Source organism: Candidatus Odyssella thessalonicensis L13, assembly GCF_000190415.1.
GTDB lineage: Bacteria > Pseudomonadota > Alphaproteobacteria > Paracaedibacterales > Paracaedibacteraceae > Paracaedibacter > Paracaedibacter thessalonicensis.
This window is the reverse complement of record NZ_AEWF01000002.1, coordinates 115,343-230,685: the sequence shown is the minus strand read 5'-3', so window position 1 is coordinate 230,685 and position 115,343 is coordinate 115,343. Positions and strand designations below refer to the sequence as shown.

General features: G+C 44.0%; 101 protein-coding genes, 2 tRNA genes, 2 pseudogenes and 1 riboswitch (1 of these 106 cut by a window edge). Of the genes and pseudogenes, 47 read left to right on the top strand and 58 right to left on the bottom strand.

Annotated features, from left to right (window positions below; translation table 11 throughout):
• Positions 1-564: 564 nt before the first annotated feature.
• Both HMO_RS0104515 and HMO_RS16985 read left to right on the top strand, forming a co-directional pair.
• Positions 565-1,968, top strand: coding sequence for a DASS family sodium-coupled anion symporter (locus HMO_RS0104515; protein ID WP_010299206.1), 1,404 nt, complete (start codon positions 565-567; stop codon positions 1,966-1,968).
• A gap of 81 nt (positions 1,969-2,049) precedes the next feature.
• The gene (locus tag HMO_RS16985) at positions 2,050-2,196 is read left to right on the top strand and encodes a hypothetical protein (protein WP_175282088.1); all 147 of its coding nucleotides are present in this window, start codon (positions 2,050-2,052) and stop codon (positions 2,194-2,196) included.
• A 148-nt stretch (positions 2,197-2,344) separates the two neighbouring features.
• Here the strand turns inward: HMO_RS16985 and HMO_RS13760 are convergent, their stop codons facing one another.
• From HMO_RS13760 to HMO_RS0104490, 5 genes are all read right to left on the bottom strand, one after another.
• Positions 2,345-3,298 (bottom strand): patatin-like phospholipase family protein, encoded by a 954-nt coding sequence (locus HMO_RS13760; RefSeq protein WP_010299203.1) that lies wholly within the window; start codon positions 3,296-3,298, stop codon positions 2,345-2,347.
• A gap of 86 nt (positions 3,299-3,384) precedes the next feature.
• Positions 3,385-3,460: transfer RNA gene (locus HMO_RS0104505), tRNA-Lys, on the bottom strand.
• 195 nt (positions 3,461-3,655) lie between these two features.
• On the bottom strand, positions 3,656-4,831 hold the full coding sequence (locus HMO_RS0104500) for a BaiN/RdsA family NAD(P)/FAD-dependent oxidoreductase (protein WP_010299200.1): 1,176 nt from the start codon (positions 4,829-4,831) through the stop codon (positions 3,656-3,658).
• Positions 4,832-5,100: 269 nt separating this feature from the next.
• On the bottom strand, positions 5,101-6,426 hold the full coding sequence (locus tag HMO_RS0104495; RefSeq protein ID WP_010299199.1) for an AAA family ATPase: 1,326 nt from the start codon (positions 6,424-6,426) through the stop codon (positions 5,101-5,103).
• A 291-nt stretch (positions 6,427-6,717) separates the two neighbouring features.
• Positions 6,718-8,112: an AAA family ATPase gene (locus HMO_RS0104490; protein WP_010299195.1), complete on the bottom strand. Its 1,395-nt coding sequence runs from the start codon at positions 8,110-8,112 to the stop codon at positions 6,718-6,720.
• A 224-nt stretch (positions 8,113-8,336) separates the two neighbouring features.
• Positions 8,337-8,558: riboswitch (cobalamin riboswitch) on the top strand.
• A 73-nt stretch (positions 8,559-8,631) separates the two neighbouring features.
• On the opposite strand from HMO_RS0104490, the gene HMO_RS0104480 reads away from it, so the two are divergent.
• Together HMO_RS0104480 and HMO_RS0104475 are read left to right on the top strand one after the other, a co-directional pair.
• Positions 8,632-10,458 (top strand): TonB-dependent receptor plug domain-containing protein, encoded by a 1,827-nt coding sequence (locus HMO_RS0104480; protein ID WP_139016828.1) that lies wholly within the window; start codon positions 8,632-8,634, stop codon positions 10,456-10,458.
• The gene (locus HMO_RS0104475) at positions 10,451-11,035 is read left to right on the top strand and encodes an energy transducer TonB (RefSeq protein WP_010299181.1); all 585 of its coding nucleotides are present in this window, start codon (positions 10,451-10,453) and stop codon (positions 11,033-11,035) included. Before HMO_RS0104480 ends, HMO_RS0104475 begins: the two co-directional genes overlap by 8 nt.
• A 72-nt stretch (positions 11,036-11,107) precedes the next feature.
• On the opposite strand, the gene HMO_RS0104465 is transcribed toward HMO_RS0104475, so the two are convergent.
• The 3 genes from HMO_RS0104465 to HMO_RS0104455 form a co-directional block, all read right to left on the bottom strand.
• Positions 11,108-12,388 (bottom strand): F-box protein, encoded by a 1,281-nt coding sequence (locus tag HMO_RS0104465; RefSeq protein WP_010299178.1) that lies wholly within the window; start codon positions 12,386-12,388, stop codon positions 11,108-11,110.
• 258 nt (positions 12,389-12,646) lie between these two features.
• The gene (locus tag HMO_RS13755; protein WP_010299174.1) at positions 12,647-13,786 is read right to left on the bottom strand and encodes a glycoside hydrolase family 3 N-terminal domain-containing protein; all 1,140 of its coding nucleotides are present in this window, start codon (positions 13,784-13,786) and stop codon (positions 12,647-12,649) included.
• Positions 13,787-14,378: 592 nt separating this feature from the next.
• Entirely contained in the window at positions 14,379-15,383 is a 1,005-nt protein-coding gene (locus HMO_RS0104455) for a zinc ABC transporter substrate-binding protein (protein WP_010299173.1), read from the bottom strand.
• Positions 15,384-15,451: 68 nt separating this feature from the next.
• Here HMO_RS0104455 and HMO_RS0104450 point away from each other — a divergent pair, with 68 nt between their 5' ends.
• Together HMO_RS0104450 and HMO_RS15460 are read left to right on the top strand one after the other, a co-directional pair.
• Positions 15,452-16,072, top strand: a complete 621-nt coding sequence (locus HMO_RS0104450; protein WP_010299170.1) for an alpha/beta fold hydrolase — start codon at positions 15,452-15,454, stop codon at positions 16,070-16,072.
• Positions 16,069-16,758, top strand: coding sequence for a methyltransferase domain-containing protein (locus HMO_RS15460; RefSeq protein WP_010299168.1), 690 nt, complete (start codon positions 16,069-16,071; stop codon positions 16,756-16,758). The genes HMO_RS0104450 and HMO_RS15460 overlap by 4 nt, the downstream gene beginning before the upstream one ends.
• Here the strand turns inward: HMO_RS15460 and ppa are convergent.
• The gene (gene ppa / locus HMO_RS0104440; protein ID WP_010299165.1) at positions 16,745-17,278 is read right to left on the bottom strand and encodes an inorganic diphosphatase; all 534 of its coding nucleotides are present in this window, start codon (positions 17,276-17,278) and stop codon (positions 16,745-16,747) included. The two genes, HMO_RS15460 and ppa, sit on opposite strands and share 14 nt — an antisense overlap.
• A gap of 413 nt (positions 17,279-17,691) precedes the next feature.
• On the opposite strand from ppa, the gene HMO_RS0104435 reads away from it, so the two are divergent.
• Positions 17,692-19,899 (top strand): alpha/beta hydrolase family protein, encoded by a 2,208-nt coding sequence (locus HMO_RS0104435; protein ID WP_010299159.1) that lies wholly within the window; start codon positions 17,692-17,694, stop codon positions 19,897-19,899.
• Between the two features lie 109 nt (positions 19,900-20,008).
• On the opposite strand, the gene clpB is transcribed toward HMO_RS0104435, so the two are convergent.
• The 5 genes from clpB to HMO_RS0104410 form a co-directional block, all read right to left on the bottom strand.
• Positions 20,009-22,582 carry an ATP-dependent chaperone ClpB gene (gene clpB, locus HMO_RS0104430; RefSeq protein ID WP_010299155.1) on the bottom strand — a complete coding sequence of 858 codons (2,574 nt, stop codon included), beginning with the start codon at positions 22,580-22,582 and terminating at the stop codon, positions 20,009-20,011.
• Positions 22,583-22,666: 84 nt separating this feature from the next.
• Positions 22,667-25,660 carry a hypothetical protein gene (locus HMO_RS0104425; RefSeq protein ID WP_010299152.1) on the bottom strand — a complete coding sequence of 998 codons (2,994 nt, stop codon included), beginning with the start codon at positions 25,658-25,660 and terminating at the stop codon, positions 22,667-22,669.
• Between the two features lie 328 nt (positions 25,661-25,988).
• Positions 25,989-26,489, bottom strand: coding sequence for a DUF4167 domain-containing protein (locus HMO_RS0104420; protein WP_010299149.1), 501 nt, complete (start codon positions 26,487-26,489; stop codon positions 25,989-25,991).
• A 304-nt stretch (positions 26,490-26,793) separates the two neighbouring features.
• Positions 26,794-27,624, bottom strand: coding sequence for a peptide chain release factor N(5)-glutamine methyltransferase (gene prmC, locus HMO_RS0104415; protein WP_010299146.1), 831 nt, complete (start codon positions 27,622-27,624; stop codon positions 26,794-26,796).
• Positions 27,621-28,388 (bottom strand): NAD kinase, encoded by a 768-nt coding sequence (locus tag HMO_RS0104410; protein ID WP_010299144.1) that lies wholly within the window; start codon positions 28,386-28,388, stop codon positions 27,621-27,623. Before HMO_RS0104410 ends, prmC begins: the two co-directional genes overlap by 4 nt.
• Positions 28,389-28,624: 236 nt before the next feature.
• Between HMO_RS0104410 and tssB the strand changes: the two genes are divergently transcribed.
• The 5 genes and pseudogenes from tssB (at position 28,625) to tssE (ending at position 32,519) form a co-directional block, all read left to right on the top strand.
• Positions 28,625-29,155: a type VI secretion system contractile sheath small subunit gene (gene tssB / locus HMO_RS0104400; protein ID WP_010299136.1), complete on the top strand. Its 531-nt coding sequence runs from the start codon at positions 28,625-28,627 to the stop codon at positions 29,153-29,155.
• A 20-nt stretch (positions 29,156-29,175) separates the two neighbouring features.
• Positions 29,176-30,643, top strand: a pseudogene (tssC, locus tag HMO_RS15190) (type VI secretion system contractile sheath large subunit).
• Positions 30,644-30,717: 74 nt separating this feature from the next.
• Complete coding sequence (locus tag HMO_RS0104390) at positions 30,718-31,287, top strand: hypothetical protein (RefSeq protein WP_010299133.1); 570 nt, start codon at positions 30,718-30,720, stop codon at positions 31,285-31,287.
• 111 nt (positions 31,288-31,398) lie between these two features.
• Positions 31,399-32,019 (top strand): hypothetical protein, encoded by a 621-nt coding sequence (locus HMO_RS0104385; RefSeq protein WP_010299130.1) that lies wholly within the window; start codon positions 31,399-31,401, stop codon positions 32,017-32,019.
• Between the two features lie 2 nt (positions 32,020-32,021).
• The gene (gene tssE / locus HMO_RS0104380; RefSeq protein ID WP_010299128.1) at positions 32,022-32,519 is read left to right on the top strand and encodes a type VI secretion system baseplate subunit TssE; all 498 of its coding nucleotides are present in this window, start codon (positions 32,022-32,024) and stop codon (positions 32,517-32,519) included.
• Positions 32,520-32,746: 227 nt separating this feature from the next.
• Here tssE and tssH read toward each other — a convergent pair whose 3' ends face one another.
• On the bottom strand, positions 32,747-35,335 hold the full coding sequence (tssH, locus tag HMO_RS0104375) for a type VI secretion system ATPase TssH (RefSeq protein ID WP_052571989.1): 2,589 nt from the start codon (positions 35,333-35,335) through the stop codon (positions 32,747-32,749).
• A 227-nt stretch (positions 35,336-35,562) separates the two neighbouring features.
• On the opposite strand from tssH, the gene HMO_RS0104370 reads away from it, so the two are divergent.
• The 6 genes from HMO_RS0104370 to fliW are packed head-to-tail and all read left to right on the top strand — an operon-like array spanning position 35,563 to position 40,643.
• Positions 35,563-36,690 carry a flagellar basal body P-ring protein FlgI gene (locus HMO_RS0104370; RefSeq protein ID WP_010299123.1) on the top strand — a complete coding sequence of 376 codons (1,128 nt, stop codon included), beginning with the start codon at positions 35,563-35,565 and terminating at the stop codon, positions 36,688-36,690.
• Positions 36,690-36,998 (top strand): rod-binding protein, encoded by a 309-nt coding sequence (locus HMO_RS13740; protein WP_010299121.1) that lies wholly within the window; start codon positions 36,690-36,692, stop codon positions 36,996-36,998. The genes HMO_RS0104370 and HMO_RS13740 overlap by 1 nt, the downstream gene beginning before the upstream one ends.
• Entirely contained in the window at positions 36,988-37,413 is a 426-nt protein-coding gene (locus tag HMO_RS0104355; protein WP_010299119.1) for a hypothetical protein, read from the top strand. The genes HMO_RS13740 and HMO_RS0104355 overlap by 11 nt, the downstream gene beginning before the upstream one ends.
• A gap of 9 nt (positions 37,414-37,422) precedes the next feature.
• Positions 37,423-39,258, top strand: a complete 1,836-nt coding sequence (locus tag HMO_RS0104350; protein ID WP_010299115.1) for a FlgK family flagellar hook-associated protein — start codon at positions 37,423-37,425, stop codon at positions 39,256-39,258.
• Positions 39,259-39,270: 12 nt separating this feature from the next.
• On the top strand, positions 39,271-40,188 hold the full coding sequence (locus tag HMO_RS0104345; RefSeq protein WP_010299110.1) for a flagellar hook-associated protein FlgL: 918 nt from the start codon (positions 39,271-39,273) through the stop codon (positions 40,186-40,188).
• An 11-nt stretch (positions 40,189-40,199) separates the two neighbouring features.
• Positions 40,200-40,643, top strand: a complete 444-nt coding sequence (fliW, locus tag HMO_RS0104340; protein WP_029448407.1) for a flagellar assembly protein FliW — start codon at positions 40,200-40,202, stop codon at positions 40,641-40,643.
• A gap of 93 nt (positions 40,644-40,736) precedes the next feature.
• On the opposite strand, the gene trmB is transcribed toward fliW, so the two are convergent.
• A complete protein-coding gene (gene trmB, locus HMO_RS0104335; RefSeq protein ID WP_010299106.1) occupies positions 40,737-41,417 on the bottom strand; it encodes a tRNA (guanosine(46)-N7)-methyltransferase TrmB in 681 nt (226 codons plus the stop codon).
• Between the two features lie 658 nt (positions 41,418-42,075).
• Between trmB and atpH the strand changes: the two genes are divergently transcribed.
• The 8 genes from atpH to HMO_RS0104295 all read left to right on the top strand — a co-directional run bounded on the left by atpH (position 42,076) and on the right by HMO_RS0104295 (position 48,983).
• On the top strand, positions 42,076-42,642 hold the full coding sequence (atpH, locus tag HMO_RS0104330) for an ATP synthase F1 subunit delta (protein ID WP_010299104.1): 567 nt from the start codon (positions 42,076-42,078) through the stop codon (positions 42,640-42,642).
• A complete protein-coding gene (gene atpA, locus HMO_RS0104325; RefSeq protein ID WP_010299100.1) occupies positions 42,642-44,174 on the top strand; it encodes a F0F1 ATP synthase subunit alpha in 1,533 nt (510 codons plus the stop codon). The genes atpH and atpA overlap by 1 nt, the downstream gene beginning before the upstream one ends.
• Positions 44,175-44,189: 15 nt before the next feature.
• The gene (locus HMO_RS0104320) at positions 44,190-45,056 is read left to right on the top strand and encodes a F0F1 ATP synthase subunit gamma (protein WP_010299096.1); all 867 of its coding nucleotides are present in this window, start codon (positions 44,190-44,192) and stop codon (positions 45,054-45,056) included.
• A 19-nt stretch (positions 45,057-45,075) separates the two neighbouring features.
• A complete protein-coding gene (gene atpD, locus HMO_RS0104315) occupies positions 45,076-46,530 on the top strand; it encodes a F0F1 ATP synthase subunit beta (RefSeq protein ID WP_010299094.1) in 1,455 nt (484 codons plus the stop codon).
• A gap of 89 nt (positions 46,531-46,619) precedes the next feature.
• Positions 46,620-47,246, top strand: a complete 627-nt coding sequence (locus tag HMO_RS0104310) for a prepilin-type N-terminal cleavage/methylation domain-containing protein (RefSeq protein WP_010299091.1) — start codon at positions 46,620-46,622, stop codon at positions 47,244-47,246.
• A gap of 200 nt (positions 47,247-47,446) precedes the next feature.
• Positions 47,447-47,722: an F-box-like domain-containing protein gene (locus tag HMO_RS0104305; RefSeq protein WP_010299088.1), complete on the top strand. Its 276-nt coding sequence runs from the start codon at positions 47,447-47,449 to the stop codon at positions 47,720-47,722.
• 33 nt (positions 47,723-47,755) lie between these two features.
• Positions 47,756-48,151: a hypothetical protein gene (locus HMO_RS0104300; protein ID WP_010299086.1), complete on the top strand. Its 396-nt coding sequence runs from the start codon at positions 47,756-47,758 to the stop codon at positions 48,149-48,151.
• A 118-nt stretch (positions 48,152-48,269) separates the two neighbouring features.
• Complete coding sequence (locus tag HMO_RS0104295; protein WP_010299081.1) at positions 48,270-48,983, top strand: F-box protein; 714 nt, start codon at positions 48,270-48,272, stop codon at positions 48,981-48,983.
• Between the two features lie 197 nt (positions 48,984-49,180).
• Here HMO_RS0104295 and HMO_RS0104290 read toward each other — a convergent pair whose 3' ends face one another.
• The 3 genes from HMO_RS0104290 to atpC all read right to left on the bottom strand — a co-directional run bounded on the left by HMO_RS0104290 (position 49,181) and on the right by atpC (position 52,245).
• Positions 49,181-50,095 (bottom strand): hypothetical protein, encoded by a 915-nt coding sequence (locus HMO_RS0104290; RefSeq protein WP_010299077.1) that lies wholly within the window; start codon positions 50,093-50,095, stop codon positions 49,181-49,183.
• A gap of 204 nt (positions 50,096-50,299) precedes the next feature.
• Complete coding sequence (gene ftsZ / locus HMO_RS0104285) at positions 50,300-51,874, bottom strand: cell division protein FtsZ (RefSeq protein WP_010299073.1); 1,575 nt, start codon at positions 51,872-51,874, stop codon at positions 50,300-50,302.
• 95 nt (positions 51,875-51,969) lie between these two features.
• Positions 51,970-52,245 carry an ATP synthase F1 subunit epsilon gene (gene atpC / locus HMO_RS0104280; protein WP_010299072.1) on the bottom strand — a complete coding sequence of 92 codons (276 nt, stop codon included), beginning with the start codon at positions 52,243-52,245 and terminating at the stop codon, positions 51,970-51,972.
• Positions 52,246-52,388: 143 nt separating this feature from the next.
• Here atpC and HMO_RS0104270 point away from each other — a divergent pair, with 143 nt between their 5' ends.
• The 4 genes from HMO_RS0104270 to clpP all read left to right on the top strand — a co-directional run bounded on the left by HMO_RS0104270 (position 52,389) and on the right by clpP (position 55,990).
• A complete protein-coding gene (locus HMO_RS0104270; protein WP_139016827.1) occupies positions 52,389-53,576 on the top strand; it encodes a hypothetical protein in 1,188 nt (395 codons plus the stop codon).
• 219 nt (positions 53,577-53,795) lie between these two features.
• Positions 53,796-53,880: transfer RNA gene (locus tag HMO_RS0104260), tRNA-Leu, on the top strand.
• Positions 53,881-53,915: 35 nt separating this feature from the next.
• Positions 53,916-55,343, top strand: a complete 1,428-nt coding sequence (gene tig / locus HMO_RS13735; protein WP_010299060.1) for a trigger factor — start codon at positions 53,916-53,918, stop codon at positions 55,341-55,343.
• 2 nt (positions 55,344-55,345) lie between these two features.
• Entirely contained in the window at positions 55,346-55,990 is a 645-nt protein-coding gene (gene clpP, locus HMO_RS0104250) for an ATP-dependent Clp endopeptidase proteolytic subunit ClpP (protein ID WP_010299057.1), read from the top strand.
• 284 nt (positions 55,991-56,274) lie between these two features.
• On the opposite strand, the pseudogene HMO_RS17310 reads toward clpP, so the two are convergent.
• Positions 56,275-56,426, bottom strand: a pseudogene (locus HMO_RS17310) (IS1595 family transposase); the annotation flags it as partial.
• Between the two features lie 208 nt (positions 56,427-56,634).
• Between HMO_RS17310 and HMO_RS0104245 the strand changes: the two are divergent.
• Positions 56,635-57,462 (top strand): glycine zipper 2TM domain-containing protein, encoded by an 828-nt coding sequence (locus tag HMO_RS0104245; protein ID WP_139016826.1) that lies wholly within the window; start codon positions 56,635-56,637, stop codon positions 57,460-57,462.
• 485 nt (positions 57,463-57,947) lie between these two features.
• Here HMO_RS0104245 and HMO_RS0104240 read toward each other — a convergent pair whose 3' ends face one another.
• From HMO_RS0104240 to HMO_RS16980, 5 genes are all read right to left on the bottom strand, one after another.
• Positions 57,948-59,249 carry a hypothetical protein gene (locus HMO_RS0104240; protein ID WP_010299050.1) on the bottom strand — a complete coding sequence of 434 codons (1,302 nt, stop codon included), beginning with the start codon at positions 59,247-59,249 and terminating at the stop codon, positions 57,948-57,950.
• A 75-nt stretch (positions 59,250-59,324) separates the two neighbouring features.
• Complete coding sequence (locus HMO_RS0104235) at positions 59,325-60,392, bottom strand: F-box-like domain-containing protein (RefSeq protein ID WP_139016825.1); 1,068 nt, start codon at positions 60,390-60,392, stop codon at positions 59,325-59,327.
• Positions 60,393-60,431: 39 nt separating this feature from the next.
• Entirely contained in the window at positions 60,432-61,046 is a 615-nt protein-coding gene (locus HMO_RS0104230; RefSeq protein ID WP_010299045.1) for a uracil-DNA glycosylase family protein, read from the bottom strand.
• A 259-nt stretch (positions 61,047-61,305) separates the two neighbouring features.
• Positions 61,306-61,977: an acyl-homoserine-lactone synthase gene (locus HMO_RS0104225; protein WP_010299041.1), complete on the bottom strand. Its 672-nt coding sequence runs from the start codon at positions 61,975-61,977 to the stop codon at positions 61,306-61,308.
• A gap of 20 nt (positions 61,978-61,997) precedes the next feature.
• On the bottom strand, positions 61,998-62,171 hold the full coding sequence (locus tag HMO_RS16980) for a hypothetical protein (RefSeq protein WP_175282087.1): 174 nt from the start codon (positions 62,169-62,171) through the stop codon (positions 61,998-62,000).
• A gap of 290 nt (positions 62,172-62,461) precedes the next feature.
• On the opposite strand from HMO_RS16980, the gene HMO_RS0104215 reads away from it, so the two are divergent.
• The 3 genes from HMO_RS0104215 (at position 62,462) to HMO_RS0104205 (ending at position 66,125) form a co-directional block, all read left to right on the top strand.
• Positions 62,462-63,658: an aromatic amino acid transport family protein gene (locus HMO_RS0104215; RefSeq protein ID WP_010299037.1), complete on the top strand. Its 1,197-nt coding sequence runs from the start codon at positions 62,462-62,464 to the stop codon at positions 63,656-63,658.
• A gap of 21 nt (positions 63,659-63,679) precedes the next feature.
• Positions 63,680-64,891 carry an amino acid permease gene (locus tag HMO_RS0104210; protein WP_010299032.1) on the top strand — a complete coding sequence of 404 codons (1,212 nt, stop codon included), beginning with the start codon at positions 63,680-63,682 and terminating at the stop codon, positions 64,889-64,891.
• A 289-nt stretch (positions 64,892-65,180) separates the two neighbouring features.
• Positions 65,181-66,125, top strand: a complete 945-nt coding sequence (locus HMO_RS0104205) for a hypothetical protein (RefSeq protein WP_010299030.1) — start codon at positions 65,181-65,183, stop codon at positions 66,123-66,125.
• A gap of 285 nt (positions 66,126-66,410) precedes the next feature.
• Here the strand turns inward: HMO_RS0104205 and HMO_RS0104200 are convergent, their stop codons facing one another.
• Genes HMO_RS0104200 through HMO_RS0104190 form a run of 3 tightly spaced genes read right to left on the bottom strand, consistent with a single transcriptional unit; the run spans position 66,411 to position 67,997 of the window.
• On the bottom strand, positions 66,411-66,923 hold the full coding sequence (locus tag HMO_RS0104200; RefSeq protein ID WP_010299027.1) for a L,D-transpeptidase family protein: 513 nt from the start codon (positions 66,921-66,923) through the stop codon (positions 66,411-66,413).
• Between the two features lie 45 nt (positions 66,924-66,968).
• Entirely contained in the window at positions 66,969-67,502 is a 534-nt protein-coding gene (locus tag HMO_RS13730) for an outer membrane lipoprotein (protein WP_010299025.1), read from the bottom strand.
• Positions 67,503-67,535: 33 nt separating this feature from the next.
• Positions 67,536-67,997 carry a nucleoside deaminase gene (locus HMO_RS0104190; protein WP_217490983.1) on the bottom strand — a complete coding sequence of 154 codons (462 nt, stop codon included), beginning with the start codon at positions 67,995-67,997 and terminating at the stop codon, positions 67,536-67,538.
• A gap of 522 nt (positions 67,998-68,519) precedes the next feature.
• Between HMO_RS0104190 and HMO_RS0104185 the strand changes: the two genes are divergently transcribed.
• A complete protein-coding gene (locus HMO_RS0104185; RefSeq protein WP_139016824.1) occupies positions 68,520-69,068 on the top strand; it encodes a hypothetical protein in 549 nt (182 codons plus the stop codon).
• Positions 69,069-69,359: 291 nt separating this feature from the next.
• On the opposite strand, the gene HMO_RS0104180 is transcribed toward HMO_RS0104185, so the two are convergent.
• Together HMO_RS0104180 and HMO_RS0104175 are read right to left on the bottom strand one after the other, a co-directional pair.
• Positions 69,360-70,538, bottom strand: coding sequence for a hypothetical protein (locus tag HMO_RS0104180; protein ID WP_010299016.1), 1,179 nt, complete (start codon positions 70,536-70,538; stop codon positions 69,360-69,362).
• A 375-nt stretch (positions 70,539-70,913) separates the two neighbouring features.
• Entirely contained in the window at positions 70,914-71,504 is a 591-nt protein-coding gene (locus HMO_RS0104175) for a hypothetical protein (protein WP_139016823.1), read from the bottom strand.
• Positions 71,505-71,797: 293 nt separating this feature from the next.
• Between HMO_RS0104175 and fumC the strand changes: the two genes are divergently transcribed.
• The gene (gene fumC, locus HMO_RS0104170) at positions 71,798-73,195 is read left to right on the top strand and encodes a class II fumarate hydratase (RefSeq protein ID WP_010299010.1); all 1,398 of its coding nucleotides are present in this window, start codon (positions 71,798-71,800) and stop codon (positions 73,193-73,195) included.
• A gap of 257 nt (positions 73,196-73,452) precedes the next feature.
• Here the strand turns inward: fumC and pnp are convergent, their stop codons facing one another.
• The 4 genes from pnp to rodA all read right to left on the bottom strand — a co-directional run bounded on the left by pnp (position 73,453) and on the right by rodA (position 78,081).
• Positions 73,453-75,582, bottom strand: coding sequence for a polyribonucleotide nucleotidyltransferase (gene pnp, locus HMO_RS0104165; protein WP_010299008.1), 2,130 nt, complete (start codon positions 75,580-75,582; stop codon positions 73,453-73,455).
• Positions 75,583-75,816: 234 nt separating this feature from the next.
• Positions 75,817-76,086: a 30S ribosomal protein S15 gene (rpsO, locus tag HMO_RS0104160; protein WP_010299006.1), complete on the bottom strand. Its 270-nt coding sequence runs from the start codon at positions 76,084-76,086 to the stop codon at positions 75,817-75,819.
• Between the two features lie 16 nt (positions 76,087-76,102).
• The gene (truB, locus tag HMO_RS0104155) at positions 76,103-76,969 is read right to left on the bottom strand and encodes a tRNA pseudouridine(55) synthase TruB (protein ID WP_010299004.1); all 867 of its coding nucleotides are present in this window, start codon (positions 76,967-76,969) and stop codon (positions 76,103-76,105) included.
• Positions 76,969-78,081, bottom strand: coding sequence for a rod shape-determining protein RodA (gene rodA / locus HMO_RS0104150; RefSeq protein WP_010299002.1), 1,113 nt, complete (start codon positions 78,079-78,081; stop codon positions 76,969-76,971). Before rodA ends, truB begins: the two co-directional genes overlap by 1 nt.
• A 528-nt stretch (positions 78,082-78,609) precedes the next feature.
• On the opposite strand from rodA, the gene HMO_RS0104140 reads away from it, so the two are divergent.
• A complete protein-coding gene (locus HMO_RS0104140; protein ID WP_139016822.1) occupies positions 78,610-80,583 on the top strand; it encodes a hypothetical protein in 1,974 nt (657 codons plus the stop codon).
• 238 nt (positions 80,584-80,821) lie between these two features.
• On the opposite strand, the gene HMO_RS0104135 is transcribed toward HMO_RS0104140, so the two are convergent.
• The 9 genes from HMO_RS0104135 to HMO_RS16450 all read right to left on the bottom strand — a co-directional run bounded on the left by HMO_RS0104135 (position 80,822) and on the right by HMO_RS16450 (position 86,604).
• On the bottom strand, positions 80,822-81,061 hold the full coding sequence (locus HMO_RS0104135) for an exodeoxyribonuclease VII small subunit (RefSeq protein WP_010298992.1): 240 nt from the start codon (positions 81,059-81,061) through the stop codon (positions 80,822-80,824).
• On the bottom strand, positions 81,061-81,912 hold the full coding sequence (locus HMO_RS0104130; protein ID WP_010298991.1) for a 3-hydroxybutyryl-CoA dehydrogenase: 852 nt from the start codon (positions 81,910-81,912) through the stop codon (positions 81,061-81,063). The genes HMO_RS0104135 and HMO_RS0104130 overlap by 1 nt, the downstream gene beginning before the upstream one ends.
• A gap of 4 nt (positions 81,913-81,916) precedes the next feature.
• Complete coding sequence (locus HMO_RS0104125) at positions 81,917-82,849, bottom strand: electron transfer flavoprotein subunit alpha/FixB family protein (RefSeq protein WP_010298988.1); 933 nt, start codon at positions 82,847-82,849, stop codon at positions 81,917-81,919.
• A complete protein-coding gene (locus HMO_RS0104120) occupies positions 82,850-83,590 on the bottom strand; it encodes an electron transfer flavoprotein subunit beta/FixA family protein (RefSeq protein WP_010298987.1) in 741 nt (246 codons plus the stop codon).
• A gap of 24 nt (positions 83,591-83,614) precedes the next feature.
• Positions 83,615-84,169: a cob(I)yrinic acid a,c-diamide adenosyltransferase gene (locus HMO_RS0104115; RefSeq protein WP_010298985.1), complete on the bottom strand. Its 555-nt coding sequence runs from the start codon at positions 84,167-84,169 to the stop codon at positions 83,615-83,617.
• 98 nt (positions 84,170-84,267) lie between these two features.
• Positions 84,268-85,326, bottom strand: a complete 1,059-nt coding sequence (locus tag HMO_RS0104110) for an alpha/beta hydrolase (protein ID WP_010298982.1) — start codon at positions 85,324-85,326, stop codon at positions 84,268-84,270.
• A gap of 204 nt (positions 85,327-85,530) precedes the next feature.
• Positions 85,531-85,725: a twin transmembrane helix small protein gene (locus HMO_RS0104105; RefSeq protein WP_010298980.1), complete on the bottom strand. Its 195-nt coding sequence runs from the start codon at positions 85,723-85,725 to the stop codon at positions 85,531-85,533.
• A 121-nt stretch (positions 85,726-85,846) separates the two neighbouring features.
• On the bottom strand, positions 85,847-86,119 hold the full coding sequence (locus HMO_RS16455; protein WP_083821241.1) for a hypothetical protein: 273 nt from the start codon (positions 86,117-86,119) through the stop codon (positions 85,847-85,849).
• A gap of 26 nt (positions 86,120-86,145) precedes the next feature.
• Positions 86,146-86,604, bottom strand: coding sequence for a methyltransferase (locus HMO_RS16450; protein ID WP_083821240.1), 459 nt, complete (start codon positions 86,602-86,604; stop codon positions 86,146-86,148).
• 77 nt (positions 86,605-86,681) lie between these two features.
• Between HMO_RS16450 and HMO_RS0104095 the strand changes: the two genes are divergently transcribed.
• On the top strand, positions 86,682-87,683 hold the full coding sequence (locus HMO_RS0104095) for a polyprenyl synthetase family protein (RefSeq protein WP_010298977.1): 1,002 nt from the start codon (positions 86,682-86,684) through the stop codon (positions 87,681-87,683).
• Between the two features lie 60 nt (positions 87,684-87,743).
• Here HMO_RS0104095 and HMO_RS13720 read toward each other — a convergent pair whose 3' ends face one another.
• Positions 87,744-88,976 (bottom strand): MFS transporter, encoded by a 1,233-nt coding sequence (locus HMO_RS13720; RefSeq protein ID WP_010298974.1) that lies wholly within the window; start codon positions 88,974-88,976, stop codon positions 87,744-87,746.
• A gap of 367 nt (positions 88,977-89,343) precedes the next feature.
• Here HMO_RS13720 and lpxC point away from each other — a divergent pair, with 367 nt between their 5' ends.
• Positions 89,344-90,303 (top strand): UDP-3-O-acyl-N-acetylglucosamine deacetylase, encoded by a 960-nt coding sequence (gene lpxC, locus HMO_RS13715; protein WP_010298972.1) that lies wholly within the window; start codon positions 89,344-89,346, stop codon positions 90,301-90,303.
• 325 nt (positions 90,304-90,628) lie between these two features.
• On the opposite strand, the gene HMO_RS15455 is transcribed toward lpxC, so the two are convergent.
• The 5 genes from HMO_RS15455 to fsa all read right to left on the bottom strand — a co-directional run bounded on the left by HMO_RS15455 (position 90,629) and on the right by fsa (position 96,512).
• Positions 90,629-91,993: an HAF repeat-containing protein gene (locus HMO_RS15455; RefSeq protein WP_010298970.1), complete on the bottom strand. Its 1,365-nt coding sequence runs from the start codon at positions 91,991-91,993 to the stop codon at positions 90,629-90,631.
• Between the two features lie 245 nt (positions 91,994-92,238).
• On the bottom strand, positions 92,239-93,336 hold the full coding sequence (locus HMO_RS0104075; protein ID WP_029448389.1) for a hypothetical protein: 1,098 nt from the start codon (positions 93,334-93,336) through the stop codon (positions 92,239-92,241).
• A 4-nt stretch (positions 93,337-93,340) separates the two neighbouring features.
• Positions 93,341-93,922 (bottom strand): hypothetical protein, encoded by a 582-nt coding sequence (locus HMO_RS0104070; protein WP_010298966.1) that lies wholly within the window; start codon positions 93,920-93,922, stop codon positions 93,341-93,343.
• A 41-nt stretch (positions 93,923-93,963) separates the two neighbouring features.
• Positions 93,964-95,436 (bottom strand): hypothetical protein, encoded by a 1,473-nt coding sequence (locus HMO_RS0104065; protein ID WP_010298964.1) that lies wholly within the window; start codon positions 95,434-95,436, stop codon positions 93,964-93,966.
• 425 nt (positions 95,437-95,861) lie between these two features.
• On the bottom strand, positions 95,862-96,512 hold the full coding sequence (gene fsa, locus HMO_RS0104060) for a fructose-6-phosphate aldolase (RefSeq protein WP_010298961.1): 651 nt from the start codon (positions 96,510-96,512) through the stop codon (positions 95,862-95,864).
• Between the two features lie 83 nt (positions 96,513-96,595).
• Between fsa and priA the strand changes: the two genes are divergently transcribed.
• From priA to HMO_RS0104040, 3 genes are all read left to right on the top strand, one after another.
• On the top strand, positions 96,596-98,557 hold the full coding sequence (gene priA / locus HMO_RS0104055) for a replication restart helicase PriA (RefSeq protein ID WP_010298959.1): 1,962 nt from the start codon (positions 96,596-96,598) through the stop codon (positions 98,555-98,557).
• Positions 98,558-98,707: 150 nt separating this feature from the next.
• Complete coding sequence (locus tag HMO_RS0104045; RefSeq protein WP_010298957.1) at positions 98,708-99,292, top strand: class I SAM-dependent methyltransferase; 585 nt, start codon at positions 98,708-98,710, stop codon at positions 99,290-99,292.
• Positions 99,293-99,569: 277 nt separating this feature from the next.
• Positions 99,570-101,456 carry a hypothetical protein gene (locus HMO_RS0104040; protein WP_010298955.1) on the top strand — a complete coding sequence of 629 codons (1,887 nt, stop codon included), beginning with the start codon at positions 99,570-99,572 and terminating at the stop codon, positions 101,454-101,456.
• 184 nt (positions 101,457-101,640) lie between these two features.
• Here HMO_RS0104040 and HMO_RS15450 read toward each other — a convergent pair whose 3' ends face one another.
• Positions 101,641-102,306: a thioredoxin domain-containing protein gene (locus tag HMO_RS15450; RefSeq protein WP_010298953.1), complete on the bottom strand. Its 666-nt coding sequence runs from the start codon at positions 102,304-102,306 to the stop codon at positions 101,641-101,643.
• Positions 102,307-102,438: 132 nt separating this feature from the next.
• Between HMO_RS15450 and HMO_RS0104030 the strand changes: the two genes are divergently transcribed.
• The 5 genes from HMO_RS0104030 (at position 102,439) to coaD (ending at position 109,256) form a co-directional block, all read left to right on the top strand.
• A complete protein-coding gene (locus HMO_RS0104030) occupies positions 102,439-105,102 on the top strand; it encodes a valine--tRNA ligase (RefSeq protein ID WP_010298951.1) in 2,664 nt (887 codons plus the stop codon).
• 15 nt (positions 105,103-105,117) lie between these two features.
• On the top strand, positions 105,118-107,031 hold the full coding sequence (dxs, locus tag HMO_RS0104025; protein WP_010298949.1) for a 1-deoxy-D-xylulose-5-phosphate synthase: 1,914 nt from the start codon (positions 105,118-105,120) through the stop codon (positions 107,029-107,031).
• A 193-nt stretch (positions 107,032-107,224) separates the two neighbouring features.
• The gene (locus HMO_RS0104020; protein WP_010298947.1) at positions 107,225-107,524 is read left to right on the top strand and encodes a YggT family protein; all 300 of its coding nucleotides are present in this window, start codon (positions 107,225-107,227) and stop codon (positions 107,522-107,524) included.
• 120 nt (positions 107,525-107,644) lie between these two features.
• The gene (locus HMO_RS0104015; RefSeq protein ID WP_010298945.1) at positions 107,645-108,769 is read left to right on the top strand and encodes a DsbA family protein; all 1,125 of its coding nucleotides are present in this window, start codon (positions 107,645-107,647) and stop codon (positions 108,767-108,769) included.
• A 4-nt stretch (positions 108,770-108,773) separates the two neighbouring features.
• Positions 108,774-109,256, top strand: coding sequence for a pantetheine-phosphate adenylyltransferase (gene coaD / locus HMO_RS0104010; RefSeq protein ID WP_010298943.1), 483 nt, complete (start codon positions 108,774-108,776; stop codon positions 109,254-109,256).
• 168 nt (positions 109,257-109,424) lie between these two features.
• Here coaD and HMO_RS0104005 read toward each other — a convergent pair whose 3' ends face one another.
• From HMO_RS0104005 to HMO_RS13700, 8 genes are all read right to left on the bottom strand, one after another.
• Positions 109,425-110,375: a response regulator gene (locus HMO_RS0104005; RefSeq protein ID WP_010298940.1), complete on the bottom strand. Its 951-nt coding sequence runs from the start codon at positions 110,373-110,375 to the stop codon at positions 109,425-109,427.
• Between the two features lie 79 nt (positions 110,376-110,454).
• Positions 110,455-111,825, bottom strand: coding sequence for a sensor histidine kinase (locus HMO_RS0104000; RefSeq protein ID WP_175282086.1), 1,371 nt, complete (start codon positions 111,823-111,825; stop codon positions 110,455-110,457).
• Position 111,826: 1 nt separating this feature from the next.
• Positions 111,827-112,702, bottom strand: a complete 876-nt coding sequence (rpoH, locus tag HMO_RS0103995) for an RNA polymerase sigma factor RpoH (RefSeq protein ID WP_010298936.1) — start codon at positions 112,700-112,702, stop codon at positions 111,827-111,829.
• 464 nt (positions 112,703-113,166) lie between these two features.
• Positions 113,167-113,700 (bottom strand): transglycosylase SLT domain-containing protein, encoded by a 534-nt coding sequence (locus tag HMO_RS0103990; RefSeq protein ID WP_010298934.1) that lies wholly within the window; start codon positions 113,698-113,700, stop codon positions 113,167-113,169.
• A gap of 55 nt (positions 113,701-113,755) precedes the next feature.
• Entirely contained in the window at positions 113,756-114,307 is a 552-nt protein-coding gene (locus HMO_RS17600) for a NifU N-terminal domain-containing protein (protein ID WP_010298932.1), read from the bottom strand.
• 101 nt (positions 114,308-114,408) lie between these two features.
• A complete protein-coding gene (locus tag HMO_RS0103980; RefSeq protein WP_010298929.1) occupies positions 114,409-114,828 on the bottom strand; it encodes a hypothetical protein in 420 nt (139 codons plus the stop codon).
• A 39-nt stretch (positions 114,829-114,867) separates the two neighbouring features.
• Positions 114,868-115,323, bottom strand: a complete 456-nt coding sequence (gene nusB / locus HMO_RS0103975; protein WP_010298928.1) for a transcription antitermination factor NusB — start codon at positions 115,321-115,323, stop codon at positions 114,868-114,870.
• A 9-nt stretch (positions 115,324-115,332) separates the two neighbouring features.
• A protein-coding gene (locus tag HMO_RS13700) for a lysophospholipid acyltransferase family protein (protein ID WP_010298927.1) crosses the window boundary here: on the bottom strand, positions 115,333-115,343 show its end. 667 nt of this gene lie beyond the right edge of the window; the window shows 11 of its 678 coding nt (coding positions 668-678); its start codon lies beyond the right edge, outside the window; the stop codon is at positions 115,333-115,335.

The window sequence follows — 115,343 nt, the reverse complement described above, 5'->3', positions numbered from 1 at the left end:
TGATCCTAAATAATCCTTTATCTAGCCTAGCAATATTTTCAAGACTCTTAAATATTCAACTTAAATCTAAATTTATGCTTAATAAATTTCCCTTTTCTCAAACTTCCCTCTTTTTATTCTAATTACTCAGAACGATAAAGATAATCGATGCTTTTCTTTTTTTGGAAGATTGGCTTTCGAATGGCGCTCCTCTTACCCTCACCACGGCGGCCAGGAGGAGACTTCTCACAGATATTCTTGCTAAGTGTCGTCGTAGTTTTTCTTTATTCAGATAAGTTTTTCCTCATAATTATGGATGGGCATTCGACAGAACAAACAAATAGGTATATATATTAATGGATTGCTCTATGGTGCACCCGAGGCCTATAAATATTACAGAGATAACAAAACCAAACAGTTTATCGGCCAAGTCGCTAGTAGGCCTTGCCATTAATAGAGGCAAGATCTTTGTTAAAAGAGGTGAAAATACCGTTCCTCCTAAGTACACGTTTTATATTTTCCCCCTAGCCGAAAGACTTAAATTCTGATAACGGTAATGCATAATTTGATTAAAGGAAACTTTATATGAATTCAATTTTTAGCTTTCTTGTTCCTATTATAGTAGGAATAAGCTTGTACTTTTATCCTGCTCCCGGTGGCATGGATACGCAAGGATGGCATTTATTTGCAATCTTTGTGGCCACTATTACGGGATTGATCTTTAAGCCTTTACCCATGGGAGCTGTAGCTCTGATAGGGATGGCAGCCACAGTATTAACAGGCACCCTAAAGCTACAACCCGAAGCCTTGAGTGGCTATGGGGATAGCATTATCTGGCTGGTATTATATGTCTTCTTCATTGCCCGTGGCTTTATTAAAACAAAGCTAGGTATCCGGATTGCCTATAAATTTGTTCAATGGTTCGGCCGTAGCGCTTTAGGCATGGGATACAGCATTGTTGCCACCGAGCTGTTTATTGCCCCCTTTATTCCAAGCAGTGCCGCCCGCGCCGGGGGAATTATGTTTCCTGTGGTTACGGCAATTTCAGAATCCTTGGATAGCCATCCTCATGATTCTACGCGCCGGAAAATTGGTGCCTACTTGCATAAGATTGCCTATAATGGCAACCTGATTACGAGTGCTATGTTCTTGACAGCCATGGCCGCTAATCCAATGTGTCAATCCTTTGCCGCAACGCAAGGCGTACAAATTACTTGGAGCAATTGGGCTGTAGCCGCTGCAGTCCCGGGCTTACTATCTTTATTGCTCATCCCACTATTCTTATATTTTGTCTTCCCGCCCAGCCAGAAACGTTTTGATCACGCTCCTGCTATGGCGCAAAAGAAATTGAGTGATATGGGCCAGATGAGCGGCCAAGAATGGCTAATGGCTGGTGTTTTCCTTTTAATGCTGGGCTTATGGATTTTTGGTGAACCCTATGGCATCTCAGCCGCCACCACGGCTCTGTTGGGATTATGTCTCCTTCTGGTCACCAAGATCTTAAGCTGGGATGATATTTTGAATGAAAAAGAAGCGTGGCATACGCTAATTTGGTTCGCAATATTAGTAACAATGGCCAAATATTTACAAATTTATGGTGTAGTTGCTTGGTTCTCGACGATGGTAAGTACCCTCGTTGAAGGGCGCGATTGGATGTCAGCGTTCGGGATTTTAGTCCTCATCTATTTCTATAGTCATTATTTCTTTGCCAGCAACACCTCCCATGTTAGCGCTATGTATGCGGCCTTCTTAGCAGTTGCTATCGCCGCAGGAACGCCTCCTTTAGTAGCCGCCTTGGGTTTGGGATTCTGCTCTAGCCTATTTTCAAGTATGACCCACTATGGGGCCAGCTCTTCAGCCATGTTCTTTGGAGCCGGCTACATTGATATCGGAACTTGGTGGCGTCTCGGCTTCCTTATCAGTGTCGTCAATCTACTGGTTTGGTTTGGAGCCGGTGGTGTTTGGTGGAAGATCCTTGGCCTCTGGTAACCAGGTAAGGTATTGGGCGCTGACGGTAGCTCCTGTAGTCAGCGCCAAGCCATTTACTCGCTAAAATGATAGGAGATTATAATGAGAGCAGGATCTACCTTTGCATTGTGTTTCTTAGTTTTCGCTTTGACAGCCTTGGCAAACTGTAATAGTTCGCCTCCCGGAGCAGACCGGCCCCCAAGAGATGCGTTTTCCCATCGATATGATTCGGATACCTATAATGTGTAGGGACGGCCCCCTCTCCCTTGTTAAGTCTTTGACAAATCATATTCCTTTCTCACCTTATTGAATAGAAGAAGCAAGGTTGAGTTGAAACTCAGGGTGCTTTTATCCGATAGGTTTGGACGGGCTCTGACTTATCCTCATGAAGCGTATTTTAAGGATGCGGAACTGGGGCAGAATATAAAGCCACTTGGGGCTTCTTAGGCTTATTATGTACCAGCTTTTCTTGCAGAAGCGCCCAGATCTTTGCCGCTTCATGGCGGCCAACCTCGCGGCCACGTTGGTAAACAACCTCATTAAAGCCATTATCAAAGGTTCCTACTTCAGGCAGAGCAATCTTAATGACATAATCGGCCCCTACTAAAGCCAAGCGTGATTGATGGCGCAGGCTTATTTGCAGGCAGCGCCTTAAGATCCCTAAGGCATTGCTTGGTGCCGTTTCTGGTAAGCCCGCATCTAATTCGATGACAACAATAAACTTAGCACCCATCCGTCGCGCCACCTCTGCCGGAACATTATTGGCCACTCCCCCATCCACAAAGAATTGACCTTCAATAGCAACGGGCGTAAAAATTCCCGGAAAAGCAGCTGAAGCCCGAATCGCTGGAATTAGTTCGCCTTTGCCCAAGGCTGTCATATCCCCAAACTGTAAGTTTGTTGCCACAGCGACAAAGGGAATTTTAAGTTGCTCAAAGTAACGTGATTTTAAATTGCTCTTAAGAAAGCTTTGCAAGCCATAACCATCACTAATTCCAAAGGGTAAGAAATTTAAAGATATATTCACTAAGTCTTCACGCATCTGAGGCAAAAGCAGCTGCTTTACTTTCTCAATATCTTGGGAGTCGGCATATAACGCCCCGACAATAGCACCCGCACTGCAGCCGATAATTAAATCTGGCTTGATGCCTTGCTTTATTAATTCCTCCATCACGCCGACATGGGCAATCCCTTTAGCACCCCCACCGCCCAAGACAAAGGCAATATTGATATTCTGATGGTCAGGAAGCTGAGGCGCGTAAGGATGAGGGGAATCAGCGAACCGCATCTCCGTACAGGCGGTAAGTATAAAGGTACAAAACAGCACAATGAGATTTTTATTGTTTACCATGAAGACAGGCAGCTTTTGAAGACTTTACTAAAATTTAGCTAAAGTTTCTCAATTACACAAGGTTTAAGATTTTTTAAGCGGGAGAATGGTGGGTCCAGAAGGATTCGAACCTTCGACACCCTGATTAAAAGTCAGGTGCTCTACCAACTGAGCTATGGACCCAAAACAGATATCTTTATTAATTACAGATTTTTTTAGGGGATTGCAAGAACTTTCTAATATTTTTTGCTTGGAGTAAGAATTTTAGCAGGCAATCAAACTGCAGTTGAATCGCCCCCCATTACTCACCCCTTTATTCATACAGGACAATGCCCATACGCTTGTAGCTTGGCTCCTTTAGTCTTTTCACCTTTAAAGCTAACAAGCCTGGCCTGCAGCATAGCCCGATGACCAGGCCCATTGAAAGTTATAACCACCCAGCCAACCGGTAACGTCGACAACCTCTCCGACAAAAAACAAACCCGGAACACTCTTAACCATTAGGGTTTTAGAAGATAAAGCATTGGTATCCACTCCTCCTATGGTTACTTCAGCCTTTTGATATCCTTCACTTCCCTGGATCATAACCGGGAAATGATGCAGCCGCTGTGCCACGGCCAACAAGCTTACTTTTTTAACCTCAGTCAAGGGTTGATGCCACAGGGGGTCATCAACCATAAAATCGACCAATCGATCGCTTAGATATTGTTTTAAGAAATTACACAGGGTCTTTTTAGAATTCTTGTTCTCCATTAAGAGCTCTGCCATATTCAAGGATGGCAATAAATTGATATGGATTTGTTGGCCCGCAAATGATGGCAGATAGGAGGAGATTTGCAAAATCGCCGGTCCACTTAAGCCGCGGTGGGTAAATAAAATGTTTTCTGCGAATTTAGCTTTGCCATAACTTACCAGCGAGTAATTAGAAATGCCACTCAGACTGCGAAAGGACTGTAAATCTTCAGCACTTACTGTTAATGGCACTAAAGCTGGCTGAGGCGCAACAATTGCTACGCCAAACTTTTGAGCCAAATGATAACCAAAATCACTGGCCCCGATCTGTGGTATGGATAAGCCGCCGCTGGCAATAATGACGGACGTGGCCTTAAATGTTCCCATATCAGAGATTACGGAAAAATGATCACTCTTGCTGATATCATTAACCCGACAAGAAAGTAAAATCTCCACGGCTGCTTGCTGACACTCTGCCAATAACATGTGGATGATCTGTTTTGAAGAGCCATCGCAAAAAAGCTGACCTAAGGTTTTTTCATGATACTGAATGCCATGGTTTTCAACCATGCAAATAAAATCATGCTGCGTAAAGCCAGATAAAGCCGATTTAACAAAGTGAGGATTAGTGCACAGGTAATTCGCTGGACTTGCCCCCAGATTGGTAAAGTTGCAGCGCCCGCCGCCGGAAATTCGAATTTTTTCACCAATTTTAGCGGTATGCTCAATTAGGAGGACTTTGCGGCCGCGGCGCCCCGCTTGAAGAGCCGCCATTAACCCCGCAGCACCGCCCCCAATAACAATGACATCATATGATCGCATGATTTCTTCTTTGATTAAGTTTTGCTTAAGTGTACAAGAAATGGCGAAAATAGGCACGTGTTAGAAAGGGATAAAATAAATAACAGAGATCTTAAGGAAGGATCGACACTCTTTTGATCAAATTGCTTAGCTATGGAAATGTCTTCAAGTAAAATACTGTAGGACACTTCCCAAATCTATGGCTAAGGTCTCTCTCGCGTTAGACCTTAGCGGGGTTGTCTAGATTGCGGTGAAATATCTTCACCCCATGCTAGGCTTTCTCAGAGGCCCTATGTATACATGAACAAGTGGCTTATGTCTTCTGGCTCCTTTTTATGTTCCTGATCTTTTAAAGCAGTAACAGCTATCTCTTTCTCAATAATCAGAGAGTGCCCCATATAATCCTTTATATTGAACGTAAAACCTTCTAAAACCTTAGAGAGCATCGTATTTAGCGCCCGGGCACCACTACCATGTAGGGCAGCTATCGTGGCAATATAGTCAAGAGCGTCATCGGCTATCGTAAGTTCAATATCATAAAGAAAACGATGCTTATCTATCTCTTCCATAAGCGCTGAAGTTTTGGATTCTATCAGGATGCGTTTCAAGTCATCTTTTGACAGATCGGAAAACTGCACTATATTTCCAAGGCGCCCGGCCAATTCCGGAATCATCCCATAATCTTCTAATGTCATTGTGGTGAGAGGTTGAAGGCTTATCTTTTCTCCATTTTTTTTGGATAGTAGCCCGGGAAAAGCACCTCCGGCAATAAATAAAATATTTGTCGTATCAAGGTTCTTCTTATTCTCAAGACGAACAGTTGTCCCTTGAACTACCGGAAGTAATTCTTGTTGCACGCGTTCAATAACACTTAAATTTTGACCTTTAGTGCTTAGAGATTTAGTGCATAATTTATCAATTTCATCAATAAAAACAATCCCCTGTTCAGCAGCTAACAATATATCCGAATCGGAAGGCGCACTGCCATTTTGTGACAAAAAGATACTAGCCTGAGCATATAGCTTATCAAAAATTCCTTGCCATTTATCCCCGACATAGCCCTGAGCCGTCCATTCAGTAGCATTTCCAACCACAAAAGGGATTTTTAAATAATCTGCAAGAACCTTTAAGGTAGAGGTCTTGCCACATCCTGTCGATCCTATCATAAGAACATTCGCTTTAGTATGGGATTTATAAGTTTCAGGCTTGGCCTTGCGCCATCTATTATTGACTAAATGGCGATGAATAAAGCTTGCCAGCGAGCGCATCGCTCCTTCTTGGCCAATGGTATATTGGATTAAGTGTTCATAGATTTCAGGGGGAAAAGGAACGCCAGATAAATCCAGACCCTTAATTTTCTTAAGGGGCGGCACCTCCTCAGTAGACTTGCTTATCCTTTTCCTTTTAGATTGACCCTGGCGAGGTGAGGTTAGCCTTTGATCGATATCGGTGCGCCGTTTATCCTCATCAACACTTGTGTTATGAACATGCTGCCGCGGTGGTGTGGAATACCCATCATTATACTTATCGTTTATGTCGGTGGCTTCTGCAGCTCCCAATATTAGAAACGATGATGCAATTGAAAGAACATATTTTACCGTGTTGCATTTAATCATAATCCCTCCTCATAAAATTCGCTAATTTCTGAATGAGCTCCTCGAGCAACCATGGATCAGAAAGAAGTCATACTTTTATCATTCCTGAAATTGAGAGGGTTATATAGTTAAAATTTTAGTAAAAAGGTTCTAAATTTTTATTTATTAAAATTTAAAGGCCACTTATACGGCAACTGATGAAATAAAAGGTATGTTTTACCTCTTAAGCGCGGATCCTTTTAACTCTTCAGAATTGTATGAGCAAGGGAGAAAAGTTTACCAATGATAGATAAACCTTCTCTGCTCATTAGGCTAACTATACATCGAGAGATGGTGACTCTTGTTATCACTCGGATCAGCTACAAACTCTTGTAAAGCCGCCATTGCTTCCGCTTGCGTGATGCACATCCGTCGCGGCTTAGAGATTCCAGCAGCTAAATCATCAGAATTAGCTTCGTTGGCTTCAAATTCCTCCAGAAATTGCTGCAGGTTGAAGGTTTTCTCTTCCATTAAGGTAAAAAGCATTGCATGAATGGCGCGAGCCCCTGTTTTCAGTTGAGCAGCGGCCTCTGCTATGTAGTCGATAGCCCCCTCTTCAAAAACTAGGTCAATATTATAGGCTAATTTGTATTTGCGAATATACTGCGACAGCATAGAGGCTTTTGAATGCAGAATAATCTTCTTAAGATCCTCTTTATCTAAAGGAGAAAATTGGATGATATTGCAGAGCCTGCCCGCCAACTCTGGAAGCAGTCCATACTTTTCAAGCATGTGAGGCGTTATCCGCTTCGAATGAGTTTTATCGTTGGTGGCGGGAATCAAACCTGGGAAGGCGCCGCCTCCAACAAACAAAATATTGGTGGTATCGATCGTCCCCTCTTCTAATTCTAAAACTGTCCCTTGAATCACCGGGAGTAATTCTTGCTGAACGCGATCAATTACGTCCAGTTCCCCGCCGGTGCACAATTTATCAATTTCATCAATAAACACAATACTGCGCTCAACTAACTCTTGTAGCGCTGGCATTGTTGGTTTAATACCCTTTGCTTGCAAAATGGCTCTGGCTTTAAAAAATAGCTTACTAAAGATATCTTGCCATTTCCCTCCCACATAACCTTGAGAAGTCCATTCAGTAGCGTTACCGACGACAACAGGAATATCGAGTATCTTTGACAACCTCATTAAGCTGGAGGTTTTACCACAGCCGGTAGGTCCCATCATTAACATATTAGGTTTTTCCAGAATTAGATCAGCAAAGCCTGGCTCGTGCGGATCGGCATCACTCAAATCGCATAACTTCAGATTTATCAAATGATCATGAATAAATGAGGCCAAAGATCGCATAGCCTTATCTTGGCCAATTGTATATTGGATTAATTGATTATAGATCTGACTCGCAAACATGACTGATTTATAAGGGGCCGCTGGGGCTTCCTCTACCACTGGCGAGGGGGTATCTTGAGGAGGAACCGCCAGCCCACGTAAAGAGTCATCAGGGGCAAGATCCTCTGAAGAAAAAAACAGTAGTGCCAGACCATATCCTTTATCCTTATTCTCATCAATAATGACTAAATCTGCAGCAGCTAAAGTGGCCTCCGGCAATTCTTGGTCAAAATTGATAGGAGTGTTATCTCCCGCTTGCGCCCCGATAAGCGATACATTAAGCAAGAGTGTTAAAAGACTTGTTTTTAAGATTTTTTCCACCATGACGCCCTCTCTTATCTTGATTGCTGCACTTACTGCAACAGCGCTTAAAGCCTGTAACAGCACCTCATAATTAAGCGTAACATAAAAATTTATCTAAAAATTTAAATAATTTTTTTGTTTAATTTACTTCTTTGTGCAGCTTTCCAGCTGAATAAAGCATCCTTACTACCTTGGCATTTCAGTGCTATGAAAAATAGCTGATTGACAGAAATTATAGCCTTAGGCATAGTGTGTCTACGCTTAGTTTACCGGTAAGGTAATAAGGGAACGCAGTGCAAATCTGCGACTGTCCTCGCAACTGTAAATGCAGAGCCAATTTCGAAGGTTTACTTGCTTAAAGCCTAATTTTAAGTGAGCCAAGCTAATAAGCCACTGGATATTCTGGGAAGGCAGAAAAAGGTGTAGACGCATGAAGTCAGGAGACCGACTAAGCTATTACCACGTTTTCATGGGCGAGTGTATCCAGGAGAGCCGATTCCGGTTGTGGTAAGGATAAACTTACCGCGAACGGAGAGCTTTTTGGTCCATAAAATACTATTACTTTTAGTGTTAACTTCATTCGTTGAAGCAGCAGCATCAACGCCGATTATTGTTACGGCCAAACGTCAAGCCTTTGTTAACGTTCCCCCCTCCATGAAAACCATAAGGTTTTCAGGCGAACAATTAAAAAGAAACCAATATAGCCAAGTCGTCGACGTGTTGAATGTGACCCCAGGCTACGCCGTTGTTCAAGCGGGCGGTCCGGGACAACAAAGTTCCATTTTTGTTCGCGGAACCAATTCCAATCACTTGCACCTAAGGCAAGACGGCATGCGGATTAACTCGCCTGAAGCCGTGAATGGCACAGCTGATATTGGCCTTCTCACGACGCAAAACTTAAGTCTTATTGAAGTTTGTCGCGGCGGCTACAGCAGCCTTTACGGTTCCGATGCCGTGGGAGGTGTGGTTTTACTTCAAACACCCAAGGGGACTGGAACCTTTATAGAAGGGCTGCGCCTCGAAGTTGGCAGCCATAAAACGGCCAGCGGTTCAGGCCACCTTGCCGGCGCCTTTAATAACACTGGACTTTATCTGGGCGTCTCCGGCCTTACCTCTCAAGGCATTCACCAAACTCCTCCTGAATATAGACAAGCCGGAGGGTACTATCCGCGCCTGCCTTTCCATCAAGCAAGTTATGCCCTACGCCTAGATCACATTTGCAATGACCAGATCGAGTTCAGCCTTATAAGCCGTCTAACTGCGGGCCGCATGAGGTATCAATATATGGAGCGCCCCCTGTCGCAGCACCGCCAGCAAGGACTACAACGAGCGCTTGTTACCATAAAAGCAACAGACACTTGGCAACATCAAGTAGGAATAGGCTACTTCACTACCCAGCAACATAATGATCGCCATGAACCAACGGCTACCAGATTCTACGGCCAGCGCCAACAAGCAGATTGGCGCCAAACCTTTGACTTTAACAAGCACGATTCAGTCATGCTTACGACCGAATTAAGCAAAGATTCAGCTAAACACATTGATTTCAAAGGGGCTGCCTCTTTTCGCCAACTCTCCCAAGCCATCGGCGCTCTTTGGCAAAGAAAGGGAGAGAGAATTGCTTTAGATTTAAGTGTCCGCCATGATAAAACCTCTGGCTTTCAACACAGCACCACCCATCGCCAAGGATTAACCCTGACGCCTTTCAAGAAAACAAAGGTCCTAGCAAGCCACGCCACTAGCTTTAAGACGCCAACCTTATACCAACTGTATGCCCAAACTCCTTACTTTAATGGCAATCCTCACCTTAAACCCGAAACTGCCCACCAATGGGAAGCCGGCTTTGAACACACTTTAAGTGATCAATTGTTATGGGAAGAGACCTATTTTATTAATCACCTCAAAGGTCTTATTGAGAGCACGCCTGACTGGACATCCGTTGCGAATGTCGGGCGGGCGCGCACCAGCGGTCTTGAATCCTGTTTAAGATGGCTGGGAAAAAAGGGATGGTCAGGGGATATTAACCACACCTATACCAAAGCCTATAACCTCGTCACCGGGCAACGTTTGCTAAGACGACCGATCGCCAAAGTCTCAGGCCGGCTGCATTATGCGCACGAACAATGGTTATGGACTGTTGAGGTTAGCTATATTGGACGGCGCCTTGATATTGATCCAATAACGGGGCAGCGCCTAACAGCTAAGCCTTATCCACTTGTCAATTTTAAGGTTCAGAAAGCCTCTTCAAATTCTTGCTCTGTTTTTGGACGGATTGAGAACCTATGCAACCGTCGCATCCAAGAACCGGTGGGTTACCGTAAAGCAGGCCTAAGCGTATTTATGGGTATGGAGAAGAAGATTGGCTAAACAGCATTTGCTTTGGGGCTCAGTTATCGCCTCAGGAATGGTCCATGCCCTGCCTACGGCCATTTTTATTCTCTATGACTTTGAGGGCGCTCGTCATTCAGGCGGGGGCCAAGCCCCCCTCGCAGCTGTCGAGGTTTTATGGGCTGAAGCACCCACAATTCCTGCAGAAATTACCGTACAGCAAGAGAAAATTGCTTCCCCCGCTATATCTCTAGCAAAAAGCAAAAAACCGAGCATTTCACCCGCTCTAGACCACCCCTCCACGCCTGCCTCTCGTTCAGTTCCTGTGCTTTCAGGAAGATCCAGCAATCCCGAACGGAATAATCGGGCTTTAACAAGCTTGTGCAACCGAAAACCCGACTACCCTGAAGAGGCTCGTTTATTAGGAATTGAGGGCACAGTTACTTTAGAGATTACCCTATCGCCCCAAGGTAAAGTCATTAGCTTAAAATCTTTAGAACCCAAAGCCCATCCTATTTTGGAGAAAGCAGCCCAAGATCAGGTGCAGACCTGGCAATTCTCTGCCTCTGATCAATCCTCTGTCCACGTCTTACTGATTAAGTTTGAGTTAGAATAATCTTTGGTTTATAAGGCTTTGCATGACTGACCAATGGCGGCCAGAGCCACCATTTCTCGCTCTGCCTTATAATTAATTGTCTTCTTCATCCTCTTCCTTAAAAAAATGTGACCAGTCCCAAATCTCCTCCTCAAGAGTGAGCGATTCGAGGAAGTCCAAGCATGTAAAAGAGGGAAGCTGAAAATTTGATGTAGAAAGGGAACTCAGTAAGCGAGTGATATTCGAAGCTTGCGTTGAGTGGGGCAAGGGGTGCTCAATGCTAGGTAAAGCATGATAGGATATTGTTTGTTGCTCTCTGGGAGTCCTGAGAGACAAGAAGGAATCATAAGATATCTCCTTGACTATGGAGCGCATCTTTGTCTCTAAAAGATTCTCTCTTGGGGATAAGCTTTCTAACATAGAAAAGGGTATCTTATTATTGTGAGAGTTGATTAGGCCTAATTTTATTTTAACTGGCTTATAGATATGCTTAATCTTTGGAGGAGAAGGAGGTCTTCCACCTGAAGCCATTTTTTGAGCGTAGATCTTTTCTTCAACAGTTCGCTGTAGATTGACGACAGACTGAGAGAGATCTCTTATCTTACGCTTTAGCTCATCCCCTGATAAACGCGGCAGCTGTGATTGTACGCTGTGCATAAGCTCAGTTGTATAGGGCCAAATTTTGACATCAGATAAAACCTCCTTATCCTTTCCACTCATCACCATAAGACCATGCATTAATTCTATGGTTCTTGGCGCGAATAGCTCTTCGATCTCTGTCTCGATAGAGGCAAGATCCTTAAAGCATTGTGAGTCAGTAGAGTGAGCATCTACAGTAAGAAGGGAGAGAATTTTGCTCTTATATATTGAAGGAGCATCTATATGCATAAGAAAGCGTGTATGCAGCAATATTTCTCCGTATAAAATGCTTACATATTCCTGGTGCGAGGCTAATGGTGCATCATCCCCCCACCTAGCAAAGTGCCACCTTAGATCCTCACCTGTGAGACGCTGCTCCTGGAAATATGTTTCTGTATCAATAGTTAATCTTTGAGCCTTAACGCCCTTAGGATCAGCTTGTTCTAACGTTTTCTGCAGATGGCAAACAATCATGTATTCCGCATGGGAGATGTCATGGAAAAGCTTGCAAACTTGGCCAACCTTTATAAGATCTTTCAATGGCACAAAAAAGAAAATATTAGCTATGACTTCAGAGGGTAAGGCAAGCAAGCTATTGAGAGATAAGTCAGCATGATCTTGGCACAGATGATGCGATGGATCCCCCTGTCGCTTATCCCCGTCAACCTCCATCGCGAAGCCATTCATTGCCAAAGATGCGCACAAAAACACAAAGTAAATTTTTATATTTCTCATTTATCCCTTTTATTCTTTTTTGAGGGGCATAATATTAGCTTCCTCTAAAATATGCCAGCTTATTTTTTATAAGTTAGCATAGAAAATTAGACTCCCAATAAATAAATGCCCCCACACCGGGACCTACCTGCCACTATGATATTTTTATAAAGCACTTTAAAAACGTAACTCAATTAACAAAACCATAAGATCCCTGTATAGATTACATTAAGTCTAGTTTTCCTCACGTGATCTCTTACAGACTTTCTTCTCAAGGAGTCAGAGCAGACGTTGTTTTAGCTGAGCTATGCGGCGCGGACTTTCTTTAAGGCGTGCTTGCAGAGCTTCATCCCTTTCACCTTTTAAGGCGAAAAGCTCTGTAATAACTTTCCCAATATTGGCATTGGGTGAATAGGTTCCGTCTTTGGTCGCATTAGGATTATTTGACAGAATCAACATGTCACAGGTGGCTTTCACGAAAGCGAGCGCCGCTGCATCTTCTAACGATTTATAATTTTTAGTAATGGCACCCATATCTAAAGCATCAGAGATAATCACTCCATCGAAGCCCTTGTCGCGGAACAAAGGTGGGATTATTTTAGAGCTCAGAGTAGCCGGATACCCCTCAGTATCATAATGCTTATTAACCACATGCGCTGTCATCACCATATCCAGCAGCCCTTTTTCCATGAGATTATAATAAGGCCTAAGTTCCATTTCGGGTTTAGCATAATCGGTAATATCCGTCATACCGAGGTGACTGTCAAATCGGGCAAATCCATGCCCAGGGGCATGCTTTGTTGCGGTTAACAGATTGTGTTCATGATGAGCCTCAATAAAGGCAGCAGCATAAGCGGTGACAATATCCGGGTCTGAGCTAAAGCTTCGCTCTAATTTGCCGATGGCCGGGGAGTCACTATCATGCAAGTCAACCACAGGTCCCAGATTAGTATTGATGCCATGCCGCTTTAACATCTTAGCTAATTCAGCGTAGGATGCTTTTGCCGTAGGGATATCTTCGGTGGTTGCAACCTTAAGAGCTGACGGAATGGGTGCAGGAAACCCTTTTTGAGCAGCCAGCCTGCTTACCCGTCCCCCTTCCTCGTCAATCGCAATGATTGCCTGTGGATCTGCTTGTTTAAGCTTCTCCGTTAGGCCGACAAGCTGTTCTGGGTTTTCTATATTGTAAGCATACAGAATCACCCCGCCGACATATCCTTGTTTCAGTAAGTTACAAACCGATTCCACTCCGTCATCCTCAGGGCTTTTTCCTGAGAAGCCGGTAATAATCGATTGCCCAACAGCACGTTCTAGTTGGCCACGGTCAAGACCTTCCAACTCCGCTGCTTGAGCCACTACGAGGCTGCAGCATGCCACCCAGAGCCTTTTAAAATTGCTCAGTAATTTTTTATGCATCATTCGTCCTCTCCTAATAAAGTTCTGTGTTACCGCCTAGCTTTAAATCTTCTAACTACTTTTTATAGCTATTGAGAAGAGTCAATTCTGGCTCTGCCCCACCATTCCCCGCCATTCTGTTTTAGCTTATTTAAAAATAGCTCTTCTCTCTAAGTTCTGTTTAAAGCTACTGGATAGAATTCATACCAAACCCGATACCCCTTCTGATTGAAGCTGATTCAGGCGACGCAGCATTTGAGCCGAGAATAAGCCGGGCAACGAGGCTAGGAAAAATCCATCATAAAATGGAAGGTATTCCAACTCTCCACTCTTATTAGTATATTTAATTTTTAAGAAATTTGGCCGGTTTCAAAGAGGCGAAATAATATAATTTTTTCCTTATTATGTCAGTCTTCATTAAAACAACCGCAGAAGGGTAATTAAGAAATTACACAGCTAGGACGAAAATTGAAGACTCTGTATTGGGGAGTGATTTTCAAAGGAGCCCTATCCTAAAAATAGAGCTCTTCTCTCGTCCTTAAAGACATATCGGCGATCTTGGCCGCTCACCTTTATCTGAAGAGACTCTGAATCACGCAAGCTTTTGTGCCGAGTTCTAACGCTTACAAACTAAGGGAAGAATACATTCTTCCTCAGTAAAGGCTTTACGCATTTCGTAGGCTAAACGCCGCATCATTTCAAAATACAAATTGGGCCCCTTATCCAGACCAAATCCAAGCGCATCAAGCTGGGCATAGTTAAGACCTGTATCCTCCGCGATGGTTCGCACAGATTTGGTGTCAAACTGCGGCTCAGAGAAAATAGCACGGGCGCCCTCTTTTGCTTGATGCCGGACCACCTGCAAATCAGCTGCGCTCGGCTCTACTTCTGGATTGATGCGCACCGCACCGATACACTGGGTTCCATAAGCAATATCAAAGTACTGGGTGAAATCGTGGAAGGTTAAGTACTTTGCCCCTTTAGCACTTTTCATTTCTGAAACTAAATCAGCATGGAGCTCATTTAGCTTTTTTATAATCTTTTGAGAATTTGCCAAATAACGCGGCGCGTTGCGCTGGTCAAGTTGCGCCAATTCCTGGGCAATAGCCTTGACAATAATCTTTGCATTAGGAGCAGCAAGCCATAAATGGCCGTCTTTTCCTGGTATTTCATGATGATCCTCCTGATCTGCATGGCTGTTATGACATGAATGTAAGTCAACAACACAGCCGCCGTCAACAGCGCGATGGAATGCCCGTGACGGTAATAAATGTACCCCCTTTAAACCGGTGACTGTAATAAGTTGGACTGAATTCTTAACAGCATCCAGGGACTTTTTCAGAGCTGCTTCATAAATAGGTCCGACCCAAATGATGACTTGGGCTTTGTGCAACTTACTGGCTTCACTGGGCTTGAGATGATGTGTATGTGCTGAGGAATCCGCTTCCATCAACAACTCGGGTTCGCCTACCCCTTCCATAATGCCAGCCACCAAGGAATGGATCGGCTTAATAGTGACGAGTACTTTGGGGGGACTAGACACTGTGCCCTTGGCGACGGCGTGAGGCGCTTTGATCAGAACGCTGACCAAACACATAAAACATAAAACTAATAGGCGCATCTTGCTCTCATTTTGTGTTATTGTGGTACCAACTTTAACGTTACAAATAATGCCTTAACAAAACACTAATGCAACTGATTTATTGGCATGGTTGGGGATATGATAGCACAGTTTTCACCCCTCTTCTCAAAATTCTGGCAGAATTTGATGCCATTTGTATAAACGAAGGATATTTTGGTGAGACTAACCTTCCCCAGACCATATCTACGGAAGCCGTAGGCATCGGCCATTCGCAAGGCTTTGCGCGTCTAGTTCAAACTTCTCCCCATCTTAAAGGCTATGTGAGCCTTAATGGATATACGCAATTTTTACAAAGCCACAGCTTTGTCAATGGCATCCCTAAAGCTGTGCTCGGGGCCATGATTCAACAATTTCAACGCCATCCAGACAAAGTGTTAGAGAGTTTTTATAATAAATGCGGATACCTGCCCGATTATTCCGCCTTAGAACGCAATGATGAGCTGCTTCGTCAAAATCTCACGGCTTTACGCTCCTTAAGCCTGCCGCAGCCACGCGCCCCGGTTCTCGCCATCGCTGCAGCTGAAGATCAGATTGTTCCTCTTAAACTTCAGCAAGACTGTTTTAACCAGGTCCAGATCATTGATCAGGCCAACCATAGTCTAATCCCTCAGCATGCGCTCACGTGCGCTTCTTTAATTCGCCGTTTTATTGAAAGCTTGCCTAAATGAAGAGCCTTATCCGTGAGCATTTTTCCCGGGCTGCTGCGACCTATAATCGCTGGGGTCTCACGCAGCAACAGATCGCCGCTGCTTTTGCCCGCCAGTTACAGGCTCTACCCGCTCCAACTTCTATTCTCGAGATTGGCTGCGGTACCGGGTTTTTAAGTCACCACTTGGGAACTTTTAATTGTCGATTGATTATAAGCGATTTATCCCCGACCATGGTCAACACTGTTTCTCTTCCCCAGGGGCTTAAGGTGGCCCTCGATGGCGAGTATCTGCCTTTTTGCCAGCCTTTTGATTGGATTGTCGGCTCTCTTGCCTTTCAATGGTTTGAATCGCCCGAGCGCACCCTCCCCCTTCTCAAGCAGCAGTGTAAAACCCTTGCTTTTACCACCTTAGGCCCCAATAACTTTCATGAATGGAAAGATTTGTGCCGCACTCACAATCTTCCTGATCACACCCGGCCAATGCTATCTGCCGAGAAACTGAGAACGATCTTAGGCGCTGATATTTCTATTGGAGAAGCATATTACTCTGAACAGCATCCTAATTGGTTAAGCTTTTGGCAAAGCATCCATAAAATCGGTGCCCACACCAGTGCAATCCATAAAAAAACCCCTGTCGCAAAATCTCTCCTGCGCCAGGGGCCCATAACCTGTAGCTATCACGTGTTAACTGTTATTTGTCGTTAGTAGCCGTAGCAATGGCTTCTTCAATAATCTTGTGGGCAGTTTCTAAGCCTTCCCAGCCCAAAACTTTAACCCATTTATTTTTCTCTAAGTCTTTATAATGGGTGAAAAAGTGAGCAATACGCTGCAGCTTAATGTCGGCAATATCTTGGCATGTCGTAATATCAGCATAATAGGGGCTAACGCGCGCCGTTGGAACAGCTAAGATCTTTTCATCTTTTCCAGCTTCATCCTCCATCAATAGTACCCCAATTGGGCGCACCGGAATAACACAGCCAGGCACTAAGCGCTCTTCGCAATAGACTAATACATCAAGGGGATCGCCATCGGCTGACAAGGTATGAGGAACAAAGCCATAATGGCAGGGATAATGCATGGGAGTGAGCACCATACGATCCACGAAAATGGCTCCTGAATCTTTATCGATCTCATATTTAACCGGATCGGCTCCAGCAGGAATTTCGATAATCACATTTAATTCATGGGGAGGATTGGCCCCTAAAGGCACTCGCTTAATATCCATTATTTGTTCCTTACTTACAGTCAAATTACCTCTTCGTTGTATATCATGAAGTCGCTTGGCTGTGCAAATTGTTACTTAAAAAGTGGAAGTATTGCCCAAGATCCTCTTCAAAAATAGCTGCTTTTCTCTAGCTATCTTTCGATTGATCTTCAGTTAATTTGCTCCTATTCTAATTCAGAAGAGAATGGTCTCGCCTCGCTAAGTCCTAATCTTTTATATAAGGCTAACGTTTCTCGCATTGATATTGTCGGCTTATAAGGGGGACGTTCATTAAACAGATCGAGTAAGACATTGGGATAACGTAGAAATTTTATTGCCATATCGAGCCGATCGCTCTCCCTCCTTTTGTAGGAAGAGGAGAGCTACTCTAACCCTCAGCAAGACAATTAAGAAAAATTAGAAAAAGGACCCTAATGAAAAAGTGTTCAATTACCCTTAAAAAGTTTATTTTAAATTTATTAGGATCCATATCTTTTGCAGCTGCGATGGAAGCTCCTGAAATCTTCGAAGAGAGGACTGTTTCTTCTGTATGTTCACAGGAGAAGAGCTCAGAGCTTCCTCTTTTACCTCGTTCCCTGTTTGCTTTTACAATGAAAGGACAGCTAAATGAGGAAAAAAGGAAGCTTTTAGAGCAGATAACAGAGAATACTGGCCTATCACCTTATAAAATTTTGAGCCACGACGAAGATAACAATTTTGTGGTTTTCAAGACAAGAGAAGCAGAAGGGGATCGTCACTTTGTCTATAATACGGATCTAAAAACTTGCCACTTTATCGGTGCCAATATATTAGAAGGGCCCCATCCATATATTCATATAGAAGCAGTAGCGCCTGATACTATTTACTGGAGCGTTTATCCTGTCAATAATCCTCGAGAAAAGGAATTGTATGCTTTTTCTTTAAAAGACCAAACAAACACCCGTTTAGAGGTACCCGCTCGTCTTTTTAAAATTCTTGCAGAACGTAATGGCACTCTTTATAGCCTAGTCTCGGCAGAAAGTTTTGAAGAAAACGAGGAGGCAGAATTCGCCATCTATACAAAACAACCCAATTGTCCCTGGGAAAAAATTATAGGTGGCAATCAAGAAAGATTCGCGATTTTTACAAAAATACCAATTATAGAAAACCCTATTTTAGGAACACTAGGTCGCCTAGAGAAAAAATATGCTATCTATGCAAGCTATAGAAATTTGCAGGGCCAGGTGATTACAGGCCCTATTACTATGGCTGACAATAAATTTGTCCCCCTCTTTACTTTGCCTGAGGGCAATATTCATGACCTAAGATTAATATCTTACAACATTCCCACAAATAAAACAAAATCTTATCTATCCCACCATATGTTATTAGTAAGCCTTATTGATCAGGGCAGATTAAAATGGCATACGCTTAACTTAGGGAACGGAGAAATCGACATCCCTAGTCCCCTAACCGAGCTTTCAAATCTACTTGAGAGTCATAAAATAGTTGAGGCTGGGGATAACTATTATATAGACGCCACGCTTGAAGGATTTAATATTATTCAATCTGATCATCCTGCTCTACGCATAACTTTTAATCTTAGCACGGATGAGGATTCAGGCGCACCAATAACTCAATGGGGGATTCCTGCTCCCAATGATTTATCTGGGCAAATACAAGATCTTGTGGATGCCAAGAAATGCGGACATTTAACTAAAGCTTATTATGAAACGATTTCAATGCAAGATGGTCAGCCCTTAGATTGTATTGTCACGCCTCCCTCCTTTGGTACAGCGCCCTATCCAGGTGTAATTATCTCTCACGGGGGGCCTCATGTCGCTCTAAATCTTAACTATAATCCCCTAGCACAATTTTTGGCAAATCGGGGCTATGTGGTGATAGAGCCCGTATTCAGTGGTTCTGATAACTCCCAAGCAATTTATGAAAGAGGACGTGGTCAATACGGGAATCTAATTCAACGGGAAATGAAAGAAGCAGCCAACTGGTATGCGCATAAGCAACTTATTGATGCACAACGCGTCGGTATAATCGGAAGTAGCTTTGGCGGATATGTGGTCAATTTTCAAGCAACCCATCCGGATTGCTTCGAAGAAATTTTCCCAGAAGGCTTTAAATGCTTTATATCTATAGTGGGCATGTCTGATTTAATATTTGATATAAATAACGCTATCTCCCACCTTCCGAGAAAAAATTTGATCAGCATTGAAAGGCGCGCTCGCTACATAGAACCTCTAATAGAGAGCCTCGACGATCTGTTGTCACCTGAAGCTGAGACCTCGCTTAAAAGCAAAAGCCCCCTCTATGCGGCTGCTAAGGTAAAAGCCCCCCTCCTTTTACTCCATAATGACGGTGATGAGAGAGTCCCTATTTACCATTCTAACGCCCTATCCCAAGCTTTAAGTGACCATAATATTGCCCATATTTATGGCGTTTTTAAAGGTGAAGGACACACCCTTTCTAATAACAGTAATCTGAATGTAGAATACGGACTAATCGAGAACTTCCTCTCTAAGCATTTGGGCGGTACGCGTTATCAACCCTTAACCAAGGAAGAATGTTCTCAATCCACCTTTGAAATCATACAAGGTCAAGAGCTAATCGATGAACTTTTGGAGGGCCAGGTAACGGAGGAGAAATAAAACTTCTCCTCATTACCCAAAACAATAAGCTTTGCAGCTAAGTAATAAGAAAATGAAGCTGCAGCAAAAAAGGGATACCCACGGTATCCCTTTAACAGCTTGAAAGCTTTCAAGACTTACCGTCCACGACTAATTGGCCGTCCCGCTCGGTAATGTTAATAGTCGCTCCTTCAACGATTTCACCACTTAGGATCTTCATGGCCAGCGGATCTTGTAGATTACGCTGAATTATGCGCTTAAGAGGGCGTGCCCCGTACATCGGATCATAGCCTGCTTCAGCTAACCACTCTAAAGCCTTATCGTCAATATTAAGAGTAATCTTACGCTCAGCCAATCGCTTGGCCAGCTGCGCAATCTGAATTTTAACAATATGAGTCATATTAGCTCGGCTAAGGCGATGGAAGATGAGAATCTCATCCAAGCGATTCAGGAATTCTGGTCGGAAGGAATTGCGCACCACAGTCATCACTTGGTCGCGAACTTGCGGTGTTATCTCCTCACCGGCATGAGCCGCTAAGTATTCTGCTCCTAAATTGGAGGTTAAGATGATGACCGTATTGCGGAAATCCACGGTTCGACCGTGACTATCGGTCAGACGTCCTTCATCTAAAACCTGTAACAAAATATTGAAGACGTCAGGATGGGCCTTTTCCACCTCATCAAACAGCACGACTTGATAAGGACGCCGTCTTACCGCTTCTGTCAAAGCGCCGCCTTGCTCATAGCCGACATAACCGGGAGGCGCACCAATTAACCGCGCTACCGCATGTTTCTCCATATATTCGGACATATCAATGCGAACCATATTGGTTTCATCATCGAATAGAAACTCAGCCAAGGCTTTAGTGAGCTCCGTCTTACCGACGCCGGTTGGACCTAAGAACAGGAAGGATCCCAACGGCCGATTCGGATCTTGCAAGCCAGCCCGGGACCGGCGCACCGACTGTGCCACGGCTTTAACCGCTTCATCTTGACCAATGACGCGCTGACCAAGGTTCTCCTCCATATGGATCAGCTTATCCTTTTCGCCGGTCAACATTTTATCCACTGGAATTCCAGTCCAGCGTTCAACGACAGTGGCAATGTCCTGATCGGTCACTTCTTCGCGCAGCGAGCGTTGCGGATTACCATCGGCCATGGAGCGTAATTTAGCTTCCAATTCCGGCATAAGGCCATACATAATTTCACCGGCCCGAGCCAGGTCGCCGCGACGCTGCGCCACTTCTAACTCTGAGCGCAATGCGTCCAGTTGCTCCTTAATCTTGTGAGTACCGGCAATACTTTCTTTTTCAGCGCGCCAGCTGGCGGTAAGTTGGGCTGATTTTTCTTCAAGCTCAGCGAGCTCCTTTTCCAGCTTGCCTAAACGATCTTTAGAGGCCGGATCTTCTTCCCGCTTCAGGGCTTCGCGTTCAATCTTCAACTGAATAATGCGTCGATCAAGCTCATCAATTTCTTCGGGCTTGGAGTCAACAGCCATCCGCACCCGGCTAGCCGCCTCGTCCATTAAGTCGATCGCCTTGTCCGGCAGAAATCGATCGCTAATATAACGATTGGATAAAGTACAGGCTGCAACAATGGCATTATCACTGATCCGCACACCGTGATGGATCTCATATTTCTCTTTCAGGCCCCGTAATATGGAGATAGTATCCTCGACCGTGGGCTCACCCACAAAGACGGGCTGGAACCGCCGGGCTAAGGCCGCATCTTTTTCAATATATTGGCGGTATTCATCCAATGTTGTGGCGCCCACACAATGGAGCTCGCCGCGGGCTAAGGCAGGCTTGAGCATGTTAGAGGCGTCCATGGCCCCTTCCGATTTACCGGCACCCACTAACGTATGCAGCTCATCAATAAACAGAACAATGTCACCGGCCGCATTGGCAATTTCATTGAGAACAGCTTTTAGGCGCTCTTCAAACTCGCCTCGGTATTTAGCGCCAGCAATTAAGGCTCCTAAATCCAACGACATCAGGCGAGTATGCTTTAGCGCTTCTGGCACATCACCATTAACAATTCTCAAGGCTAAGCCTTCAACGATGGCCGTTTTACCCACCCCAGGCTCGCCGATCAGCACGGGGTTATTTTTGGTGCGGCGTGACAGCACTTGAATAGTGCGACGAATTTCTTCATCGCGGCCGATCACCGGATCGAGTTTACCTTCCCGCGCCACCGCCGTCAAATCCCGGGCATAGCGGTTCAAGGCATCAAACGTGTCTTCCGCATTTTGTGTATCCGCTGTACGGCCCTTACGGAAACTAGCAATCGCTTCACTAATTTTAGCAGCGCTCACCCCGGCGGCCTCAGCCAACCTTTTACCCGGATCCACCGAACACAGACCTAAGAACAACACTTCTGCGGTAACAAACTGATCTCGCATTTTGTCAGCCGCTTTTTCAGCAACATCCAGCGCCTTTGCCGTTTCTTGAGCCAGGTAAACCCCGGCGGCACCAGCGCCAGAAACCTTAGCGATTTTAGCGAGCTCTGCTTCCACTGACTGATGAAACAGTTTGGCATTGCCCCCAGCTATTGTGACCATCTTGGCCGCCAATCCTTCTGGATCATCCAGCAGAATTTTTAATAAGTGAAAGGGTGTTAATTGTTGGTGCCCCTCACGAACAGCCAGCATCTGCGCTGATTGGAGCATTCCTTGAGCACGTTGTGTATAACGATCTTGATTCATGGTAACCTCCCGAGTTTCTTAGCTTTATTATAGCTATTTTTACTATCGGGAGGTATGAAAAATTAACCACAGATGTCTCGGTTATTATTGTGAACGCTGAGCCAAGCCCCGTTCAAAAGCTTCACGATAAAGGTCCTGCATATTTTCCTTTAAAGGTAGAAAAGCATCAGCATCAGCATTAGCAACCATAAAATCATATATTTGTTGCCCAATCGCTGAGTCAATAGTATAGATAGGCGGTAAAGGATTACCCGCAGAATAAGTAGTCATGCGGCTTATCTTTGTTCTTTGAAAAGCCCATATAGTTGCTGAATTGAGAAAAATCTCAGGATATGTATCCTTTAAAGCTAAGAAGAGCAGATTAAATGCCGTATCTGGGGGAGAACCCCACATAACCGATTTTTCTAAGAGGCTTGTTACTTTTCCAGATTTCTGAAAATCCTTCTGTAAAACATGAGGACTCTCAATAAAGCGCTCAACAATGAACTTTCGCGCCTCAATATAAGGAACCCTATTAAAGATTGTGTAATATATATTACTTAAACCGCATAAATAGGCATCATCCTTGCTGGCGTCCTGCTGTTTTAAATCATTAAAGACTAAATCCAAAATGAAAGCTATATCATTCTCGCTAACATCTCCGTATTGCAACCCATAATCAAGTGGTTTGAAATAAGAGGACAACCGATTATTTAAGAGAGAAGGGAAAATCTTAATAGTTTTTAGGGCTGCCTCATAATGCCCCTCCCCCATCAATTCTTGAACTGTCTCCTCTAAAAATTCAGCAAGAATTTCTGCGTGGCTTAGCTCACCATTTTCTAATCGCTTAGCTAAGCCATAGAGTAACTTCTCAAGGATTGGATCCTCGTTAGTTTCTGCAATTTCAGAATTAAGCCCGTATATAAGATCTTCCCCCTCTTCCCAATCCTGGAGATCACTTCCATCTGCTTCACTTCCGGCGGCTAAGATTAGAGTGTCGCTAAAGATAAATTTGTCATTCTGCTTCGCCAGATCTAAACAATCTAAAGCATAATTATAATCAAATTGATCATAAAGACTTTGGTCTCCCCACAGGAAATAGCCCCACAGCCCCACTAGTGGTCTGCGTTCTATTTCATGCTGCAGGCGTTGATAAAGAAGGTGAAAAAAGGGGTATTTTGCAATTGATTCAGCCCCCACCTGCTTGAAAAGTACAGCAGCTGTCCCTAGACTTTCTAAGTCGTCGAAGCGGAAACGCATGCCTAGACCGGTGAAAGAGGGTGACAATAAAGAATGGCGCCCTGTTTTCACTAAAGCCTCAATTATCCTTGACCTTGCCAGGGTCGTGTCGATGGGGCTTGCCAACGCGAATATTCTTGCATATTGGTCAAGTTGAGATTGCGATTCCTCTTCGACGTCAGCAGATATAATTTGGTTAAACAGCTCTTGATTACTAAATAAAGACAGCAACAAAAGGTTTTCCAGTCTCTGTCCCTCATTAATCATCCTGGCAAACATTTTCTCGGCCGCCCTATGAAGCCAAGGTATCGTTGGTGAAGGATACTTAAGTGTTGTATGACTGCCAGTGGTTTGCAAAGTAGCTAAATGGTTCCCATTCACATAGATGACCATATCTCCATCATTTTCAGAGTAATTTTCGTCAGCCAGAGTAAATTGATGCTCATCCGAGTTAAATGCCGACAATAGTTGGTGCCAACGCTGAGCGACACTACTCTCGACAGAAACATTATTTAGACCAAAAATACATTCGAGCACCTGCAGAAGGTTTGTATTGATTGATCTGAGTTCGTAATGGGAACCATCAGGCAAATAATGACCATAAATAATTCTGGCATCGGGCAAATTGCATAATAATTGTGCCCATATCTGTCGGAAATGTTCTAAATTGTATTGCTTCCCTATCGTGCTCTCAAAGAATGTTTTAAATTCTGGGCGTGTGGTAATGGGTAATTTTTCTAAAGCAAGACAATTTCGTTCAGCATCATATAATAAAATATTACAAAGCGTAAATAGCGCGGATTCCGCACAATCAGAAAATGAATGGATACCATTTTTACTGTAAAAGGAGGAAGTGCCATAAGGAACATCGAGCCTGATGTTTTCATATCTCTCGGCTGCAGCCCCTAGCAGCAGCATAAGCTCGGGTGAATTATTTAGCTCTTGAATTTGCCTAGAAGTAGGGGCATATTTTTCATACTTCTGCGGGGAAGCCATCATTGTATCCACAGTGGGGTAACGGGTAATCTTTTGATCGTTAACCCATATACTCAACGTTCCCCTGTCTAAACGATCTTGCTGATAACTGCAATAAGGTTCCACAAAGCGGGATTGACGCTGAAGTTCTGCTGCAGGAATAGCGCTTTTTTCCATGGCCGCTTTAAACTGCAAATACTCATCGCGATTAAATCGGCTGTGCATAAACTCTTCTTTGAGATAGGGATTACCTACAGCTTCAGGGCTTAATAGCTTGGCACCAGCGAGGAAATCCCATAACTCAGTTTTGGTGTTAAACTGTTGCAAAGCATAAGCCAAATAAAAATGCCTTGCCATGGAACCATAAAAATTTTCTCCGTTCCTGTCCTCAATAAAAGCTTGGTAGAGGACACGTGCAAATTTACCTGCTTCTTTGCGTTGAGGCTTAGTAACAAGACCGCGAAGAAAACCATCGACCGATTTATGGGTCTCGGCTTGATCCGCTTCCCAAAATAGGTGCCCCAATTGAGCAGCTGACAATCTCTTTAAGCTAAAAAACTCTCTTTGATTAGAAACCAGCGTGGCACCGTCTGGGGATGGAAATAAATATTGCAATAGAAGTGCCGTATGGGACAAAGGATTATCGGTTTCAGTCCCTTTTAGCTGAGCATAAGGCTCAAGGTCCGCCTTTAATCCGTAGGGGCCACAAAAGCGAAACCTTTTAAGCCAACCTGATTCTAAAAGAGCCATCGGATAGACAGGTGACAAATGTTGCTGGGCCGGATCAATGATCGATGTTATGCCTTTTAAATCGGCAAAATCCATAGCAACAAGGGAGCGACATAAAAACAAACTGAGAACAAGGGCAGATCTAAATTTCTTCATTATTATTATATCCCATTATTAAAAGATCTAAGACTCATATTCTTCTGAAGAATATTGATACTTTATCAAATAGTCAATCCCTAATACTTTAAAAGAAGAATTCTAAGTTTTATTTGGAAGAAAAAAGTAAACTTAGGACAGGGATAAGTAATCCGGAATAAAGACGGTCGCGCTTAAAGGAAATCCATTAGAAAGAAAAATCCCTCTGGAGGTCCTGCTTTATAGCTTGGTTATGAATATGAGCTATTCATCAGAGTTTATCGCTAGCGATGATGGAGCTGCCTTATCCAAGGCTCGACATCCCAGAGGGGAACGGGCCCAAGGCCCTTTATTCTGCTGTGGTGACTTCCGGGGCAGCAGCTTCCTGCACCTTAGGACGTTGACGGCGAGCTGGTCGACGTGGTTCCGCTTTCGGAGCCTCTGCTTGAGGTTCAGAATTAACACTCGGGCTCGCAATTGCTGCCTCTGACTGCGGGCTGGACTCTGCAGGTGTGACAAGAGTCAATTCATTAACTGCCTCTGGCTGAGGGTGGTCCTGGATGACAGGCTGCACGGTCGGTTGCTGAGCTTCTCTCTGTTCACGATATTCATTGAGGATCCGCAGAAAATGATCAGCATGCTGATAATAGTATTCGGCTTGCACGCGATCCCCTGAAGATAGAGCCTCTTTTGCTTGGTTTAAATAGCGTTCATAATTTTGAGAGGCGACGCCATAACGGGGCCGAGATTCTGGGCGTTCATAGACGCCTCTATCTGAGGTGGGACGTCCCCCATTATTATTATTTGACCGACGAACAGCGGAACCCCGCGAACGATTTCTTCTTAGCATTAATGATTACCTAATTCTCTGAAAATTTTATAATGGCCATAACGGCCACATATGCTGTTACCTCTCTTGGTTTGCTGAAATTACTTTCACCAACCGAGAGTTTTATTTTGCGGGCATAAAAAGAGATCTTATCAATTGTTCCATGACTGCTAAAGCCTCATAGCCATTTTATCAAAATCATCTTGTCGCATACACAAAGCAAATGTTAACGGTTATGAAAGAGACTTCTTTCATGCCGCTGCACAGCTATTTTCAGTCTAACAACTCTTTTCTCTGTTTGCCAAGATTTTTATTGCACAACACCTCAGGAAAAAACTAAGCAGCGATCTAGCCCATTGAAATCTCTGATTTTTTCTACCAAATTAAATTTATGGTCTTGGCCAATTTGGGTGACCGCTTCCGCTTGAGCATAACCGATTTCAAAGATGATCACTCCCCCTGGCCGCAAATACTCCCGTGCCGATTTTAGAATGGTTTTATAGTGGACAAGCCCCTGCTCATCCGCGAATAATGCCGATTCTGGGTCATACAACGTTTGGCGTGATAAAACCTCTGAGCGATCAATATAAGGAGGATTGGCGATAATAAGATCAAAGGTCTGAGACAAGCCCTCCATCCAGTTCGCTACCACAAACTGGCATCGCTCTTGCATCCCTAAAGCAGCGGCATTCATCCTCGCAACCGCTAACGCTGCAGATGAGATATCTACTCCGGTGCCCTGGGCCTTGGGGAGCTCAGTTAATAAGCTTAGCAGCAAGCAACCGGAGCCCGTTCCTAAATCAAGAATTTGTACGGAATCTTGAGTTTTAGGGATATATCTTAAGGAAGTTTCAATGAGCGTTTCACTATCCGGACGCGGGTCCAAGGTATCGGCCGTTACTTTAAACCTTAGCCCCCAAAACTCCTTATAGCCCAAAATCTTGGCCAAGGGCTCGTGTTGACAGCGCCGCTGAATAAGCTGCTCAATTTCTTTGACTTGAGTAGCATTAAGAGCCGGCGGGGGCTCAAACAGCAATTGCTCATAAGAGATCCCAAGAGCATGTCCGATTAATAACCGCAACTCTCGCAAGGGGTTTTCGGCAGGGCTGTGCTGTATCAGCCTCAGAAAATCTTTTAGGGCAGTGTGGAAGTTCATAAAGCAAATTGTTCCCGCAAGATACGGTCCTCAAGATTATGCCCCTGCGTAAAAAGCAGACGACAAGAAGAGTTTATGTCTTGTTCTATCGTAACATATTCGACATTTTCAATCATTTGATAATCGGCCGAGACACTGACCTTTCGTTCAGCGGCTCGCAAAACAGTCAATTTAATCTTTGCCAAGCAAGGCAGCAAAGCACCGCGCCAGCGTCGTGGTCGAAAGGGGCTAATGGGTGTCAATGCCAATAGATTAGCTCCCAGAGGAATAATAGGACCATGGGCAGATAAATTATAAGCCGTACTACCTGCGGGCGTTGCCACCAACACGCCATCGCTAACTAATTCTTCCAAGCGCACAACCCCATCGATCTCAATTTGGATCTTACTTGCCTGCGAGGTTTGCCGCATGAGGGACACTTCGTTAATTGCATGATAAATATGCTCAACACCGTCAGTATCGATCGCTGTCATGCGTAGTGGATGCAGAGCCGTTTGCTGAGAGGTTTGGACACAATGAAGCAGATCCTGGGGCGGCACAGAGTTCATCAAAAAGCCAACAGTGCCAGCATTAACACCAAAAAACGGCACATCTAAATGCCGCAAACTATGAAGAGCGTGCAACATAAAGCCATCCCCCCCGATGACAACAATACAGTCAGCTTGATCCAAAGGCACAGGCTGAAGATATTTTAATGCTTCGGCTTGAAATTCTTGTGATTTCTGGCCCCGCGATGTGAACAAAGCAACTTTTTGAATCTTCATAATTTTATTCTCATCAACCTTTTATCTCACTATAAAAGGATTCTCTTAAAATAGCTAACTTCTCTTATTTTGCTGAACAATTTTTCTCAGCCTCCTTATCACCATAATTTTCGCTTCGAAAATAAATAGGTAAAATTCTGGAAAATTTTTCATCTTGTTAAGCCTTTATTAAATCTTCCTCACCAATATTAGAGATAAAGGCACAACTACACCCAGGACATTGGAGAACAAATCACATGGAAAGCATTCAACATAAATTAGACCGGGTCCGTCCTCCCCGTGTGCAAATTACTTATGATGTGGAAATTGGTAACGCCATTGTTATGAAAGAATTGCCTTTCGTTATGGGAGTAATGGCAGACTTAGCAGGGCATCCTGCTTCTCCACCACCACCGTTAAAGCAGCGCAAGTTTATAGAAATTGATCGTGATAATTTCAACGATATTATGGAAAAGATTCGCCCGCGCTTAACCTTGCGTGTGGATAACAAGCTGACCAACGATGGCAGCCAAATGAGTGCAGAACTTTTTTTCCACAGTATGGATGACTTTCAACCGCTGAATGTGGTGAAGCAGATTGAGCCCTTGCGTAAGCTTTACGAAGCGCGAACCAAATTAAAGGATATGCTCACTAAGCTTGATGGCAATGATGCTTTAGATGAATTACTGCATGCTGTCATTAACAATACAGAGCAGCGTAATAGCCTGAAATCAGAACTGGGTATAGCAGATGATTCAGCTAAGTCAGCTGATAAACCTGCGAGCTAAAAGGATAAGGGAGATAGATTATGGCAAACGAGACCCAAGCACCCGCCCAAGAGCAAGTTACCCTTGACGTTCTAATGACGAAAGGTAAACTCGCCAAAGACGACACCCAGAAACCTTTTGCTCGTGATCTGGTGGAAGAGTTCGTCAAGCAAGTTGTCGAACAGGGCAACGTTCTAAGTAATGATACAGTCACATTTCTGACACAACGGATTCAGCAAATTGATGACTTGATTGCTGTCCAACTGAATGAGTTTATGCACACCGACGAATTCCGCAGCTTAGAAGGTTCCTGGCGCGGCCTCGATTATTTAGTGATGAATTCAGAGACGGGCTCTCATCTTAAATTACGTTTATTGCCCGCCACTAAGAAAGAAATCATGGACGATTTAGAAAAGGCAGTAGAATTTGACCAAAGCGCCCTGTTCAAAAAGATTTATGAGGAAGAATACGGCACTTATGGCGGTCATCCTTACTCATGCCTGATCGGCGACTATGAATTTACACGTCATCCGAATGGACATTGAACTGCTGTCCAAGTTATCCCAAGTGGCAGCGGCAGCCCATGCTCCGTTCATTGCTGGCGCCCATCCCCGTCTGTTTGACTTTGATAGTTTTGAAGAAATGGGTAAACCACGTGATCTATCCAAGATTTTTGAAAGTCTTGAACTTATTAAATGGAATTCCTTCCGTGACTCCGAAGATTCACGCTATGTTGCCCTGGTGCTACCCCATGTGATGATGCGGTTACCGTATGGTGCTAACAGCCTGCCTGCCGAGGGACTAAATTTTGAAGAAGATGTTGCGGGTGCTGACTCCAAGAAATTCTGTTGGACAAATGCGGCCTATGTTCTTGGAACTAAGTTAACGGATGCCTTTAGTAAATATAAATGGTTAGCCGCTATTCGGGGCGTTGAAGGAGGTGGACTTGTAGAAGACTTGCCTGCCTATACCTATAAGACAGCTGATGGTGATACCGCGCTGAAATGCCCAACAGAGGTGGTTATCACCGACCGCCGAGAAAAAGAGCTCAGCGATCTTGGCTTTATCTCGCTTGTCCATTGTAAGGGCACAGATTATGCGGCGTTTTTTGGCGCTCAAACCACGCAGCGGCCTAAAGTTTACAATTTAGACGAAGCCACCGCTAACGCTTCTCTATCGGCACGTTTGCCTTATTTGCTCAATGCCTCTCGCTTTGCCCACTATATTAAAGTGATCATGCGCGATAAAATTGGCAGCTTCCTAACCGCAGACAACGTTGCCCAATATTTAAACACCTGGATTGCCAATTATGTGCTTTTAAATGACGATGCCCCTCAAAGCGTTAAAGCACGTTATCCTTTGCGTGAAGCGCGAATCGAGGTCTATGACATTCCTGGCAAACCCGGATCCTATCGTTCCGTGGTTTATATCCGGCCGCATTTACAGATGGAAGAATTAACGGCTTCTATCCGTCTCGTTGCAACGTTACCAGCTCCCGCCGGGGGCTAAGAGAGCACCTCTGTTCCGTCTTAAGGGCGGAACAGCAACCCAACCAAGCCTAAAGTTTTTAGGAGGAAGACAAGATGTCACACAATTATACCCAGTACGGGACCATACCCCTCGCCGGCGAGACCGGCATAACCATTCCAGTGGTTGATCCCCATATCAAGCATACCAATAGCGTTACCACTCCCGAATGGATGATTTCCATTGATAAGTTTTTGTCGTCAAGCATTGATGGTTATGAAGATTATACAGAGCTTTATGGATGGGTAGCGGAGCAAGCCCGATTAACGAAAGGTAGTACAGCAACCCAATTATTCTCAACAGCTGCTGTTCAACATTCGAATATCTTGATTGTTATTCCCAACGGACTATACCTTCCTTTACTCGAAACGGCAATGAATGCAGGGTCTAACCTGGCGCGCGTTAAAATCGTCCGCCTCGCTAATATTACTGATTTAAAAGTTCCTATCCAAGAAGTTGAATATATGAATTGTAAAATTGATTCCATTCAACAAAAACTGGATGAGATTATCCTTTCTATTCGCCCGGAGACACGGATGAATACAGTTGTCCAATATGCCCAAGATGGCAGCAAGCTAGGCCAGAATGTTAGCTTTTTTGATTACGTAACGGGTAAAGCAAAATAAGTGATTGCTAGCCTGGGGATTTTTATTAAGCTTTAATTTAAATTTTTACTAAAAATTAAAGCTTATCTTTTTACACTGACAATAAGATAGCCAGACTAACGGAGCAAACAGATGACAAATAATTCTTCAGGACCCAATTTTGGACCTGCCCATCATCAATATGGCAACAGCAATATCATTGGTACGGGAATCAATATTCCGATCCATGCCCCTTCCATTCAACACTTATCGCATGTATCCACGCCGGAATGGATGGTTATGATTGATAGCTTATTATCGTCTTCTATCGAAGGGACGCCTCTGGGAACCGGGGCCAACCTTAAAAAATGCACTGAACTTTTGGGATGGTATTCTGAGCAAGCCCGTCTTACTCAAGGCAACACCGCTAACCAGCTGTTTTCAACCGCTGCTGTGCAGCATTCCAGCGTCATTATTGTAATTCCGACAGGCGATTATATCGCCTCCCTTGAAACAAAGATGTACACCGGCGCTAACATTGCGGCTATTAAGTTAATCCGTCTGGCCAATATCACGGATCTTAAAGTGCCGCTTCAATACATAACCTATACCAACTGCCGTATTGAAAGCACCCAACAACAGTTAGATAAATTCATTCTTTCTTTCCGTCCAGAAAAGCGCCAAAATACAATTGTACAATATCACCAAGATGGGACGAAGAAAGGTAACAACGTGAGTTACTTTGATTACACCACCGGCAAGATTCAGGCTTAAACGTGTTTAATAGGAATATCATCGAAGAATCCTTTGCGGAGCCCAAACGGAAACGAGGGGCTCCGGTTCCTTTATTTGAGAAATTGATCGATGAGGATAGGAACAATAGCGATGAAATTCCACCCCTGCGCTTTTACAATCAATTTGAACTGATGCAATCTATCCAAAGAGAGTTAGGGCGCATCTTAAATACACGTGCCAATGCCACTAAAGCAGAGTACGATCAGCTCAGCATAGATAAGTGGAATTTTGCTTTACCACAGATGTATGGCTTAGCAGATTTTTCTCAGTATGATGCTACCAATGAAGGTCATCATCCTCATATTGCTTTGTTATGTGAAAATGCCATACGCTTATTCGAGCCACGCTTAAAGAATCCCAGCGTGACAATTATAGAGTTCGATAATAAGAAATTTTGCTTACTCATCAATATCACCGCCACGCTTAACATTAAAGATTTCCAGGACGAAGTCACCTTCCCGTTAGAGATCCAAGCTTAAATTAAAAAGGGCTCTTCTCTAGAGCAAGCTAGATACTCTTCTCTGAAGTATTTATTGAGATCCTAGAGCAAATAGATTAAATAAGATAAATCTTGCAACAAAGCTGCCTGCAAACATCTTTTGCTATTTGCTTCTAAGGCATAGAACCGCTTCAAGTCTTAGAAACCCTTTATAAAAATGGAGAAAATGTACACTGAGCGCAGCGAAGGACTTTTCTCAAGAGCAGATTAGATATCTGTTAACGTCATCTCTTTAAAGGAGTCTCCTGCTAGCAGTTTCTCAGATAACTGCGGCAGAATTTGAGAGGAAAGAATTTTATCAATGGCTCGGGCGCCGTGTTGAAGACCTTGGGAAAGTTCAATAATACGATGGATATCCTCATCAACCACAATGAGCTCAGCTTGGTGTTGCGCTTGCAACCGCGCATCAATTTGCTTCAGCTTAAGGCGGGTAATTTGAGCCAAGTCTTCTATTCCCAGTGGCACGTAAGGGATCACCGTCGTGCGAGAAAGAAAAGCATTAGCAAATTTCTTATTCAATGCTAGCCATAATTTAGGCTCTATAGTTGAAAAAAACTCAGAGGTAATCTGGCGCTCATTTCTCAGCCAGAAATCGGAAATAATCTCAGCACCGACATTCGAGGTTAAGATGAAAAGACAATTGCGGAAGTTGACTTCTGTCCCTTCCCCATCTTCCATAATTCCTTTGTCGAAAACTTGATAAAAAAGGTTGATAACATCCGGGTGAGCTTTTTCAATTTCATCCAGCAAAATCACCCCATAAGGATTACGCCGAACAGCTTCCGTTAAAATTCCCCCTTTACCATAACCAACATAACCGGGAGGAGCCCCCTTTAATGTTGCCACCGCATGGGCTTCTTGAAACTCTGACAAATTGATACGGATCAAACTTTCCCCTAAACCTGTCATAACTTCTGCCAGGGCTTGAGCCGTTTCAGTTTTTCCTACCCCACTGGGGCCAGCAAGCAAAAAGACGCCCATCGGTTTATGGGGGTCAGCTAAACCTGCTGAATAAGATATAATATTCTGGGCAATCCGATATAAGCCATGGTCTTGACCAACGACGCGCTCTTGAAGTTGAGAAAAGATATCCTCCTTTTTCAAGCCATCTTGGTAGCTCAGCATGGTTGAAGCAGGAATCCCTGTCCATGTGGATAAAATCTGCGCAATAGCTCGACGGTCGACCTGATAAGAGACACCCAGTTTTTCAAAGATCTGCTTGATCTCAGCCTGCAATCCATCATGTTCTTTGTCATATTCCGGATCCTTAACTAAGGCCGGAAGCGACGGCTGACTTTGGGATTGTTCAATTTTATCGAGAATACGCTGGGCGTGCTGCCATTGGTCAGCTAAAGCCTTTATTAAGGCTCTAAGCTCCTGCAATTCCTGTTCTATTTGTTGACATCTATGATGGTTTACCTTAAACACTCTCGCTTCGCGGCGCAGCATTTCCAGCTCCACCTTTAATAAAGCTTGGCGATTTTCAAGCGCATCCATATTACCAGGCTTACCTTGACGCGTCAGCGCCACTCGCGCACAGGCGGTATCCAAAAGGTTAATGGCTTTATCGGGCAATCGACGCTGCGGAAGAAAGCGCTGGCTTAATTGCACAGCCGCATTGATTGCTTCATTTAGGATCTCAATTTGATGATGCTGTTCTAAGTTAGCCACCAGCCGCCGTAAAATCATCGCCGTTACTTCTTCAGAAGGCTCCCCCACCTTGACCACTTCGAACCGCCGTGTAAGAGCAGCATCGCTTTCAATATAACGTTTATATTCAGACCAAGTGGTCGCCGCAATAACTCTTAACTCTCCGCGTGCTAATGACGGTTTTAAAAGGTTTGCCGCATCCCCCGTCCCTGCTGAGCCGCCCGCACCAATTAAGGTATGAGCCTCATCAATGAAAAGAATAACCGGTTCGGCAGCATGCTTAACTTCCTCGATAATTTGTTTTAGACGATCCTCAAACTCACCTTTAACCCCGGCGCCGGCCTGCAGAAGGGCTAAATCTAAACTATAAATTTGGGCGGTTCTGAGACTATCTGGCACATTGCCAGAGAGGATACGCTGAGCAAGCCCTTCCACTAGCGCTGTTTTGCCCACCCCCGCTTCCCCGACCAGAATCGGATTATTTTGTCGCCGTCGCGACAAAATATCAATAATCTGGGAAATTTCTCTTTCTCTACCGCATAGGGGATCAGATTTGCCGGCCGCTGCCTGCTCATTAAGATTGATTGAAAATTTAATAAGAGCTTTTTCCTTCTCTTCTGGGGAATTAGTCTCCGAAGAGGACGGAGAGAGTGTCCGGTTATCAGTCGTTGAAAGGAAACGATTTTCTGGGCTCAACTCAATTAAGTTTTCCAACTCTTGACATAACGTATGACGCGGGACCCTTAAAATCAGTGGACAAGACTCCAAAATGACGCCGCGAATTTGCTCTATATCGACCAGAGCCAGCATTAAAGCAGCAGAACGGATTGACGTCTGATTAATTTTTAAGGAAGAAATTGCCCAGGCCTGCTCTAAAAGCATCAAAATATTCGGAGAGAGAATTGGGATCCCCGTACAGCCAGTTTTAAATTTATCGATTGTACCCAGTAAATGCTTTCTTACTGAGTTTAAATCGACATCGTAATGTCGCAAGATTTGGTGCATATCTGTTTGAGGCTGTTCAAGCAATTTATAAATAAAATGCTCAACTTCAATATTATAATTTGTCTTTGCCATACATAAAGCTGCAGCCTCTTCCAAAGCACGCTTACAGGGATGGTTCAGCTTTGAGACAAGATTTTTCATCTCCGTTGGCATAATAGCACCATGTTACAAAAGATCTTAATTTTATGTTAACCAACCCTGGTTCTGGTGTACAGCTCATCGAAAGAAGTTAAGGTAAAATTTTACATAAATTGATCACTTCTTAATCTTTGATTGTCAAACTGGTACTAGAAGCGACTGAAAAAGCTATCCTTATCGAACTTGGCATGAAAATTGCTGGATTAGGGTGAGATATAAGTGAGGCATAAATGATTAGACAACTTTTAATCCTTAGTTTTACGTGGTGTCAAATAATTCACCCTTCATATGCAGCAGCTAATACTGTTCGCATTAAAGACATTGTCAGTTTTGAAGGCGTGCGAGAGAATCAGTTGGTAGGATATGGTCTGGTCGTTGGCTTGAATGGAACAGGAGACTCAATTGCCGCCATCCCTTATACCAAAGAAAGCCTTGCTGGTATGCTAGAGCGTTTAGGAGTTAACATCCGCGATGCAAATACCGGCAATATTAACTTAAGTGGTAAAAACATCGCAGCCGTAATGGTCACCGCTACCATGCCTGCATTTTCACGGCAAGGAACGCGAATTGATGTGTCAGTATCCGCCTTAGGGGATGCTAAAGATTTACGAGGTGGAACCTTACTGGTTACTCCTCTTCTTGGAGCCGATGGCGATGTTTACGCCGTCGCGCAAGGGGCAGTTGCTACCAACGGCTTTAACGCTGATGGCAATTCAGGTTCGAAAGTGGTTAAAGGTGTTCCCACATCCGCACAGATTATCAATGGGGCTATTATTGAGAAAGAGGTAGGCTTCGAGCTGGCCTCTATGCAGCGCATGCACCTGAGCTTAAAAAACCCTGACTTTACTACGGCTCAACGGATTAGCAATTCTATTAATGAACAGTTTGGTGAACTTGCCCAAGCAAAGGATCCGACGACTGTAAGCCTTATGATTCCTGATAAGCATCGCTCTAATTTAGTGGGTTTCTTAACCACCCTTGAGCAGCTGACTGTTCAGCCGGATCAAGCAGCGAAGATCATTATTGATGACCAAGACGGTGTGATTGTTATGGGCGAGAATGTTAAAATATCAACCGTCGCTGTAACTCAAGGCAGTATAACCATCAAAGTTGTTGAAACACCGCAGGTCTCGCAGCCGCAGCCTTTTACCCAGGTCCAGACAGCAGAGATTGTTAATCGCAGTGATATTACAGTTAAAGAGGAAAAAGGCAAATTCGCCATCCTACAGTCTGGCATCTCATTACAAGAATTAGTGAATGGTCTGAATGCCTTAGGGGCAACGCCACGCGATCTTATTTCAATCTTACGCAGCATAAAAGCAGCGGGCGCAATTCAAGCAGATATTGAGGTGATCTAATGACAATCCACGCGACTCAATTTTCTAGCCTCATCAATTCGCATACAGCCATAAGGTCAAAAAGCGAAGTAGAGCCAGCCAAGGCTTGGGAAGCAGCTCAAAAATTTGAGGCGGCGTTCACCAGCCACATCATTCAGCAAATGTTTTCTGGTAATGACACGGGTCTATTTGGCGGCGGACAAACTGAAGTTATGTTTCGCTCTTTTTGGGCAGAAAAAATTGCCGAGTCTATGCCCGGTGTTTTCGGGATTGCTGAAAGTGTTTACCCAATCTTGCTAAAGGGACAGGAGAGAACAGATGTCAAATAATGTTTATCAGAATTTAATGGAAATCACAGCTGAGCTGGTGGAGATAATCCATAAGGAAACTGAGCTTTTATATGCGCATCAGGTCTCTGAAGCCCAAGCTTTATTATTAGACAAGCAGAAATTAGCCGAGCAGCATCAATTTATCTGCAAACAATTTAATGAGCAAGATATTACCTCTGAGTGCACTGTCGAAGAATTACAAGCGCTTAAAGAACTAATAGACCGATTACATGCTTGCCTTCTTGAAAACAAGCAAGCCCTTGAGGTAGCGCAAACAGTTCGCAATAAAATCATTGACAAGATTAGTCAAGCTGTCAAAGAAGATCAGGCACCTACCTGCCATTATAATAAAACAGCTCGTTTTGACCCTAACTTAGCACCTGTTACCATGCTGGCGCTTAACTTACAGATCTAGGAGAAGATTATGGCCAATTCCGTTTCCACCCTTCTATCAAAGATTAAATATGACCGTAAACAAACTGAGCTTACTTCTGCTAATGTGGCACGGGCAGATGTTGACGGTTATACCCGCAAGGTTGCTTATGCTGAAAAATTAATCCTACGCGATAGCGTCTCGGGCATTAAGCAGAGCCAGATTAGCCGTGTGATTGATAAAGTTATTCAGACTCAAACCCGTCTACAGAACTCTAAGGTGGGTAAAAGTGAGATCGAAGATAGCTACTATACTCGACTCTCACAACTGTTGGGCACCAAAGGTGATGAAGCCTCCTTCATTCATCGCATCAATCAATTTAGCGTCAAGATGACAGAGGTGGTTTCCATCACAGACGGCAACAAAAAGCGGGAAACAATTCATGCCGCTGTAACCCTTGCTAATCAGATGACAAATCTTTCGGATCAAATTAATGATTTGCGCGCTCAAGCCGATGCTGATATTGCCACTGCAATCACAACTCTAAACGCCAATTTAGAATCAATTAAAGACTATAATCAACAGATTGTTTCCTTTACAGTTAATAATCTCGATACCTCAAATCTTGAAGATGAACGCGACCTGCTTATCCACAACTCAACTGAACTTTGTGGCATTAAAGTTTTTGACGCAGCTAACAATAATAAAACGATTGCCCTTGAAAGTGGCGATGTGCTGGCGACCTCCATTAGCACCTTTCCTCTTAGCTATACCCCAGCAAGCTATATTCTCCCCGGGGACGTACTTTCGCCTATTTCCACCGCAGCGGGCATCAATATTACCTCAACCTTTACCTCTGGTGAGATTGCTGGCCTGCTAGAGCTGCGTGATCAGATTCTACCCGATATCCAGGCCGAATTAGATGAACTGACCCGCGTTGTGCGTGATACGACTAATGCGCTCCATAATGAAGGAGCCGCCTTTGCAGGGGACGCTACTTTAACGGGTCTCAATTATGTGCCGGGTGTAGCCGTGCCAATAGACCCTAGTACAACAATTTCAGGCCAAGGCACCCTGCGCATCGCCGTTACCGATATGAATGGAACTTTACTTGACTATAAAGACGTGCCTCTTACAGATGGTATGTCGGTTGGCGGTTTAGTGAGTGACATTAATTCAGCCACTTATGGCTTTAGCAATATCGCCGGTGACTTTACGGTCACCCAGTTACCCACAGGTGAGTTGCAAATCTCATCGACCGCTAATAAATGTGTGGCAATTGGCGCCGCTGGCACTACTAAACCTACTATCTCGGCATCATCAACTTACGACCCGACCATAGCTTATGGCTTTTCGCATTTCTTCGGGCTTAACAATTTGTTTGATACTGATAACCAAGTGGTAAGTAGCTCAGCCCAGGTCGGCATTGCCAACCATCTTAAAGTGCGCGATCGGTTTTCAACCAACGCAGCTAATTTATCCGTCGGTGTTTTAAACAACCAAGTTCCGCCACCCTCAGGCGATTGTCTCGGCCTTACTGAAAGCGATACCACGATTGCCTTTCAGATCGGCGATACCTTAAGGCGGGGCAACTTGGACTTTCTTGCTGCCGGCGCTCTTTCTGTCGCCAAAATCTCTGCGACCGAGTATGCCACCCGCATCATGTCACTTATTCAATCAGATATCAATCGCAGCCGCTCAACCCAGGAAGTTGATGAGCGTATCTATGAGGAGTTAACCAAGCTGGCTCAATACAAAAGTGGGGTTGATCCCTCGGAAGAGATTATTAAAATTTTTGAGTTATCCACTAGCCAAAGCATTACCTCTAAAGCTTTGAATATTGTGAACTCTATGGATAGAGATTTAATGACGACACTTACAAGATAAGGATCCTAATATATGACAAATTTACCTTATTTAACGACTGCCAGATATAACCAAATGATCGCGCTGAGTAGTGAGCGCTCTGTGCAGACAAGCTCCGCCGAATTAACCAGTGGCGGAGTCTCGGGCAGTTATGGCGAGGCCCGAAATGTTCAGCAATTTATCGGTCAAGAATTGATACTAGAAAGCGTCCAAAGTTATAAAGATGGCGCTGTTTTAAACCATGAACGGTTAAAATTTGTTCGCGATCAGATGGACAAAATGCGAGAGACAGCCGTCGAACTTCAGACCCGTATCTCATTGTTACGCAGTTCAACCCTAGCTAGTACTCAAGAGCTTTCGATATGGTGTAATGATAGATTAGGCTATCTTAATTCTATTCTCAACAGCCGCTTTGATGAGAAGTATATTTTTGCCGGTACCGCGACTAATGTTGCACCGACCGTAGATTTAGCGACATTACCGGCAATGGCGCTATCTGACCCCGTGGATGCGACCTTATATTATCAGGGCAGCTCCTCTGATTTAAGCTTCAGAGCCGATGATGATACAGTTATTCAAACACCAGTAAGGGCAGACGATATAGGTATTGCGGAGTTAATATTCTCGCTTAGACTATGTTCAACTCTCCCTACCACTGAGAAAGATGATCGTTTACAGCGTGCTAATGACTTATGCCTGCAAGGACACGAAAACATCGTTCAAGCAACAAACAGATTAGAAAACAGCCAGAAGACGCTAGAAAGAGTAGAAGAGTCTTTATTAAATCTAGAGCAAGAAGTCTCAGAGAATATTAAAGAGTTGGGCTATCGCACAGACTCAGAAGTTTTACAAGATTATGTTGAGAGTAAGACGCGACTTCAGCTGACACGTTATGTGACCACCAGCTCACTTAATTCGATCAAAGAACTTATTGAAAAGATACCAGTATAAAGGGGGAAACCATGATGAACTGTGAACAACTAGCCACACAAGCAATTGAGTCTCAATTACCTGTCTATCGGCTGATTATGCCGCAAGGGATTATTGGATTTAATGATATTAATCATTATACCTTGACCCCTTTGGTTGCTGAAGAAGTTAGCCTGTTTTGGGAGCTTCAAAGCATAGAGGAGCAAGAATACTGTTTTATACTCCTGAAATTAGATCAGCTGCAAATCAGTGATATCACCATTGCTGAGGCAGATCTGATGACGGCAACAAAACATCTCGGATTAGAGCTCCCAGAATGCCAAGTCTTTCTCATTGTGTCAGTGGACGCCAATGAAGACGGCCAAAAGACGATGACCGCCAATATTAGAGCACCGTTTATTTTCCACCCAGCAAGCCATCGCGCTTGGCAGGTGATATTGAATAACCCTGACTATCCAATTGCAAAGATTATCTAGTCAGGCCTAAAGCAGTTTTATGCTTTTATGTAAGGAGCTCCCCTTCTGGCTTTTGCTTAAATCGGCCACACGGGGAAGCCACCCCCTACAAGCTCAATCGTTTTTACGGTAGAGCAAGTAACTGGGTTTGCGGCCCGCATCTATGCCTTTTTGCTCATATCGCGTCACAAGCCAAGGATGCGGGCGTTCATAAACACTCTGACGCCCGTCAAGCATGGCCGTAAATTCTGACCGCCGGCTGAGAACATCTACCATCCAGTCTGCATAGTCTTGGATATCAGTTGCCATCATTAATTCGCCGCCCTTCTTTAGCACTCGAGACAGTTCACCAATGGTTTCATCGCTCACAATACGGCGTTTGTGATGGCGTTTCTTATGCCATGGGTCTGGGAAAAGAATAAAAATACGATCCAAGCTAGCATCAGGTAAAGATTGAAGCAAGACGCGGGCATCATCAATTACAATGCGGACATTGTCAAGCTCATAATCTTCAATATATCCAAGCAAACCGGCCACACCCGTAATAAACGGCTCACATCCAATAAATCCCTGACTTGAAGATTGTTGAGCGCGCCATGCTAAATGTTCACCGCCGCCAAAGCCTATTTCTAAAATATAGGATTCAAACCCAGGCATAAGCTGAGTTAGATCTAACTTTTTACCAAAATCAGCAAATAATTGAAGTTTTGGAAGTTCTTCGTCAAGAAGACGTTTCTGATTAATCTTGAGAGGACGTGCTACTTTCCGTCCCCAAACTTTTCTGTGTTGATGCATTGCTAATTATTGTTCACTGATATTAAGTTAAGCCATTATATCATAAAATTTGTAAAATTCATCACTCTCTGCAGCCAATGTTTTAAAATTCAAAGATTTCCTCGAATTCTTTTACTGATTAAAAGAAGCTGTTATAGCCCCCAGGTCATAAAAGGTTCTCCATGCCATCCTTAGGATTCCCTCTCCTTCCCTTGCAGGAAGCTTGAAGACTGATTTTAAACTGAAAGCAGTCCTTGCAGCCCCGAGCGGGATGGATTACGCTAATTACTTAATTTGCAGGCAATAATATGCCTTACAGTCCGACACCTCAGGCCGTAGAGTATGACAGATGAGAACAGGCGCTTCCTGACTCAAGCTTATCTACCTCTGGCCCTTTCGGATTGCCGAATTAAGTTCACGGTTTCATGATTAAGGCTAGCCCGCTTTTGTTATAGATCGGGGTAGCACTTTAACAATTTTGTTGCTTCGGTAGTAAAAACTTCTCCAATTATCGCAATAAGTAGTGAGCTTTAACCATTATTTTTATTGCTTTTAGCAGCTAAAAAACTTTAATTGGACAGCTAAACTCCGTATAATGAATTATCGAAACCACCTTGTGTAAAATGCTTAGCTGTGCTAAACCTTTCATTAAAGATTTGTTAAAATTATTGGAATTGCCATGGATCCTACTTCCCTTTCCGGCAACCTAACTTCCCTCGCTGGACGTTACGCCAAAACTCTTTACGATCTTGCCTCAGAAAGCCGTGATGTGGCAAATGTTGCCAAGCAATTTCAGGAATTTTGTCATTTTACGAAAACTAACGCCGATTTTCAGGCGATTATTCTTTCTCCGGCGTTAACACGGGAAGAGCATATAGCTGTTTTCCAGGCGATTGGTGACAAAGTAAAATTGTCAAACATATTAAGCAGCTTTATTCGTATTCTCGCCGAAAACAGGCGTCTTAAATATATTTTTGCTATTCAGTCAATTTTTCAAGAACTGGTCGATTACAGCCAGAACATTATTCATGCTGAAATTATTTCCGCCGTTCCATTGAACTCAAAGCAAAAAGAAGCTGTATCGCAGATTCTAGCAAAACAATTTTCGGGATCAGTCGAAATCCGTTATGCAACTGATCAAACTTATCTGGGCGGAATTCTCGTCCATATTGGAAACCAGATCATTGATCTGACAATTGCCAACCAACTGAATCATTTAGCCAATGCGATGAAAGGAAGTGCTTAATGGAACTTAAGGCTGCAGAAATATCCGCTATCTTAAGACAAAAGATCAATGATTATGAGGCAAAAGTTGACATTGCCGAATCAGGCCGCGTCCTGTCCGTCGGAGATGGTATTGCTCGCGTTCATGGGCTCGAGCATGTCCAAGCTGGTGAGCTTGTTCAGTTTACCAATGGCGCTTATGGCATGGCTCTCAATCTTGAAGTCGATAATGTGGGCGTGGTGCTGTTTGGACCTGACAAAGACGTCCGCGAAGGTGATACTGTTAAACGCACCAAAACGATTGTGGATGTTCCCATTGGTAAGGGTTTATTAGGCCGAGTTGTTGATGCCCTGGGCAATCCGATTGACGGCAAAGGCGACATCCCTGCTGAAAGTCGTGGCCTCGTCGAAGTTAAAGCCCCTGGCATTATTAAACGTAAATCCGTTCATGAACCCATGCAGACCGGGATAAAAGCGGTCGACACGTTGGTCCCCATCGGGCGCGGTCAAAGAGAGTTAATCATTGGTGACCGCCAAACGGGAAAGACAGCCATTGCTCTTGATACAATCATCAATCAGCGAGAAGCCAACAAAGGTAAAGACGAAAGTCAGAAGCTTTATTGTATTTATGTGGCCATTGGCCAAAAAAGGTCATCCGTAGCCAGCCTGGTTAAAAAACTGCAAGATGCCGGGGCCATGGATTATACAATTGTGGTGGCGGCAACCGCCTCGGATCCTGCTCCGATGCAATACCTCGCCCCTTATACCGGCTGTGCCATGGGTGAGTATTTCCGGGATAATGGAATGCATGCTCTTATCATTTATGATGACTTATCCAAGCATGCCCAAGCTTACCGTCAAATGTCTCTACTTTTACGCCGACCCCCTGGACGTGAAGCCTATCCGGGTGATGTCTTTTACTTACATTCCCGCCTTTTAGAGCGGGCCGCTAAGTTGGATGATCCGTATGGCGGCGGCTCCTTAACAGCTTTGCCTATTATTGAAACTCAAGCGGGTGACGTCTCGGCTTACATCCCGACCAACGTTATTTCCATTACCGACGGTCAGATTTTCCTTGAAACAGAGCTGTTCTATAAAGGCATCCGCCCGGCCATCAACGTCGGTTTATCAGTTAGCCGTGTGGGGTCGGCCGCTCAAACCAAAGCTATGAAGCAGGTCGCAGGTAAAATCAAGTTGGAACTCGCCCAGTACCGCGAAATGGCATCTTTTGCGCAATTTGCCTCTGATCTTGATGCATCAACGCAGAAGTTACTAGCCCGGGGCGCTCGCTTGACTGAACTGTTAAAGCAACCTCAATATTCACCATTAAGTGTCGGCGAGCAAGTGGTCTCTATATTTGCGGGTGTTCGCGGCTATTTAGACCATGTTGATCCCAAGCATGTCAGTAAATTCGAGAAAGAATATATTCAAGCATTAAAAATTGAGCATCCAAAATTAATAGCTGAAATTGACAAAGCTGGAAAATTAACGGAGGAGCAAGAAAAGTTGCTCAATGAATTCGCTGCCACATTTGCCAAGAACTTTGTCGGGTAACGAGGAGGTTAACTGATGCCGAGTTTAAAAGACTTACGGCTTAGGATCAAAAGCGTCAAATCGACGCAAAAGATCACATCGGCTATGAAAATGGTGGCAGCAGCGAAACTAAGGAAGGCTCAAGAAAAAGCGGAAAGTGCGCGCCCCTATGCCTTGGTTCTCGAAAAGATGCTGGTTAATGTGTTAAGCCAAAACCCAGACCTACCCCAGGTTCCCAAACTGTTAACAGGGAACCCTGACAATCCTGTGCATTTAGTGGTGGTTGTGTCATCAGATCGGGGATTATGTGGCGGCTTTAACATTAATATTATTCGCGAAACCAAACATCTGGTGCGTCGCCTGCAAGCTGAGAATGTACCGGTTAAGATTTTATGTATCGGGCGTAAAGGCCGCGACTTACTTAGGCGGGATTTTGGTCCTCTGATCATTGATACCCTTTCTGATATTGGACGCAAAGGCGTCACTATTGAAGAATCGTCACAGGTTTGCACCTATTTAGAAGGCTTGCTTGAGCAAGACGTCTGCGGCGGCATGACAATCGTTTACAGCTTATTCAAATCTGCCCTCAGCCAAGATGTGGTGCGGCGCCAACTTATCCCCATCCCTATTGAACAGACCAATGATCGCGGTATTTTTGAGTTTGAGCCCTCCCATGAGCGGCTGATCAATGAGCTTCTACCCAAGAATTTTGCGGTCCAGATGTATCAGATTCTTCTGGAAACCAATGCCAGTGAGCATGGGGCCCGCATGACAGCAATGGACAATGCGACTCGCAATGCTCGGGATGTGATTCGCCAATTGGAATTAAACTATAACCGCACCCGACAGGCTTATATCACGAAAGAGTTGATCGAAATTATTTCAGGTGCTGAAGCACTTTAACACGTTGAGAGGAACGAGAATGTCAACACGTAAATTAAAAGCCATTGATGGCAACAAGAATGTGGGGCGGGTAACGCAGATCATTGGAGCGGTCATCGACATCCACTTTGAGAGCAAACTTCCCGAGATCCTGAACGCCCTTCAGATTAAACGTGATGATGGCTCCGTTTTAGTTCTCGAAGTAGCACAGCATTTAGGAGAAAATGTCGTCCGAGCCATTGCCATGGATTCAACGGATGGCTTGATACGCGGCACAGAGGTTTATGATACGAATGAGCCGATTAAGGTTCCTGTCGGCCCCGAAACCCTGGGGCGCATCGTTAATGTTATTGGCGATCCTGTCGATGATCGCGGTGAAGTCAAGACAGCCATTACCATGCCGATCCACCGGGAGGCGCCAGAGTTTGTAGATCAGTCCACAGAGACTCAAATTTTGGTCACGGGTATTAAAGTGATCGATTTGCTAACTCCTTATCCGCGCGGCGGTAAAATTGGCTTGTTTGGCGGTGCTGGTGTCGGTAAGACCGTTCTTATTATGGAGCTCATTAACAACGTGGCCAAAGCGCACGGTGGTTATTCCGTTTTTGCGGGTGTGGGTGAGCGTACCCGTGAAGGTAATGATCTGTATCGCGAAATGATTGAGTCTGGCGTTGTCGATCTAGAAGGGACAAAATCTAAAGCAGCCCTAGTTTATGGACAGATGAATGAGCCTCCAGGAGCGCGTGCCCGTGTGGCCTTAACTGGCTTGACAATGGCTGAGTACTTCCGCGATGAAGAAGGTAAAGACGTATTATTCTTCGTGGACAACATCTTCCGCTTTACGCAAGCCGGCTCTGAGGTCTCTGCACTTTTGGGGCGTATTCCGTCTGCGGTAGGCTATCAACCGACGTTGGCAACAGAGATGGGTGCTTTACAGGAGAGAATCACCACCACCAAACGCGGCTCGATCACCTCGGTCCAAGCCGTTTATGTTCCGGCGGACGACTTGACTGACCCGGCACCGGCCGCCTCTTTCGCTCACTTAGATGCGACAACAGTTTTGAACCGTCAAATCGCTGAGCTGGGTATTTATCCTGCGGTTGACCCTCTGGACTCTACCTCGCGCATCTTGGCGCCCAGCGTCGTCGGTGAAGAGCATTACCAGGTGGCCCGCGATGTCCAACGCGTTCTTCAAACCTACAAGTCTTTACAAGATATTATTGCGATCCTAGGCATGGATGAGCTTTCCGAAGAAGACAAATTAATTGTGTCTCGCGCCCGTAAGATTCAGCGCTTCTTGTCCCAGCCGTTCCATGTTGCTGAAGTCTTTACAGGAACGCCAGGCGCTTTTGTCCCCTTGCAAGATACCATTGCCGGATTCCGCGGCATTGTGCATGGCGATTATGATCATCTGCCAGAAGCTGCCTTTTACATGGTAGGCTCCATCGATCAAGCCTTAGAAAAGGCACGCAAGATGTCCCTTGAGGCAGCATAACTGTAAGCCGCCTAAAATTACTTCTTTATTTTTCAGGGTAGTCATACTACCCTGTTTTTACTTTTGCACTTATAGCACTGGGTTATAGAATGAAGAAGAACAAAATACCTCGGCGCTTACGCGCTTTCTCCCTTATTGAGATATCGATCGCTTTAATTATTATCGGTCTGATCACAGCAGCAGTCTTTAAAGGGCAAGACCTAATTGAAACTGCACGAGTGCAAGCTACCATCGAGGAGCTTAATCAAGTCAAACTTTCTATACTAAATTACCGTGATCAGTTTGGGCAATGGCCTGGCAATGATAGCCGCGCCCGAGACCATTTTGGCTTAGGCGTCACCAGTGGCAGCGGCGATGGCACTATCAACCAAACTGAATCTACCCAGGTCTGGCGCCATTTAAAAGCAGCTGGCCTGGCCGAAAGCGATCATGCCCCGCCGTGTAGAATAGGCGGCATCATTACTATTGTTGGCAAACCAGCAGGCGGGGCCTACGCTGGAAACTGGCTGGTAATTTCTAATTCGCCCGACGGCTCCACCGCTGCTTTAACCCCTAAACAAGCCATGCTCCTAAAAGCTAAAGCGGGAGAACCCCACCCTCAGGAAGGGTATTTTATTGTTATGGGTTTAGGAAACTCTGCATCGAACTGCCATAATGGCCAAACTTTTAACTTGGCTCACAAATCACCGGCCTGTATTGTCATGCTCAGACTATAATTGATGAAGATTTAAACATTATTCATATGCGCTTCGGATGTGGCACTTACAAGGGGGTTAGCCTCCTATCTCGTCAAAAGCATTAGCAGCGTTACCACCCGGTCTCTGCCTCACCAATAAAGAAAGTACAGTTTGATGATTTTTTTCAATTTCAGCTATGTCGCCATATGCGGTCTAATACCTAAATAGTAAGGATAAACATGTATAAGTCATTTCACTTTTTACCCGCTGCTGTTTTAAGTCTAACCTCTGTAATGGCGATGGAGATGGACGCTCCTGAAGAAACCACAGGATGGAATCATCTTCCTAGAGAACTCCAGCAAGTGATTATTGATCAGCTGAATGCAGAAGAAGTGGTCAAGGCAGCTCAAGTAACCTGCGAATGGCGTGACCTTGCAAAAGATGAACGAGGATGGAAAAACCGGGTCCAAAATGATTTTCAACAAGAAGATCAAGTACCCCCTATAGAAGGCTAAACCTGGCGGGATGTCTATAAAAGCCTTACAGAATTGAAAGAAAGCTGGATAATTGAAGGAGATTTCAGAAAAATCCATACTCCTACCCATGGACTTACTAGAATTCCAATTAACAGAGAGTTGGAGCTTAGGCCTCACGATCGGAGCAAAAGCCATATAGACCATATCAGTATCTTCGGATTCCAGAATGGTGAGGTTAGTATTCATATCCAGACCAATCTAATAGAGCCGAAAGCTATGGCAGAGTTAAGCAACGCCGGTCTTACGGCCGGAAATCAAGCAGCAGAGAACTTTGGAGACCACTATACTTGTAGGTATAAGAATAGATTAGCAGAATTTCTTGCCGTTTTTGTTAAAATTGATTTTATTCCTCCCCTGCTTGCAAGATTAATTCTTTCTAAAGTTAATATCACAACCACCCAGTCCTAGGAGTGTAAATACTCGGGATTTGATTGCATCACCGATAAAGAAGGGGCAGTTTGCTGATTTCTTTTAATTTCAGGTATCTCGCAATAGGCGGTTTAACATCTAAATAGGTAGAATAAAAATGTATAAACCAATCTGCTTTTTACATGCCGCTGCTTTAAGTTTAACCTCTGTAATGGCGATGGAGATGGACGCTCCTGAAGAAACTACAGGAGGGAATCATCTTCCTACAGAACTTCAACAACAGATTATTGATCAACTTCCTGGAGTAAATGCAGTAAAAGTAGCTTGTGTAAGCAGGCAATGGCATGAGTTTGTAAATGATGATCCAGCGTGGAAAAATCGTATCCAGAACGATTTTCAAGAATTCCTTGCACAGCCGATAGAAGGCGAAAGCTGGCAGGAGGTGTATAAAAAACTTACAGAACTTAGCGAAAACTGGAGAATTGTGGGAGACTTCAGTAAGATCCTTCCTTCAAGGCGTAATCAATCATTTTTGAATAATAGAAGGTTGTATGTTATCCCTCAGGACCAGGACAACAGTCAAATAGAGGCGATTCAAATTCTTGGCTACGAAGAGGGCAGGATTAGTATTTGTTTCTCGTCAGTGCAAGAAGATCCGAAGATTGTCGCAGAGTTACAGAAAGCCGGACTTTTGAGCGGAGAGACTCCTGTGCAACTATCTGAAGGTGGCTATAGATGTACAGATAAAAATAGATTCGCCAAGTTTCTTGCTGTTTTTGTTAAAGTTGACTTTATTCCTCCCCTGCTTGCCAGAGCAATTCTTCATAACATTAATGTCAGCACGACAGACGAAGAAAACTCCCCTCAATAAACATAAGAGGACATACTAGAATATTGCCATAAAAACGTGATCTAAGAAAAGCGATGGCAACTAACTTTTTAGTATGGCGCTCTCTGTGACATGAGAGTGCCATCATATCCTACTTATAGCAGACTCCCCCTTCTTCTCTTTTTTTCACCTTACCCTAATTAAGGCGGCATTACCTAGCACTGCTAACTTATAAGAGCTTAGAGAGCCTCAGCCTCAATTATCTCCCTTGCTTCCCACTTATTAATTTGGCGATAAGACAACAATTCTTGCCTTATTACGGACTGAATTTCATTGAGGCGGGAATAATCAACCACTTGAGCGTGGATAAGAAATTCAGCCAGCAAATGTTTGAATTGTCGGGCCGGCCGCCTAAAGTCCTCGGGATAAATTGAGAAAGCTTCGCTTAAGTACTCTTTAATAATTAGGGAACTTTGATATAAATGGTGCTGTGAAGCAGTTGCAGAATTAAGGGTTGAGAAGTGAGCCCCTAGAATAAAAATCGGTAAGCTGCTCTCTTTAACTTCATTAAGAAGAGGCAGATCATTAAATAAGTTCAAGCTTTTATAGCGCCCCTGAGGCCGTATTATAAATCTGCCACTATTTGATATGTCGACGCCCAAATTGAGCTTATGAAGAACTTGTCCTTTTCTAGATTGATCACAGCGGCGATAAACGAGGATAGTATGGTCTTGCAGATAAGCGGTATGCACTCTCACCCAATTTAAGGCCTTCTCTTCAGTAACCGGTGACGACGAGACCGGAGGTGTTTTCAAGAGATGACAGATAACAACCAGAGCAGTCTGCTCTTTCACAAGAGGGTAGGCTTGCTGAAGGGCAAAACTGCTTTGTACGGGATTATGGGCGAGCATCTGCAGGCAACCAATAATTTTTTCTCGACAATTCTGCGGTGAGCTTTCCCAGACTATCAACGATAGATTACGCTCATGCATAACTTCGCGAGCCCTATTTGAACAGGTTATCTCAAAATCAATTGAATTCGTGGCAGAGTCAAGAGCTCGCTCTTGATCATTTATCTCCATGCTAACGGCACAATTTATGATCAATAACAGCCATAGGCGGATATACTTATTAAGCTTATAGATAAAGTTCATGCGATTATTTCCAGAATTTTTATTCTTATACTCAAACCGTAATAAAGACCCATTTCTAAAATAAGATAGGCAACTTGTTTAATTCTTAGCCAGTGCTCTAAGAACGCAGCTATTATTTTTCAAGTTATAACAGAAGGCCTGAGAAGAGCTTTCTCCTCAGGCCATGCATATGACAGACGATCCCTTAATTTCTTTCGAGAGGGTTTATCCTTCACGCCTTAAAAATGCAGGAATTTCGAGGATGTCATTATCTTCCTCGTCTTGCTTGTCAGCGGCCGATATAATTGGGCTTGACCGTTTAGCGGACGTCGTGTCTTCCTCGGGGGCATTACCGCGGCTACGAGCCACCCCGGTAAAGCGTTCAAATAAAGAAATTGTCTTCTTCTTCTCAGGAGCTGCATCAATACTGAGCGCGGCACTCTGTTGAGAAGAGGCGGCAGCTTCAGAATCAGTAGATGCGGCTGCATCTTCAAGGATAGCTTCCACCTTATCGCGCGTCTTTCCCAGATCCGTGACAATATCATTGATCATAGCTTCTGTTTTTTCTTCACCGGTAGAGGCCGCATCTTGACTACTCAAGTCTGGCTTAGAAGATGCAGTTTCTGGAGCGGACTCAGAAGCATTTTCTTCTTGGCTGGTTGCTTTAAAGGACGAAGCTGACGCCTGTGGGGCAGGCTCAGTTGTTCGTGGCGCTGTGAAACTGGAAACCCCAAAGCCAAAATCTCGGCTTGCAAAGCTAGAGGCCCCAAAACCTGAGGAGGTATTTTTTTCTGGCTCAGCTTTTGTGGCCGTATGGATCGGTGAAACAGAAGCATGATTAGGTTTAAAGCTGCCAATGCCCGTGGCGACCACAGACACCCGCATGGTGCCATTAAGCTTTTCATCGAAGGTGGAACCAAAGATGATGTTAGCATCAGGGTCAACTTCATCGCGAATGCGGTTGGCGGCTTCATCAACTTCATAGAGCGTCATATCGAATCCGCCCGTAATATTGATCAGGACACCACGCGCCCCTTTCATCGACACATCATCCAACAATGGATTAGAAATTGCTGCTTCTGCCGCATCCAAAGCCCGCCGTTCGCCTTGGGCCTCGCCTGTACCCATCATGGCTTTGCCCATCTCTGCCATCACGGCCCGGATATCAGCAAAGTCAAGGTTAATCAATCCGGGCATAATCATAAGATCGGTAACCCCGCGAACACCCGAATATAAGACATCGTCAGCCATTTTAAAGGCGTCGGCAAAGGTTGTGCGCTCATTGGCGATACGGAATAGATTTTGATTAGGGATAATGATCAAGGTATCAACATACTGCTGTAATTCATCAATACCTTTATCAGCCGTACGAGTGCGGTGGGATCCTTCAAAATGGAATGGTTTAGTGACCACACCCACGGTCAGCACTCCCAGCTCCCGGGCAGCCCGGGCGATAACGGGTGCCGCCCCTGTTCCGGTTCCTCCGCCCATACCGGCGGTAATGAAAACCATATTGCTGCCTTTAATCAGACGGGTGATATCGTCGTGGGATTCTTCGGCGGCTGACCGGCCGACATCGGGTTTAGACCCAGCCCCCAGCCCTTGCGTAACGCTTAAGCCTAATTGAATGCGATGTTCTGCCGGCACTAAAGATTGAGCAAGAGCTTGAGCATCTGTATTGGCAACGACGAACTCGACACCTTCCAGTTTTGCTCGAATCATATTGTTTACGGCGTTTCCGCCTGCACCGCCTACTCCCACGACTGTGATGCGTGGCCTCAATTCCGTATCCATCGCCATTAAAGATCCCTCAACTCAAATTGACATATAATTTAACTTATATCATTGCCCAAAGAAAATACAAATGCCACAGTTTTATATAAATATCCAATAAACTAGCTTAACAGTCCGTCTGCAACAATTTGGCATTTATCATTCACAACTTCAGCAAAGCCCCCTGTTATTCTGAACACATCGCTGACGGTATCATTACGATACACTTTAATCTCGCCTGCCCGTAGTGTACTTATAAAAGGTGCATGTTTAGGAAGTACGCCAAAATCCCCTTCAGCGCCAGGGATGACAACCATAGAAACGTCACCTGTATACAGAGTTTGTTCAGGTGTGATAATACTTAAACTCAATTGGTCATCTAATAATTGTCTTGCCATGGCGACCTCCTCAATTTAGCACGTTACCTTATGGTAGAATGTTTCGCTACATTTGTCGAGCTGTATCCGCATTGTGCTCCTGGACAAATATTGACTGTAAAACTAAGATGTTTAGATAGTCCCTTAGCAGAGTTTTCTCCTGAATGCTGAATCAAAAAGCGACGATCTTTCTCGTGTTGTACACTTTTATTTCTCTCCTCACGACGTGCTGCGCCACCAGCCAAGAAATCCAGGGTTTGCCAGAGCCTCCAACGACCCGAGTGTATCATATTCTTAGTAAGATTAATATCCATTTGACCGAGCTCCTTGGCAACGACCAGTATGGCCAACCGGCTCTCGGCAAGCTAAACGCATTACCAATGCTCTGTCAAGAGCAGGAATTGACCCGTGAGAGAGTAGGCGAAACTCTTCGCAAAGAGCTCGGTTATAACCGAGAAGATTTTGACACTATGAATTGCTTACAGCAGGCTTTAAATTCTCCCTTACCGTTGTACTCCTTGCTGTTTTCTGGCAAAGAAATCCCCTCCTCAGAGCTTAAGAGCCTTAATTACTTATTCCAGGCTCTCCTTGATTACCGCCCCTATTTTATTGAGGAGCCCCTGCTCAAAAAGCCAATTTTAGACGCATCCTCTCTGGTGCCCCATTCCTTTTTTAACTTAAGCTTAACCAGGACTTTCGGACCCGCCTTGACCCCCAGCTACTTATCAAGCAGGGCCCGTGAATTATTGGCAAGCTTTTCTTACTGGAAAGATTCTGAAACTTATACATCCATTGATAACGTGGGCACATGTCCCCCAACCTTCAGCATCCTTAAAACCGACCATTATACAAGCATTGTGACGCGCGTAGTTACAGACGCCACCGATGACCAGCTAAAAACAACTGCCGGCAATCTCTCGGTAACCGAAGCGCTTCGAGCCATTCTTTTGGAATACCCAGAGCTTTTGGAGCGACCCTTTCAAATTCTTATTCCCCTAGCACAGTCCCAAGATACACGGCGGCATTTTACTTTGCTCACCATAAAATCCACAGCCGGCACATCGCAGATTTACGGCCAACTTTATGATCCTAAATACTTTCAACAATGGTATGATCCTCAAGAAATCTACAGGCAAGCAGCCACGGTACTTCCATCCCTTAAAATTAAGCCGGCCTACTACTCTGGCCATCAGAATGCTTTCAATACCACCGATTGCGGGCGCTATGTGGCGGCCTATATTTATTTAATAACAACAGAAAATCTTTTCCCCGAAGCCACTGACTTAGAAAAGTCAGAAATGATTATCAATCAATTATTCTTGGCTGATCAAGCCCTTAAGGATAAGGCTTAAGCACTTATGGATATTGAATTCTTCAGAAGGTTAAAATGATAGCTGCTTTCAAAGCCCTACTAGTAAAAAGACCGGGAACCTTAACAGAGAAATTTCCTGCTAAAAGTGCCGTTATTCAGCTCTATTATGGTCATTTATTACGGATAATAGCAAAATTGTTATTGAAAATCAGATCAGAGTAAGGTAGAGATTATTTATCATCAAGATTATACGTCTTATGCGGGCGTGGTGAAATTGGCAGACACACCAGATTTAGGTTCTGGCGGCGAGAGCCGTGGGGGTTCAAGTCCCTCCGCCCGCACCACTCAAATTAATCATTACATTTAGGCAGAGTAAACTATGAAGATCTCCCGCACATCGGCACAAGGATTGAAGCAAGAATTTAATGTGGTCGTTCCTTCATCAGATATGGACACCCGTATTCATGAGCGTTTAACGGTTATCGGAAAGAAAGTAAAAATGGCTGGCTTCCGCCCAGGCATGATCCCGACAACCATTTTAAAACAACGCTATGGTCCAGATGCTACTCAAGATGCTGTGGAAGCCGTGATCCGTACTGCCGTAAGCCAGATCTCAAAAGAGAACAATCTTCGCCAAGCTGCCCAACCAAAGGTTTCCATTGAAGCTTTTGATGAAGGTAAAGATTTAGAAGTTAAGATCGAGTTTGAAGTACTGCCAACCATTGAATTAAAAGGCTTTGATAAAATTAAGCTGGAAAAGTTGGTCGTAGACATTCCTGCCGTTGAAGTGACCAAGAAAATTGATGAAATTGTGACCAATCACAAGAAATTCCAACCTTTAGCAAAAGCTCGAGCTGCTAAGGATGACGACCTTATCCATTTGGATGTTCAAGCCACCGTTGATGGTAAAGCGTTTAAAGGCTTTGATAAACATATGCATGTCATTGTTGGCAGTGAAGAAAAACTTCTCTCGGGCGCCCTTGAAGCCGCCGTTAAAGGGGTTAAAGCTGGAGATAGCCTTGAAGTTACTGAAAAGTTTTCAGAAGACTTTGGCAATAAAGCAGTAGCAGGAAAAGATTTAAAGCTTGAGTTGACCGTTACAAAAATTGAAGAACCTGCCAAGGTTGAACTGAATGATGAGCTGGCAAAAGAGTTTGGCTGCGAAAGCGTTGATGACTTTAAAAAGCGCGTTCAAGAAGCCCTAGAGAGAGAATATACCAATCTGTCCCGCATGCGCTTAAAGCGTCACTTACTCGATGCCCTGAACAGCGACTATTCCTTTGATCTGCCAGAAGCTATGGTTGAAAATGAGTTCAATGCTATCTGGTCGCGTCTTCGCCAAGAACTCGAAGAAGCACGCCGCAATGGAACCTTGGAAGAAGATGACAACCGCTCCGAAGACGAACTCAAGAAAGAGTATCGTGAAATTTCTGAACGCCGCGTCCGCTTAGGATTAATTATTTCTGAAGTTGCGCGTGAAAAGAAAATTAAAGTGGAAGACGTCGAAATCCGCCAAGCAATTTTCCAAGAAGCTATGCGTTATCCTAACCAAACAAAAGAAGTTTTTGCTTTCTTCCAAAAAAATCCACAAGCAGTCGAACAAATTGCTGCTCCCATTTTGGAAGATAAGGTGGTAGACTTTATCTTAACAGAGGTAAAATTAGCTGAGAAAAAAGTGTCTCCGGAACAGCTGATCGAAGCAATTCGCGGCGTTGTTCCTGGCTTTGAGGCTGAGGACGAGACGACTGAAAAAGCTCCTGCTAAAAAGACTTCTAAAGGGAAAACGTCTAAAGCAAAAGGTGAGTAAGTATGATAGTCGATCGCTCTTCGATGGTTAGCAATTTGGTTCCAATTGTTGTCGAACAAACTAACCGGGGGGAGCGGTCCTACGACATTTACTCCCGCCTTTTAAAAGAGCGTATTATTTTTGTTACTGGCCAAGTTTATGATGAAATGGCCAGCTTAATTTGTGCTCAAATCCTTTTCTTAGAATCCGAAAATCCGAACAAAGACATTGTTCTGTATATTAACTCGCCGGGTGGGGTTGTGACTGCCGGATTATCCATTTACGATACCATGCGCTATGTTAAGTGTGATATTACCACCCTGTGCATGGGGCAAGCCTGTTCCATGGGATCTTTGCTATTAACAGCTGGCACTAAAGGTAAACGCTACAGCTTACCAAATGCCCGAGTAATGATTCACCAGCCTTCCGGCGGCGCCCAAGGCCAAGCCACGGACATTGAGATCCATGCTCGTGAAATCTTAAAAATGCGCCAGCGCCTTAACCAGATGTATGTGCATCATACTGGCAAATCTTTAGAAGAAATTGAACGGGCCATGGAGCGGGATAACTTCATGTCAGCCGAGGAAGCTTTGGCGTTTGGCTTAATTGATCATGTGGTTACTGAGCGCCCTAAGAGTCTTACGTTAGAAGCAGATAAAGACAAATAAAAGATTAATGCTAATAAAAGCATTTTGCCCTCCTTACCTATCTAGGATTTGCACTAGGTTAAAGGAGGGCTTTTAAATTACGGATTATAGGCAATAGTTCAACACCGCTCCATGAGCAGACCAAGTTTGCCTTTCCCGCAGTAACCCCCTCTGTTAACTCCTTCTTGAGAACAATTTAGTAATAAACTTTAACCCACGACAGCTACTGGTGGGGTAAGAAGGTTAGAAATTAGTAAAGCACCCCTTGTTCTAAAAAATTTTAGAGTTAGGACTGTCCTAGATAATCATTTTAGATAACGTTTAAGCAAGTGTTTTGATACTGTTAATTGACGTTTTGGGCCTGGATTAAGGCAACACTCGTCGCCCCTTTTAAAAATGGCTCGAAACTTTCTTTTGCAATACCATTAAATTTGCGCAAGTGCCGTTTAGCTTGATTTCAGAATCTTATATAGGCCTCTTAGAAATAGACTCTTTAATCAAAAAAGACATCTACGAGATGGATTTCAAATTTTGAAAAAGCTTAAAGATTCTAGTAAAGATCACCCATTTTATCAGAATTAATATTTTAATAAAATAGAAACAAACTTGTCCTTCTTTAACAATGATTACAGAATTGAGAAGGATATATGATTGAGGGGAATAAAATGAGAGCTAAAAACACTTTTTGCCAATTTTTAATATTTTATATGGCTATCGAACTTGTGAGAGCAAATGAAATTGTCACGACAGAATCCAGTAAATCAATACAGCAAATAGATTGTTTGCTTCAAAAAGTTGATAAGGTTGAGGCAAGATTTCAAAATAATCTAAAAAAATACCTAAAAGAAGAAAATCGCCTTAAGGAAAAGAAGTATACTACAAATTTTGGTAAACGCTATACCTTAAAACTCCATTCCATCTTCAAAGATCCATTTAAACGCCATCCTGTTAGTGAAAAATTAATTCTAACTCCTCTACAAGGCATGGGGCTAACTTCATTAATGGTAGGGTGTGCAACTGTTCCTATTAGTGTGGTGACAGGAGGAGTGATAGGATTAGGCCTTGGTTTACCTTTTTCAATTATCAGTTTAAAGGGAGCCCCTGTCGTAATAGGTGGAGCAATAGGAGTATCAGCAGGAGCTGCCGTTGGTACAGTAATAGCTGCATGCTTAGGTATTCCAGTTGGTGCCGTTTTAGGTACGGTTATGATTCCAGTAACAATGACTACACATAAAATTCAGTATCACTTCAAACCAACTTTCTTTAAAACAGCTAAAGTAATTTATAAGGCTCACAAGAAAATCTCCGATTTAGAAATTCCTGAGGTCGAGGAAGAATATAAGCAAGCAAAGCTTGACTATCTCGAAGAGAAATTTTTTTCAATATATGAGCCCTATATGCCTTGGTCCTTAGTTGAGCTCGACGGTAAGATAATACCACAACTTACGCAACGTCATCCAGAAAAGTACAACCCTATTATCTTAAAACCATAATTCTAACTTTGTTTTCTGATTGGTATAAACTTTCTTGATAAAGATATCTCTAAAAAACAAGCTTAGAGGAGGCGTAGGGCTCTATTTCTCATATCCGCTTTAAGTTTGTTTTTTAATATTTTTGTAGCCTCTTCTTCAGCAGAGCAGCATCCTCAAGTTTTCTGAGACCTGTCCATGAGAAGAGCAAGCTTGGCCCCCTGTAGACAACCTCTCCTCTCTTAACCTTTTGAGAAAGTTCTAGGTACAGACTTTAACCCACGACAGCTGCTAATAAGTGGGAGATGGCTAGCCCTTAATAAAATGGCCAAGGTATTAAAATCTCAGAAGTCTTCTAGCAACCAATAGAAATGAACAGGTGCTTCTGTCTAGGGTTGATGGTTAAGCTTGAAGTTAATGATGACCTTTCCTAGGTGCCTCTTTATAAAGCCATCTCATTAACCTCTATAAATAGGGCGAGACCACCAAGGGCCTGCCTGTGCAACCAATCATTGCCCTTGACTTAAATCATCAAGATAACGTTGAGCCTTTTCAAAAAACTTCTCGTAATAATTTGCTTGAAAACCTTGGGCACGAGTTTGAATATTCTCCATTAGTTCTAAGCTTTTACCGGCTTGTCCATTCAACGTAGCAAGCAGATCCTGATAAATTGCTTCATATGTTTGAGGATGAATGCTTCTAAAAGTGTTAAAAACATGAAGGTAATAATAGTTTGGAGCAAAGAAGCCTGTACCAATAATGAAAGTTAAGGGATCTAAAATCTCTCGTAGAGATGGCAGCGTTTCCTTACTCTCATGTCTTATCGCCAAGTATTTCTTCGCAATAAGATTAATTGCCCTAGTGCGTGTAGGGGCATCAATTGTACACGGAAAATCAGCTCTAACAACTTGGTGTTCAAAGGGCTGGCACAGAGAATAATAAAGATTAAGATTAGGGCTGTCTGGTTGCATAAGCGGATGCACCCACCCGAAGGGGCTTTTCAGGAAAGCTTCAAATAATCTTTCCACCCTATTGCGAAGATTATTGTATTCATCAGCTTGGCTCCACGCGCACAAGGAGGCATCTATCATTTTCTCAATAGGCTCACTTGACGCGGATAAGCAGCTATTTGGCCTCTTCTCTGCGTCAATGAGTAAACGGGACCAAGCATAAAAGAGCCAAGCTTTGCTTCCTTCCAGCGGCTCAGCACACTCTTTAATTAAACAATTAACCCTATTAAAATAATCTTGAGCTTGCTTACGATCGACAAACAAAAGATATGGCCTGGCTGAAATATTGTCTCTTACTTCTATCCCCTGGTAATAAAGCCTCCCTAGATAGAAACAGGCTCGCCAATTATCTGGCGCATACTGCGCAATTAGCGTCACTAAGTGCTTTATTATCTCTTCTCTCTTCTGAACAAATTGCTTCTCACTTTTTTCAAAGTGTTTCTTGAGTTCAGGATTTCCTTTGGCACACCATTCAGCCATTTCTTCATCTGATAGAGAAAAATAATCTCTTCTTATTAACTCGATAGCTCTTATAAATACTGATAATGCCTGCTCCTGTTCAGCGGGTGCAAGTGAGGCGCCAAAAAGTTTCTCAAACTGGTAACACAGCGTAGATAATTCGTGCATCAGATTATTGGGTTCTAATTTCCATGAGGGAGGATGATTTAAATTTCTAAATCTTAAATTTCCCTCGCTCTTTTGCCATTCTTTTATATTTTGGCTTTGATCCTGAGCGTGTGAATAAGGCTGCCAATCAGGAACAGAGATAGGATCAGGGAAGCGTAAAAAGCGATTTTGCAAAACGTATAAGTAAGCCTGCTTACTTCCTTTAGCTAAAGCTTGTTCTAGCCATTTGTTGTAAGAATTGGCCCTTAATTATATGCTTGCTTCTCCCTGTCTCCTATTATAGCTTTTAACGATGTCAAACCATTTTGGGCAATTTTGGGACTGTTTATAGTTATCAATGGAAATACCACAAAAAGTATCCTTTTGCAGGCAATCCTTTATAAAGTTCTGAATTAAAATTTCTAACTCAATTATTGCTCGCCTCTGCAGAGCTTTATGACGAGTAATACCAATGGCTGCTAAAGCCTCAGGATGCTCTTCCCTTAGAGCCTTCTGGAGCTCTATCACACTATTGAAGGGGGTATTCTTTCTAGCTTCTCGATAATAAAGGTTTGCTTCTAAAGCAATACCATAAGCAAAAGGGCTAACGCGGCTAAGAGAGCACAAATCTTTAGAGTCTAACATTCCCGCAATCTTTACGAGTACTTCAACTGGGATGTGATGTCCACCTGCTGTCGTTGCTTCAAGAGAAAAAGGATTAAATTGCCGCGATTGATAAATTTCAGCAGTAAGATCTAGGTACTTCTTCATCTCTGCTAACGGTTTATACAGCATTGTTGCCATGAACGGTGAAAGCTTGTTAATAGCTCCCAGAAACTCCTCCAGCTCACGCCGATGACTTGAAAGCGCGGTCTCCGTTTCTACATCAGCAACATACTTAGCTATAAAACTCTTAGTATCTTCCGCTTCTGCTGGGATTATTCCTCTATCAGCCGATGAGGCAGCTTCCTTCTCCTCTTTACTCTCAACACTTTCTGCCTCTGAATTTTCAGCCCTGCCTCGAATCTGTTCTGTCCTAGCTCTTTTCTTTGAACGCTGCAGTTCCTGCTCTGCACATGCTTGTGACGCTGAGCGCCCTTTAATGGGACCCTCGTCTTGCTCCATGCTTGAAATATTAGTAATTGAGAAGCTCATCAAAGTTAAATTAGTGGTAACAGTTTCATTTTTAGTCTCATCGGTATTTACTCTACCTTGTTTAGGTATTATCAGTAGAAATACAATATAAAATTTAAGCCTCTTCTTTAGACTACCCCTATTTTTCCCAACAATCTGAGCATTTAAATGGCATTTTGCATACTGGTAAGAACAGGAACGCAATATATTAACCACCGCTATTATTGCTAAACAAGGCTCTTATTATAGCTTTAGAAGTTCTCGTACTCTTGCCTGGAGTTCAGGAATAACTTCAGCTTCAAACCACGGGTTGGTCTGGCACCAAGCAGTATTGCGCCAGCTCGGATGAGGCAGTGGGAAATAGGTAGGCAAATATTCTCGCCATGCATGAACAGTCTCAGCTAACGTACGTTTACGGCGGTTGCCTAAGTAATATGTTTGGGCATACTGACCAACCAGAAGAATTAAGTTAATATTTGGCAGGAAGGTTAGCATACGCTGGTGCCACAACGGGGCACATGCTTGCAAGGGCGGTAAATCGCCACCGCGCGGATTTCGGCCAGGATAGCAAAAGCCCATCGACATAATGGCGATGCGTTTATCGTTATAAAACTGATCGCGCGTAACATTTAGCCATTGCCGCAAACGGTCCCCACTGGGGTCATTAAAGGTTAACTTGGAATAATGGGCTTTTGTGCCTGGCGCTTGTCCCACAATCAAGATTTTGGCCTGAGGCGACAGTTGGACAATCGGGTTAGCACCTAAAGGTAACTGAGCCGCACAATTCTGGCAGGCCCGAAGCTTATTTAGGGCGACCTCGAAACTGTTATCTTGTTCGTCTGACTTACGGCTTTCCATGGAACTCAGTTAAATTTGCACTGTTTTAATATTTGGTAATTTATCCAAACTCTTGATATTAATTAACAGATTTTACCCAACAGGCCTGCAATAATCTTTGACTCTCTTTCTCTCTTTAAACAAGAGGATAAGGTCAACAAGATCAGTCTTCAAACTTTGTAGGAGGGTGATCTTACCGCTTAGTACGAGTCAGGGCAGCATTTTATAGTAATTGAGGACAGATATTGGGGCGAACCTGTCCTCAATAGCGTCTTCCTCTTTAAGCGCACAAACGCTTAACGTCAGTGATAATGCGCTGATGAAGAGAAGACGGCAACTTAGCCAGCATAGTAGCATAATATTTAGGATCTAATTCCCAACGCCCGATAATTGTCCCCCAGCGATCAGCCTCATCGATATACTTCTTTTCAACTAAAGCTTGGAGAGGCCACCCCCAACGGGCAAATAAATCATTTATAGGTTGATCCACAACTGTTACCACTGACTGGGCACCCATATCTTCGGCATGCTGAAACAGTGCGGATGCTAGCCATATTGCTAGAATATCGTCGGTTTTATTTTCGCCCTTCAGTCGATGGTGGCGCATCTTACAAAAACGGCTACTTTCCATAACAGCTGGATGCGTGATCGTCTTAGGGTCAAGCTTAAACTCACGAGAAAACTCAGTTAAGGTTAAGTTTGGCTCCATTGAATTGCGCAACCGTACTCCACCGATCACATTATCCTTATGGCAAAGTAATAAATAGGTGCTCCCTCCCCAGTCAAATTTATCCTGGTCACGGCCATCGGCGGTCAGTTTAATTTTCCATTTTCGTCGTTCACTAAAGGCGCCTTGTCGCACCATCTGATACTGCTGGATTTCGCCCATAAACACATGGTGATGATCAGGCATAACCCTCAGCATTTTATAGTCGTTGAGAATGTTGACCATTGTTAATCCTTTTGTTAGATCTAATCCTTCTTTGGGAAGCGTGGATCATCCACCAGGGTGCCAATATTATAACGGTCACGGTTCTTAAGGATCAATTTCCTAATAAATTGATAAGCCCGAGCCGGCCAAGTATCGCGCTGACCACGGAGAGCAGAGAATTTAACAGGGTTATAATTATCGTAGTCATCCATCATTATCATCTCCTTTTACAAAAATTTTTCATAAATCCAAAAATAATCCGAGCCGCCTACAATTTCCTCTAAATTAAGGAAAAATTTTTCCTGTTGACTTAAGCAAGACAATAAGATTAACTATTTAGACAATTAAATAAGGACCACAATTTTGTTAAACACTTCCTCCTTCATTTATTTCTGCTATTTCTATGCGCCAAAGCGCGCATAATATTATTTTATTTACTATTTTCATTTAAAAATTAAGTACATTTCAAAGAATTAGGCCTGTATTTGGCTTGATAGGTTGTGTTATGGGAAAAGTTTTCGGATCGAGCTGCTTAATTGCAGGAACGGCCATTGGGGCGGGGATGCTAGCCCTGCCGATGGTGTTAATAAAAATTGGATTACAAGAAGCAGTTGTGTTAATGATCGCCATTTGGGGGCTTGCTTACTACTCGGCACTTCTAGGTTCAGAATTAAATTTGCGGGCAGCTACCCCCCTTTCAATCGGAGGTTTAGCTCGACGCTTTAGTGGCCCTAAAGCTGAGTGGATCGGCCAAACCGCGTTGCTGCTTTTATGCTATGCCTTACTATCTTCCTATTTAAATGGATGCAGTTCTGTTCTCGCTTCTCTTTGGCAAGGCATAGCGCCTCTAACTGCCCCTGGTGCTCAAGAATTACTGTTAATTATCGCTATCCTGATCGGCTGTTTATTGTTAGCACCCCTACAATGGGTTGACTCTATCAATCGGCTATTATTTGCTGGAATGCTGCTGGTTCTCTTGATTGCTTGTGGAGCCCTAACCAGCTTTATTAATCTAAACCGGGAAATCTCACTTATATTTCAGCCAGGCCAGTCTCTTTCTATAATTCAGGCGATCCCCATCGTCTTCACCTCCTTCGGGTTTCAGATTATTTTTCACACCATTAGTAAATATCTGGATATGGATGCGACTAAAATTAAAAGATCTTTCTTTTATGGCAGTCTTATTCCAGCCCTAGTGTATATAAGTTGGACTGTCATTAGTTTGGTTTTTATTGCCAGCCATCAACCTGACCTTTTTTCACAACTAAGAGAGCATCCCCGCGACGTCGGAGATTTTATTAATATCTTATGTCAAGCAGCTGCATTGCCGGGTCTTAAATTATTATCCTGGGGTTTGGCAGTTTTAGCTATCCTCACCTCAGCAATTGGGGTCGGCCTTGGGCTTAGCCATACCTGGCAAAACCTAATCAAAAGTCGCTTCTGGAGCATGGCTTTGACTATTATTCCCCCCTACTTAGTGGTGCAGCAAATCCCCCACGTCTTTATCGGCGCCTTAGGTTTTGCTGGCATGGTCTTGGTCGTGTTAGCTTTACTGCTTCCTTTATATCTGCTTTACCGTTCAGATACGACCACTCAGAGTCATTACCAGATTCTGGATAATAAATTAATTCGCATTCTTATAATTATAATCAGTTTAGGCATTATCCTCATTGAGATACTTAATCTTATAGAGTGCCTGTAAAAAGAAAGGTGTAATATACAGATGAATAAAACCTTTGGATCGACCTGCATGATTGCAGGCACAGCTATCGGAGCCGGCATGATTGCCCTACCGATGACCTTAGCCAAGCTTGGCACCATCGCCACCTTGGGTTTAATTAGTGTAACGTGGATGATTGTCTATTACTCTGCGTTATTAGGCACAGAGCTTACGATTCGCAGGGGTGAAAGCCTAACCTTAAGTGAGATTGCTCGCCGCATCAGCGGGCGAGGCGCCGAGATGATAGCCATCGGCTGTATTATGACGCTATCTTACGCTTTACTTGCCGCCTATTTATATGGTGGCAGCTCAATCACCCACACCTTATTTAAGGTTACTGTCGAGCAAGAGGTACCTCTCCCCCTTATCTTAAAGATGGCCGCGGCGTTACTATGTCTATTTTTAACATTGGGGATTAAATGGATTGATTATATTAATCGTCTGTTATTTTTTACTTTAATCGGTTTACTGATTGGCACGATTGGGGGATTAGGTGTTGATCTCGAGATAAAAACGCTTCCTTCTATGACAACTACCCTAGTAGAGATGAAAACTTGGACGGTGGCTATTCCAGTCATCTTTACTTCCTTTGGGTTCCAAATGATGATCCCAGCCATATCTGGTTATCTGAATCGCGATGCCATCCAGATCCGACGGGCATTTTTCTGGGGAAGCCTTATTCCCGTGGTTGTTTACTTAACCTGGACAATGACCACACTTGGCACTTTGACCACAAAGGCACCTGCTCTATTTGACGAGATTATTGCCACCAATGTAGAGGTGGGCGACTTTGTGCAAATGGTGTCCAAGGCCGCTTCCTGGTCTCACCTCCAACTCTTAGTGTGGGGAGTCTCATTTTTTGCAATTGTTACCTCTGCCTTAGGCGTGGCTTTAGGATTAGTTGATATCTGGCAAAAGCTTCTGCCTGGCTCGACCTACCGCTGCTGGCAGCGCTTAGGTGCTGCGTTAATCACCGTAGCACCACCTTTCGCCATCGCTTTATTGACGCCAGGGGCCTTTATTAAAGCTTTGGGGTTTGCCGGAATGATTCTGGTTATTATTGCTATCATTTTACCAACCTACTTGATCTTTAAGGATCGCACCTGTGTCGAAGCAACCTGCTATAGAATTTGCCAGAGCCCTTTTATTCGTTGGCTGGGGGCAACCTTTGCCTTGGGGCTCATAATCTGTGAGCTCTATAATATGTTAGGTTAGCCCTAAGCGCCAATATTTAGGGATAGCCCTGCTTTCCTACTGTCTCCTTCTACGGATGACAAGAGGAAAGCTTTTTTATAGCCTATAACACCTTCTTTCACCGTTCATTGCTTAACAATAATGGAGTGGCTTTAATTCAGCCCCGTCTCTAAGCGAGGCCGCGACTAGCTTGTTATTATAATGACTTCTGCCTCTAAAGGATGGCATAGAATGGCAAAATTTATGCAAAACTCTCAATTAAAGAAGGTATAATTGGATTAATACAACCCTAGCAACGGATTAGTTTTATATGCTAAAGCAATATTTCTTTAAAGATAAGTGGCTATTTTCTTCAGTCCAAATAAGGCATTCCTTATCTCTTTTAAGTCGCTTCTTGATGGTTCCTTACCTTCTTATCGGTAGTGTTAGCTGCCATGATGGCCAGTCCTCAAACAACGATGATAATTCTAAGCCGATTTCATTAAAACTAAACCTAGATCGATTCAGCGTTGGCACAATTGATGACAAGGCAATGAGCAGCTTTAACAGCAGCGATAATAACGCAGCAATCTCCGGCTTTGAAAAACTAATCTATGGGAACCGGCCTCTTGCGGCTACAGGCATTTATCCTACACGACGTTCCTGGATTAATAGTTGCGGGCTGGAGGACGATGTTCCAGAAGCCCCTGATACTTTACCGAGCTCAACCCACAGATTATTACCAGATCACCCTGTTTATCAGCCCCAAAGCCGAGGCGTTGGTTATACGATTACTACCTCAATTACGGCTGGCATCTCTCTATCTAGGAAAGTCTCCGTTATGAGCGGCAAATTAAGTGACAATGGCAAATTAAGCAGCTCCGAAATTATTATTGCCGCAGACGCCGCCTTAATCGCTAAAGGTCCGCTTCATAGCTTGCAAAATTCTGGTTCTCTTAAACTTAGCACGTCTATTAGCACGCTGCAGGTCTTAACCAACTTCGACAATACTAATGGCATTTTTAACTGTGAAATTAATGATGCTGGACAATCAGATTTCCTTACGGTCATGGACACTGCGGTTTTGGGAGGCACTCTCAATATTTTACCTCACCCGGGAGATTACAGCGCGCCAGTCTTATATACAATTTTAACAGCAATCAATCCAATTGTCGGCCATTTTACCGCCGTCACTTGTCCGGTTGCCTCCTTAAGTTTCACGATAAACTATTTATCTAACAGTGTTGTCTTAACAGCTGTCGATCAGGGATCCTAAACCTCTTTAAAGAGCCTTATGCCAGGAAGAGTAATAGAGTACAGCCGACCATTTAATCTGCGGACATCAATAGATTAGCCTTAAATTAACAGGGGAGTGCTCTTGGGCCCCTTTCCATTATGTCCACAGACTGGCTTATTATTCTATACGAGAAGGACTATGGTCTGGAGTTATTTAGGACGAGGAATGGATTCCTTTTCCAAATCCAGATTAAGAAGGTGCCGTTTTAACACAAACTGCGGGTGTTAAAAATTATTCATACCAATGGTTCTCAATGTTTAGAATTTACGGCCGTATCTCAATAGTGGCTCCCACCTGGGTGGACTTAAAAATTTCATCCATTTCTTCATTTGTAACCGCAATACATCCCTGCGTCCAATCTCTGAGGAGATGGGTTTTTCCGAGCCAGGCAAAACCGTCACCAAGTCCATGAATCATAATATCACCCCCCGGATTTACACAGTTTTTTTTGGCACAGATAAGATCTTGAGGATTAGGATAAGAAATGCGTAATGCTTTATAATAGCGGCTCTTGGGATTCTTGCCACTAATTTTGTACTGTCCTTCGGGGGTTCGACAATCCCCTTGCTTTTGCTTATGGCCGACTGGATTTCTTCCAAGTGCGATCTTATAAGTCTTAACAGCTTTAGCGCCACAACATAAATGCATGCTGCGTTTAGATTTTTCAACGACGATGCGGTCTACTGAGTCTGCTTTAAGGTACTGCGAATCATCGCATCCACAACAAGAAAAAAGGTTAAACACCCATAGCAGTCTGCAAATTAACTTGCTTACCATTGTGTTTAACCCCTAGCTTAAATTAATCAGACAAACGTCACCCTATTAGCGGGTGCGATCAGCAATAACGCGGGCACGGCTAGCATTAATGCGTCCACCAAAGCTTACTGTTGTGCGGTTGCCTTGTTGAAGCGGCATAATGACAAGAACGCGCTGTCCAACCATTAATTCTGGATCTTTGCCTTGAGCAATTGTCATGAGACGACCATTATCTAGGTCGATCTGATACTCGAAACCTTCTTGCTCAGTTAAGGATTGCTCAGCAAAGTGTCCGGCTACCGCTCCTGCCAACGCCCCAACAGCGGCTCCGGCTAATTGTCCACTGCCTTTACCGAATTGAGAGCCCGCGACCACACCAGTGACCCCACCAATGCCAGCGCCAACGCCAGGATCATTTTGATGCTCTGGATCTTTCATGTTAATGCGTACGACCCGCTTTCCTACAATGACACCTCGCAGTGTATCACTGACTTCACCACTACCAGCAACAGAATAATCGCTACCACCAATACGGGGAGCACAGCCTGTCATATTAACGGCAGCTAAAAGAGCAACGGAAAGCATAAGAATTTTTTTCATGTTTTCACCTAAAGTTTTGTATATGAGCACACTTTACATATAGGAATCACTTTTACGTTTTGCAAGAAAAAATCTTTTTAATAAATTACTAGCTTCCTGTTCATTTATTCCCGATACTACTTCCGGCCGATGCAGGCAGGTTGGGGCCTGAAAAATTCTCGGGCCGTGATCGACCGCTCCCCCTTTAGGGTCATAGGCACCGTAAAACACGCGCCTAAGGCGAGCATGGCTTATAGCGCCTGCGCACATAGCACAAGGCTCCAAAGTTACATACAGATCGCACTCGCTTAATCGCCCTTGACCTAACATTTGACAAGCGTGCTTAATAGCAAGCATCTCCGCATGGGCCGTGGGGTCCCCTAAGCACTGGGTTAAATTATGCGCAGCCGCAATCACCCTATTATTATAGACAATGATTGCCCCCACCGGCACTTCATCTTTATTTATAGCTTGATACGCTTGCTCTAAAGCCTGTTGCATATACGATGATTTCATAAATATGAACAATTGATTAATTTTTCAGCATATATTTTAACTATCTGAAATTTTAGTAGAAAAACAAGATATAAAACGCAGACTCACAACCTTATCCACAGCTTTTGTTGAAAACATGTCCCCGTGTTTTATGTTATGGCACTGAAAGAACGAGCTTAAAAATTTGCCGAAATTAACTATTTTTTGTAGAATTCAGTTTTCTGGCTACCCCATGAGCGTGATTAAAACTTATCAGTAAAATTCTGTTAAGAGCGCCTTTGATAGACACGTTATTTTTTGACAGTTTATTCTCTTGATATAATAAGCTTCTCTTCCCATTTATCTTTTAATACCAACTATCATAAAAGACTTACTATGCCCTTTTTTACAACTCTCTTTTCTTCAGACAGCAAAGCCGCTAATAGCTCACGTCCATTAAAAGTGATTCTGTGTCTAAGCGTAATATGCTTAGGCTCCCAGCACGCTTCAGCGGCATCGCCAAGGGGGAATTCTAATAGCTCCCAGCAAGATTCAAAGTCCGTTATGGATAACAACCAATCTGCAATGCTCTTACCGATCAACCACTTGCATATGCATGATCCTCAAGCCAAGCAAGTCACCCTTTCCTTAAAAGTTCCTAAGGGTTTTAAGCCACTACAAAGCATGAGCCAACCTTCCACTCTACTAGAATTTATTCCTAAAGACGAGGATCCGTTCAAGTGGTCTCAAATCTTGACTGTATCGCCCTATATGGGGCAACAGATTCAAGCTGCGAACTATGTGAGCCTTCTAAGTCAAAGGCTATGTCTCAAAGCTGGAGCGTCAGTCATTCAGAAGCTTAGTACGCATAAGTATGATCTATATGACATAGCCGAGGCAGCATTGACCTATACGAGCGATGGCCGCAAGGAAGTTATCTATCTGCGCGTCTATGCAGGCCCCATTGATTCGGTCGCTTTACAATATACTGTGGTTGTTAAAGAACAAGAAAGCGCACAAACAGCATTAAAGCGAGCTCAAACCCAGCTGGGGGCCATATCTTCCCTCATTAACGCTAAAATGGTCAACGGTGAATGGGTTAGCAACCAATAATTAACGCATGCCTTTGTCAAGAGGACCGTCCCGACTAACAACTAGCTCTTTGATACCTGTCAAAGGTAAACGGTCATGCAATTCTTGCCAAGATCCTAAAGCCCACCGATGGCTTCTAGCAAACTTAACGTTTGAATCTCCTCGAGCGTTTGGGAGCAGCAGTGGACAACCTGGCGGTTGTCCTCATAAGATTATCATTGCTTAAATGACAAATTGGTGGTCGGTTGTCCTAAAAATCTAGTCAAGCAACCATCTTTGCGGGGTACAACACAGTTAACTCTCGTTGAGCTACTATTTTTTGTCATTAAGTCCTGCATTAACAAACAAGAAATAAAGATAAGCTAACCTTCCAGCTACCCCAGGATGGCAGCCCCCATTCGTATTAAGATTATCCGCTAATATTATGCTAAGAATAGTCAGGGCAGCATCACCATACCTTTCTGCAACCAGAAATGTATTGGAAAAAAGCTCCTGCAGGTTTACCCCCGTCTCTCCATCTATAGGAGTTTGCCAATAAATGCGAATTTTGCTTAGGATACTAGCTATTGCCACTTTATAAGGAGCCAGCCCCTCATTTTTATCCAGAAATTTATTTATCTGACTAATTATTCCTTCTAGCCCAATGGTTCTATGAGAAGTAATTCCCAGATATTTCTGCTCCAGTTCACGCATAGCTGGGTAATGGTTACGGGCAAAAGTACGTGTCATCCCGTGAACATCTAAATCCATTTTTAATTCCTGAACAGCGGCTACAGCTTGATTTAGAATTTGTTGATCGCGTGACGACAAGGGGACTTTTAGAGCTGGAATACTATATTCGCCGCCGCCGCCGCTGCCAAAAGCTATCTCTTCTACCATCGTTTGAGCAAGCGCAGCCGCAACAGCGAAATCGTTACTTATATCTTCTCGAGGATGGAGCGTCATGTCCGCTAAACTTCTTGCCAGCTGTTCATCTTTAAACATTTGCAGCTGCTTTTGTTCTTCGGCCGCAAGCTTTTTGGCTAAGCGGTAAGATTGCTCTTCCATTTCTAGTTGAACGTTTGGATTAACTCGTCCTGTTTGGGAGCGGGCGTGTAACCGCGCGCTTAGTTCACTGAGAAAAGGATTGATAGATTGAGAAGCTGCACCTGTCGGAACAGGCCTGTAATTTCTTTGTGGCACCGGAGCCTGCATGCTAGGCAAAGCCGACCGAGCAGGAGGCTGCTGAGCTTGCATCAATTTATAGACTTCTCTGGCAAGGGCGCTAGAGGACAAAATATTATTATCATCAAATATTTCTTGCACAAATGCTCTCAACTGACGCGGATCATCCAGACTCTTTTTCGAGAATTCCTCAGTCGCATGGAGAAGAATCTGCTCTGCACCTGCCTCAGCACTGCCTATCTCACTACCTATCTCACTGCCTAAAGTAGAAGAATTAAGAAGTGTTGTTAACACTAAAACACTAGTAATTTTACTTATATTATTCATTATATACTCTTAAAAACTTATTTAATAAAAAAATTTCCATTAAAATTTAAATAGGAATAAATCCAATACTTTTCAAGAAATATTTACTTATGAAGGAAATAAAGTTAATAAATAAATTTAGTTTTTTAAAAGAATAAGACGGTTTTACTCTCGTTATCTTTCACAGGAATAAGCTCTCCTAGAATCTAAAGATTGTCTAAGCTAAAGGGATTTAGTCTATTCTCTGGCCATCCACCTACCAGACTACCAACCAATGATAAAGCGAGTTCACCCCCCAACTTAAGCGACCAGCCTCAGTTCCTGAGGTTAAATTGATTAACTAGGAAGGCAATAGCACCCTATGATTAATGCCTACCTTTAACAAGGAAGCGGTCACTATTGAATACCAGCGCTCTGTATCCCGGCTCTCTGATGTAGGTCGCTGGGCAAACGCTTGCGCAATTCTGCCGAAGATCCTAAAGCGGATTGATGGCTTTGGACAAACTTACCGGCTTGATCCACCAGAGAGGCTGGTTGCAAAGGCGGGCACACGACGGCACAATTGTGGGGATCATTTTCACAAGATAAAAGCTTAGGGAGGGAGAATTCCTGTGGGGCTGTGTTCAAATTATCCATTTTACATTGATTGGCGGCAGGATAAGCTGCCAAACTAATGCGCCCCGAGAAAGTTATATAGGCGTTGTCACTCCCAAGCGTATAAATGCATAAAAGCTCAAAGCCATCTTTCAATATTTTACCTTCAGCCCACCTTAGTTTAGTGGCTAAATAGGGCATATTTTCCCCCTTGAACGTGAAAATAATACCAGCGTAAATAAAAGAAAGCGCGCCAGGTTGGTACCTAGCTGCACTCTGAGCTTGGGCGACTACCGCGGCTGGAGGACACAAGTAAATCTTCTTGGGAGTTTCTAAATTATCATCTGCTTGCACGCCCGCATACAAAGATAAAATTGACAACAGCCTTTCCATTTCTTTCTCCACAAAAATATTTACCTCCTTGTTATAAGTTAAAATTATTAATGTTTTGTCAATCTGAGGCAAATTAGGAAGGATGATGCAGCTATATTTTATTTTTAAAGGGCCCCTTCCTAAGTCCGACATGCTAAAAAATAGTTAACAACCCCTCCCTTGCGAAATGCGAGTTTTTCCTTAAGTTTTTTTAAAGGATTCCAATTGTACCCTAAAGTATAACACCGTTTGATTGTCTTTTTTGAATGATTACGGGACAATAAAATTGAAGTATTTTTATTCAGGGGGCAAAAATGCGCACAGAAACCGATTCTATGGGTGAAGTTACCATTCCAGAAGGGAAGTATTGGGGAGCTCAAACCGAAAGATCACGGCAAAATTTTCGGATCGGCAATCAACGTATGCCTCTGGGGATTATTCGCGGTCTGGGCATCCAAAAATACTGCGCCGCAATGGCCAATAAGCAGTTAGGAACCTTAAATATAGAAATCACCGATGCCATTATTCAGGCTGCCGAAGAGGTTGTCCATGGCAAATGGGATAATCATTTTCCTCTGGTCGTTTGGCAAACAGGCTCAGGCACCCAATCCAACATGAATGCCAACGAGGTTATTGCTAACCGCGCCTGTGAAATTCTTGGATATCCGATCGGCCAGAAAAAGCCTGTTCACCCTAATGATCATGTTAATTACGGTCAATCGTCCAATGATACTTTTCCCACTGTTATGCACATTGCCGTCGCCTCAGAGGCGCACCAGAAATTATTACCGGCCTTACGCAAATTTCATAAGGCCTTAGCTGCAAAATCTCATGAATTCTCTTCCCTAATTAAAGTTGGCCGGACTCATCTTCAAGATGCTACCCCTGTGACTTTAGGGCAGGAATTTTCAGGATATGCTGCTCAAATTGAGGCCAATATCGACCGTATAGAATATGCATTGAAAAGTGTTTATGGATTGGCCCAAGGAGGCACTGCTGTCGGCACGGGCATCAACTGCCCGCCTGGCTTTGCTGAAGCTTTTGCAGAAAATGTTGCCAAATTTACTGGACTTCCCTTTTACACAGCTAAGAATAAATTTGAGGCCTTAGCTTGCCATGATGCTCTCGTTGCCTTTTCAGGTGCTTTAAATGTGTTAGCTGCCAGCTGCATGAAGATTGCCAATGATATCCGTTGGCTTGGCTCTGGCCCACGCTGTGGACTGGGAGAGATTGAACTCCCTGAAAATGAGCCTGGCTCGTCTATTATGCCTGGCAAAGTTAACCCGACCCAAGCTGAAGCAATGACCATGGTCTGCTGTCAAGTTATGGGCAACCATGTAGCTGTTAGCATGGCCGGGAGCCAAGGCAATTTTGAGCTGAATGTTTATAAGCCAGTGATTGCGGCTAACATCTTGCATTCGCTTAATCTGTTGGCAGATAGCTGTGATAGCTTTGTGGAAAAGTGCTTGCAAGGGATTAAAGCAAACCCAGCTAAACTGCAACAAAATCTTGATAACTCATTGATGCTGGTAACTGCTTTAAACCCAGTGATTGGTTATGATAATGCCGCCAAGGTAGCCAAAAAGGCTTTACGGGACGATATAACTTTGGCCGATGCAGCAGAAGCATTAGGGCTGCTTAATAGAGAAGAGTTTTCTAAGCATGTTGTTCCCCAGAACATGCTTGGCAATGACAGCTGCGCGACCCGTTAAGCAACCCTGACCGATGAAAACCTCTCACTGCCGACTCGCTGCTGAGAGGTCTTTCCCCTCGCCTTCATCAACAGTCACCTTGATTAGCTTACCTATCTTCACTCGCCCTTATTAAGGACTAGAATTAGCCGATCCGAGTCATCCCTTTCGGCAGTTTTCTTTAAAGAGGCAACAAAGCTGTCCTATTAAGTATTAATCAATAAAAAAGGCAGCCAACTAAGGCCGCCCTTCTGATCAAATTAGAAGTCAATGGTGCATTAAGCTTCGGCAGCGTTGCTATCCTGAGTAGAGTTTTTGGTTGCTTGCAAGGCTTTTATGCTTAACTTAACTTTGCCACGATCATCAAAGCCTACAACTTTAACTTTAACTTCGTCACCTACTTGCACCACATCGGTCACCTTGGCAACCCGTTCAGTTGCTAATTCACTAATATGAACCAGTCCATCACGGTTACCCATAAAGTTAACAAAGGCGCCAAAATCCATAACCTTAACAACTTTACCCGTATAGATTTCACCGACGACCGGATCACAGGCAATATTGCGAATCATTGATTTTGCTGTTTCAATCGACTTGCTATCAAAGCCGGAAATATTAACAACACCTTCATCATCAATATCGATCCGTGCCCCTGATACCTCACAAATTTCACGGATGGTTTTCCCACCTGGTCCGATAATATCGCGGATTTTATCACGATTAATCGGCATAGAAGTCATTTGCGGGGCATGCTCACTCACCGATTGGCGAGAACTAGAGAGAGCTTTTGCCATCTCGCCGAGGATATGTAAGCGACCGTCTTTAGCTTGCTCTAAGGCAGCCTTCATAATCTCTGACGTGATACTGGTAATCTTGATGTCCATCTGGAGCGCAGTTATACCAACTTCAGTTCCAGCCACCTTAAAGTCCATATCGCCGAGATGGTCTTCATCACCAAGGATATCTGTTAATACGGCGAATTTCTTACCCTCTTTGACCAGTCCCATGGCAATACCTGCCACCGAACGCGGCAGTGGCACACCCGCATCCATCAAGGATAAGGAAGTACCACAAACGGTAGCCATCGAAGAGGAGCCGTTGGATTCCGTGATTTCTGCAACCGTACGCACCGTATAAGGGAATTGGTCCTTAGTTGGCAGTAAGGGCCGGATTGCCCGCCAAGCCAGTTTACCGTGACCAATTTCGCGGCGGCCGGGGCCTGACATGCGTCCAGTTTCATTCACTGAGAAGGGCGGGAAATTGTAATGTAGCATAAAGCGTTCCCGGTATTCTCCCTCTAAGGCATCAATCATTTGCTCATCTTGGGCAGTTCCCAGCGTAGAAACTACAAGGGCTTGTGTCTCACCGCGGGTAAATAGAGTACTACCATGGGTACGTGGCAAAACGCCCACTTGCACGTCAATGGGACGCACTGTTTTTAAATCGCGGCCATCAACGCGCTTACCCTGCCCGAGAATATCAGCGCGGACCACTTCTGATTTCAAAGCTTCAAAAGCCATATCAAAGTTAAGTTCTTGCCCTTCCAAAACCCCAACTTTTTCAAGTACCTTCTCGTAAGCCGCATCAACTGCAGCGTAGCGCTCTGCCTTTGTAGTAATGCTGTAAGCTTTCTTTAAGTCTTTCTCAATGGTTTTTTTAATCTTCTTGTAAAGATCTTGGTAGTCTTCACCAAGGCCGGTGACTGTCCAGTCTTTCTTGCCAGCTTTTTTCTTGAGGCTTTTAATGGCTTTAATGATGGGCTGGAAAGCCGCATGACCAAAATCTACCGCTCCTAGCATGACTTCTTCAGGGAGCTCTTTAGCCTCGGATTCGACCATCAGCACCCCTTCTGCTGTTCCGGCAACAAACAAGTCTAATTTAGAAGCAGCAGCTTGCTCTGGGGTAGGATTCAGCACATATGCCCCATCTACATAACCGACTGACGCTCCAGCAATTGGACCTAAAAAGGGCAATCCTGACAGAGCGAGAGCGGCAGAGGCTCCAATCATCGCTGGAATTGCGGGATCGTTAATCAGATCATGACTGAGAACCGTACAAACAACCTGAACTTCGTTAAAGAATCCTTCTGGGAAGAGAGGGCGCAGAGGCCGGTCAATCAAGCGCGAGTTTAAAACTTCTTTTTCTGTTGGCTTACCTTCGCGCTTATTAAAGCCACCCGGAATCCGACCAACCGCAAAGGTCTTTTCTAGATAATGAACCGACAAGGGAAAGAAACTTTGACCGGCAGCAACTTTGCGGGAGGCAACCACGGTACATAATACCGAGGTATCACCATAACTCGCAACAACAGCACCATCGGCTTGACGTGCAATTCGGCCTGTTTCCAGGACTAGTTTGCGACCAGCGAAGTCAATTTCTTCGCGACTAATTTTGAAAAACTCTGACATATATTTTGTTTCCTTTTTAAAGAGTTGGCAGATTACGTTGCGGAAACGTAGGGAGAGAGAGCCTTTTATCTTGCTCGCTATCGCTGCGTTCCCTGTATCTACCCTTAATTAAACAACAGCGGGGAGTTCCTTCTAATCAGAACTCCCCGCCCTTTTACAATTACACTTTAATTACTTGCAGCATAAAGCGCTGGACGCTTAAATATTGCAGATAAATGTGATTGGACTGAACCATTAGCGGCGTAGACCTAACCGTGCAATAAGATTTTGATAGCGTTGCTCATCTTTCTTTTTAACATAATCAAGAAGGCGACGACGTTGTCCGACCATAATCAACAAGCCACGACGTGAATGGAAATCCTTCTTATGATCAGACATATGACCTGTAAGATTGCGAATCCGCTCTGTTAGAATGGCAACTTGGACTTCAGGAGAACCCGTGTCATTTGCTTTAACACCAAATTCTTTAATGAGCTCTTGCTTGCGCTCTGCTGTAATCGACATCTTTATCTTCCTTATTTTATAAATTGAAAACCCTTGTCGGCTGAAGCTGCTGGCCATCGGCCTCACATAAAGCAACTTCGCTATCATCACAAAGAGCCATAACTTTTCCGTAATATCCCGAATAGGTTATTGATCGCCCTTGCTGCAGATAGGCCTTTTGCTGCGCCGATACAGGAACCGCCGGGATGTCGTCCAGTACGGCCCTAATTGGCAGCAGATAACTCAGTTCAGCTTCTTGCTGAACGTTACTTCTCAAAGTATCGAGATTTATTGTATCTTGCAATGAAAATTTTCCAACCCGGGTCCGTCGCAGTTGACTGAGATATCCCAGGGTTCCCACGGCACGGGCTAAATCTTGTCCCAGCGAGCGCACGTAAGTGCCCGGCCCACAGGCAACCCGCAACTGTGCTGACTCTGGGGAAAAATGTAACAACTCTAAAGCATTAATTATCACCTGACGGACGGGAATTTTAGGAATGTCACCGCGACGCGCCAACTCATACGCCCGTTCCCCTGCGATACGCAAGGCTGAATAAATGGGAGGAGTTTGAGAGATCTTGCCCATGAACATGGGTAGTACTGACTGTAGTTGTTCGGCAGTCGGGCGCTCGCTAGAGGTAGCCACAATGGTGCCGTCGCGATCGCCCGAGTCCCGCTCTTCACCAAAGGTGAGCTCAAATTCATATTCTTTTTGGTCCGCCACCATATACGGCATAACCTTGGTCGCCTCCCCCAAAGCTAACGGCAAGACTCCGGTTGCAAAAGGATCTAAGGTGCCGGCATGCCCTAGCTTCTTTTGTTTCAGTACGCGCTTAATAATACTACCCGCTCGGGTTGACGTCATCCCTTCGGGCTTATCCAGTATAATCCATCCGTGTACCATTAAAATCTTCCCGTTCTTGCTTCATTGTAAAGGCTTGCTGAGAAGATCAATCCTTGTCCCATCAACAAGGTTAACAGAGCCGTACCTCCATAAGAAACCAAAGGCAGCGGCACTCCCACCACTGGTAACATCCCCATTACCATCGACATGTTGATAAAGGCATACAGGAAAAAGGTCGAATTAATGCCAATAGCCACCAGGCGGCCGTAATGGAGCCGGCTATTAATGGCCACGCGAAAGCCATAACTGAGAAGCAGTGTAAACAAAAACACCAGACCAAGCCCCCCAATAAAGCCAAACTCTTCACTAAGCATGGTAAAGATAAAGTCTGTCTGTTTCTCAGGGAGAAAGCTTAAATGGCTTTGACTGCCTTTCATAAACCCCTGGCCAAACCAGCCGCCTGACCCTAAAGCAATCTTTGACTGAGTGACGTGGTACCCAGATTTCATTGGATCACTTTCTGGATCTAGAAAAATCAGCACCCGTTTACGTTGATATTCATGCAGCATGCTCCAGAATATGGGAATGGCCGCCAAGGCAGCGCCGCCTGCCAGCAAGAATTTCCAGATTCTAACCCCGGCTGTAAAAAACACCACGGCACCTGACATGATCAGAATCATGGCTGTTCCTAAGTCAGGCTGGCGCATCACCAGAACGGTTGGCATTAAAATCAACCCAATAGGCACAAGTAAGTTTCTAAATTTAAATGTATCTTCAAGAGACGTCAGATGAAAATAGCGGGCAAGTGCTAAAATGAGAGCAATTTTCATTAACTCTGAAGGCTGAAGCTGGATCACATAAAGGTCAATCCAGCGTTGAGCCCCCATTCCGACAAATCCCATAGCTTCGACACCAATTAGTAACAATAAACAGAGGAGATAAATCGGATAAGACATTGACATCCAGAACCGTATGTCAGTGCAGGCGACGGCTAACATAATCCCCATCCCAACCACAAAGCGGATCATCTGCTTATAGGCCCACGGCGAAAAGCTGCCATCAGCAGCTGAGTAAAGCATGGCAAATCCCACCGATGCAATTAAGGTGATGATTAAAATGGGAAACTTATTAAGGGCGCTTAAACGCCCTAAAATTGAATATAATGAAAACATGGTTTGAACTTAACATGAGTTTGAAGGGTAATGAAATAGTCATTTATTATGAGATGATAGTTTTAATGATTGCGCTTAAGTATTTAAGATTATTTTCCAGAATGCATTCATATCTCGAATAAGGCTACGCTATTAATTAGGGGCGCTTAAGCCAATTTTATCAGGAAATACAAAACCTCTAGCGAGCTATTGTAGCTTCTCTTACAAGAGAACCCCGACGTGATGTCGTCAAGAACTCTCTACTTTACTCACTTATTTTGACCTTCTAAAGTTAAGTGAAAGAGCTCTATTAACACAGTACCACTATTGAAATATAGAGAATGCATAAACACATAAGACTTATATATAAAAAAATATTATGAAAGGATACCTACCCATGAAAATTTGCAAGCAGTTACTTCTTTCTCTTCTTATACACAGTTCTGGCCTATACTTCGCCTCGGGTACAGCAATGGATTGGCAGGGAGGACAAGAGGCATATCAACAAGACACTTTAACGCCACCGGCCTTTTTTCTTCTGCTCAGGAAATGTCTATTTACGGCGAAAGTCTTCTTAAGTTCGCTACTACAACAAAGGATATGGAGAAGGTTGCTCAAGTAGCGCAGATTGATCCCCCTATAAAATTTGCACCAATAATTCTGTCAGACTTTGAAGTATACCTATATAGTCGCACCTTTGCTCTTGCTAGCTCTTTAATGGAAATAGCTTCCAGCAGAGAAGCTACGGAGGCGCCGGCAATTTCACAAATTTATTATAAGAAGGTGATCGATTCTATTCATGCTTACTTTCAGAATTTTGAAGGCGTTCGCTCGAAAGTAGAAAGCTGTCATCACCGAATGCTATTTCATCGCGTCGTTTTAAATCAAATGTTAGGCAATGCTTATAATTGCTTAATCAGCATATTAAGCGAGTCTTCTGACCGTATAGCATTACTGAAAATGCCGGTTAACGCTTTTAAGGATAGCTTAATTGCAGTAGAAAGCCTAAGTTTTGTTAATCATGGCCTATTCGCAGAAATCGAATCGGTGATTCCCCATATAAAATTCGGTCTTCTTCGAGCTTATTGTAATCAGGTTCAGCTTTTGCCCCTACTGTTCTCAAAGTCCTCACAGCTACCGCAAGATAAGCTTTTATCTCAAGCCAGAAGCTTACGCAATGAACTTAAAACTAACCCTGAACTCTATTCCCAAGCGCATAAACTAATTGCAATGGCAGAGAAAGACTTATCAGCAAGTAAGAAGTATATTTATAAAGGGGGAAAACGCTTACAAGAACTTAAAGCTGTTAAAGCTGAAGAAGAAATTCTTGATAAATATCGGCTTGCAGATCAGCTTGTTTCCTCATTTCAAACCACTTTTTTAGAAAAACGTCAGCAGCTTCTTGTTGAACTTCAAAAATTAGAAGAAACAAAAATTATCGAAAAAGTAAAGAATATTGAAGAGGCTGTAGCACAGCACTTAAAGATTTCTTCACAGGATAATCTAGAAAAAGTTTATGAGTATTACAGAAAGCTGATTCACAATGATGAAAATGCTCTTCAAGATCTTGAGCGCTATATTATCTCATTTATCAGAGCAGCTGATTTAAAGGGAGCAGAGCACAGAGCAAAAGTCTTGCTGCGTCTTACGAAAGACAACGGCAAGCATCTTTACCTTGCAAAGCTTGTCTATGCAGGAGTAAAAAACTTACAGGGTGAACCGGCACCTTGGTTATCCTTAGAAAAAGAGTTCGAAGCTAAAGTACAGCATATTAAAGATAAGAAGAAAGCAGCCAAGCAACGTGCGCACAAAAAGAAAGTTGAGCTTATCGCTGAAAGCAAAAAGGAGAGCAGCTTACCGGAGACCCAATCAGCCTCAGCCAAGAAAGCTCTTCCCTCACCTGCTTCAAAGTCTGTAAAGGAAGGAAAAGAATCCCAGGTTACAACCTTTGCAGTTGAAGGAACGCCTTCAAAGCAGGAAGCAAAACTGGCAAAGCAGAAGCGGCATGAGGAAGCTGAAATGGCTAGAGCTGAGCAAGAGAGCCACCCTGAAATCTCTGAAAAGGAGCGTAGAGACTCTGCGGAGAAAGAAGCTTCAGTATCAGAGTCTCTCAACAGAGTTGAGGCTCAAGAATTTGAACTTCAGCGGTTGCTTAATTCTTCTGATTTAAAGCTCAGCGAACTTTACTCCCTTACTGGTCTTCCTCTTAAAGTTGACCAAGAAATAGAGCAAGCCACATGGCGGTTTACGCGCGAACAGCTCCAAGCCTACTTCGAGGCTATGGGATGTATTTATAAACCTATAGGTAGCAACCATCGCAAACTTACCTTACCTCCTGCTATCCATGTCATGCGAGGAAATGAGGTTTTGACAATCTTTAATGAGTTTGGTGGCGCGTTGACTCTTCCGACGTGGGAAAAGAAATACGCCCCCCTTTATCTGCGAGAGCAAATTTTAGCAGCACGAAAAAAATTGCACGCTCTTGGAATTAGGGCCCGAATGACTGGCGGCCAGGCGTCATAAGCGAGCTCGGTTAGCCTGCTCATACTTTAACAGCCAGTCCTCTATGGGAGAACTGGCTTTTCTATTAGACCATTGGCCCAGGAAGATTAACAAAGACTGTTCTGGATCGCTATGCGAGATTGCAAGAATTATGAGTTAATGCTGCTATATAATTAGTATATTTCTATATAAGGGACTAAGCCAAACAACCAAAATAATAGCTTAAATAAGCTGCGCTGAATAAAACTGAAAGCATTTCTTATTCGCCCGCGTCAAAAGGCTTTAGCTCCACTTCACCTTGGGACTTGAGGACAATCTGGTCCACCTTTAACTTAGCAAGCTGCAGTTTAGCCTGACAGTGAGTTTTTAAGGCTACCCCTCGTTCATAAGCACTAATGGCCTCTTCTAACGGTAACCGTCCTTCTTCCAAGCGACGCACCAACGCTTCAAGCTCTTGCAGCGCTTGCTCAAAGGATAAATTAACTAAGGTGTCAGACATTATTTAGCTCCATATTCATAAAAACCGCGACCAGATTTGCGCCCTAACCACCCCGCATTAACATAGTTTCGCAGTAGGGGACAGGGACGGTATTTGCTGTCGCTGAAGCCCTCATATAATACCGTCATAATCGCTAGACAGGTATCGAGGCCAATTAGATCAGCTAAAGCTAAGGGTCCCATAGGTTGATTTGTGCCTAATTTCATCGCTGTGTCAATATCTTCAGGGCTCGCAATCCCTTCATAAAGCGTGAAAATGGCCTCATTAATCATTGGCATCAGGATGCGATTAACAATAAACCCCGGGGCATCTTGCGACACCACCATGGTTTTACCCATTTTCTCAATCACCTGCTGGACAACCGTGAAAGTTGCCTCGCTGGTTGTCAAGGAACGGATCACCTCCACCAGCTGCATCACTGGAACGGGATTCATAAAATGCATACCAATAACCCGATCGGGGCGGTTGGTTACCATGGCTAGCTGGGTTAAGGAAATTGATGAAGTATTACTTGCGATAATAGCATTTTCTTTCAGCTTCAAAGAGGCCTCAGATAAAAGCTTTGCCTTTAAGGCTACATTTTCGCTAACAGCCTCAATCAAGAGATCAAAGTCGGCATGAGGAATTGCTTGAGCAAAGCTAAGGCGCGACAAGGTGGCGATCTTATCATCCTCTGTTAAGGATCCTTTACCCACCAGCCGTGCTAAATTTTTAGCAATTGTCGCTTGAGCTGCGGCCTGCTGCTGTTCTGAGATATCGACAACAGTGACGTGATAGCCTGATTGCGCACAGACCTGCGCAATCCCATTTCCCATTTGCCCAGCGCCCAGAACCACAACTTGCTGTACCATTGCCTTATCCTTTCAATGCCTGGGTGAGCTGCGGCACAACTTCAAACAGGTCTCCAACCAAACCAAAATCAGCTATCTGGAAGATTGGCGCATCCTCATCTTTGTTAATAGCAATAATAGTTTTACTATCTTTCATCCCAGCCAAGTGTTGAATGGCTCCTGAGATACCGATGGCAATGTAAAGTTCAGGGGCCACTACCTTTCCAGTTTGTCCAACCTGATAATCATTAGGAACATATCCAGCATCTACAGCGGCTCGGGAAGCACCGATCCCGGCCTTTAGAACGTCTGCTAACTCTTCAATAATTTTGAAGTTTTCCTTACTCGCTAAAGCGCGGCCGCCAGAAACTACGATACGGGCAGAGGTTAATTCCGGCCGATCGGATTTTGAAGCCTCAAGGGTAACAAATTCAGACTTATTATAAGCTTCAGCAAACTCTTGCTCTTGGATTTGAGCTGCTCCACCATCGCTGGCTTTCTCAAAAGCGGTTGGGCGTACAGTGATAACCTTAATGGGATCATGACTTTTTACCGTTATAATGGCATTACCTGCATAAATTGGCCGATCAAAGGTATCCGCAGCATGCACTTTAATCACATCAGAGATTTGCATCACATCCAGCAAGGCTGCAACCCGTGGCAAGAGATTCTTCCCAAAGGTTGAAGCGGGCGCCAAGATATGGCTATAGGATTTCGATATCGTGAGGATTGCTTTACTCATCGGCTCAGCCAGGGCATGCTGTAAAGATTGGCCTTTTATGGAGATCACTTGACTGACACCAGCAATTTTAGCCGCTTGTTCTGCCACTGCTTGCGGCGCATGCCCTAACAGGGCGATATGGATATCGCCACCGATTTGTTGAGCAGCTGTAACGGTATTATAGGTCGCCGCTTTTAGAGTAACCCCATCGTGTTCTGCAACAATTAAAACTGTCATTTACATCACCTTTTTAATTTGATCGATTAATTCTTGAACATTCGCAACCTTTTTGCCGCCTTGGCGTACCGGCGGTTCCATAGTTTTTAAAGTTTCAAGACGGCGCTGAGTTTCAAGACCGATCTCACTGCCATTAATAACGGCTAACGGTTTTGTTTTCGCCTTCATGATATTCGGCAATGCGGCAAAACGTGGAACATTCAATCGCAGATCTGTGGTAATGATCGCCGGTAGAGTCATCCGGTTTTTCTCCAACCCCCCGTCAACTTCACGGGTGACCTGGGCGGTTTCTCCCTCAAGGATTAACTCTGAGATAAAGGTCGCTTGCGGCCAATCTAGTAAGGCCGAGAGCATTTGACCAACTTGGTTACAATCGTCATCAATGGCCTGTTTGCCTAAGATAACCAATTTAGGTGACTCGTCCTGACAGATCTTCTTCAAGATTTTAGCAACTGTTAAGGCTTCGGGTGAATCCTCGGTGTCTACATGTATGGCGCGATCAGCGCCTAAAGCCAAAGCAAAACGTAGCGTTTCTTGGCAAGCTTTGCTACCGATAGAACAGACAACAACTTCTGAAGCAATGCCTTTTTCCTTTAACCGGACAGCTTCTTCCACCGCAATCTCATCAAAGGGATTGATGGACATTTTAACATTATTAAGATCAACCCCTGACCCATCAGCTTTAACACGAATTTTAACATTATAGTCAACAACGCGCTTAACGGCGACCAGAACTTTCATAAATTCCCCTCCTTAATCAATTGCTTAACGGTTGGCACCGGGTACCCACAAAATGTCTTGGCGGCCTTGATCGTTGGCATGGCGTGCTAAGACAAAAAGCAGATCCGACAATCGATTGATATACTTTACTATTTCTAAATTTATCTGACTTTCCTGACTTAAGGCAACAAGAACTCTTTCAGCCCGACGCACAATCGTCCGGGCCAAATGCAAGGAAGCCGCCAATTGCGTGCCTCCTGGCAGGATAAAAGAAGTTAAAGGATTTAACGATTCATTAAAGAGATCGATCTGCGATTCCAGCCATTCCACTTGACCCGCAATAAGACGTAATCCGCCTGCGTTAAGGTCTGGCATGCACAGATCTGCGCCGAGATCAAACAAGTCATTTTGAATGCGGTATAATAGCGCAGCGACCTCCCCCGAGGCATGCAAAACCGCTAAGCCCAGGCTAGCATTGGCTTCATCCACTGTGCCAATTGCTTCAATACGGAGCTCAGTTTTATGAACTCGACTCCCATCACCTAGAGAGGTTTTACCTTTATCCCCACCCCGCGTGTAAATCCGCGTCAACTGTACCATGGCTGTTGCTCCTTGCATTGCCCTTACTGAGATCGGGCAAAGAATTAGTTGTTATGGTTAAGAGAGTAAATCGACGCTGTATTTTATGCAAACTTTCTTCATCCGATTGACGATTTTAAAAAGCGTTCAACGCACTCTTCAGCTTGAGGATCATATAAAAAGACATCCGTATGACTGCCTCCTGGAATTTTAACAAATAACTCAGAGTTAACCCTGCTTTTTTTGCCGTAACGAGCTCGATAGAGTTGGCGTGCCCGCCGTTCACCGCCCATCAAATCATCATTCTCTCCAAATAAAACCATAACAGGACGCGTGATTTCTTTTAAATTTTCAATATTGTTGAATGAATTAGGCCGACCTTCACCATGGTTCGCAAATGTCCCTAGATTGTCAAGCTTAGGCATTGGTTCCTGATATTTAAGGTTGGCTCGCGCTAACGCTCGACCAAGAATCTCAGGGAAATAGGAACCGAGGATGTTCTGAGGCATATCGCCGATTGAGGTAAACGTATTCTGTAAAATTACAGGAACATGAAAATATCGGCCCGCATAGGTGGCATACGCACCCCCGAGCGAAAACCCATAGACTACCACCTCCTCAAAGGGGATCTGTTTCTGCTCTCTCAAGAAACGGAAAGCAGCTTCGACAAATAAGGCTGAGGCGACAGGCAGATTCTCACTTGAACCGCCGCTTCCAGGATAGCCTTGGATTGTGAAAGCTAAAGCATTAAATCCTTGACAATTAAACCATTTCGCCCACGGCTGATAATGATCAGCGTTCATGCCGTTGCCATGAAACATAATGACTGCACCTTTGCTAGCCTTTGAGGCTGAGCTTGGTAGCCAGTTACCCGTTATCGTCACGCCATCAAGAGTTTCTATGGTAACCTGCTCACTGCCTCTGCCCCAGCCTCGTGGGACGTAATCCTGAGTTTGTTGATTTAGAGGGGTTGCTGCACGCGTCACTATTTTTCCGCATCCCAGGGTATGAAAGGAAAACGCAGTGGTAGCTTCTGCATAATCGACGCTAGTAGCGACCGACGTCCGGAACAAGGATTTTAATAAATCTAAGCTTGCGGTTGGTGTGCAGTCTTGATCGGCGCTAATGGCCAAAGTTTTTAATAGGGTTAAACTTAAAATCGCTGTCTTCTTGAGCATGAACTTTCCCTTTCACTTTACGCTTTATTCTTAATTGTTAGCATTCAGCTTCCAGTAGTTCAAATATTATTAAAATTTTACTTAAATAGTTTTGTGCAGGCGCCCTTGCCTTTATTTAAATCTCTGTCATTTAAGGAATAAGGCGACCTTTCAAACCATCTGAAGGGATTTAAAAGAGAAGATAATCAGGCCTTCTACCTGGGCTTAGCGGCCCGCCCATAGGATAAGGGCAAAGATTAAAAGTGCGACCCCTTGTAAAAGGACACGCCAACGCATTGCCGTGTTAGAATGCTTCTGGCTAAACTCTCCACCCCGCAGCAGAGTATAAAGGCCAAAGCCGAGGACACCAACGATCGCAATTAAAGTTATAATTAATAAAGTTGTCAGGATATTATTCATAATTTAACTTTAGCAGTTTTTAAAGCTTTGGCAGCACGTCATTTTGTCGCGGCAAAATTACAAAAGCTCACCGACGGACAAAGTCGATAATGACTCTAATTAATAACGGATCTGAGTAAAATTATAAGCTTAACCCGGCCCCATTGCGTAAAATATTGTCCGCTGCTTCAGTGTAACGCCCATCCGGGTGATGAAGAGTTAATCCTTGGGACAGAACTGTGGGCCCATGGGTCGATTTACGCCCCCGGATCAAGACACGCTTAGCCGGTTTACCTTGTCCCGGCCATAAAGGAAAAATCGTTATATCTCCGAGTTTGCCATGAAAATAAGACAGAATCTCTTGAATGCGATCAGCCCGATGAACAAAAGTGATGGTTCCTTTAGGCCGAGCCATCAATAAGGCAAACCGAGCCCACTGTTCTAAGCTGACATGCCCTTCGGTGTGGGAAACTTGCTTATGAGAGGTGGGACTGGGATTAGCCCGATACTCTTCCAAATAGGGAGGGTTAGCCATAACATGACTAAAGGTTCCCCCTGCCAAACGGGGGGCGGTTGCAAAAGATCACCCATCAACACCTCAACTCTGCCACGCATATTATTGAGGGCAATATTCTCCATAGCCAATCTAACATTAGAGCGTTGAAGTTCTAATCCGACAATTTTACACCCTGGCACCCGGTAAGCCAAACACAAAGACGCAGCCCCCACCCCCGCACCAATGTCTAATACGCTCTCATTTTCTTGGACATCAATACTGGCAGCCAGAAAGATAGGATCAATAGCTACCCGGTATCCTTGAGCTGGCTGACGAATCAGAACGCGACCACCTAACAGGTAGTCCTCTGTGATTTCTAAATTTTTTACTAAGTTTGATTGCATTTTATGCTTTGTATTAGTGGCCAGAGGCGTTACAACTATAGTTAATCAATATTTACATGTGATTCCCTCGAACATCAATGGCTTTAGCAGCAATTTGCGAAAAATCTTTATCAGCCTTCGATCATCTATCAGCTCTGGTGGCCGATTCCATGCATCAGGTTGACTGTTTGATCGATGAAAATCTTAAAAGCGACATCCCGCTTATTGAACAGATTGCTAAACATATTATCTATGCCGGCGGCAAACGCTTACGCCCAGCCTTAGTTATTCTGGCCTCCCATATCCACGGCACTGTTTCTGCTCAAACAATTGCCTTGGCGGCGGCAATTGAGTTTATCCACACGGCGACCCTGCTGCATGATGATGTGATCGATGAATCAGATTTGCGACGAGGTAACCAGAGTGCTCATAAAATTTGGGGAAATACGACAGCGATCTTAGTCGGCGATTTCTTATTTGCCAAAGCTTTTGAACTGATGGTGCAAACGAATAGCTTGCGCGTCTTGCAGATCCTTTCAAAAACTTCTGCGATTATCTCGGCCGGAGAAGTGCGTCAGCTTATGGAAACCCACAGCTTTGATCTTTCTTTAGAAACTTCTTTACAGATTATGGGTGCTAAAACCGCAGAATTGTTTGGGGCCGCTTGCCAGACCGGCGCCTTAGTGGCCGGAGCCACAGAAAAAGAGGCAGGAGAGTTGTACCTTTATGGCTATAACCTCGGCTTAATTTTCCAGATTACCGATGATGTTCTAGACTATCAAGCCCAAGACGATAGCCGTGGCAAAATTCCAGGCGATGATTTCCGAGAAGGGAAAATCACACTTCCGATTATTTTCGCTTATCAAAATGCCACCGAGCAGGAAAAGGCCTTTCTTGAAAAAACAATGATCTCCCTCGAGCAAGCCCCTGACGATTTAGAACGGGCGCGTGATCTCATCATCAATCATGGCGGCTTTGAAAAAAGCCTAGCATTAGCAGCGAATCTTTGTGAGCAAGCCCAGTCCTGCATCCATCAAAGTCATCAATTTAAACCGTTACTCACCGGTCTTGTGCAAGAATGTCTTAGCCGCACTAAGTAGCTCGGCCGTTACCCCAGATTGGTATCAGTTATATAACGGCTGCAAGAGGGAACCTCTACCTTATACTGAGGTAAGTGAATCCGCCTGTTTACTGCGTCGAATTCTGAAAAATAGCAGCAGTGAGGCCAGAGAGGTAAAGGCTAATCCCCCCATAAAACATCCAGTTGACCCCATCACATCCGCCAGATGTCCAGCCAACGTATTTCCAATCAGCACAGCGATACCTGAAGAAAAATAATAGATAGCAAAGGCAGTCCCTCTCAACTCTGCTGGTGTTGATTCGGCCACCAATGTTGAAAGTACTCCTTGGGTCATTCCCATATGTAAGCCCGTGAACATGGCCGCCACCGCCACCCCAACCACAGAATCTGACAAAAGGAATACAATATTAGCCACCCCGAGCACCAAAATACCTTTTAAGAGCAAAGCATGCAGATTATTGCGATTAGCCATACGGCCAATGGGATAAACCACCCCTGCATGCACCAACTCCATACCGACAAGAAACAGAGGAAGATAATGGATAGGCCAGCCCACATCCTTGGCACGAATACTGACAAAAGCCTCAGAGAAACGTGCCAACATAAGGATAAAAGCCACACTTAATAAAGACCAAAAAGAAGCCGGCAGGTACTTGATATCCCCAAATCGCCAGCCGACGTGATCTTTTTTGATCTCTTCGCGAATGGGCGGTTGCTTAACTAAAGTCAGGAGTATGAGCAGAGCAATCACTGCCGGAATTGCTGACAATGTAAAAATAAGACGGTAATTATGATCAGTTAAATAAACTAAAGCGGTAGCAATCATCGAGCCCACCATGGCCCCTGAAGTATAAAGAGCTTGGCGTAACCCATAGCTTTGGCCCCGGTGCAGATCTTGAGAAATATCAGCAATGAGGGCATCGGTCGGTGACGATCGGATCCCCTTTGACAAACGATCAATTGAGCGCGCCGTAAAAATCCAGGCAACACTCGTGGCAGCAGCAAAAATGAGCTTCACCAACACAGTCATCACTGTCCCCAGAGCAATCAACGGCTTGCGGGTGCGGAAAATGTCACTAGTTACTCCCGAAAAGACCTTTGAAAAGAAAGCCAAAGAGATGGCCACCCCTTCAATAATTCCGAGTTTTGCGCGCGACGCGCCTAAGACCTCAGTAATGAAGATGGGCAAGAGTGAGAAAACCATTAAGGACGAGGTACTCCAGAAGAAGCTCATCCAGGAGACCCCCCACAAACTTAATTTAGCCTGTTTTTGATCGAGGGGGCTAGACTCAAATAAAGAAAAGAAACTCATCCGGTCTTCTCAGCTATTTAGCAAGTGTAGTTGATCATAACAAAGAACGGCAGCACTATAAACTGAAAACATTAACCTCTTTGTCAAAGGAGTGCGGGAAAAGGCATGCTGATGGACTCGCCTTGGTTAATACCGCCGGTTAATTAGGCTTGCGAATAAGAGTATATTTATACTGTGACGCTGCTGCATATAAGTGATTTTGAGTACAGCAGGATAACACTAAGTTGAGCTAATGCAGAACTGCCCCTAAAGCGCGTAGGAGCTATTTATTTCATCGCTGTAACACTTCGTAATAAACCAATCCTTTATAAGAAGGCTAATGTTGTTCTAATATTATAATTGAAAATTCATGGATGGATTATATTACATGCTTGGAACAGTTTCGACAACTATTGATTCCGCTTGGCCTCAAGCTCTTAAGGGGACGAGTGCGACTAAATATTATCAGCAGACAGTCGCTAAAACCATTCGCTGTATCGGTGTCGGCGTTCACTCAGGGCACCCTGTGTCGCTTACCATCAAACCAGGCGCCATTAATACTGGCTACGTTTTCATTCGCACTGATTTAAAGCAGAACAATCGCGTTGAAGCCCTATGGAATAACGTAACTGACACTAGCATGTGCACAAAAATTACCAACAGCCATGGGGTCAGTGTTTCAACAATTGAGCATGTTATCGCGGCACTGGCGGGGCTACATATCCATAATGCCGTTATTGAGGTCAATGGTCCCGAAGTGCCTATTATGGACGGCAGTTCCGCTGACTTTGTTACGCTGATTCAAGCCGCAGGCATTAAACGGCAAAACGCTCCCATAAAAGTCCTTCGCGTCCTGAAACCCATTCAGGTTTCCCATGGCAAAGGAACAGCGTTTCTTCTTCCGGCCAACACCCGTCGTTATAGCATGGAGTTCAATTTCTCTGGCCGCATTTCCCAGACGAGCTATTTAACCTATTACCCAGATAGTGATGACTTTGCTGAATGCCTCGCAGATTCACGAACTTTTGGGTTCTTTGAGGATGCGCAAAAACTGCGTGCAGCTGGTCTGGCTAAAGGTGCCTCACTGCAAAATACCATCGTTATTGGCGAAACTGGCGTCATGAATGAAGGTGGTCTGCGCCATGATGATGAATTTGTTCGCCATAAAGTCTTAGATGCCATTGGGGATTTGGCGTTGGCTGGAGCAACATTATTGGCCCACTTTGATGGCGTTAATTCAGGCCATGGCCTTAACAATCAACTTTTGCGAGCCCTGTTTGCTGACCCGACCGCTTGGCAAATGGTTGACATGGCTACAGTGTCTGATACCGATTGGGCTGTTGCTTAATTGCTTGCTAAGACTGACTTCGCTAGAAGTGATATAGATGCCTCTATTTTCTAGACAATAAAACAATCTAATTACAATTTAAAATTGGTATGAGTTGGGTCCCTACAGGTGTATGGCGAGCTCTTCTTTGTCCCTTTCTAGAACTTTATATCTCGACCGCTATGAAAGTTAATATCCAATAAGTAATTTTCTCCCCTAATCACTAATCATTCATATTCTTGGCGCTGCCTTGGGGGACAGCTCTCTCTGCTAATAAACGCAAGCATACTTCCAAAGAATAACGCACTCTCGAAAAGGATAAGAGCTCCCAGAAAACGTTATATTCTTAAAACAAGTCACCTCGGGGGACAACAGCGCGCCAAGAAGCATTGTTTGCTCTCTCGTTAATATGATCCTTTCCTTGGATGACCATGACTGTGCCACTGGCGGTCATGGCGGTCACCATCGTTAAAGTGCAATTTGTCGGTAACAATTTCCTCTGATTAAAATAGTCCTCAAGGGATTCCATCCCTTTTGCCCTCGTCCACCGGAAAGCTACGAGTCGGCCTTCAGGAGTACCAATGCTTGACTGACCGCCAATTACGGTACCATCATGGTTGACGGCCTGGGCTGTACTGCGAGCTCTACTATCTGTTCCACCAGTTAAGGTGCCTAAAGACACCATCCCTTCGGGGGCGGTCCAGCGGAAAGCTCGGTCAGCATTTTCCTGCGCACCATCCTGGGACTCGCCAACAATAACTGAGCCATCAGCACTGATAGCCCACGCACAGCTCCTTTCTCCGGCATTTAAGGTCCCTAAGGAGCTTGCTTCCCCCTCTGTATCCCAGCAGCAAGCTATCTTTCTATTTTTATGATTATTATAGCCTGACTGCCCCACAAGAATTGAGCCATCAGCGTTAGTAGCAAACGCATTACATTCTTTGCCCCCCTCTAAAGTACTTAAAGAAACCATCCCTGTTTCTGCTTTCCACTGAAAAGCTCTGAATTTGTTTCGCTGCGCTCCATCGGGGGAGTAACCAACAACAACCGTGCCGTCAGCACTGAGTGCGCGGGCAAAAGCATATCCCTCCTTGCTGCCATTTAAGGCACCTAAAGAAACCATCCCAGTTGCTGCCGTCCAACGGAAAGCTTTCATCTTATTCTCTTCGGCTCCATCAAGGGCATAGCCTACCACTACTGAGCCATCAGCGGTGGTAGCATAGGCCACACTCGAGTAGCCATTATTTAAGGTCCCTAAGGAGATCGGTCCCGCTTCTGGCGTCCAGCGGAAAGCTCTATAATTATCATGATAAGCACGATCACTGGTCCGACCCACGATGACTGAACCATCAACGTTTATTCCAAAGGCTAAAACTTCCCGGGTTTCATCTGAACTCCTTAAGGGGAGAAGAGAAGGTGTACAATGCTCTTTGATAAGCGCCTTATAGTCCTGAGTGTGCACAGATCGGGACGGGCTCAGAAGATGAGCTCTTTCAGCATATATTTTCCAAAGCCCATTATCCTCCATCAACTCATGCCATCTTCTATTAGTGCTACTGGCGGGATGGATATCCCTTAAGTTAAGATAAGAAAAAATATGCAGTAGCATTTCATCCGGAAGGATGTGCGTCGGACAAGATTCTTGACTGCATAGCTGCGTACTTGCTCGAGCCTCCGGCGATTCCTCCGCCATAGCCGATAAGCTTGCCATCGGCAAAGCCACCATGCCAGCAGAAGCTAGCGTTTTAATAAAGCAAGACAGTTTGTTAAGTTTAAAGTTTTTATAGGATTCAATAGACTTTATTTTGCTCCTTTAACCGACACATTTATAACTGTGATATCAATAATCTCTTAATAGGGACGTGTAGCTAAGGATATGATTTATTCTCCGTACGGCATATCCCTTCTCTGACCTTTCATCCTTTAAAAGCCGCCACATTTTCCCCTGTTCCGGACTTATTCGTCTGCAGCTTCTAACTCGGGTTCTTGCTTTAAATAAGCCAGATAGGCTGCCAATAGTTCTGGTTTATTATCCAAGTGGATCGATCGAGAAGCCTTAGTCGGAAACAGTTCATTAAATCGCTTCTGCAGGGAGGCAACATAATTGAGCTTATTAATCCCAATCTGGCATTCAAGGGGTTGCAGAATAATGTCTAAAGTATCCTTGTAAGCCATATGACAATTTCGCACTTGCTGGGCCACCATACTGTCATCCGTATCAGAGAAAGGATTTTCTATACTTAGATTTATTTTAGGAACTTCAACCGCCCCTCCGCGCCACCAATCAGGCTCTATTCCCCAATATTTCCCCCGCTCTTTATGGCGGCTGAAACTTCGGCCCCAACGGTCACCAATTCCCCCCTCACAGGTATAACGGTATTTTTGATGTAGGGCTGCCAGAAGATTCTTTTTCCATACCAGGACTGTATCACAAGCTTTCCTAACATCCTCTTGCCAAGCCGCATCAAGTTGTTTGGCCTTAATCTCGCCAATAGCCCGCGCACTACAGGGTTGGTCCAAAGTGCTTTTCAGACGGTCCATGGTTTCATCTAACTGCTTCTTAGTATATTCAATAAAATCAAGCGTTGTTATGGCTAACTCGTACTTTTGCACATGCTTTAAGGCAGCTTGGGCCAACTCTCGAGAAAATTCATTCCTAAAGTCAGCTGCAATATTATATTCCATCTTCTGGTTAAAGCTATCTGCAAGCTTGTTGATTTCATCGAGCGCGTTCTCCGTAATCCGCCGTAATTTATCGCGGCCGATGCCACAAGCGGCCTCATTAAACTCATTCTCATAAGTTTTAGGACATTCATTCAACCATTTCCTCATCGAACCCATGGCTTCAGCAAGGTATCCTGTGGTATTGACCACGGCAGCAACTTGGTCGAGTGCTTTACCCTCCTGAAAGAGAAAAAATAGGGCAGTTATGCTAAACAATCCCTGCTGATATAATCTGTATGAGAGGATAGATAATTGCCTTGTTGATTTTTTCTTTGAATAATCCACTTGCTTACTCCCTACTTGGGTGGGGCAGGTCTTGCCTACCCGCATTTCATTATTGAGTTGCAGTCAACGCTCCTAAAGCAATCATTGCAACCGTGGCTGCGCCCACTTTGACAATATTGGATGGCCGAGTTATATGGGAAATCAGATTCCTTGGCTTACTGGATTCTGCTTTTTCTGCTGAATGGCTAGATGCCATCTCAATATCCTCACTTACCTCTGTTTCACATCCAAAGGCTGTGGAAGCTAAGGCCGAAAATGGATACCAGCTTCCTTCTTCGGGAGTTAGAAACTCTGCTACGCAAGTCGTATCTAACTCTTTTGCCAAGAACTCTAATTCACAGTCATCTTGATAAGCTTGCTCCTTATTTTCGACCGTTATTTTTTTTTGCTGCCCTGAGGCTTGCTTCTGCGGAGACGGCTTATTAAGCGGCACCTGCGGGAGAGCTTTGGGTGCTACTGCTGAAGTAGATTGAGCCTTTGCAGAGATTGCGGAAGCGGCCACGGTGCTGTTGGCTGCAGCAGAGGTCGGCGCTGGCTGGGTTGCAGCAGTTTGTTGCAGCCGAGACCCTCCTTTAATAGCGACAGGCGCAGCTTTAGCAACTGAAGTGGCAGCCGGAGAGGAAGGAGACACAAATACTTCAACCTTTCCCTCTGGAGCGCTGTCAGTCTCGCTTAGACTTTTTTTTCCGCAAATTTCTCGGCGAACTCTGTCGTAAGCTGAGATTCGGCCTTTGTTGGCTCAGTCTTAGAAGCGCTGGTGGCAGAAGCTAAAACTTTAGGCATCACTGTCGACGCTAAGCTATTTTGGGCTTCGAGCTTTTTCTTAGCTTCTTCAATATTATTGAGTCTTTGTTCTCTTTCCTTACGTTCCTTGTCAACTTCAACTTTAAGGACCTTTCTCATGGTTTCTTTAAAGCTTGTGTCATCTAAACTCAGTAAAGTTTTTAATGTTAATCTCTTTTGCTTCTGCAGAGACTTGTCCTCATCAACAACGCGGGAAAATAGGGCACTCAAGACTGCCAATCGCGCTTGGGGATAAAGGTCTGTATATTTTGTGGAGAGCATTTCATCAAAAATGGCAAACTCTGAGCGCATAGAACGATTCCAGTTCCAGCCACGCTTGTAAGTTTTAAAGCCCCAGGAATTACCAAACAGTTCAAAGACCTTCGCAAATTGGGCTTCAAGTTGGCTGAGATCGGCTGCTTTATCGTAATTTAGCTGAGAAATTGCTTCTTCATAATCTCGTGTCAGCTGAGCAATATCTGCCTCAATTTGGGCATTAAAAGTGTTGCGATCTGTTTCGATCTTATGCAGTTCGGCATCTAAGTCGGCGATAATCTTTATCAACGAAGACTGGCGGATTGTATCTTTTTCTTTATTTAAATTGCTTTCTATCTTAGCCTTCTTATTTTTTCTTAAAGTAGCTTCTTTATCAAATTCTAAGTTTCTAGCAGCCCTGTCTTCCTCTTTAGCCTTTTTGGCTTTGTCTAATTCCAATTTACGTTGGTCAGCTTCCTTTTTAATAGTTTCATTGTGCTCACTTTCTTTAGCTCCGTAAAGCGAACGGTAGGCTTCAGATATAATTCCATAATCAGTTAAAGCCCGTACCAACCATGTATTTTCAGCACACTTTTTAGCATCGGCTTCCACTGACTCTGCATCTACCAAGCCATAAATACTATTGAATGCCCCATAGGCTTTATCAGCTACCAGGTCAACAAAAGTAGGCGCGCAAACTGCGTCTTCTTGCAGAGCAGAACTGTCCACAGAGATAGCTGTCTGGCGATGCATAGCGGCAGCTTGCAATTCATTCAGCTTGTCTAGTTGATTGGCCATCCTAATCTTTAAAAGTTCATGCTGATGCCCCAAGTTGTGGGTGGTAGCCGTCTTTAATTTAATTTCACCACTCTCTGTTTTTTCATAAACTGCTAACTCGATGGGTTTGAATCCTAACGTTGCATCACCGGAAATTTGTTGAGCAAGGTTTGTTTCTAAAGTTTTCACAATGCTTGCGACTTGTTCATTCATAAGAATTGTTTCAGATGCTGTAGCATTGCTTGTCATGCCCACACATGATAAAGAGGCCGCAATGAGAACCGCTTTGGACAAACGAGCCGCAGAAATCTTAAGCTGTGTAATTTTCATAGTTATACTCCTCTAATTTCAGTTATGTGCATATAGAATAGGATACAAACCTAAGTCTTAATTATTCATAAAAGGCTAAATCAAACCTTAAAGAAAGTTTAAATAATTTTTTGTAAAATTGTAAGTAAGTTTTTTAAATTTGTATGATTATTTTGTTATCTTATTGATAATTTTAGCAGTAATTTTGTAATTTAATTACATAAAACAAATTATTTTTGGTACAAGCTTCTTCCAGGGCCCCTGAGATTGCTTAGGTTATTATTCTTAAGGTTTCATTATAATGCCCAATAAAACAGGCCTTGCTTTGCTCAATTAAGGCGAGGGGATGAGTACGGCTCCTAAGCCTTATTCTGAGAAGGTTCGAAAAGGGTCGAAGAGCGAGAGAGTGAAGGCTAGCCGCTCTAGCCAGCCTTTTATTAAGGGTCTTAAATTGTTAAGCCACTTTTCTGCCAATCGTCCATAAAGCTTTTCAGGCCAATATCGGTGAGCGAATGGTGATAGAGTTGGCGAAATACTTTAGGGGGAATGGTACATACATCCGCGCCGGCTTTAGCAGCATCTAGGACGTGTTGCGGATGGCGGATTGAGGCAGCCAAGATCTCGGTATCAAAGAGGTAATTGCTGTAGATATGACGAATATCCCGGATAAGCTGCATGCCATCCCAGCCTTGATCATCTAAGCGCCCGACAAAAGGAGAAATATAGCGCGCACCGGCCTTGGCAGCTAGTAAAGCTTGAGGGGCAGAGAAGCATAAAGTAACATTGACCGCAATGTCTTCTTCAGCTAAAGCATGACAAGCCTTTAAGCCCTCGACAGTGAGCGGAACTTTAACGACAACATTTTCATGTAGGGCTGCCAGCTTTTGCCCCTGAGCAATCATCTCTGCTGCCTCCAACGCGGTCACTTCGGCACTCACGGGACCATCGACTATATTACAGATCTGTTGAATGAGATCAACAAATTGAACTCCCTGACTGGCTGCCAGTGAAGGATTGGTGGTGACGCCGTCAATCAAACCAGTATCATAGAGCTGGCGGATCTCCCCCAGATCAGCGGTATCAATAAAAATTTGCATAGTAACCTCCTGTTTAATTTTTACCTCGATTAAGCCACTGCACAGCATTGATGTCAAATAGGAACTTATGCCAATATGAGCCCATGACTTACCAGACCGACATTCTTCTCCCCGTTGCTGTAAATACAGCCTTCACTTACGCTTGCGACCACCCGCTTGAGCTTGGAACAATAGTAAATGTCCCTTTTCGAGGCCGACAAATGGTCGGGATTGCATGGATGGATTCTACCCCTAAAAGCTTCACGGGCAAGATAAGGCCCATTACGGCCTGCTTTGACTTTCCTCCCATTCCTACCCCCACCCGAGTCTTCCTTAAAAAGGTGTCTGATTATACCATGGCCCCGCTTGGAAATACCTTAAGGTTATGCTTAAATCCTGCGTTTTTATTAGAAAAAAAAGTCCGCAAACCTCTTCTTCCAGGAACGCCTGATTTTTCAAGAAATGCTGTCATTCTTTCTGAAGACCAAGCCAAAACAGCCCATACTTTGTCTGAAGCTGTTTTAGGACAGCGCTATCACGCCTTTCTGCTCGACGGCATTACCGGCTCTGGGAAAACTGAAGTCTACTTAGCAGCCATACAAACGGCCTTGGAGCAAGGACAGCAAGCTTTGATCCTTCTGCCGGAGATTGCCTTAACGAATCAGTGGCTAGATCGCTTTGAGCGACGGTTCGGCTGTGCACCGCTGCAATGGCATTCAAATTTAACGGAATCTCAGCGGCGACAGACCTGGCAAGCCATACTAAAAGGTGAGGCAAAAGTCATCGTCGGCGCCCGCTCGGCGTTGTTTCTACCCTATCCTACCTTGGGAATTATCGTGGTGGATGAAGAACATGATGGGTCCTTCAAACAAGAAGAGCAGGTTATTTATAATGCACGTGATATGGCTGTGTTACGGGCCCATGTTGAGCAATGTCCAGTCATCTTAGTTTCAGCCACCCCGTCTTTAGAAACGATCCATAATACCCAAGAAGGTCGTTACACCCGACTGGCCCTTTATCACCGCCATGGCCATGCTAGCCTTCCGGATATTAAAACCATCGACATGCGCCGCCAGCCTCGAGGATGGTTATCGCCGCCCTTATTACGGGCCTTAGAAGACACGCTAACTAGGGGCGAGCAAGCCATCTTATTTTTAAATCGGCGCGGCTATGCTCCGTTGACTCTGTGCCATTCCTGTGGCCATCGTTTTAATTGCCAAAACTGCAGCACCTGGATGGTAAACCACAAGCGGACAGGCAAGCTTCACTGTCACCATTGCGGCTTTGAACAACTAGCGCCCCAGCAATGTCCCGAGTGTCACCAAGCAGACACATTAATTCCTTGCGGTCCCGGCGTCGAAAGGGTGCAAGAAGTGGTGGAGAAGTTATTACCTCAAGCGCGCTGTCGCCTTATAACAAGCGATGAAGTCACCAGCTTAACACAGCTCAATGATTTGATTAATCAGATCCGCAATCATGAAATAGATATCCTTATTGGCACGCAGATTCTAGCAAAAGGACACCATTTTCCTTTAATTACATTAGTAGGGGTAATTGATGCCGACTTGGGACTAAGTGGGGGCGATTTACGCTGTGCCGAACGGACTTACCAACTTTTACACCAAGTTTCTGGGCGGGCGGGCCGTGAAGAAAGACCGGGCTCAGTTTTATTGCAGACATTTCAGCCGGAGCACCCACTCATGCAAGCGATGGTGCATCAAGATCGCGATAGCTTTAATCAACTGGAACTGGCCGAGCGCCAAGCCCATGGCATGCCCCCTTTTGGGCGTCTGGTTTCTGTCACCGTAGCCGCCACCAATCCCGACGTTGTGGCCCGGGTTGCCCGTCAGCTCGGCCAAACAGCCCCCCATCATCCGGAGCTCAGTCTATATGGCCCGGCCCCCGCACCTTTAGCACTTGTCCGTAACAAGCATCGCTGGCGCCTGTTGTTTAAAGCTCCCAAAACATTTCCTTTACAACGGGTGCTCCAGCACTGGCTTGAGGAGCAATCTTTGCCGTCTTCAGTCCAGCTGATTGTCGATGTGGATCCTTATAGTTTCGTCTAAAGCCAGAACAATTGGCTCTTCCCCTTTCTTCCTTTCAGCTTTACTCTCTTTCTTAAGAGCAAAGAAAGACTTTAATTCACTTATTAAAGACGGTAAAGTATATCAAAATAAAAATACAAATATATAACCACAAATAGGAACAATTTATAAATGAAAATATTTATTAACATTTTTAATAATTTTCTTCTTTCTAGTTTATTTCTCTCAAGCGTGATTGCTGGTGAACGGCTTGAGCAGTATATCGAGGAATGTCAATATCAGCGTCAAAGGATAGCCGCTATTGTGGGGTGTGGTCGCAATCATACAAAAGATTTTTATGATGGACAAACAAATATGGAAGCCCATCATCACATTGGCCGCTATTTTTTTATTGATGAAAATCCGGCTGTAGACCCAGATCTATGTATGGAATTCCGAGAAATTACCGATAAGGTTATCCCCGATCAGACCTTTCAGACAATTTATTTTGAGTATATGACAAACTATTTAAAGCTAACACCTGAAGCTTATTTTGAGGCTGCTTATCGCATGTTAAAGCCAGGGGGGATTGTAGCCTTTGATGCAACCTTGTGGGATAATCCTGAGGCTTGGCGACTTGTTCCCTTATTTGATGCTCTAAAAGCTGCCGGCTTTTTAGATATTGTGGAGCGGGCAAGCGACCCCTCCTATCAACAAGCAAATCCGTTTAATTCTCGCCCCCAGGGCGTTATTATAGCGAAGCGTCCGCTGAGGTAATATAAGGATACTAATTATCTTAGAGATCAATATTTAATACACTTATCAGCTCGCATAAGTACTGCATTCCTTTATCAGCGAGGTAATGCCTCGCTATTTTTTCACGCCCTTATCTCAGCAGGAATAAAAATAAATCTATTCTATTTTTTCTAGTTTAGAACTATATTGCAATAGATTGCTTTGGGAAAATACCAGCAACTAAACCAAGACTTATTTTCTTTTTAAAAGACTGCTCTCTCGAGACTAAACAACAATATAAAATACAAGAGTTACCCTGATGAATTTGAAAAACTTCCCCCTATCTCTCGCTCTTTGTCTGTCTGTCAGCTTATGCTTTGCCATGGATGATCCATCCCAGGACGAGCGTGCACCTTATTCTCAGACTAAGGATTACGAGATTTGCGACCTTTATCAACAAGCGGATCGTGAACCTAGATTTGAAAGGCGTGCTCTACTGTTTATCCGGGTTATAGAGGCCATAGGAGAAATACTCCCCCCTTCTCTCAGCCCAACCAAATATACTCGATGGCACCAAGAATGCCTCGTATTAAAGGCTAAGTCTCTTGAACAGGTCGCCGTCGCTTTACATAATCAAGCAGCGCAGCCAGGATCTGCTCCTGACCTAGCACTATTAAATCAATCGTTAAGCTACCTCTTAAACGCTGAAAGCTTTTATAAGTCGCATGACCTTCCAGACTTTTACCAGCACTCACAACGGCTAGTGGCGGCAATGAGAGAATCATTAGGAGTGGTCGGACTCACGCAGGCTCCTACCCAATTACAATTTGGCGAGCGCACAGGCGCTGACGATCTGTATTCCATCCTTGATGCATCCTTCACATTATTCACCGATTCCTTAGATCACTTAGAAAAAAGCATTGCGGCTGAGCCATCGGAGAAGAAAAAGGAAGCTGTTTTTGCGGGGAAGGCTATTTACTTACTTAAAATTATTGAAAGCTATAGCTTTTTTGACACTGAGCTGACTAACCTTTACAACCAGCCTGCCAAGAATCTCAAACATTATCAGAAGCTGGGTAAAATCTTGCCATTAATTGATAAACTGGTCTCCCTGTTTGATCAACACTATATCACTTCTTCACCAATAAATTTCCAGCTTTATCTGCCCGCCATCACCCAGACAAAAGTCAAGAGAGCGCTGCGAAATCGACAAGCACCTGCGCGAAATTCACAAGCCCGCAGTCCTGATCTATCAAAATTAAATCCTCATGATTTTCAAGCTTTGTTGTATGCGCTTTACTGTGGATTGTTAAAAGAGGCCCATATAACATCTGAATCAATTGCGCAGACCAAACAGTCTGAAAAGAAACGCGGCCCCCATTTACAACACGCGCAACAATATCTTAGCAAAGCCATCACTTTATATAAGGACCACTTCTATCAGCAGGAGTATGCAGACAATCCTGAAGTAGAGGAAGCCTTTATTATAGCTTGCCTGGAAGACCTAAGAGGAGTCGGAGATTCTTTGTCGGTATTCTATGCACGTCTGCGTCAAGAAAAGCAACAAAGGAGAGCGGTGGAAACAGCTGCGACCAAAGCACCGGAACTCGGCTCGTCTTTAACAGATAAGGGTAAAGAAAAAGAAGAGCCGACAGTGTCGCCTCAGGAAGTTGACCTTGCACCTCAACCGCCCCTGCCCCCCTCTGCCGCTGTTAGTGCGCAACCAGCAACTGATAGCGTGATTCCTAGCAACTTCCGCCCTTTGATGCCGGTTAGACAAGCAAACAAAAGTAAACGCAATCGCATACGCCGCTCGGCGGAGTTACAACCGACTTCCCCACTCTCTGCTCCTCAGTCGTCCGTTGCAACTAGAAAAATGAAAGGCACTAACTTGCCTAAGCAAGAAAATAAAAGAGTTCGCCTTTCTTTAGAGGATTATAATATTTTCGCAGCCTTAGTCGGTAAAGTAGTCAATCGCTCTATTTCCTTAAACGCTGTCAAGAAACTGCTTGTTAGTCTTGGCTGTACTATTGCAGAAGGCAAAGGCTCACATCAGAAAGCAACAGCTCGCAATGGCCAGATGTGGATAATACCGCAAGCCTGGGATGGGCCTATTCCCCATTGTTATCGCCATCAATTAAACAAATTCTTACAGGATAAGTTATCCATTAATCCTGATAAGGTTTGTATGACTAAGCATGGATAGCACTACGATTGAAATACTCCCCATCAAGTTGGGGAGTCGTTGCAGTTATACCGTTTCTATATTCTCCTTAGAATCAGTCTTCAGAGAGAATACAGCTCAGCCTATTTGAGCTTAACCTTAAAGAGGGAAAAATCAGGACTCCTACCCGAGTAAATGCATCACAGTTAGTTATTCTTAACAGAAGCTATCTTTTTATTTTCTTGAGAGCTTCTTCAACAGCAGCGTCCAAGTCTTTCATTTCTACCAGCTTACCATTAACGGTGAAACCAGGCGCAAAGTTCAAGTTAAGCTCTTGACCTGCCGCCAAAGCATCCTGCAGAATTGCATCTTCGAGAGAGCGATCATCAAACAGCGGCTGAATTAGATCAGGGCGAATACCGGTCGGGGCTAATAATTTCTCCACAACCTCAGTGGGCTTGTCAGCATTAATCCAATCAAAAGCTACTTGTTTATTTTTTTCAGGATTAAAGTTATCAATAAGTAAATGCGAACGCTCAAGATATTTATTAATATCCCGCCCCGCCCAACAAATAATCGCTAACTTTAAAGAAAACTCATCGGTTGGGAAATCTTTAAGAACAAAATATACTTTTTCAGTATCAATATACTTTCTTTTAAACTCTGGAAGGTTGTGCAGTTTAAATTCAGTACAATGATGGCACGTTAAGGAATGGTACATAACAACTTTGACAGGCGCCGCTTTAAAGCCAAATCCCACTTCAGGCAATGGCTCAACCTTAGGTGCCGCTTCAGCCGCAGCAGTTTTCTCCTCTTGAGACACCCCCGGCAAGCCCTTTATCAAGCTCAGAACCAAAATCAATGATAAAATAATTGGGTTCCTGAATCGCATAACCGTCCTTAAAGTTATGAATACTATAGCTTATATAATAATGGAAATTACTGCCAATGTGCAAGCCAACCATTTACAAAAATAATAAAATAAGTTAGGGTCAAGATTAAATTTTGAACAGAATGTAACGCCATGCTTGAAAAAACTTTCTCCCCTCAAGATCTTGAACAAAAAATATACAGTGAGTGGGAAAACTCCGGCCTTTTTGCCTGCACCCCGAGCTCAACAAAGCCAACTTATACGATAATGATGCCACCGCCCAATGTAACGGGAAGTTTACATGTGGGACATGCACTCACCTACACCCTCCAGGATGTCTTAATCCGCTTTAAACGCATGTGCGGTTTTGATGCCTTGTGGCAACCGGGGACAGATCATGCAGGAATTGCCACCCAGATGGTGGTCGAGCGCAATCTGGAAAAAGAGGGCCTATCCCGTCACGACTTAGGACGAGAAGCTTTTATTGATAAAGTATGGGAATGGAAAAATTATTCCGGGGGAGAAATTGTCCGCCAGCAGCGCCGTTTGGGTATTTCACCCGACTGGAACCGCCAGCGCTTCACTATGGATGAAGGCCTTAGTGCTGCAGTGCGCAAGGTCTTTGTCCAACTCTATAAGGATGGCTTAATCTATCGTGATAAGCGCCTAGTCAACTGGGACCCAAAATTCCAAACAGCGGTATCTGATCTGGAAGTTATTCCTCAGGAAACCAAGGGGCATATGTATTATATCCGTTACCCTTTGAGTCAGGATCCGACCACCTTTATCACTGTGGCCACCACCCGCCCAGAAACATTGCTGGGGGATACGGCAGTGGCCGTTCATCCTGAGGACCCTCGCTATCAGCATCTGATCGGACAGCATGTCAAGCTGCCGTTATCAGGACGCGAGATTCCAATTATTGCTGATGATTATTGTGACCAAGAAAAAGGCACAGGCGCGGTTAAAATTACACCGGCCCATGACTTTAATGACTTTGAGGTCGGCCGCCGCCATAACTTGCCGATGCTCAATATCATGGATGCCCGGGCGCATCTGAATGACACCGTACCGCCAGCCTACCGCGGCTTAAGTGTTACAGCAGCCCGCAAGCAGGTGTTGAGTGACTTAGAAGAGCTGGGCTTATTGGATAAAGTGGAGTCAATTATTCATGCGGTTCCCTTTGGCGAACGGTCCAATGTTGAAATCCAGCCGATGCTGACCGACCAATGGTTTTTGGATGCTTATAAGCTTGCACAGCCGGCGCTTGCCGCTGTTCGTGACGGTAAAACTAAATTTGTTCCTGAATTTTGGAATGCCACCTACTTTGATTGGTTAGAAAATATCCAACCTTGGTGCATTTCCCGGCAAATTTGGTGGGGACACCAAGTGCCCGCTTGGTTTGCCGAAGATGGCAGTATCTTTGTGGCTGAAACTGAAGCAGAAGCCCATGCTGAAGCTCAAAAGCATTTTGGCCAGCCCGTAGCACTGACACGCGATACCGATGTTTTGGATACATGGTTTTCATCAGCCTTATGGCCATTTACAACCCTGGGATGGCCCGAAGACACTCTTGAATTAAAGCGATATTACCCAACAGATGTTCTAGATACAGGCTTTGATATTATCTTCTTCTGGGTAGCGCGGATGATGATGATGGGATTGTATTTCATCGGCGATGTCCCCTTTAAAACTGTCTATATTCATGCCCTTGTCCGCGATGAAAAAGGCGCTAAGATGTCTAAGTCGAAAGGAAACGTTATTGATCCATTACAACTTATGGATAAATACGGGACAGACGCCATCCGCTATACCCTGGCCAGCCTGGCGGTGCCGGGCCGCGACCTTAAACTGGGCGAGTCCCGGGTCGAAGGAGGTCGCAATTTTATGACTAAAATTTGGAATGCCGCCCGTTTCTTACAGATGAATAACTGTCAGAAGCTTGAGGGATTTGATCCCCTTAAAACGCAGCTTACTGTAAACCGCTGGATTATTTCAGAAGTAGCCGAGTTGGCCTCCCGTATTTTTAATTCTTTAGAAAATTATCGCTTTGATGATGCGGCCAATGATTTATATCGCTTTTTATGGGGCACATTCTGTGATTTTTATCTGGAATTTTTAAAGCCCATCTTTGCCAACGTTGACGATGAAGCCTCCCTTAGTGAAGCGCGTGCCACCGCCAGTTGGGTTCTGGCTGAGTTCTTACGTCTGGCCCATCCCATTATGCCTTTTATAACAGAAGAACTTTGGAAAAGTTTCGGGGATAGTCAGCTGTTATTGGCAAGCACTTGGCCCGATTACGGCAAAGAGATGGCCACAGCAACTTATATAGACAGCCAAGCCCAACAAGAAATGCAGTGGCTTGTTAATTTGATTACAGAAATAAGATCCCGCCGTAGCGAGTTTAATGTCCCTCCTGGTGCCCCGACTCCCTTAAGCTTTTACGAGGTCACGCCAGAGATTGAAGCGCGCATCAAACGCCATGAAATTATCCTTAAGCGTCTAGGGCGAATCTCAGATCTATCTATTTATTCACAATCGCCTGTCCTAGAGAAAGGTGAAGTCCAATTTGTTATCGGTGCCACTACGATTGTTTTACCTTTAGCCGGTAGCATTGACCTTGATAATGAAGTGGCAAGGCTGAAAAAAGAGATTGAAGCACAAGAAAAAGAAATTATTACCCTTGAAACTCGCCTCAATAATGCTGATTTTATCAATAAGGCAAAACCTGAAATCATTGAAGAATTTCGGGAACGCTTAGCTGTAGCAAATCAGGTAAAAGCAAAAGTACAGCAGGCCCTAGACCGGCTGGCATAAATAAGGGAAACCGACGTGACACATACCCCGCTGCTCGACCAAGTTAATTTTCCGCAAGATATTAAGAATTTTGATGGTCATCAACTCAAACAACTTGCCGAAGAAGTCCGTCGAGAAACGATAGACATCGTCTCAAAAACTGGAGGACATCTAGGTGCCAGTCTTGGGGTAGTGGAGCTGACAGTTGCCCTTCATTATGTATTTGATACCCCCAATGATAAACTAATATGGGATGTTGGGCATCAGTCCTACCCTCATAAGATTTTAACAGGTCGGCGGGCAACTATGTCGAAACTCCGCCAGAAAGGGGGGCCTTCAGGCTTTACCAAAAGATCAGAGAGCATTTATGATCCTTTTGGGGCGGCTCATGCCGGCACCTCCATTTCTGCTGCATTAGGATTTGCAGTTGCCAGTGAGATGAATAAGAAGCATCACCATTCCATAGCTGTTATTGGGGATGGGTCCATGAGTTCGGGGATGGCCTACGAAGCTATGAACAATGCAGGGGCTCTTAAAAGCCGCCTGGTGGTTATTCTAAATGACAATGATATGTCGATTGCGCCGCCGGTAGGCGCCATGAGCCATTATTTTTCTCGGCTTATTTCCTCGCGACCCTATCAATCCTTAAGAAGCATGGCAAAAGAGGTTGCCAGTCATCTTCCCAAGCCTTTAGAAACAGCAGCGCGCCGCGTTGAAGAATACGCTCGAGGTATTGTTGCTGGAGGCACATGGTTTGAAGAAATGGGCTTCTTTTACGTTGGGCCCATTGATGGCCATGACTTAGACCATCTTATCCCCGTGCTAGAAAACATCAGAGACCGCAAGGAGGACGGGCCTGTCCTTATCCATATTGTTACCCAAAAAGGTCGCGGGTATGCGCCTGCTGAAGCAGCGGCTGATAAATATCATGGGGTGGTAAAATTTGATGTGGCAACCGGACAACAACAAAAAACAGAGGTAAGTTCTCCCAGTTACACCAAGGTCTTTGCGGAAACATTAACTGAGTTGGCGCGCCAAGATGACAAGATTGTGGCTATTACGGCGGCCATGCCGACAGGCACAGGTCTTGATCTTTTTGCCCGAGAATTTCCTGGGCGTTGCTTTGATGTTGGCATTGCAGAGCAACATGCAGTGACATTTGCAGCAGGATTAGCTTGCGATGGCTTAAAACCTTTTACAGCCATCTATTCGACCTTTCTACAACGAGGTTTTGACCAAGTGGTCCACGATGTAATGCTGCAGAATTTGCCAGTGCGATTTGCCTTAGATCGAGCAGGCTTTGTCGGTGCTGATGGGGCCACCCATGCCGGCAGCTATGATTTAGCCTTTCTAGGCTGCTTGCCGCAAATGATCATCATGGCTCCAAGCGATGAATTAGAGCTTAAACATGCGGTGACCACGGCCCATGCCATTGAAGATGGCCCGTGTGCCTTCCGGTATCCTCGGGGTAACGGCGTCGGTTTAGATCTACGCCAGCCCGGCAAAATATTAGAAATTGGCAAAGGACGCATTATCCAAGAAGGCAACCAGATTGCTATTCTGTCGCTTGGCTGTCGTCTTCAAGAATCCTTAAAAGCAGCAGCGTTACTCGCCGAACTTGGCCTCTCGGTTACCGTTGCGGATGCTCGTTTTGCTAAGCCCGTTGATATGAATCTTGTCATTCAACTGGCTCAACATCATGAAGTTTTGTTAACTGTTGAGGCAGGCTCAATTGGCGGCTTTGCCACGCAGGTTACGGATGTTCTTGTTCAAAATTGGCTCTTAGATAAGGGACTGAAATTTAGGACGCTATATATGCCTGATCGGCTCTTTGATCATGATACACCTAACAGTCAATATGAAGAGGCTGGTTTAACTGCCCACCACATCGCCACTGCCGCGTTAAAAGCTTTGGCAAAAGAACACCTGCTCTTTAAAATGGCGAGCTGATTGACCGGATCGGGGCAAAAAAATTTTTAAGGTAATACTCTGATACTTGGAAAAAGAAGCCTTAAATAATTAGAGACTCATAGCACTAAACAGTGAGCGTAGACAGCGTTTTAAGGTTTAATGTTTTTGAATAGACACAGGCTAAAATAATTGAGAAGGTTAAATTGAAAATTGGCAGCACTTGGAGGTGACTATGGACATCATAATTTTGCCCTTACTTTCCGTGGTAAACATTATTCTGAATTTATATTGGTGGGCCGTTGTGGTCTACGTAATTATCAGCTGGCTAGAAGCCTTCGATATTATTAATCGCTATAATCCTAGCGTTTATAATATTAATGCTTTCCTGTTCCGGGTTGTTGAGCCGGTCTTAACACCCATTCGGCGTTTCATGCCAAGTTTAAATGGCATTGACCTTTCCCCGTTGGCACTTATTATTGGCATATCCTTCTTGCAAATGGTGATCACTCGCTTAATGCTGAAATTCGTGTAAGGATCTAACTTATTTTGTCGTGTCTTCCCCTACACGCGCAAAGAGATCGTTATTAACCACTTTTCAACCAGCATAATTATATCTACAATTATATTAAAATTATACTGAAAGGGGATTTCTATGTCTAAAACAGCTCTATTATTTGCGCTTGCCACGACAACAGCAGTAGCATCACTGCCATCACTACCCAAAGTAGAAAACGTGCCGCTCTCACCGGCAGAAGCTCATAAGAATATGGAGGCTAAAGCCAGTACCGGAACTCCTGGATTGCCGGAGAAGCAACCGAGCGAATTACCATCTGTTAAACCCCAAGAAGGGCCTGCGCCAACTCACCCTGAGGTTTCCACTGTTGTAGCAAGTAACCCAGACCCCCTTAAGGAAGCTGTCGCCGTTGCCGCCGGAGCTAACACGAGTGCGCCTACGGCCGCCGCTGCTCCTGCTGCCTCCGTTGCTCAGCACTCCTCCGAAGATAACCATAAAACGGGCACAGCTCCCCACGCGCATTCTTTACCTGCCACCGCAATTCCAGCACCAGCGTCTGCCCCTGTTCCAGCAGCAGAACCAACGGCCTTTACCCCGACTCAAGAAGCTTCCATTGAAAAGATTATTGCCAACTATATCAAAAACAATGCCGGAGAAGTAGTAACAGCCATCCGAGTTTTTGGTGAAGAGCAGCAAAAGGAACTGCTAAAACGGGAAGCAGCAAAAATTTCACAATTTAAAAATGATCTCCTTAATGACACCACAGCCATTGTCGGCGGTAATCCGAATGGTACAATTAAGCTTGTGGTCTTTGCGGATCCTAACTGTCCTCATTGCCGCCATCTGGAAGCCAATTTAAGCGAGATCAAAGGGCTATTTAGCAATTTGAAGGTGTACTTGCGTCCTTGGGCGATTATGGGTCCTGAATCCAGTGAAGTGGTCAGCGGTCTTATGGCGACAGCAAAAAGTGGCTATGATAAATACGACTCTGTGGCGTTGCGCATTGCAACCAGCAATGAGAAAATTGATAAGAAGAAATTTTTAAAGTTTTCCAAAGAGCTGGGTCTAGATGTTAAAAAGATTCAAAAAGCTATGGAAAGTGAAGAAGTTCGCAATAGTGTAAATTACAACCATGAGCTTGCGGTCAAGATGAAACTAGACGCCACCCCAACAATTTTAATGTTCGATGCTGAAGGGGCTCATATTATTCTTCCAGGGGATAAGGAAGCCTTAAAGAAAACCTTAAGTGAGGCCAAGGCTTAAGCTTATGAAAATAGGGATCTATCCTGGGAGTTTTGATCCCCTCACTCTTGGACATTTAGAGATTATTCAACGAGCCGCACGGCTCGTTGATCGTCTTTACATCTGTGTTGCTGTTAACCAAGAAAAAAGTACCCTTTTTAATCTTGAGCAGCGCCTTTTATGGGTAAACCAAGCCATCGCTCAACTAGAATCAAAAACAAAATTGGAAGCACTAGCCTTTGAAGGACTTATTGTTGATATTGCCACCTCTTTAAAGGCGGACATTATCATTAGAGGATTAAGAAACACAACGGATATGGATTATGAGTCGCAGATTGCAGCTACAAATAAGAAATTAGTGCCTACCATTGAAACAGTTTGCCTTCTGGCTTACGACTATCCATTTATTTCTTCGACGATGGTAAGATCTGTTCTAAAAAACAGCGGTAATATCTCTGCATTTGTTCCCCCCATGGTAGCTTGCGCGCTCGCGGACAAGCAGCGGTAGCTAGCTGTCCTCTTGAATAGAATCGACTCTTTCCCTCTTCTAACCTTTTATTCCTTATAGCACTGCCTGGAGAACTAGCATCACGAGGGCACCAAGGACCTAAGTTTCTCTTAATAGTGCCCCTAGGACTCTCGCTCTTTCTTCAAGAGAGGATCACAGCCCGTCAGATTATGATTGGCTAAAAAAGTTGATCTTAGAGATCTCTAAATTAACGCTATCAAATATGGCCACAAATAACTTAAGATCGTCACAGACAAGCTGTAAAGGCACTTTTACATACTCTGGATCTTCCTTACCCATAAGCGGAGAAGTACACAAGACTTGCTCATGTTTAAGAATGGCTTGTTTACAGTCGTCTTCCAGCGTCGACCATTGATACGTCTCTGTTAACTCCGCAACATGCTGATCTAATAGATCAGGGGTAAATGTTTGCATAATCTTGATGTTGTTTTCGGTATCCACAAGTAAAAAGGCGCCAGAAATGTCTAAGAGATAATACTCTACAATCTTTTGATCCCTTATAAATTGGGAAAAAAAGGTATGATATTTGGGATCCTTTAAAGGTGAATAAACCCAGGAACTTTGATTGATTGCAGTATCAACAAAAGACCAAGTTAGGTCATAGAAGAATCTATTAATAGCATCTTGGACGAAGTCAATTACTAGTTGAGGCGAATTTTGATCGTGCTTGCGAATAAAATAATCAATCAAGCCACGGTTAAATGCATTAATAACGACTTGTTCATCCGCAACACCGGTCAAAAGAATCTTCTTGATGCGTTTATCAGTAATCTTTTCGCATAACTCCAAACCATTCATACCCGGCATATCATAATCCACAACTACACAAGAGATCTGATTAAAGCGTTCTTTAACATAGATTTGTTCATGACAAAGGAAAAGATTATCATAATTAGCAAGGGCTTCTTGAAATCGTTCTGTCGGCCCTGGGCTTCCCGCCGTCCTATTAATAAAGGCAAGCGCTTCGTGCTGATCTGTAAATACCTTCGTGCGAAGAGGCTCGTCTTCAAAAAGCTTTGCGACCTCCTCGACCGTGGTCTCAATGTCATCAATGAGCACGATTGTGGATGGAAATTTATAAAAAGGAAGATGGTTCATTATAAGCCTGCCCAGAAGAATAATTTTATTGATAAAATTGCGGCTATTTTAGCCGGGTAGGAGAATCAGTTCTCGTTGATCAAAATAGCCAAACATCATTAGCTATTTGTTGCTTGTTTTGGTTATTACCCTCACTATCATCATATTTTCTTAATTCTATTTTAAAGGTTGTCTGGACATTCTCTTTGGAACTGCATACCATGCTCCCACCGCAGGCTTCGATCACCTGCTTACAGAAATGCAAGCCGACACCTGTCCCATATTTTGTGTTACTATAATATGGATCAAATATGAAAGGAAGCGACTTTTCAGAAATTCCTTTCCCAGTATCTTGAAAATTTAAAACGACAAAGTCTTTATGGTCTTCCAACCAAATAAAAATCTCACCTTTACCGGCTTCTTTTATGTAGTAAAGAGCATTCTTAATTAAATTGTACATAACCTGAACAAGTAAGTCTTTATTTCCCTGAATATAAGCATCCTCTTCTTGTTTGAAGTGAATGATGCTTTTCTCTTTAGTTGATAAAGGATAATGCTCTAAAGCCGTCTGAATAATTGAATGCATTGATTGACGTTCTAAAGCAATCGCTCCGGTGACTCCTTTTAGATTGGTCAATAGCATATCAATAATGGAAAAGGCGCTGCGGGTAATCTCATCAATTCGCTCTGGGGTTTTGAGAATGCGTTCAACCGACAACTGTTCTTTTTCTGAGAGCTTTTCGCCTTGCGATTGGATATATTTTGCCATTATCGCCGGAAGCCTTTGCGATAAATAGACAGAAGCTGACCTAATCCCAAATAAAGGTGTGCGCATTTCATGTGCAATAGCACCCGCTAAGGAGCGCATTGACGCCACCCTATTGCGTACCATTTCTTCGCGTTTTAAGGAGAAAAGACCCGCAATCACCACCATCCAAAAAGAATTAGCTAACTCAGGCCATGACAAGGTGAAGCCTGCGAAGCTTGAATCAATAGTAACTCCATAATAGATGATCCCTGACATCATCCCAATCACTAAGCATAAGAAGAACATTGTCCAGTTGGTCACGAGAACCATCCAAAGCAAAGCAAAGGTAATCTTAGTTACCCATGCTTGACTACCATTATTAAGGATAAACATAACTGTAGCAAAAAACGGCAAAACAAAGGTTACGGTGAAAAACCAGTAGTATTTCTTCAGACGGTGAAGGCAGCTGGGCCAATAATTGATAAAAATGAGGGGAATAAATAAAAACAGGTTAACTATTCTTAAGCGAGTCTCAACCAAAGAAACCCCTTTTTGATTGAGAGCAATAATGTAAACAAAGGGATTATGCAGGAAACCAAAGAGACCAAACAGACGCATAATGTCATAAGAATTTTCGCGGCTTAAGGAGTATCTTAAGGCTTGCAAAGCGGCGCCCCACTTAAAAACGGGGCGGGGGAGCTTTGCTAACCAAGATTTTAGCATATTAAGCAAGCTCAGCATCTTTGCGGCTTAGCCTTTTAACTGCTTTCTGCAACCGTTCAAAGGCTTTAGCTTCGATTTGGCGAACGCGTTCCCGGGATATGCCAAGCTTTTCGCTAAGTTCTTCCAGAGTGAGAGGCTCTTCCTTCAAACGCCGATCGTGAATGATCGTTTGCTCTCGCTGATTGAGGCAATTCATGGCCTCAGTTAGCAGAGCTCGACGTTTTTCCAGTTCATCGATTTCAGCCAATTCTACATCATGGGTATCGCGTTCATCTGCCAGCCAGTCCATCCATTGAGAATCGCCGTCAACCGTAGATTTGATCGGTGCATTTAAAGAATGATCCATTGACACCATACGATGATTCATCTGAATAACTTCTTCGACCTTAACCCCTAATTTGTCTGCAATTTCTTTTGCCTTTTCCAAAGGGAGATCCGATTCATTAAAATCTTGATAAGCAATTTTTTCTTTGCGTAAATTGAAAAACAATTTTTTTTGAGCAGAAGTTGTTCCCATCTTTACTAAAGAATAAGAATGTAGTATATATTCTTGAATAGCTGCTTTGATCCACCAGATGGCATAAGTAGACAGACGGAAGCCTTTATCGGGATCAAAATGACGCATTGCTTGCATCATACCGACATGACCTTCTGAAATCAAGTCACTGAGAGGCAAACCATAACCGCGATAGCCGTGGGCTATCTTAGCTATAAGCTTTAAATGACTAGAAACCAGTTTATCGATTGCGCGGGGATCGCCATTTTTGCGCCACTCTTTGGCCAGTTGATATTCTTCGTCAACCTCGAGCATAGGAAGTTGTTTCATACGCTTGACATAAAGCGAGCTCATTTCTTGAAAATCGTGACGAGTGACCATAATGCATACCTATTCTTGTATGACTCTTCTGTAAAGTGTAGCAGGTGATGAATCCGATACAAACCTATTACAACTTTATTAACTTGTCATAAAATATCACGTCGAAAATTTTTTGCAACGTTTTTTATTACGACTTTTTACATTTATCATTTTTTATTATCACTTATTTGCCCGCTTTATCTTTGAAAAGTTTAACCTTTCCTCTTTTTTCAAACCACAAGACTCAAAGAAGTTTCACTACATTTTTTATTATGGTGCTGGTTTTTTAATTGAAAGAAATGTATTGACCCGACTCACCCTTTAATCAGACTCTGAAGAACACTTAAGCAAAGCTTGTTCCTTGCAGCAATTTGCTCCAACAAAATTAAGGATTTAATAGAGAAGAGGATATGCTTTCAGTTTTATAAGATAACCCTACTAGCTTTCTAAAATTCATTTTATAGATTTAAAGCGCGGAGCTGACCTTAAGTAGGGGATTTGATATGGCGCTTAAGCTTAATTTTGGCCCACGCCCCAAACACTCGAGTTTTATAAATCTCGTTAGCCTGTGAATTGGGAGAGTGATAAAGCTTGACGGCACCCTCATTCGTCCCGCATTGGCGCTTAAGCCTCTTAAACAGCTTAGCCCCATAAGCAACATTATGCTCAATTTCACACATTTCCTCTAAAGACTTAAAGTGGCGTCGGTGTGACGGCACATGAAGCTGCATCGCACCCACACTAATATTACGGTAACCTTGGGTCTGCTTTTCCTTAACAAATCTGGCAGCTTCAGACGCAGATTTAAAGCTATAGCCGCGGCCACAGGCATTAACTACATAAGGACATGACTTAGATTCAATCTGAGCAATAGCTTCTAATAGGCCAGGCTCTATCCCCTTCTCTTTTTCCATTTGTCGAATTTTTTCAAGACACTGCTGTTGGGCTGAGGTAGCCCGCAAACTTGTGCTGCTTGCTTCAGCTGTTATAGCCACCAATATCGCCAAAATTCTTCTCATTTTAAGCTCTCCAAATGGAACCTAATTCTGTCTAGGCTAGCCTTGACTTTACCCCTCATTCAACCGCCCTGACTTCTTCAACTTCAGGAATGTAATAACGAAGCATATTTTCTATGCCTGATTTTAAAGTGGCTGTTGAACTGGGGCACCCTGAGCAGGCTCCTTGCATTTTTAAGTAAACGATTCCATTTTCAAAGGCATGGAAGAGAATATCACCCCCATCTTGAGCAACGGCAGGGCGAACACGCGTGTCAATTAATTCTTTAATTTGTTGAATAATCGGATCGGTCTCGGCATTCTGGGCGGACAAGGTCTCAGAAGTATCTATTAGAACTGGCAGTCCGGCAACAAATTGCTCCATAATAATGCCAATAACTGACGGCTTTAAGATGTACCAATCCTGAGCGGAGGCCTTAGTTATTGTGATAAAGTCGCTACCAAAAAACACCGCTTCTACACCGTCAACGCTCAGCAGCCGACGTGCAAACGGCGATCGGTTACACTCGTCTAAGGTGGTGAATGAGGCCGTTCCTGCTTCTAGGACAGTGCGGCCTGGGATAAATTTAAGGCTATCAGGATTGGGAGTCTCTTCCGTCTGAATAAACATATGCGCCGTCCTCTAAAATCAAATGAATTTATATCTTTTTAACCTTATGGCTTGCCAGAGATCAACCCTTTTTGCCATAGTTAATTAGGATCTTGATGACTTTAATCCTTTTTCTGGGGTCTATAAAGGTAAAAATTAACGACATAAGTCACGAGCTTTCCCGCGCCCACAATATTATCAGTTACCCGTTGAAGGCGTTTTTCAATTGTTGCTTGATTTGGCTCTTTGCCAGGCAGCCATTGATCACACAGGGCACCGTAAATATCTTTAAAGTAATGATCTTGCAGGATCGGTTGGTATTTCTGGTAAGGGGCAATGGCCGTGGCATCCTTCGTCATGACCTGGACAAGGATGCGAACATACGCATAAATTTGATCACCTTTAACCACCGGAATAATTAAAGCGGGAACTTCCCAATAGGTCTCTACGGTACTCGCCCCCTCTGCAGGGGCTTCTTTAGCAGGAAGAATTTGCAAGCAACTAATCAGGAGAAAGACAAGCTTTATTACACAAGGCCGCATACAGCATAACCGACTAATTTATCTATATCCTTTAACGTATCACCGTTCAAGAATTTGTGCCAGCTTGTCTAGAGAAGCGTTAATAAAGCCAGGTTCTTGGCCATCATAAAATGTCTTCGTTAAGTTAACGTACTCATTAATAATCACGGCTTTGGGAGTCTCTCGTTGCCGGTCGAGTTCGCAGATCCCACACCTTAAAATAGCCCTCAACACAGATTCTAAGCGGTCTAAGCTCCAGTCTTTTGAAAGGACATTACTGATAAGCGTATCATACTGTAACTTATTGGCAAGCGCTTCCATCACAATGGTTTCAAACAAAGTAATATCAGGATTTTTCATATAGTAGGTTTCAGGCTTCTTAAAGCGCAGACTAATAAACTGTCCAATTACTAGTCGTGGATCCGTCGGTTCGATGTCAACTTGATACAGCGCTTGCACGGCTGCTAGGCGAGCTGCTGAGCGGCCCTTTAAAGTTATCTTCTTTAGTTCAGTCATTTTTATTCCTTAAGGTTGAA

Coding starts and splice junctions, on each gene's coding strand:
- HMO_RS0104515 (WP_010299206.1), top strand. CDS start 565: ATGAATTCAATTTTTAGCTTTCTTGTTCCTATTATAGTAGGAATAAGC.
- HMO_RS16985 (WP_175282088.1), top strand. CDS start 2,050: ATGAGAGCAGGATCTACCTTTGCATTGTGTTTCTTAGTTTTCGCTTTG.
- HMO_RS13760 (WP_010299203.1), bottom strand. CDS start 3,298: ATGGTAAACAATAAAAATCTCATTGTGCTGTTTTGTACCTTTATACTT.
- HMO_RS0104500 (WP_010299200.1), bottom strand. CDS start 4,831: ATGCGATCATATGATGTCATTGTTATTGGGGGCGGTGCTGCGGGGTTA.
- HMO_RS0104495 (WP_010299199.1), bottom strand. CDS start 6,426: ATGATTAAATGCAACACGGTAAAATATGTTCTTTCAATTGCATCATCG.
- HMO_RS0104490 (WP_010299195.1), bottom strand. CDS start 8,112: ATGGTGGAAAAAATCTTAAAAACAAGTCTTTTAACACTCTTGCTTAAT.
- HMO_RS0104465 (WP_010299178.1), bottom strand. CDS start 12,388: ATGAGAAATATAAAAATTTACTTTGTGTTTTTGTGCGCATCTTTGGCA.
- HMO_RS13755 (WP_010299174.1), bottom strand. CDS start 13,786: ATGATGCATAAAAAATTACTGAGCAATTTTAAAAGGCTCTGGGTGGCA.
- HMO_RS0104455 (WP_010299173.1), bottom strand. CDS start 15,383: ATGCGCCTATTAGTTTTATGTTTTATGTGTTTGGTCAGCGTTCTGATC.
- HMO_RS0104450 (WP_010299170.1), top strand. CDS start 15,452: ATGCAACTGATTTATTGGCATGGTTGGGGATATGATAGCACAGTTTTC.
- HMO_RS15460 (WP_010299168.1), top strand. CDS start 16,069: ATGAAGAGCCTTATCCGTGAGCATTTTTCCCGGGCTGCTGCGACCTAT.
- ppa (WP_010299165.1), bottom strand. CDS start 17,278: ATGGATATTAAGCGAGTGCCTTTAGGGGCCAATCCTCCCCATGAATTA.
- HMO_RS0104435 (WP_010299159.1), top strand. CDS start 17,692: ATGAAAAAGTGTTCAATTACCCTTAAAAAGTTTATTTTAAATTTATTA.
- clpB (WP_010299155.1), bottom strand. CDS start 22,582: ATGAATCAAGATCGTTATACACAACGTGCTCAAGGAATGCTCCAATCA.
- HMO_RS0104425 (WP_010299152.1), bottom strand. CDS start 25,660: ATGAAGAAATTTAGATCTGCCCTTGTTCTCAGTTTGTTTTTATGTCGC.
- HMO_RS0104420 (WP_010299149.1), bottom strand. CDS start 26,489: ATGCTAAGAAGAAATCGTTCGCGGGGTTCCGCTGTTCGTCGGTCAAAT.
- prmC (WP_010299146.1), bottom strand. CDS start 27,624: ATGAACTTCCACACTGCCCTAAAAGATTTTCTGAGGCTGATACAGCAC.
- HMO_RS0104410 (WP_010299144.1), bottom strand. CDS start 28,388: ATGAAGATTCAAAAAGTTGCTTTGTTCACATCGCGGGGCCAGAAATCA.
- tssB (WP_010299136.1), top strand. CDS start 28,625: ATGGAAAGCATTCAACATAAATTAGACCGGGTCCGTCCTCCCCGTGTG.
- HMO_RS0104390 (WP_010299133.1), top strand. CDS start 30,718: ATGTCACACAATTATACCCAGTACGGGACCATACCCCTCGCCGGCGAG.
- HMO_RS0104385 (WP_010299130.1), top strand. CDS start 31,399: ATGACAAATAATTCTTCAGGACCCAATTTTGGACCTGCCCATCATCAA.
- tssH (WP_052571989.1), bottom strand. CDS start 35,335: ATGAAAAATCTTGTCTCAAAGCTGAACCATCCCTGTAAGCGTGCTTTG.
- HMO_RS0104370 (WP_010299123.1), top strand. CDS start 35,563: ATGATTAGACAACTTTTAATCCTTAGTTTTACGTGGTGTCAAATAATT.
- HMO_RS13740 (WP_010299121.1), top strand. CDS start 36,690: ATGACAATCCACGCGACTCAATTTTCTAGCCTCATCAATTCGCATACA.
- HMO_RS0104355 (WP_010299119.1), top strand. CDS start 36,988: ATGTCAAATAATGTTTATCAGAATTTAATGGAAATCACAGCTGAGCTG.
- HMO_RS0104350 (WP_010299115.1), top strand. CDS start 37,423: ATGGCCAATTCCGTTTCCACCCTTCTATCAAAGATTAAATATGACCGT.
- HMO_RS0104345 (WP_010299110.1), top strand. CDS start 39,271: ATGACAAATTTACCTTATTTAACGACTGCCAGATATAACCAAATGATC.
- fliW (WP_029448407.1), top strand. CDS start 40,200: ATGATGAACTGTGAACAACTAGCCACACAAGCAATTGAGTCTCAATTA.
- trmB (WP_010299106.1), bottom strand. CDS start 41,417: ATGCATCAACACAGAAAAGTTTGGGGACGGAAAGTAGCACGTCCTCTC.
- atpH (WP_010299104.1), top strand. CDS start 42,076: ATGGATCCTACTTCCCTTTCCGGCAACCTAACTTCCCTCGCTGGACGT.
- atpA (WP_010299100.1), top strand. CDS start 42,642: ATGGAACTTAAGGCTGCAGAAATATCCGCTATCTTAAGACAAAAGATC.
- HMO_RS0104320 (WP_010299096.1), top strand. CDS start 44,190: ATGCCGAGTTTAAAAGACTTACGGCTTAGGATCAAAAGCGTCAAATCG.
- atpD (WP_010299094.1), top strand. CDS start 45,076: ATGTCAACACGTAAATTAAAAGCCATTGATGGCAACAAGAATGTGGGG.
- HMO_RS0104310 (WP_010299091.1), top strand. CDS start 46,620: ATGAAGAAGAACAAAATACCTCGGCGCTTACGCGCTTTCTCCCTTATT.
- HMO_RS0104305 (WP_010299088.1), top strand. CDS start 47,447: ATGTATAAGTCATTTCACTTTTTACCCGCTGCTGTTTTAAGTCTAACC.
- HMO_RS0104295 (WP_010299081.1), top strand. CDS start 48,270: ATGTATAAACCAATCTGCTTTTTACATGCCGCTGCTTTAAGTTTAACC.
- HMO_RS0104290 (WP_010299077.1), bottom strand. CDS start 50,095: ATGAACTTTATCTATAAGCTTAATAAGTATATCCGCCTATGGCTGTTA.
- ftsZ (WP_010299073.1), bottom strand. CDS start 51,874: ATGGCGATGGATACGGAATTGAGGCCACGCATCACAGTCGTGGGAGTA.
- atpC (WP_010299072.1), bottom strand. CDS start 52,245: ATGGCAAGACAATTATTAGATGACCAATTGAGTTTAAGTATTATCACA.
- HMO_RS0104270 (WP_139016827.1), top strand. CDS start 52,389: ATGCTGAATCAAAAAGCGACGATCTTTCTCGTGTTGTACACTTTTATT.
- tig (WP_010299060.1), top strand. CDS start 53,916: ATGAAGATCTCCCGCACATCGGCACAAGGATTGAAGCAAGAATTTAAT.
- clpP (WP_010299057.1), top strand. CDS start 55,346: ATGATAGTCGATCGCTCTTCGATGGTTAGCAATTTGGTTCCAATTGTT.
- HMO_RS0104245 (WP_139016826.1), top strand. CDS start 56,635: ATGAGAGCTAAAAACACTTTTTGCCAATTTTTAATATTTTATATGGCT.
- HMO_RS0104230 (WP_010299045.1), bottom strand. CDS start 61,046: ATGGAAAGCCGTAAGTCAGACGAACAAGATAACAGTTTCGAGGTCGCC.
- HMO_RS0104225 (WP_010299041.1), bottom strand. CDS start 61,977: ATGGTCAACATTCTCAACGACTATAAAATGCTGAGGGTTATGCCTGAT.
- HMO_RS16980 (WP_175282087.1), bottom strand. CDS start 62,171: ATGATGGATGACTACGATAATTATAACCCTGTTAAATTCTCTGCTCTC.
- HMO_RS0104215 (WP_010299037.1), top strand. CDS start 62,462: ATGGGAAAAGTTTTCGGATCGAGCTGCTTAATTGCAGGAACGGCCATT.
- HMO_RS0104210 (WP_010299032.1), top strand. CDS start 63,680: ATGAATAAAACCTTTGGATCGACCTGCATGATTGCAGGCACAGCTATC.
- HMO_RS0104205 (WP_010299030.1), top strand. CDS start 65,181: ATGCTAAAGCAATATTTCTTTAAAGATAAGTGGCTATTTTCTTCAGTC.
- HMO_RS0104200 (WP_010299027.1), bottom strand. CDS start 66,923: ATGGTAAGCAAGTTAATTTGCAGACTGCTATGGGTGTTTAACCTTTTT.
- HMO_RS13730 (WP_010299025.1), bottom strand. CDS start 67,502: ATGAAAAAAATTCTTATGCTTTCCGTTGCTCTTTTAGCTGCCGTTAAT.
- HMO_RS0104190 (WP_217490983.1), bottom strand. CDS start 67,997: ATGAAATCATCGTATATGCAACAGGCTTTAGAGCAAGCGTATCAAGCT.
- HMO_RS0104185 (WP_139016824.1), top strand. CDS start 68,520: ATGGATAACAACCAATCTGCAATGCTCTTACCGATCAACCACTTGCAT.
- HMO_RS0104180 (WP_010299016.1), bottom strand. CDS start 70,538: ATGAATAATATAAGTAAAATTACTAGTGTTTTAGTGTTAACAACACTT.
- HMO_RS0104175 (WP_139016823.1), bottom strand. CDS start 71,504: ATGGAAAGGCTGTTGTCAATTTTATCTTTGTATGCGGGCGTGCAAGCA.
- fumC (WP_010299010.1), top strand. CDS start 71,798: ATGCGCACAGAAACCGATTCTATGGGTGAAGTTACCATTCCAGAAGGG.
- pnp (WP_010299008.1), bottom strand. CDS start 75,582: ATGTCAGAGTTTTTCAAAATTAGTCGCGAAGAAATTGACTTCGCTGGT.
- rpsO (WP_010299006.1), bottom strand. CDS start 76,086: ATGTCGATTACAGCAGAGCGCAAGCAAGAGCTCATTAAAGAATTTGGT.
- truB (WP_010299004.1), bottom strand. CDS start 76,969: ATGGTACACGGATGGATTATACTGGATAAGCCCGAAGGGATGACGTCA.
- rodA (WP_010299002.1), bottom strand. CDS start 78,081: ATGTTTTCATTATATTCAATTTTAGGGCGTTTAAGCGCCCTTAATAAG.
- HMO_RS0104140 (WP_139016822.1), top strand. CDS start 78,610: ATGTCTATTTACGGCGAAAGTCTTCTTAAGTTCGCTACTACAACAAAG.
- HMO_RS0104135 (WP_010298992.1), bottom strand. CDS start 81,061: ATGTCTGACACCTTAGTTAATTTATCCTTTGAGCAAGCGCTGCAAGAG.
- HMO_RS0104130 (WP_010298991.1), bottom strand. CDS start 81,912: ATGGTACAGCAAGTTGTGGTTCTGGGCGCTGGGCAAATGGGAAATGGG.
- HMO_RS0104125 (WP_010298988.1), bottom strand. CDS start 82,849: ATGACAGTTTTAATTGTTGCAGAACACGATGGGGTTACTCTAAAAGCG.
- HMO_RS0104120 (WP_010298987.1), bottom strand. CDS start 83,590: ATGAAAGTTCTGGTCGCCGTTAAGCGCGTTGTTGACTATAATGTTAAA.
- HMO_RS0104115 (WP_010298985.1), bottom strand. CDS start 84,169: ATGGTACAGTTGACGCGGATTTACACGCGGGGTGGGGATAAAGGTAAA.
- HMO_RS0104110 (WP_010298982.1), bottom strand. CDS start 85,326: ATGCTCAAGAAGACAGCGATTTTAAGTTTAACCCTATTAAAAACTTTG.
- HMO_RS0104105 (WP_010298980.1), bottom strand. CDS start 85,725: ATGAATAATATCCTGACAACTTTATTAATTATAACTTTAATTGCGATC.
- HMO_RS16455 (WP_083821241.1), bottom strand. CDS start 86,119: ATGGCTCGGCCTAAAGGAACCATCACTTTTGTTCATCGGGCTGATCGC.
- HMO_RS16450 (WP_083821240.1), bottom strand. CDS start 86,604: ATGCAATCAAACTTAGTAAAAAATTTAGAAATCACAGAGGACTACCTG.
- HMO_RS0104095 (WP_010298977.1), top strand. CDS start 86,682: ATGGCTTTAGCAGCAATTTGCGAAAAATCTTTATCAGCCTTCGATCAT.
- HMO_RS13720 (WP_010298974.1), bottom strand. CDS start 88,976: ATGAGTTTCTTTTCTTTATTTGAGTCTAGCCCCCTCGATCAAAAACAG.
- lpxC (WP_010298972.1), top strand. CDS start 89,344: ATGCTTGGAACAGTTTCGACAACTATTGATTCCGCTTGGCCTCAAGCT.
- HMO_RS15455 (WP_010298970.1), bottom strand. CDS start 91,993: ATGGCAAGCTTATCGGCTATGGCGGAGGAATCGCCGGAGGCTCGAGCA.
- HMO_RS0104075 (WP_029448389.1), bottom strand. CDS start 93,336: ATGCGGGTAGGCAAGACCTGCCCCACCCAAGTAGGGAGTAAGCAAGTG.
- HMO_RS0104065 (WP_010298964.1), bottom strand. CDS start 95,436: ATGAAAATTACACAGCTTAAGATTTCTGCGGCTCGTTTGTCCAAAGCG.
- fsa (WP_010298961.1), bottom strand. CDS start 96,512: ATGCAAATTTTTATTGATACCGCTGATCTGGGGGAGATCCGCCAGCTC.
- priA (WP_010298959.1), top strand. CDS start 96,596: ATGACTTACCAGACCGACATTCTTCTCCCCGTTGCTGTAAATACAGCC.
- HMO_RS0104045 (WP_010298957.1), top strand. CDS start 98,708: ATGAAAATATTTATTAACATTTTTAATAATTTTCTTCTTTCTAGTTTA.
- HMO_RS0104040 (WP_010298955.1), top strand. CDS start 99,570: ATGAATTTGAAAAACTTCCCCCTATCTCTCGCTCTTTGTCTGTCTGTC.
- HMO_RS15450 (WP_010298953.1), bottom strand. CDS start 102,306: ATGCGATTCAGGAACCCAATTATTTTATCATTGATTTTGGTTCTGAGC.
- HMO_RS0104030 (WP_010298951.1), top strand. CDS start 102,439: ATGCTTGAAAAAACTTTCTCCCCTCAAGATCTTGAACAAAAAATATAC.
- HMO_RS0104020 (WP_010298947.1), top strand. CDS start 107,225: ATGGACATCATAATTTTGCCCTTACTTTCCGTGGTAAACATTATTCTG.
- HMO_RS0104015 (WP_010298945.1), top strand. CDS start 107,645: ATGTCTAAAACAGCTCTATTATTTGCGCTTGCCACGACAACAGCAGTA.
- coaD (WP_010298943.1), top strand. CDS start 108,774: ATGAAAATAGGGATCTATCCTGGGAGTTTTGATCCCCTCACTCTTGGA.
- HMO_RS0104005 (WP_010298940.1), bottom strand. CDS start 110,375: ATGAACCATCTTCCTTTTTATAAATTTCCATCCACAATCGTGCTCATT.
- HMO_RS0104000 (WP_175282086.1), bottom strand. CDS start 111,825: ATGCTAAAATCTTGGTTAGCAAAGCTCCCCCGCCCCGTTTTTAAGTGG.
- rpoH (WP_010298936.1), bottom strand. CDS start 112,702: ATGGTCACTCGTCACGATTTTCAAGAAATGAGCTCGCTTTATGTCAAG.
- HMO_RS0103990 (WP_010298934.1), bottom strand. CDS start 113,700: ATGAGAAGAATTTTGGCGATATTGGTGGCTATAACAGCTGAAGCAAGC.
- HMO_RS17600 (WP_010298932.1), bottom strand. CDS start 114,307: ATGTTTATTCAGACGGAAGAGACTCCCAATCCTGATAGCCTTAAATTT.
- HMO_RS0103980 (WP_010298929.1), bottom strand. CDS start 114,828: ATGCGGCCTTGTGTAATAAAGCTTGTCTTTCTCCTGATTAGTTGCTTG.
- nusB (WP_010298928.1), bottom strand. CDS start 115,323: ATGACTGAACTAAAGAAGATAACTTTAAAGGGCCGCTCAGCAGCTCGC.